The sequence below is a fragment of the Dactylosporangium sp. NPDC049525 genome, from assembly GCF_040676755.1.
Lineage (GTDB): Bacteria > Actinomycetota > Actinomycetes > Mycobacteriales > Micromonosporaceae > Dactylosporangium.
This window is the reverse complement of sequence record NZ_JBFAPO010000047.1, coordinates 1-95,478: the sequence shown is the minus strand read 5'-3', so window position 1 is coordinate 95,478 and position 95,478 is coordinate 1. Positions and strand designations below refer to the sequence as shown.

The following is a 95,478-nucleotide window of genomic DNA, read 5'->3' as shown; positions in this document are numbered from 1 at the left end:
CCCAGGTCAACACTTCGGAACAGTCACTGCCCGGACCCGCCGACATCCACCATAAGCCACGATCCATCCGCGCCGCTTGACAAAGAGGGGAGCCAGATCCGTGCACCGACTGCCCTGAACGCTTCATGATCTTTTTGCATAGAGCGTGAATGAGAGTCGGAGCTGTAGTCGGCGCCAGCGGCGCTCAAGATCTATAGGTGGTGCCGGTTCTCACGAAGATCTCGGTACGCGGCGCGGCCAACGTGGCGGCGAAAGTCGTGAACATCTGGCACCCCAATCTCACGGACAAAGTCACCCTGGGAGATGCCCGTAACGGGCGTGCCGCAGGGCGCCCTCGGCGACCACGATCTCCGGCTGTTCGAGCACGACCGGCCGGATGCGCAGCTCCTGGAACAGCAGCGTGGCGACCAGTGGGACGCGGGTCGAGCCGCCGACGAGGAACAGCCCGGCGATGGTGTCCTCGGCGACGTTGGCGGCGCGCAGCACGGCCGCGGTCGCCCGGACCGCGCGGATGAGCAGGGGGCGGGCCGCCGCCTCGAACTGCTCGCGGGTCACGTGCGTGTCCAGGTCCAGGCTGGGCACCGACACGGCGGCCGTGGACAGCCGGGACAGGGTCTCCTTCGCGCCGCGTGCGTCGTCCCACAGCAGCCTGGCGAACCGGCGGTCCGCGGGCGTCTGCGGATGCCGCAAGCGCTGCCAGGCCTCCGCTTGGCCGGTTGCCTGGGTGGTCGCCTGAGTGCCGATGAGGTCGACGACCAGCGCGTCGAAATCGAGGCCGCCGAGGTCGTCGAGGCCGTCGGCGGCGAGGATGTCTAGGTCGTCGCGGTCGCCCTTGCGCACGACGGTCACGTCGAACGTGCCGGCGCCCAGGTCGAAGATGACCACGCTCTGGCCGGGGGCGAGGGCGCGGCCGAGGACCTGGGCGAAGTACGCGGCGGCCGCGACCGGCTCGGCCACGAGCACCGGGTCGCTCAGCCCGGCGCGGGCGGCCGCGTCGACGAGGATCTCCCGGCGGATGGTGCCCCATCCGGCTGGATGGGTCAGTACCGTCCCGGCGGGCACCGGCGCACCCGTGACACGCTGCGCCTCGTCCGCGACCCGTCGCAGCGTGGCCGCGACGAGGTCGGCGATGTCGTGCTCGTGCCCGCCGAGCAGCACGTGGACGTCGGTGATGCGGCGCTTCGGGTTTTGCTCGTGCGCGGCCGGGTCGCTGCGCGCGGCGTTGAGGGCGTCCCGCCCGGCGACGAGCCGCCCGTCCACGTCCTGCACGGCCGACGGCAGCAGCGGCGATGAGTCGAACAGCAGCGGCCGCACCCGCCCGTCGGGCCAGCGCAGCAGCGCGACGGTGTTCGACGTCCCGTAGTCGATCGCCAGCCGGACCTGCCCGCCCTCGCCCTCCCCACCCACCCGGCCCGGCGTCGTGACCAGCTCCGCGGCCGCCTCCGTGGGTGCGGACAGGTGCGGCGCACTCGCCACCCCGGCCGCCAGTTCCGCGGTCGGCGTGGACGAGGCCGGCGTGGACGAGGCCGGCGTGGACGAGGCCGGCGTGGATGTGGCCGGTGCGGCGGGGGACACCGGTGCCGAAGACGTGGCGGGCGGGATTGCCGCAGGAGTGAGCGGGGTGGTCTGCGGAGCATCTGGGACTGCGGCCGGGTTCCCCGAAGGTCGGGTCCGGCGGCGCCGGCGGGCGAGCAGCAGCACCCCCACCGCGCCCACGACCACCAGCGTCCCGCCGCCGAGAGCCCAGAGCGCCGCCAGCGAGGAGAACGACGGCGCCGTTGCCGCGGTCGACGGGGTGAGCGCCGCGGCCGGCGCGGCAGAACTCACGGAGACGGCCACCGGTGCAGTGATGGAGAGCACGCCCGCCTGGTACTCACCGGACGGGTACTCGATCCAGCGGACGACCTCGCCGTTGGTGTGGAACTGCAGGACGTTGATCGGCAGGTTGGACGGGAACGTAGGGGTCTTGCCGAGCGAGACGCCGACGTCGATCCGCCCGGTGCGGGCCGGCCCGCTGACGGCGTAGTTCGTGGAGTCCAGCTGCTGCTCCGCCCAGCCTTCCGGCGGGACGAGCCGCGCGATGGACAGCGAGTTCGGGAACACTAGCTGGATCTTGTTCACCGGGTTGGCGGGTTGCTTCGCCACGACGCTGATGGTGATCGTGGTCCCGGTCGCGGAGGTGGGCAGCGTGGAGGGCAGCACGGTCACGTCGGCGCGGGCGGGCGCGGTCGCGAACGGCAGAATCGCCAGGGCGACGACGGTGACGAGGGCGGCTCTGCGCATGCGAAGCACAGTAGGTGGCGCGTCGATCATGCGGTACCAAGTGAACGGCGCCTTTGATCGGGCCGAAACGGTGAACCGTTCAGCGGGCCTTCTTCGCGGCGTACAGGGCGGTGTCGGCGCTGGTGTACAGCCACCGCCGACCTGGTCCTCACCGCCGCACGCGCCGTCCGCAAGCAGATCAAGAACCCCGAACCTTATGGATAGAGGGTCATCGGCGCCGTCAGGAGACTGCCTTTTGGGTGCCGAACCGAGCGGGATCATTCGTGGGCGAAAGACCCTCTGCGGCGATGAGCGGAACGACAGCCGGAGTATCTCCCCGGCCTGCGCCGCGTTGCCGGGCATCCCCTGGTGAAACATGGCAACCGCCCGGCACACGCCAGCGACGACGTCGGCGAGCTGGACGGACTGACGCCCCGTCCGCGAACCGGCTGCCGACTGGCAACATAGACCTGCTCGAGGACGGCACCGACTCATCAGCGGACGAGCGGCAGACCGTCGACCATGCAGTAATGACCGCCGAGCGCGCCGCTGCGCTTCGGCGTTGCACGGCGCAACTGTCCGACCGGTGCCAGCAGTAGCTCCGAATACTCTTCGCCAGCCCGCTGCCCAGCTACAGCGAGGTATCCGCGGCGCTGGACATACCCGTCGGCGCAGTCGGTCCGACCCGAGGTCGGTGCCTCGGTCACCTGCGTCGGCTCCTCGAACGGGAAGGGTGGGCCGCCGACGACCTCTAGCGAAGGGCGAGCAGGCGCGTTCGCAGGACGGCCGCTCATCGGCACGGAGTTTCCACGAGGCCCGGACGGGCCACCATCGAAGCATGATCACGTGCACGCAATTCGGCATGAGCGAGCGCCGCTGCTGCGGTTCGACGTACCGAACTCGCCGCAACGAAGCGTGACGATCTCTGAGTCGGCCGCCGCGCGAGACCTGCGGCATGTGCGTGCACGTGATCAATCAGCGAACCTGGCCGCCATTGGTTCACGTTTCTGCGATGAACGTGACGGTACGGCAGTCCGCACCGCTGTCGTGGGTGCCCGGCCGTGGCGTGCATTCTGTAGCCTCAATGCGTGACTTCGGGGGAACGGTTCGTTGCAGATGCGGTGCCGGGCCGCCGCCGGGCCGGTCGCGGGTTCGTCGCCGTCGCGCTCGCCGTCGCAGTCACCGCCGCGGTGAGCGGTGACCGGGCAGCTTATCCGGCCCTCGATCCGTTCGCCATCGCTGCCGCGACCTCCTTTTACACGAAGGAACCACCCGCTGGCGACGTTATCGTGCTCGCCGACCCGTCGGCCCAGCCCCATGTGCCGCAACGGCTGCGGGTCACGTTCGTGGTCTGGTACTCGAAGAACGGGGGGCTCTGCGGGGCGTACGAAGACGTCACCCAGCGCTCGAGCTACTGTACCGAAGCCCCCTTCATCGATAGGGGCGCTCGCGGGCAGCTGGATCATGTGATGTCCGCCGGCGGCGGGAACTTCTTCTGGTGCTTCGGCAGCGTCCCGCCGGAGGCGACCTCGGTCACCGCCGTCAGCGGGACCGGCCGCCCCGTGACGACGAGGGTGAGGACGGCAGACCTCGGCGCCGGCGCCCCGTTCCACTTCTACGCCGTGACGGTGTACACGGGCGACCAGCACCTGGGTGTGCTCCGCTTCGAAGGCAAGGACGTCTCCGGCCGGGTGGTCGCCACCAGCAGCATCGACAAGTACGCCTGACACGAGGACCAGGCTTTCGGCCGGTGCGCGGTGCAGGTCCCCCGGTCCGGCGGGCCTACGAGCAGGACCCGCAGAAGGTCGCCGACGCCGATCACGCCGGCCACGACGGCAACTCCGATGAAGGTGTTCGTGGCACTCGGTACATGGAAGCCGGTCGTGATGACCGCGATAGCGCCCGCGATCACCGCGGCATGACAGTGCACGGGATCGTGGCTCGGCACGGAGTTGCGCCTGCAGAACGTCGCCGTGCTGCGGTTTACCGTGGTGGATGTAGGGCGTTCTGGCTCGGCTGATGTGGGACGACGACGATCTGGTGGTCGTCCTCGTAGATGATCCGGCCAGGATCGGCGTCGCGGACAACGGCACATGCAATGCCGTGAGCGCTGAGAATCGGCAGGTAGACGTACATACGGTTGACCAGGTGGCCGGCGGTCGGCTTGAACCAAGCTGCGGCGTGCGGATGCAGGTCCCGGTTATAGGCGGTTGGGTCGGTCTGCGACGGATCGGTATAGGCCGCCTCGAACCATGCGTGTGTCGTCGCGACGACCCGTTGTTCGGCGGCTGTCAGCCGTCCTTCCCGGACGAGGCTGTTGACGAGGCCATAGATGCCGCGGAACACGCCACGCTCGTTTTTGACCGGCGACTGGAACCGCACGTACCGCGGTGGATCATCCACCTTCTCAGCGTACCGACGAGAAGCGGGCAGACAGGACGCGGCTGCCGGCGGCGCCTGTTCGCTGGATCCGGCAACTGCGGCGGGGTGAAGGCATGACGTCCTGGACGCTCTCGCAAACCCCGGTGCGTCCGGACCATACGTGCACGCTCAAGCCATGAGTGGATATCACTCGGCAGGCGGCTTCGCGGAACTCGCTTCATCGGCCAGCCGTCGCCGCTGTCTCACCTCATCGATCAACTCGCGATCGGACGGCACGCTGAGATCGTGAGGCCCTCGGGTCTTGGCTCCCGGTGCGCCATGCGAAGCGCCGTAAGCCAGGCGCGGAGGTGGGCGACCTCGCGAGCGGGGTCCGTCACGCTTGGACCGTGCCACGACCGACCGGATCAGTGTCGCCCACGCGCCCGACGCCATGAGCGCACCGGATCGAAGATCCGGCTACTCTGCGCGGAAGCCCGGCTCGGGTTGGGCATCGGCGACAGCCGTCAGTGGATAGGGTTCCGCCGGCTGTTTTGCCGTGTGCCCCGGCTCTTGGAGAAAGTGCCGCCCGAAATGTCGATGCGCCAAGCGTTCAATGAACATGTAGCCCCAGGTGGTGAGGTTCGGGTCGTCGGTGCCAGCAACGACCGGCACTGCGCCGTGGCCGAGAAGGTGGCCACCGGTCTCGCGCACCGTCTTGACGTGTGCGACGCCAAAGTCGAGGACGGCTGCGCCCGTAATCGAGTCACCTGTGGGCAGTTGCATCTGGCACCAGTCCAGCAACCCGACGATGAGGAACCGGGAGGCGGTGAGGTGGGTTGAGATGCTCAGCACTTGGCCGCAGCAGTACCGATCGCCGCTGCGGGTGGGAATGGCCCAGAAGTCACCCGGCTTGACGTAGGCAGTGGACTTCGGCTCGAACGGATAGCCGGGGTGACGACTCATTCGATGACCCTAGCTACGCGGAGCCCGAGACTACTCGCCGGCCGTGGTGGTAGCGGCCTTTCGGATGGCGACGAAGCACCAAGATCGGATGCCCTCAATTCGGCATGAGCGGAAGACGATGGTGCCGGGGCCGAGCTTCTGTCCGCTGAGGGTTCCAACCCGGACAAGGTCAGGGCGTGTCCAAAGACGGCGCCCTTGTGAGAATGGGTGCGAAGATCGGCTCATCCAGCCGCGATCTTGGTCTCGCTATAACGGTGGCTGATCCCCCCTCCCGTGGAGATGCCTCAGGACCAGCTCGCCAACGGAGCTCATTTTGGAACTTCGGCCGCAGTAGAGGTCAAGCGTCTCCCGCTCGGTACTTGGCAGAAGCGTGCGCCGGACGTCTACGAGGCATTGTTCGTGCCGTTGCCCGTAGCACTGGACAGCTGTGCGTGTGCCGCTGGTTTGCAGCCTCAAGGTGAGCAGGGGTTGCGGTAGGTGATGCCCGGAACGTAGCGCAGCCACTGTTCGCGGGTCGGTGCACCGGCTATGGCGCACGCGTAGGCGGTGGGATCCGCGGACAGTTCGAGGAGCCGTCCGACGTCCCACAGCAGCAGGGTGCCGTTCTGGCTGCCCGATGCCAGGGTCCTGCGGTCCGGGCTGAACGACAGCGCCTGGACGAAGTCGCTGTGGCCGCGCAGGCTCGCCAGTTGGATCGGGCGGGCCGGGTCCGTGACGTTCCACAGCAGGACGGCGCGGTCGAAGCCCGCGGTGGCGAGGGTGTTGCCGTCCCGGCTGAAGGCGACGTCGCCGACGACGTTGTCGTGCCCGAGGATCGTGGCGGCCAAGGCGAAGCGGCCGTTGTCGCGCAGCGTCCACACCCGTGCGGTGTTGTCCCTGCCCGCGGTCGCCAGGGTGCGTCCGTCCGGGCTGAACGCCACACCGATCACCGCATCGGCCTGGTCGGTGAGCGTCTGTACGTGGGTCAGGTGCCGACCGTTCACGTTCCACACGTCGGTCCGGCTCACGGAGATGGTGGCGAGTCGCTTGCCGTCGGAGCTGTACGCGAGGCCGAACCCGCCCGAGTCCGTCTCGGCCGCGGATTCGTCGAGCAGGGCCGGTGTGCGCGGGTCCGCGACGTCCCACAACATCGGACCCGAGTACAGGGTCGAGATCGCCAGGGTGTGCTGGCCGGCAGGGCCGAACGAGACCCCGGTTCCCGAATCGGGCAGCTGCCTGGTCGCGATCGACGGCCCGACATGCTCGGGGTCGGTGACCCGCCACAGCCTGGCCTTACCGTCGTCGCCGGCGGTGACCAGGGTACCGCCGTCCGGGCTGAACGCGACCGCGAACACATCCTCGGTGTGCTCGGCCAGCGTGGCCAACGGTGCGGCCTGTGCGACGTCCCACAGTCTCGCTGTCCAGTCCCAGGACGAGGAGGCGACGGTGCTGCTGTCCGGGCTGAACGCGATGCCGGTGATGCCGTCCTTGTGCCCTTGCAGCCGCCGCGGGCTGGCCGGCTGGGTCGGGTCGTCGACCGTCCACCGCAGGACGGTCCCGTCACCCGCGGTGAGCAGCGCGCGCCCGTCTGGACTGAACGCCAGCGCGTCGACGTCGATGTCACCGGACAGGGCCGCGCTGCGCAGGGGCCGGGCCATGTCGGTGACGTCCCACAGGATCGCCGCCCGATCGCCGCCGGCCGTGGCGAGCGCGCTCCCGTCCGGGCTGAAGGCGAGGGAGTACACCTCGAGGGTGTGGTCGGTGAGCGTCGAGGCCAGCGTCAGGGTGCTCCCGACGACCGACCACAACCTGACCCGGCGGTCGTTTCCGCCGGTGGCGAGGAACCTCCCGTCCGGACTGAACACCATCGTGTTGATGTCCTGCTGCCACTCGCCCCCGTCGGATGGCGCATCCAGCGGTGCGGCCGGGACGTCGGCGAGCTGGCGTCCGTCGGCGTCCCACAGCCGCACGTGGCCGTCCTTGCCCGCAGTGGCGAGCATCCGGCCGTCAGGGCTCCACACCATCGTGTGCATGTCGTCGGTGCGCCCGGCCAGGGTGGCCACCCGGGCCGGGCGGGCGAGGTCGCTCACGTCCCACAACGTCGTCGCCTTGTCCGCCGCGGTGACGGCAAGCCGGTTGTCGTGGAGGCTGAACCGCGGGGCGCCCGCTGCCGCGCCGATCGGCGGCCCGAGCAGTCTCGGATCGGCGGGGTCGGTGACGTCCCACAGGCGCAGCCCGGTCTTGCCGACGGTGGCCAACGTTCGCCCGTCCGCGGTCAGGCTCATCCGGTCGATGTCCTCCCCGTCGGACAGCGACGAACCCGACAACGTGAAGAGGGGTACCGGATGGGAGGCGTCACCCGTCAGCCACCAGGTCAGCCGTCCAGCCTCGTCCTTGAGACCCAGGACCCGCCCGTCCGGGCTGAGTTCCGCGTCGAGCATGCCATCGCGATGTCCGGCGAACACACCGGTGAAGCGGCTGCGGGCCAGAAGGTCCACGAGTCTGGTCCGGACGCCGACGTCGGGACTGAGCGACGCCGCCGACACCGCCAGCCGCACCGCGGTGACGGGATCCCGGTTGAGCAGCGAGTCGGCGACGAACATCAGGCTGCCGGCGACGGCGTTGCGCTGCTGGGTGACCGCGTACCTCCGCTGCTGCCAGGCGACGGCCGCGCCGGCCAGCGTGACCACCAGCAGCGTCGACAGCACCGCGACCAGCCCGGTCCGCAGCCGACGGCGGCGCGTGTGCTGTCGCCGGCTCGCCGTGAGGAAGAGCGTCGCGGTCGCCGGCAACTGCCGGTGGTGGTCCTGGTCTGCGGCCCATCCCGCAGCTCCAGCCAGCCGCCCGCCCCGGTACAGCAGGTCGGTGTCCTGCCCGCCGGCCGCCCACGTGTGTGCGTCGTCGATCAGTTGCTGCTCCACAGCTAGGCCAGCGCGGTCCTGCTCGATCCAGCCGCGCAGCACCGGCCAGCCGCGCAGCAGCGCCTCGTGGGTGATCGCCGCCGAGCCCTGGTCGACGGTGACCAGCCGGGCTCGGTCACCGGCGAACGCGTCCAGCACCGTGCGGCCGAGCGTCGGGTCGGGCAGGTCGGCGAGCAACCGGTCCCGGTCGACGCGGCGGCGGGTCGGCGCGGTCTCCTCGGTGATGCGGACCAGGCGGAGGAAGAGCTGTCGCGCGCAGTCCCGGCCGGCGTCGTCGAGCCCCGACAGCACTTCGTCGGCGGTGGTGGCCAGCGCGCCGTGGATGCCGCCGGTGCGCCCGTAGGCTGCGACCGACATCGGCTCCGCGTCGCGTTCGTGCCACGTCATTCGTAGGGCGTGTGAGAGCAGCGGCAGCCGGCCCGGCTCGTAGACGCCGTGGTCCGCTCCTTCGGGCCCCGGCGTCTCGCCGGCCTGGTCGGTGCCGGTGTTTGCGCCGAGGTCCGCGAGCAGCACCTCGAACAGCCCCGGTTCGACGTCCAGCTGCGCCGCTGCGGCTGGCCCGGCGATCGCCTGGTGTGTCTCGTCGCGCGTCATCGCCCGTACGACAAGGGTGTACCGTTCCAACGCCTTGTCGAGTCCCGGCAGTTCCATGCACCGGTCGTAGAAGTCGGCGCGGACACCGAAGACGACGAGCGCCTTGTCGGCGGCGGCCGCCAGCAGCGCCTGGACGAACACGCGCTGGCTCGCCGCGGGCACGGTAGGGGCGAACAGCTCCTCGAACTGGTCGACGACCAGAACAGCGCGATCCCATCCGCGATCATGCAACAGTTCGGGCAGATGATCAGGAGAGCGCCGGATGATGTCGGCGACGTCGTCGGTGGCGCGTCCGCTCAGTTCGCCGATCACGCGGCTCAGTTCACCGACGGGGTCGTCGGTGGGCGTGAACAGGCGCCGCGGCCACCACGCCGACCCAGCCTCGCCGAGGTCGCCGCGGCCCAACGCCGGCAGAACACCGGCGCGCAGCACCGAGGACTTGCCGGCCCCTGACGCCCCGAGCATCACCAGCGGCGCGCCTGCTGACAGGCACCCGGACAACCGCTCCAGGGCTTCCCGGACCAGGCGTGACCGGCCGAAGAACAGCGGTTCGTCCGCCGTGCCGAAGGCCGCGAGGCCCAGGTACGGGCACTGCTCGACGGCCTCGTCGCGGCCCGCGCGGCCGGCCCCGGTCCGCACCGTCGGTACCGTATCACGGCGTGGAGTCGGGTTGGGCGCGACCGCGAGGGTGCCCACCTGGCCGTCGACCAACCGGCGGGGCCGCGGTAGCCCGGCGCTGGGCAGGACCCGCTCCAAATGGCGAAACACGTCGTCGAACGTCAACACGTCCGGCAGTTCCGGGTCCCCGGCGGCGAGCAGCTGCAGCAGCGCACCGGTGAACGCGGTGTGACGTTGCCCGACCGGAGCGAGCGCGTGCTCGTTCCGGCCGGCGGCGGTGAGGACCATGGCACCCGCGATGCGGGTCAGGTCGGTGACTTGTGCCGCGCCGGCGCCGAGCACTGGCATGGCACGGCCCGCGTAGCAGCAGTCCAGGATCACGACGCAGGTCAAGGCCGGACTGTCCGCGACGCACGCGCGAATGGTGGCGAACGGCAATGCGGTGAACCGCACCCGCTGCCCGACCTGTACGGACCTGCTGGTGGCCATATGCAGCGTGCCGTCGTCGGCGACGAGGCCGTGTCCCACGTAGTAGATGAGCAGCAGATCCGTCGCCTTCTCGGCAACGTCGGCAACGGCATTGCCGAACTGCTCCGTGGACTGCGGGTCGCAGGTGACCGAGATCGCCTCCACCGGGACACCGCAGCGGTCGATGAATGCCTGGCGCAGGTCCGTGAGTGTCGTCGCGACCGCGGGTACGTCCGGCAGGTCGGACTCCGCGGCGTGCGTCCCCGTGCCGACCAGGAGCACCCGGATGCCGGTGTACGCACCAAGCCGGCTCGGCTCGCTCAGCGCCACCGACGGCGTGTCACGAAGCATGCCCGCACAGTAGATGATCGCAGCGCCGATCGGCGTGGCCGTTCAGGCTGCTCTGGCCGCCGTCGGGACGCGATCCGCGCTCCGGACCGTCTTGGTGGGGACACCTGCATCCCGGCCGCTCCTTGATAGCGCCGCACGCTCACCGGCCATGATCGAACGCACTGACATCGGCTATGAGCGGACGACGATGGTGACGGGCCGAGCTGCTGTCCGTTGAGGGTTCCGATCCGAACACGCTCAGGGCGTGTCCGAAGACCGGGCCGCTTGTGAAAATGGCGCGAAGATCGGCCCAGCTCGCCGCGATCTTGGTCTCTCTGTAACGGTCGCGGATCGCGTTACGGACGCGATTGCGGGCCGCGATCGCGGTGACGAGGTTTTCGCGTTGAGCTCTTCAGGCAGTCCAGCCGTGAGGGGGTACCATCCAGCAGCACTCGGCAACACTGCGGCGGTCCGCCTGATTGTCTGAGCTGCGGCCTAGTCGGCGGGCCTGAAACTGTGGCGTAGGTCGTGCGTGCTGGTCATCGAACCTCGCTCGACGCGGACCTCTGCGGTCCGTTTGCGGATCTCCAGCGCCAGCGACCACACCGTTTCCTGGTAGAGCTGTTTGTCGAGCTTCTGGAGGCCGAGCAGCCCTTCGGCTTCGTAGCGCTTTACGGATCGGGCCGGTGTGAACCGCTGTACCGCGGCCACTCGCGGCGGGATTCCGGTGTGGATCGGCGCCCACAGCACAGGGATGATGCCCGAGGTGAACCCGGGCCGCCCGTCGCGGCGTACGGTCCGGCGTCGGCCGAAGGCGTCCCACGACCTCGGGCACCACTCGCTGCGGAACAGGTACGCCTCCGACAGCAGGGCGACGAACACCTGGCATGTGTTCAGGACGTGGAGGAGTTGGCCTTCCCACCCTGTTCCGGCTGGCAGCATGCCGTCGAGGTAGCCGATGTCGCGTCCGTGGTCGACCGCCATGATCTGGTCGAGGTCGGCCACGAGGTCGTCGAAGAACGTCTGGACGGCGGCGTTGCCGGCGCCGGTACGCGAACGCGCGTAGCTCACGTAGAAGACGGGGCCGTCCAGCAGTTCGTCGCGCGGTAGGGCAGCCGGTTCACCGGTCCGAGCGACCACCAGATCGCGTTCCATCGTGATGGCTATGTCGGTCGCCTTCTGGCCGGCCGCGACCGTAAGGGAGCTGAGCGGCGCCGTAAAGCCGCTCTTGACGGCCGCGATACGCACAGTGCCGGCCGCGATGGGCATCGAACTGGTGTTCAGGAAGGAGAACTGGCCGGAGTCGTCTGTCATCACCGAGTAGGTGTGCCCTCCGCCGTCGGCGACGATGACCCGGACACCGGCGAGCCCGTGGCCGGTCGCGGCATCCGTCACCGTTCCGGCGACCTCTTCGACGCCGGTCGGTGTCGGCCGCCTGACGGCGAGGCTCAGGCTCGCCGCGATCCCCGGTTCGCCGACGCCTCCGACGCGGACGGTCCCCGTGGCGGCACCTGCGGCAGCGTGGGCCTCGGCGCGCAGGTAGATCGTGCGCTGGACGGTCTCGCCAGCCGGAACGCTGAACAGTGAACCGCACCCGGATACGCAGCCGACGCCGGTCGGCAGCGAGTCGACCTCGATCCAGACCTGGTCGAGGGAAGCGTCGGCGTCGGCGCACACGGTCACGGCAACAGCTTTTGGATCGCCGCCCGCCTCCACCGCGACCGACGCCGTCGGACCGTCGGCGGCCCGGCCGAGGACGACGGGAGTACTGCGGCCGGGGAACGGCACCTGTGGTTGCGGCTCGGCGGCAACCGCGCCCGGGAACGGGGCAGAGGTGGGTCGCGGCCGGTCCGGGTCGACCGCGGCCAGCAGCTTCGCCAGCGCCGCAGTCTCGTCGAACCCGGTCAGGTCAACGTAGACGCGAGTCTTGAGCAGGCCAGGCGGCGTACAGGGTTCGACCAGGACCGGGAGCAGGAGCCGCTTCTCTCCGGTCGGATCCTCGGCGAAGGCGACTCGCCATTCGGACTCGCCGAACGCCGAATTCAGATACGCGGGTGAGAGCACGGCGAGAATCCGCTTCGCCGAGTCGACGCCGGCCTGCATTGCGTGCGCGAAGTCACTACCCGGCAGGATGTCGAACGCCTGGATGAAAGTCGTGTACCCGGCGCGCTCCAAGTTCACTGCGATCCATTCGGCCCATGGCCTGTCAGCGGCGGTATAGCTGATAAAGAAGTCCGGCTTACCTCGCGCCATAGCGTCGCCCATGTACGCCGTGCACCCCATCTCTGATTGGGGGCCGGCACCGGCCCGAGGGCGAGAAGCTGATAACACGGTAGCGGGCCCGGCGGCGAGACGGGTAGCTCTCTGGTGGCCGCAGCCATGCGCTGGCGCCGGTTCGTAGCCGTCACTGCAGCACGATTGCCTCCGGGCCATGGCACACCCAGCAAGTTGCTTGGCTTGGCTGCGGATGGGCTGCTGCCGTCGCCGGTTCCGTCTTATCCAGGGTTCCGCGTCTGAGCGCGGTGGTTGCGGTGATGGATCATGCCGAGTTGGGATCTGCACGGTCTGGTGCTGACGGCCGGCCGGCGTCAGCGGTGTGCTCGATTGATGACAGCCATGCTGACGGGCTATGCCCGCTGCTCGACCGACGAGCAGGACCTGACCGCGCAACGCCTGGCCCTGCTGGGTCTTGGCGTGCCAGCCGACCGGATCTACATGGACAAGGGCCTGACCGGCACCAACCGGCAACGACCCGGACTGGACCAGGCGCTGGCCGCCGTCCGGGCCGGCGACACCCTCGTCGTGCCGAAACTGGACCGGCTGGCCCGCTCGGTCCCCGACGCCCGCGCCATCGGCGACTCCCTCGTCGCCCGCGGAGTACGACTGTCGCTGGGCGGCGCGATCTACGACCCAGCCGACCCGATGGGCAAGATGTTCTTCAACATCCTGGCCACCTTCGCCGAGTTCGAGGTCGACCTGCTGCGGCTCCGCACCCGCGAAGGCATGGCGATCGCCCGAGCCAACGGCAAACTCAAAGGCAGGCAGCCTAAACTGAACCCGCGACAGCAAGCCCACCTGGTCAACCTCCACCAGGCTGGAACCCACACGATCCCGGAGCTGGCAGACCTGTTCTCCGTCTCCCGGCCCACCGTCTACCGAGTCCTCGAACGCGCACGAACCCGAATCGCCACCACCGCAACGTAACCAACAAACGCCCGGGGAGAACCAAGCAGCGCACCGAGATCCAGCACCAGCCACCCCGCGCACCGGCTCCCACCGCCCGAAAGCGATCGCAGACAAGCCCCTGGCCGCGACCCACCGAACCCGCCGCGGCCAGGCTGCCGCACCCGGGCACCGCACAGCGTCATGATCGCTACGTCTACATAGCACCGAAAGTCCCAAAGTCGAGCTACCGCGATCTTCCAAAATCAGCCCGTGGTGCTGATCCGGAAGGTCAGGTCGGCGCCGGGGCGCACGACCAACTCGGGCACGTCGTGGTCGGCTAGCCCATGCAGCATCAGCGCCGTCGTCGCCTGTTCGAAGGCCTGCGGCACAGTCCGGCGGAAGCCGAGTGCGGAGTAGAAGGCCGCGGCGAAGACGATGGCTGCCTCGTCGCCGACCCGCGCCCGCATGCCGACGATGTAGTCGATGTGCTGCCCGATCGCCCTCGCCTGGACGGCGGAGTAGCACGCGTTGAGCACGACGATCCGGATCTCGTTCTTCATGATCCGGAAGAGTTCGGCCAGTGCCGCCGGACCGACCGGCCGCTCACTGCCGTCGCCGGTGGCCAGCATGATCTCGCCGGCCGGATCCCCGTGCCCGCTGAAGTGCACGATGTGCGGGCTGTGTTGGTTGAGGTACTGCAAAAGGTCCGCCGGCCGCACCGCCAGGCGCGTGATGAGATCGAACGCGTCCCGGTCCTGCGCCAGCCGGAGCTTCTCGGTGATCTCCCGGGCCTCTTCGTCGATCGCCAGCCGCGGCGTGCCCGCCGGGTTGGCGGCCAGCATCAGCACCCGCACACGCCCATCCACCGACTCGGTCGCATCGGCGCGGGCCGGGGCCTGTGCGTGGTTGACGCTGATAATGCCAGGGCCCTGCGTCGTGTACGCATCACGGCCGGCGACAATGGTCTGCCGGTGGGCATCACGCGACTCAGGAGCACGGCCGGCCATCCACCCCGGTCGGTTCACGTGCATGGTCGGCCGCCTCCCCGAATCGAGCGCTGTCCGTCAGAGGACCTCTGACGGACAGCGGCGCGTCGAGTCGGCGAGATGAGGAGTCACCATGAGCACGGAGAACAGCCCCGGCAACATACAGAACATCACCGCTGGCCGCGATGCGTACACGACGCAGGGCGGCACCATCAACGTCACCCACGGACCGACCCCGGCCAAGCGCGGGCTCGGCACCGACACGAAGTTCCTGCTGTTCATCCTGGTGGCGGACGTGACCTGGTTCTTCATCGGCATGCTGTCCTACACCGGCCGGAACACCACCGGCGACACCTGGCGGGCCGTCATCTTCCTGTTCCTGCTGGCGCTGACCGGTGCCGGGGTCCGGCGATGGATCCGCCGCCGGGTGTAACCCGGTGTCCACCGCCCCGGTGAGCGCGAGGGCGTCCTCCGGCGCTTCTGACCCGTCCGGTGGCTGGAGGTCGTTTCCAGGTCAGCCAGGCGCTCGTAGACAGGCGGCCTGGGCCAGGTGGGCCGAGAGGTCCTCGGGGGTCGAGGGCGGACTGGCGGCGCCAACTCGCCAGGGCCCTGCCGGCAGAGGGTGGCGGCACAGGATCGGGTCGCGAGCCGCCTCGACGAGGTGCGCCGCAAGCTCGACGCAGCGAGCCAGGAGCTCTGATCGGCGCCCGCTACGCCTCAGACGGCGTCCAGACGTCAGTCTCGATGTCACCCGACGTCGAAAGAGCTGATCATCTCCGGTCGATGAAGTGATACGCACAGTACATCGACTATTAACGATTAGATTACCGCTTGCCTCAGTCGAGGCACACGATCAACCTCAGACAATCAGGGACTGACATGACGCAGGAAATTTCGGAAGCAGCCGCCGACCCCGCCGCACAGCACGCGATGTCGTACGCGGCGGCCTGTGCGGATGTTCTCTCGGCGACGAACACCACCGCCAAGACTGCCGACACGGCGTGCAAGTCGCGCGCCATGGCCGAGCAGCGCCCCCAGCACGAGATCTCGATCGAGAACTTCCGACGTCTCGCCGAAGGCGAGGAACAGAAATTCGCGCCGCTTTACAAGGCATTCGTCGCCTCCTGCACCACCGCCCGAGACGTCGCCGCACGCTTCCGCGCCGCCTGCATCTCCGACGACCCGGATGTCGTTCTGTTCCAGAGCGCGGGCCCCGATGCATGGCAGCAGGCGGGCACGGCGGCGCACATCCTCCGAGCGCCGTTCGGTCCGACTCCCGCCGGGTTCATGAACGGTCTCGCGGTAGCGAACAACGCGATTAACGCCGACATCTTCGAATACGGCGAGCCCGGCTTCATCAGCAATGTGTACGCGCCTCCACAGCCGACCGAGCGCACCTGCCCCTGGTGCGCTGAGACGATCAAAGCCGCAGCCATTGTCTGCCGCTTCTGCGGCCGGGACATTCCGCCGCTCGGGGCACAGTCGGCTGGCTGATCCGCGCTGCGACGCGGGCCGCCTGGGGCCTGTTCGCGCAACGACACATAGCGGCTGAGTCCGTTCCCGTCGCGATCCGCCCATCTGCTGTGGAGCATCAAAACTCCGACGTATTACACCGATGCGATCCTGACCATAAACGCCTCCATCGCCCTCATAGCACGAACCGGGAACGACCATGGCGACGTTGAATACATGGCTCTGGACGTAAAGACGGGCAGGGTTGCCTGGTCTCAGAAAATCGTCGGTGCTGTTGTCTGCGCCCTTACCTCCAGTCAAATCCTGGCGACGCCAACAACCAGCTAGCGACTCTGGACGCGACCAATGGCAAGCAACTGTCCTACAAGAACGGCTCCGACTGCCCCCACGTGGTGGGCACCGGCCTCACAGGTGTTGGCCACGACGGCAAACAGGTTCTGCAAATTTTGAACCCTTGACCGCTCCCGATCGCAGTCAGCGGCGTTCGCAAGTGAGCTCGCCGGAGCGCTTGGCACCCAGGCCGACGTCCTGGGTGCGCTGGGGCGCGGTGACGAAGCGGAGGAGATCCGCACGCCACTTCGCAACGATGATCGGGAGTAGCCATTGCGGTGGTAGGCCGAGTGTCCGTTGAGGGTTCCCGATCCGAACACGGTCGGGGCGTGTCCCAAGACCCCACCCCTGGTGAGAATGGGGCCGAAGATCGACTTACCAGTCGCGATCTTGGCCTCTCTGTAACGGCGGTGGATGGGGAAACGGTGATGGTCGACGCCCGGATGTAATCGTGTGCGTCAGTCCAGGCGACGACGGCGACGACGAGGAACTCGCGACGCTTGCCCGGCGGTTGCGGGCTGAGCTGCTCGACCTCGATGTCGAGCGGGTCGAGGCGCTGACCGAGGACACCGCCCCGGAAAGGACGAACCCTCAACGGACAGAAGCTCGCCCGGCACCATCGTCGTCTTTCTACGCCGCTGATCGGACATCAGTCGCGGGCTTCGCGCTTGCGCTGCGGCCGTTGCTCGGCACCTCCCGAGCAGATGGCCAGCAGTCCGATCTCGTTAGCGGAGAAGGGCCAGCAGTTGAGATCTGCGTACCCCGCCGCTCACGGTCTCGTCCCAACTCCACCAGACCGGCGGGACGCCAGTTTAGGTTCAACTCACGTGGGAAGCTGAGTCAAGTGTCGCTCGTCGTAAGGGTTCGATCTAGTGGAAAGCGGGTCGCTCCGATGATCCAATCGTGAGCGAGGAGGAGTGGGTCGAGGTCGACTGGGACGGCACCCTGGCGTCGGGCTTGGCACAGCGGGCCAACCTTGACCAGTCGTATCTCGCCCGGTTCGATGTGCTAGATGGACGTGCGGACCTTGAGAGAGCGATCGGCAAGCTCGTCAACGATCTCGGTGGTGAGGTCGAGTACGCCGAGTCGACCGACAGCGCGTCGGACGCTCACCTCACTTTTTCGCGGGTCCATCTGCGGCTACGTGGGGAGACGCTGGGTCTGGTCGAGCAGGCGACGGCACTCGTCATCGGGCTGGCCCTTCTCAATCCGGGGGCCGTCACCCCTGCGATACAACTGGTCCGGAAACTCATCGACTTGACGACCATCCTCGCTCCCGCAGAACAAAGTGCTCTCACCTTGATCATGGCGAACCGGCGTAACGGAATTCCAACCACTCGTGCGGACATCGCTAGCCTCGGGGTAGACGTGGACAGCCTCATCACGAAAGGCGTGCTCGTCGAACGCGAAGGCACCCTGTGGATCAATGCCTGAATTCTCTGCGTCGCATGGCGTCTACCGCACAAGTTCGGACGTTATCGAGGTGTCTGGTACTTGGAAGCAGCTCCTCGAACTCCAAGGGTGGATGAAGGGCCGTGGTCCACTAACCAAGCCAACCGATGCCCACCTAAGGACCTACTTCACTTACATCCACGAGCACATGCACCGAGTGGACCTCATGACGACACCATTCGGACTCCTGCTTTGGCGCATCGACGTCACTATCACGACCGACGCCAGGGCCCTCGTCTCGCACTTCGGGCACCCTCCCGCCGGGACACCACTTATCGAGCACTGCCGCCGCGCCCGGAGCAGGATCCCGGTCGGGCCCGAAGAGGTGCACATCCAAGTGTGGGCTAACCGCACTGTTGACGAACTCGAACGGCTCATCCGTTTCCGCGCTCACGTCTGGAGCCGAGCTCCGCGTGGCTTCGTCCTCGGCGAGCTTGTCGCCGAGGGCAACGAGGTCCTCGACATCCTCCGGGCACGCTTCGACCTACCAACAAGATGGCGCTTCACCACTTCCAGTCCCAATGCGCCTGCCACCGTCTCAGTGCCCTATCGGCGCTGGTTCGGTACCGTCGACGTCCTCGAGCGCTCCGCCACAATCTGGGAGCGAGTGGCCCTAGCCGCATTTGAGAACAGCTGGCCACCAGCAGACCAGTGGTGGCTCGACTGGCGTAACGCCCCGAGCCGTTATCAGGATCTGGGCGACCTCACCGACTGGAACAACCTCATGGCACACAGGCGTCTCGCACTCGACGCCCTGTCCGGCCCCTGCGATCCCGCCCTCGACCTTAGCGCCGACGTGCCCATTGAAGTGGCACTGCCTGCTACACGGTGGGGCACAAACCAAGCAGCGGTCGCCGATCCCCTGCGCCGCTTAGACCCCCTAGCACCCCCGGTGCCGGGAGCCGCAGACGCTGTCGGAGTGTACGAGATGCTCGCAGGTGCCACCCTTAACGGCCGGTACGGGCTATTCGGCAACGCCGAGCGAGCAGGCGACGGAGCCCAAGCCACCGACCCGCGCCGCTCGTATCTAGCGTTCGTCCTGCGGCGGTTCCAGGACGAGTTCGCGCAACGTATAAGGATTGAGGCGGGACTGGGCAGCGAGCGGCAAGTACCTCAATTGAACTCGCTGGTGTCCCTGTTCGATGATGTGTGTGTGGTTCGTCGCACCGAGGTCATCGGGATTGACATCGGGTCGGACGAGTCGGGCCAACTGCTGCTTAGCCTGTTCATCGAACACATCCACCAGGCGATTGCCAAGTACCAGGTGAGAGGTGAGGCGCTCGACATCGTGTGGATGTGGCGCCGGCTGCGACCAATGGCGGATAGGCTCGTTACCGACTTTAAGGAGGCCCTAGCAAAAGTAAGCTCGGTCACGAATGCCGACCAGCTATTCGGCGTCGCCGTCGCCCTCTACGGGAAGTACTGATACGTGCGGGAGGTAGCCAATCTGGCCGTTGCATCCCGGCACAGACGTGGCCCGGCAAGGCAGACGCCCCGCTCTGCGGCAGGAGCGTCTGAACTGTCCGGCCGGACGCTCACCCCTTCGCGGCGTCGGTGTACCGGCTGACCTGTTTGGTGAGCAGGTCTGCGGCGACGTCGCCGGACACGTTCATCAGCCCGCCGACGCCCGCGCTGACGAGCATCGGCCCGGACAGGGCGAAGCCTTGCAGCACGGTGGCGCCGTCAAGGTCGATGCGGATGCCGATGGTCTTGTCCCCAACCTTCGGCATCGACATAACGGCGTAGGTGTTCTGCTTGCCGTCCATCTTCTCGCCCTTGCAGGTCTGCATCGCCGTGACGAGCGCGTCGAACACGGCAGCGGCCTGCGCCACGTCCGCGTACTGCCGCAGACCGACCGAGGCGACCTCGGCGCTCAGCCCACCACCCTTGATGAACGACCTGCGCGCCTGGACTGTGGGCGTGTGCGGCTGCTGGTAGTTGCAGAACGTCTTGTCCTTTGGCGGTGTCTGGTCGGGATCCTCGCTGTACCCGGTGGGCATGTCGGTGACCTGCAGCAGCGCCGCGGTCAACGCCGGCTCGTCCAGCGTCCGGACCACCCGAGCGGTCGGCGACGGGCTCGACACCGACGCCGGCACCGACGCTGCGCGGCTGTCCGGGGTCGACGGCTGTCCGGCGCCCCCGCCGCAACCTCCCACAGCAAGCAGGACGACCCCTGCGACAGCAGCAGCAACAGCGCGACGACGGCGCTCCATCCGATCTCCTCAAGGCACGTATTTGCTGGCTGGTGCGAGCGGCCCGCGCCAGATCGCCTGCGACCGTAGCGCACCACGAACATCCGCCACGGCACAGTTACTCAACCGTTGCGCTCCCTGGCGCACCACCGGCACGAGCAGACAGTTTCTCCGGGTCGCTGGACGTCGGGTCCGGGCAGGTCCAGTTCTCCTGCACCGCTGGCAGTGTCAGTGCCGCCGTCGTCAACGACCAGCCGTTCGGTAACTCGGCACTCTGGTCCTTCACCGGTCAGGTCCGGCTGGCAGATCGGGCTGCCGTTCACGGTCCAGCCCGGCTGCATGGCGGGCGGACCACCACGCCGGGAACGACCTCGCCTACCCGGCGGCCGGTAGGCGAGCATCAGGGCTATTGTCGCCGAGCCCTCTGGGACCGCCGTGTACTCGACCGTGTACGGCTCGGCGCTCATGCCGGGCTCGGTCCGGTCCCGACCGGTACGGGCGACGAGGACGATGGGGCCGTGCGCGGAGAGCGACGCGGCGTCGGCGGCCCAGGACTGGACGCGGCGAGTCGAAGGCAGATCGGCTTGGATGAGGGTTGGCGTTGACGCGCTGGCGGCTTCCCAGAATGACAGTTCCGGCCTGGTCGATTCCTCGCGTATGTCCGTTGAGGGTTCCGATCCGAACACGGTCAGGGCATGTCCGAAGCCGGCCGACGATCGCCTTGACGGCGTCCGATCGGTGCTCGGCAAGGGCGGCCGTCCGCCATGCGACGGGACCCCCGGGTCGATCTGACCCTCGCGCGGACCGGTAGGCACGGACGCCGTCAAGGTGATCGACACCTGGGGTGCCCCGTGACCTGCGGTGTTACCGCTGTGATCCGTGTGACTTGCTGTGACTACGACTTCGGCCGCCTGACGGCCGGACGCGACTTACGGTGTTCGTGTTTGTCGATTCGTACCGATGGGCGGGAGATCATTCGCGATGGCTCGTCATTCTTCGATGGCCGGCGTTGCGGTCAGCCTGGGGTTCGCCATGACCGTTCGTGTGCTGCAGTGGCTCGCCGCAGCACTCGCCTTGTTCACCGGTGTCGTCTGCCTACCTGGCCTGCTCCTGACCGTGCAGTCTGCGGTGTGGAGCAATCTCGACCGGACGGAGGTCATGCAGCAGCCGCTGTCCTCGGCCACGGTGGTGCTGGCCGCGGTGGGCGCGGGTTGGCTGTTGTGGGGTTGGCTGCTCACCGCAACGATCCTGGATGTTGTCGCGGTGCTGCGGGGCGTCGGTGCTGTCCGGGCGCGGCTGCCGGTGCCGCTGCATCATGCGGTGAGCGCCGTTGCCGGCAGCGCGGCGATGCTGCTGCAACCGTCCGCCGCGCTGGCTGCTGGGGCTGGGCCGCTCGTCGGCGACACGGCGGGGCACGTGTCGGTGCAGGCGACGTATCCGGCGGCGTTGCCGCCGGCAGCTGCGGTCATCGTGGATGGCGGCGACCTCGTGCTGGTCGGGTCCGGTGCCGCTGGTGGACCGGCGCTGCAACCGCGGTCCTACACGGTGCGCCGCGGGGACACGCTGGCTCGGATCGCCGCCCGGCAGATCGGTGACGCGAACCGGTGGCCGGAGATCTTCACGCTCAACCGAGGCGTGTACTTCGACAGGGTCGGCGGGACGTTCACCAATCCGGATCTGATCTATCCGGGGTGGACCCTGCGGCTGCCCGGCGTCGAGCCTGCCGTGCCGGTCCCGACCGAATCCGCTCCCCCACAGGGAACGTCATCGGCGTCCTCAGGCAAGCAGACCAACCCAGCGATTGCGGCGAGCGCGTCACCGGTGGCCACGCCCACCGCATCCACCGTGTCAGGTCCGGCTGCGGCGACCACATCAAACCCGGACTCGAACGAGGACTCGGATGGAGCCGACGTCCTGCCGTGGCTGCTGCTGGCGGGCGGGGCGGCAGCGGTAGGAGCAGCAGCGTTCCGGCGTCAGCGGTCACAGCCACGACGCACCAGCACGCCGGCCGGAGCATCACGTGCGGCCAGGACACCCGCCCGGAACGCCGGCCCCAGCGAACACCGTCCGACCCGCGAGCGCGACGCTCCCGCCGCCGGCCGCTCCGACGCGGCGGCCGGTGCCGCAACGGACCTGCCGCCCGCCCCGGTCGACGACACGCGTCGTGTCGTGGCAGCGCTGTCGCCGGCGTCGGGCACCACGGACCGCGTCGTTGCCGCACGGGCCCGGATCGGCGCGCTGCTGGAGGACCGGCACGGCAGTACGGCGGTCGTCATCTGCGCTGACACGCTCGCCGCGCTCGCGCCGGACGTGTCGCCCCGGGCGGGTTTGACGGTCACCGGCACCCTGGCCGAGGCGATCCGGCTGCTGGAGACCGAGGTGCTGCACCGCACGCGGCTCCTCGTCGAGCACGACGTCGCCGACATCGACGACATCGCCGACCTCGCTGACCTCGACGGGTCCGTCGAGGTCGCCGCCGACGGTGCCGCGGCCGGGCTACCTGCCGTCACGTTCATCGTGCAGCCATCTGACGAGCACCTGCGGGCGAGGATCACCGCGCTGCTCGGCCAAGGCGAACACCTCGGCATCGACGGCATCGTGCTCGACATGCCGTCCGGCATCGCCGCACCCGACGCCGACCCCGGCAGCGGTCACCGCGCCATCACCCACGACCAGCCTCCGCCACCGACGACGAGACCGGCGACCAGACCGGGCCCGCATCGGACCAAGGTGCGGATCCGGGTCTTCGGCACCGTCGCGGTCCTGCACGCCGACGACCGGACCGTCACCGGCATGCGCAGCCACGCCCGTGAGCTGCTGACGTATCTGACAGTCCACCGCACCGGCGCGGCGCTGCCGGACATCATGGAAGCGATCTGGCCCGACGCCACCGTCTCCCGGGCCGAGGAACGCCTGTCCACCGTGGTCTGGAACCTGCGGCACAGCATCCGCACCGCCGCCGGCGATCACAGCGTGCAACCGGTCATCAACACCGGCAGCCGGTACCACCTCAACCCGGACCTGCTCGACATCGACGCCTGGCGGCTCGACGACGCCCTGTCCACCGCACGGCACAACCCGACCCGACAGCAGACGGCGCTGCAGACAGCACTGCGGGCAGCGGTGGCGGCGCACACCGGCGACCTCGCCGGTGACCTGCCGTACGCGTGGATCGAGGCGGACCGTCACGCCTGCCGGCAGCAGGGCATCACCGCCCGCCGGCAGCTCGCCGAACTCGTCAGGACCAACGATCCCGGCGAGGCAGCCGATCTGCTCGACCAGGCCGCGGACCTCCAACCAGCCGACGATGCACTGGCCCGCGACGCCATCACCGCCCTCGCCCACGCCGGCGACACCGAACGGGTCACCGCCCGGTGGGAACGACTCCGGTCCGCGCTCGCCGACATCGGGGAACAGCCAGAAGCAGCGTCCGTCGCCCTCTACACGCAGATCCAAGGCCGTTCGAGCACCCCGGCGGGCAGGCAACGCCATGCCTGACGCAACGACGTGCGCCCACGGCACGAACCGTCCAACGCTCGCGCCCGGCTCGCGGCGCCGTACCACTCCCCCGGCACACTCCCGGCAGACCGCCCGGCCTCACCTTCCACATCCCGAGGCGCAGCGACGGGCACACCCCGACATGGCAGCCACCGCGCCTGCCCGGCGCCGCCTGCCTCGACGGCCGGTATCGGGCACCGCCGGCGACACGCCTGGCACGCCGCCGCGGCGAAGCCTCCCGGCCGCCGACACGGCGGTCGCAGCCGACCGGCCGGATCCGGTCGGGTCGAGCAGCGTCGGACGCCTCCGATGATCGTCGTGTTGGAGCCGGAGCTGCTGGCGCAGCTGTCGCGGCTCGACGCCCGGGCCGACACCGCCACCGCGGAGAACCTCGACGATGAGCTCGCCGCTGCGGTCCGCCGGGCCGTGCGGATGCGGCGGCTGTTCTACGCCGTGGTCCTCGTCGTGGCCCTGTACGGTGCCGCGACCGGCGCCGTCGCCACCTTCCATCTGCCGTGGTGGATCGCGGTCGGTGGAGTCGTCGCGCTGGAACTCGGTGGAGTCGTGTTCCTCAACGACGCCGACACCCGCCGCCGGCTCGGCGAACACGCACACCTGTCCCGGCTCGTCGGCGGTGTCATCGCCGGCGCGGCCGCCACATTCAACGCCGCCACCCACGACAGCCCGCTCCTCGGCGGGTTCTTCGCCCTGATGAGCGGCCTCGGGTTCGTCAGCTGGTGGATCGATGTGGAAAACCAGCGCCGGGACCGGCTCCGCGCCCGCGGCCAACTGCCACCACCCGCACCGAGATACGAGCTGTGGGGACACACGATCCGCCACCCGATCATCACCGCCAGAGCTCGCAGTCTCGCCAAGGCCCATCCGGAACTCGGCCTGTACGGATCGCTCGAGGCCGCGCTGATCGTCAGACGACGCGAGCTGCGCAACGCGGCACTCGCCGACGTCCTCCGGGCCCGCATCCGCAACGCTGTCGGCGACGACCTCGCCGCCATCGCCACGTCCACCTTCGACGTCGACGAAATCGCCCGGCGGCTCAGCGCGGACCCGGACTATGACGGCTTCACCGCGCTACTGGCCACCGAGCTCACCGCGGAACGGATCCTGCAGGGCCCCGACGATCACACTGCAGAAAGCATCCACGAACCACTCGGTCGCAACCGTCATTCGGCAACTCCTACGCTCCGCCCGGCTCACGCAGATGACCACGGGAAGGACAGCGCGCGTGCCGCGACCAACCAAGCGCGGCGCAGGTCAACCCGACCACCGGCGAACGCTCAACCGTCACGGATCGCGGAACGCCGACGTCTGTCGTCACCGCTGCCGCAGCCTCCAGCACCGCCCCGAACGGCTGCATCCCAAGTCCTCGAGGCAACACCGGCCGTCACCGTTGACGGTGCAGGCCCAGCAGGGCCTGTCGAAGAACTCGCCGCCGCAGACGAGTGCACTGGCGCGAAGGCCGATCGGCACCCCAGCGACACCGACCACCCGACCCGCGGGACCGTCCGGGTCAAGATGATCGATGGCCCGATGATCGTCGGCAACGACGGACGGCCCGTTCGAGGACTGCGGGCCAAAAGCCTCGAACTGTTGGCGTTTCTCGTCGTGCACCGGTCCGGCGCAGCCATCACCGAGATCCTCGACGCCGTGTGGCAAGGCGTGCCAGCCGAGAAAGCCAGCCAACGGCTGTCGACAGTCGTCAGCAACCTCCGCAACGCCATGCGGGAGGTACTGAAGGCCGGGACACCTACACAGGCCGCTGGCCCAGCGGCGCCGGAACCGATCATCAACACCGGCGGCCGCTACCACCTCAACCGGGAGGTCGTCATTGTCGACCACTGGGAACTGATCGACGCAACGAGACCGACACCGGATGTCGGAACGATCGGCAGTAGCCCTGGCCTCGCCGACGGAGACATGCTCCGCCTTACTGCCAGCCTCGAATACCCATGGCTGCGGCGGACGAGACTGCAAGCAGACTCTTAATCTGCGGGTTGTAGGTTCAAGTCCTACGCGGCGTACCAACGATCAAGGCTCTGAGCTGGGTTTACTCCTAGCCGGAGCCTTTTCCGTTTTCAGCCTGACCCGGCTGGGTGCTCGGTGGTGCTCTTCCGCGCCCGTGCGTCCATCCACCACGACACGCCGCGGCTGGCGACGTCGATCCGCAGAAGTTCGCCGCCCGGCACGCTGCGGGTCGTTACTACACTGCTGCGTCGGCGAGGCGTTCCAGTGTCGTCACGACGGCGTCGGTGATCTTCTGTCGCAGCCGGCCGACGACGTTCCATTGCCGGTGAGTTTGCCGTATTTTCCGGCGACGGTCGGCACACCGATCCGGAGTCGTGCGGCGACGACGATGAGGTCCTGAGTGTTGCGGGCGTGGAATATCTCCACGCTGCTGTCGCCGGGGAACAGCAGGTCGTTGGCGAATGTGTCGGCTTCCAGTTCGGCCGGATCGGCATGGTCGCGTTGGTCGTCGAGGTCCAGGAAGCTCTCCCGTCCGGGTGCAGCAGGACGTGGCCGACCTCGTGGAGCAGGTTGAACGAGAAGATGTCCGGGCGCCGGTTCCGTTCGGTGATACCGATCGCCGGCCGGTCGCCGGTGATCCACCAGGTGGCGGCGCAGACGCGGGTGCCGGGGACCTCACGAACAAAGGTGAGCGCGACGCCGGCTTCCGCGCGGGCGGCGGGGCGGCGACGAATCCGTTCGGGACGGTCATGGCGGTCATCGCGGCAGCCGCCGAGCGGCAATGCGCAGTAGGCGGGGGTTGAATGTCTCGATGGGGACGTCAGCGGCGGAGCGTTCAACTAGTACTGCAACGGCAGTTAGGTGAGTGGGTGGCCGCGTCGTCGGTAGTGGCTGAGCCGGGCTTGGTACTGGCGTCGGCGGCGCCAGTGTGACCATGCCCAGATCCGGTCTGGTCGATGGGCGTGTCGCAGGACGAACGCGATGAGCAGGCGGCGGACCTCCGGTACGGTGTAGCCGATCATCATGTCGTCGCCGGGACTGGTTCCCCTTTTGCGGCAAGGGTTTTGGCGACGGTGAGCCAGGCGTGGGCGGCCATGGACAGGGTGATGTGGGCGTACCAGGCTCGCCAGTCGCGGACTTGGTAGTGGTCCAGTCCGGCGTCGGTCTTGGCCTGCTGGAAGCATTCCTCGATCGCCCACCGGCAGCCGGCCACCCAGACCAGGTCGGCGAGTGTCGAGCGGCGGGGTCCGTAGCAGACGTAGTAGGCCAGCTCGCCGGTGTCGGGGTTGCGGCGGGCGAGGACCCAGTGGCCGCGGCCGGGTTGCCAGGACACGCGGATCGGTATCCGGGCCCACTGGTAGATGCGCGGGCCGTGGGCGCCGGCGCCGGCGGACAGTCGCCGCCACGCCGAGGCCGGCAGCGCAGCGATCAGGTCTTCGACCCGGACGAAGCCCATACTGGTGGTGACGACGTCGTCGGTGCGGCGGGTCGCCATGACGTAGCCGACATCGCGTTCCTCCAGCCACACCCGCAACGACTTGACCTGCCCGTAGGCCTCGTCGGCGGTCACCCACCCGCACGGCACCCCGGCGTCCAGCGCGCGGGCGAGCATGGCCTTGGCCTGCTCCGGTTTGGTGGCGAACCCGACCTCGTCCGGGACGCCGACGGCGCGGCAGCGGTCCCGGTCATCGGTCCACGACGCCGGCAGGTACAACTCCCGGTCGATCAGGGCATGGCCGGCCTCGCTGCGGTAGGCCAGGAACGTCCCGACCTGGCAGTTTTCCGTGCGCCCGGCAGTGCCGGAGTATTGCCGCTGCACCCCGGCCGAGCGGGTGCCCTTCTTCAGGAACCCGGTGTCGTCGACGATCAGCACCCCGTCGCGGCGGCCGAGATGCTCCACCACGTAGTCGCGCACGTCATCACGGACCGCGTCGACGTCCCAGTCGGCCCAGCGCAGCAGCCGCTGCATCCCATCCGGGGACACCTCACCAGCATGCTCGGCCACCGTCCAGCCGTTCTTACGCTCCAACCCAGCAACCAGCCCACACACGTAGTCCCGGACCCGCCGCCGCGGCTCCGACCGGCGAAACCGCCGACCGATCCGCTCATGCAACCGATCCAGCTCAGCCGACCACACCTGAATTTCCGCCGCTGCCACAGCGAACATCATCCATACACAGTCAACCCAACTGCCGTTGCAGTACTAGGCGTACTACCTGTGTTACGGCCCAGCCGACACAGGCGACGAGGAACTGATCCGGGTCGCCGGGACGCGCTGGGCGATCGAGGAATGCTTCCAGACATCGAAGAACGAGACCGGTCTGGACCACTACCAGGTTCGCCGCTACGACGCCTGGTACCGCCACATAACTCTCGTTATGGTGGCCCACGCGTTCCTCGCCATCACCGCAGCCAACGCTGAAAAGGGGGCCCTGCAAGGGATTGGGACAGCCTCATTCCCCTCACCCTCGGCGAGGTCCGACGTCTCCCTGGCACACCTGATCACCGTCATTCGACCTGTTGATCATATCGATCGATGGTCACGATGGCGTCGCCGCCACCAGTTCAGGGCCAGAACCAGCCACTACCAGCGAAGACTCCGGCTCCATGAAGTGCGGCTGGAGTACTAGACATCGACTCAGCTGGCGGTTCGCCTCGGCACGGACGTCAGCGGCCTGCGTGCATGGGGCCGCCGCGCTTGTCGACGCGGTTGCTCGCAGGTGGTATGACCCGGCGGTGCTCGCTTAAGGTGTGCTGATGGCCACCAACGCGGTGCGGCTCGGCGTGGATTTCGGCACATCCAACACGGTTGCGGTACTGCGTCGGGACGACCAGGCGACACCGCTGTTGTTCGACTCCTCGCCGCTGCTGGCGTCGGGGGTCTTCGTCGGCTCCGACGCGGCCGTGCTGACCGGCGCGGACGCGGAGCGGGCCGCGACCGCTCACCCGGCGGGGTTCGAGGCGAACCCGAAGCGCCGGATCGACGACGGTGCCGTCTGGCTGGGCGACCACGAGGTGGCGGTGACGGCGCTCGTCGCGGCGGTCCTCGGCCGGGTGGTTTCGGAGGCGTCGCGGGTCGCCGGCGCGCCGCCGGGCTCGGCGGTGCTGACGCATCCGGTGGCGTGGAGCCGGACCCGGCTGGGGCTGCTGGCCTCGGCGGCTCGTGACTCCGGGTTACGCGACGTCCGGTTCATGCCGGAGCCGGTCGCGGCCTCCGCCTACTTCGCCGCCGTTCTCGGCCATGATTTTCCCCCGGAACGGTGCCTGGTGGTCTACGACCTGGGCGCCGGGACGTTCGACGTGAGCGTCGTGCGCCGCCCGGCGAACGGTCCGGGCGTGGTGGTCGCCACCGACGGCTTCGCCGACGTCGGCGGCCTGGACCTCGACGCGGTCGTGGTCGAGCACGCCCGTTCGGTGACGTCCGGGGCGCAGGCCGGCTGGGGGCGGCTGGACTGGCCGGAGACACCCGCCGACCAACGCGCCCACCGGACGCTGTGGCACGGCGCCCGGGCGGTGAAGGAGCAGTTGTCCCGGCACGCCAAGGCAGACCTGCACGTGCCGCTGGTGGACGCCGACGTGCATGTCACCCGCGAGGAGTTCGAACGCGCGGCGCGGCCGCATCTGGACCGCACGGTGGCGCTCACCCTGGCCACGCTGCGGGCGGCCGGCGTGCGCCGCGAGCAGATCGCCGGCGTCTTCCTGGTCGGTGGTTCGAGCCGGATTCCGCTGGTGGCGAGCCTGCTGCACCGGGCGCTGCAGATCGCGCCGACGGCCATCGACCAGCCGGAACTGGTGGTCGCGATCGGCAGTCTGTACGCCGAGCCGGCCGCCCACACCACGCTGCCCCTCCAGCCATACCCCGATGACGGCACGACCGTCCTTCCGTCGCCGGAGCCCACGCCGACGTCGGCGCAGGTCCTGCCGCAACTGGCACCCGTCATGCTGCAGCCAGCGCCACCCGCGATGCGTCCGATGTCGACAGTGGACGATCCCGCGACCGAACCCGTCCCGACGTCCGTCGCGGCGGAACCGGTGGCACCGCCCGCCACGACGGAACCAGCGCTCCCGACAACCGTGGCGGAACCGGTGCCGCTGTCCGCTGTGGCGGAACAGCTGCCCCCGACCGTCGCGGCCGGGCTGACGCCCCTGCCCGCAGTGGCCCCGCCGGCGTCCCCGACCGTCGTGGCCCAGCCGCCACCTCCGACTGTCGGGGCCCAGCCGGCGCCCGCGGTGGAGCCAGTGCCCCCGCCCGTCGCGGCTGGGCCCGCGGCCGCACCTGCGGTGGCTGACCTCGCCGCACCCACGACCGGCCGCGTGCCCGCCGGCGACGCGCGGCCGGTGGCACCCGCTGACACCACATCCCGGCCGGCAGGCCGGACCTCGGCGAGCCGGCCGAGGCAGGCGGTCGCCGGATTGGGGGTGGCGGCACTCCTGAGCGTCGTGCAGGGGATCGCCACCGTGATCGCCTTGAGCGGTGCGCACGCCGGCGACTGCGTCGGTTTCACGGGCGGCGCGACCACGTGCTTCGCCTCCACGTCGGCCGAACGAGCGGAGGTGCTCGCCTTCGCCGTGTGGGGTTTGACGATGGCCGCCGTAGCGCTCGCACTGGTCGGGTTCCTCCCGAGACGTGACGCGGCGACCAGCGGTCAGCGCTCCCTGTTCGTCGCGGGCATCATCGGCTGCGTCGTCAGCAGCCTCGTGCCGCTGCTCGGGGTCGGCCTGGTGGCGGTGGTCCTGCCGGTCGTCGGTCTCCCGGTGCTCGCCGTCGTCGGCGCGCGGACCGGCGTCTGGAGCCGCCCGATCGCCGTCGCCATGGCGCTGCTGCCGATCGTGTGGGTCATCGACGGTGCCATCACGGGCAAGCTGTTCGGCCTGCCCGAGCTGCTCATCCTGGCCACCGTGGCCGTGGCGACGACCCGGGCCCGGCGGCACGGACCGAGCGGACTTGTCCGGTAGCTTTCGTCGACGATTCGACGAGGATGGTTGCCGTACCGGCGTCACACCGTCGAGGGGTTGCGGTGACATCCGTTCCGTGCCCGCCAGCTGACCGGCCTGCGTTACATGGTCGGCTCAAATTTACCGAGCGTCATATCGCGCTTGACGCTGGAGTCGGTCGTTGGGGTAGCCGTCGCGGTCGCGGTGGGGCCGACGAAGGCCGTCTGAGCCAGGTCGGGCGTCGTGCGGTGCAGACTGGCGAAGAGGTGGCCGTTGCCTTGACGGAATTCGATGCCCGTTGCAGCCTTCCTCGCACCAGTGACCGACGGACAGCATCGGCCCCCGGTTCTGGTTGGCGTGCAGGACGCGGGCTTGGTCGTCGGCGAGGACCGCACCGGTTGTGGGATCGATGCTCACGCCGACCGCCGGTGTGTATTGGCCGTCGGTCGGCGTGGCGAAGTCGACGGTGTCCAGGTGCAGGTTCGGTCCAGCGCACTGCGGGCAGGCGGGGGCCGCCCCGCCGGCGCAGACGTTGCGTGAGCGTCGTCACGTCCTGAACCGGCCGCGGTGGAGATGCGTGTACCGCAATGCCCCGGCGTTTGAGGTTCGCACGCAATGGCGTCGCCATGACGAGCACGTAACAGGACCTGGAACGGAGTGGGGCGCCCTATTCGATGTCGTCGGGGTGCGAGCACGTTCACTGGGCACAAAACACATTCATTATCGACGACAACAATTACGCCGGTAGCGTCGAGCTGAATAGTGGCTGCAACGTCCTGAACCCCATAACCTTGACCGCTAATCCGACAAGTGGCATCGACTACCCCATCACCATCGGCTAGAAAAAGTACCTAGGGAGAACAGTGAGAATCCGTAAGATGCTACGCAATTCGCTTGTTGCTAGCGCCCTGATTGCCTGCGCGATCGGGCTGACTGCAGCGCCCGCTCAGGCAGTGCCTCGCGACCCGTGCCAAGACGCCGTGAACCTCGCAGCGGCAAACGCCTCGACGTCGAGGGGCTTCGCCGATCTGTCTATGACCATGTATAACCTTGGCTATTACCAACTTTCCGCGGATTACGCTGAGGCCGCGCGCTTCTACGCCTTGGCCGCCGACACCGTCCTCTCGGATTCTGGATGCTAGCCCTGGGTCTTTCATGAAACTCCATCCATAAGTGGATCTTGAACGCTAACGTACCTGTCGGGTGGCCGGAGGGAGTCTCACCCTCCGGCTCCCACAGATCCCGGCGTAAACCTCTCCGTTTATCGCGCTCCTGTCACCCGATCAACCCACACGGTGGTAGCCGGGGACAGGGTCGTCATCGCTCCCAGGGGGATCGCATCCACGACTCGCCGAGCGTGGGCACGGCAGTTGGTGCTTCCACTGCTCCGCCACGAACCTGCTCGGCCGTCCGGAACATGCCCGGCGTGGTGGCTACCCGTCGCAGGCCGCGGCCCGTCGGGCCCGCGACGAGTGGCTGGCGCCACCACGGGCGAGCACCGCACCGCCCGGTCCTGGACGGTGGAGCGGTGGAGCGGTGGAGCGGTACTGGCTTGCCAGCCGCACCAGTATCCGGCCGAAGAGTGGCAACGCTGTGCCTGCCGAGAATGACATCCGAGCAGCTCAGGCCGCATGCTTGTACTCGTGCAGCACGCCGCCCGATGCGGTCACGTCGGTGGATGGTCAGGCGGGCGAGCCGGTCCGGGTCGGTGATCGGCGGGGACAGGGCCCGGCACTGGCCCCGACACATCAGTCGCCGCGATCACTTACCCCTCGCCGACGCGCTTGCGCCAGTCGCGCATCGCGTCGCGAACCTTGTCGAACACCACGATCGGCGGTCCGACGAAGATGTTGGCGACGGCCGACTCTCCGGTCGCCGGGTGCGGGCGGGTGGGGGCCAGCGCCTCCGCCACCTCGAAGGCACGGGCCATCCGGCGGATCCGTTCCGCGTCGGCGTGCTTGCGAAGCTGCGTGAATTCCTTTTGCTCCTCCTGGTCGCGTGCGCCAGGACCGACTCGCCGAGCACGCCGAGGTGCCGGTCGAACTCCGGATGTTCCACCCCGAGGTCGTCGAGGTCGGACAGTGCCTGTTTGGCGTCCGACTCCTCGTGGAGCCGTTCGTCGATGATCTGGTCGCCGTTCGGAATGATGTTGCGTGCGGCCGGGTGTACGACCTGTTCCTCCGCGCCTTCGTGGACGGCGAGCAACCGGACGAGGTCGTGGAACAGTTCTTCCTTCCGCGCGCCCCGGGTGGACCCGACCTGTGCGAAGAGTTGTTTGATCTCGGTGTGCTGGGCGAGCAGAATGTCCACGACATCCTGTTGTTGGGCCTGCGGCTGTTTGCCGACAGCCTGGCTGACGTCGTTCGGTGAGTTGAACCGTTCGCCGGGCATGGCCGGCGCCGATGCGTTGTGGAGCCGGTGGACGTGTTGAACCCGCGCCGGTTCCGCGGTCAGATCGCTTGGGCGAGTTCGGCGAATGCAGCGGCGACCCGCAGCGCGGGCGGGGCGTCGACGGCGAGTTCGTAGTGTCCGCGGCGGAGGTTCTGCAGGAACGCTTGTCCGGCAATGATGACCTGTGCTGTCTGGTCCGTCCGTAGCCCGCCCATCGGTCTCAGCCGGTGCTTCAGCCGGCTGTGATCAGCCTCGATCGGATTGTTGGCGTACCGCTCGACGTGGTGCCACGCCTGCGGAATCAGCTCGTCGAGCACGGCGGGGTAGACCGCGGCCGCGTCGGTAACCACCTCACTGGGTGTCGCCTTCAACACCGACAACGCCCGGCGGAAGAACCTCCGGGCCGCGTCGGCGTCGCGGCGCGCCGAGACCAGCACGTCATGACCTGTCCGTACTGGTCAACCGCCCGGTACACGTACCGCCAGATTCCGTTGACCTTGACATAGGTCTCGTCGACGTTGCGCTTGCCGAAACCCCATCCGCCCTGGTGAGGGCCGGTCGGTCGGTGACGTCGTGCACATCGAACACGAATTCGACAGCCACTGGCTGGCCTGCGACCGGACGAGCTGGCGCCCGATCAGCGCACCGTCCAACTGCGACGGTCAGCCCAACACCGCGGCCACGATCTACGAGCACCTGGCCCGCCGCACGGCGTGAGCGTCGGCCCGGATCAGCGATCCAGCGCCCCCGCGGCCCTTCGCGTTCCCTGGCGTCTGCGCCGGCTCGCCGGTCACGGCACCCTATCGCGGCCGCTGAACCGCGCGGACCGCACGTAACCCCCGCGGAATCTGCCCCGCCCGGTCCCCGGGCAGGTCGGCAGGCCGGCCGTCGTCACGGTCTGGCCTGCCGAGCTGTTCGGTGTGCCGTTGGGTGCGTGTACCGCCCATCGCAACGCATGAGGAGCAACCGTATGAACCCCTCCACCGCCGACCTCGGGCGGCAGCGACCGTCACGACGGTCACCGTCTCCGACGACACCACCCACCTGATCCGCATCCGCGCCACCGTGAACGGCGCCGGCCCCGCCGGCACCATCACCGGTCTGCACCCGGACACCGCCGGCACGACCCGGGACCGGCTCTACGCGGCGATCCACTTCCCTGTCAAGTCAGCGTGTTGAGGTCTTTGAAGGTTGGTGAGGGGCTCGTCGAGCTGGCGATCGACGCGTGACCGCGTGCTGAGCCCTGTCTCTATACCAGGACGGGGCTCAGCAGTCAACGCTGTTGCGGCACCGGGGAGCGGAACCGGTCGAGGAACGGCCCGAGGAGCGGTATCTGCCCGGTCGGCCCAGTCCGCACGACCACCGCCGGAACCGGGGCCCGCTCCGCGAGTGCGGCGAGATCGCCGCGGTCCGGGACGCAGGTGATCAGCAGGATGCCCTGCACGCCAGCGGCCGGCAACCGGTCTAGGAACGCCTCGGTGAACTCCGGCATGAGCGTGCCGTGCCCGGTCGGCGCGAACATGGCGAAGACGCCGATCCGCAGGTCGTCGGAGAGCACAACGTCGAGCAGCGGGTCGCCGGTGCCCGGACTCACCCGCGGGATCACACGCTCGCCGGTCAGCATCACCGCATCCCGCACACGCGCCTCGAGCAGCAAATGGTCGATCAGCGCCACCAGCGGCTCGGCGTATTTCCTCGGGCTCGCCTCCTCGATCGCCGACAGCACCAGCCGGGCCTCGTCGTCGGGCAGGTGAGCAGCGAGGTCGCGGACCGCCCGGCGCAGCCGCGCCGGCATCTGAAGCTCGAAGTCCTTGAGCTTCGCGCTGATCAGAGGCATGCCGTTCACCCCGAACAGCACGAACGCACCCCCGACGAGCAGCAAGGTTACGCTGCCGGCCTGGTTCGCGGAGAGAAACACGGCGAGCGCGCCGACGGTCAGAAGCACGCCGCCAGCCGTCGTCACGATGATCCGCTCCCGCAACGACAGCGGTATCGCGCCGTCGGTCAATCCCTCGGACTCGTCAGACATGTACATGAATCTAGCTGATGCGCAAAGGCCCTCCCGCAGCGCTGTGTACGCCGACTTACCGTCCGGATCGATGCGCTGGCCGCGAGGTTAGGTCGTGAGTTGGTGCGGTTGCCTGCGTCCGATCGGGATGACGACGTTGGGGTCTGGTCGGGTGGTGGTCTCGCGGAAAGCGTTGTTCTCCAGGGTGAGTAGGTTTATGGCTCGGACGAGGGCGGGGACGTCGGCGCGCAGCCGGTGGAGTTCGTTGTTCTTGTTCGCGATCGTCTGTTTGAGGCGGCGATGGTCGTGCGGAGGCGTGTTTCCACGTCGGGGGTGTCGCCACGTGCCTGGCTGCGTTGGTAGAACTCGTTTTTCAGATCGAGGTGCACGGCACAGCGACGCCCAGCGGCACTTCGCCGCCGCGGAACGATTCGCCGTTGACGCCGGCGACAGACAGCTGACTGCTCACGTCCGGTACGGGCAGGCCAAGCAGATGCAAATTTACGCCACCACCGCGACGCGCTGGACATCCTAGGGAGAGCACACCATCAGCTCAACGCAACACCCGCGCTCACCACAATCCTGCGTGGCGCTGAAGCAGCATCCCGCGCGGCAATCGGCGACTGGGGGGTGTCCCTACGGGTCTTGTCAAGCAGCTAGGCGGGGTTCGTCCGCCGTTTTGTGCTGGTATGGGGTTTGGGTGCGGAGCATGGTGTGGAGGACGTCGATGCGTCTGCGGGCGAGGCAGATGAGGGCGACGCCCCGGCACCGCCGCCGCCCCGGCACGGACACGGCAATGGCGCTCGTCGTCGTGCTCACGGCGACCGGCGAGTTCGGTATCAACGACTTCTTCGGGCCGACGCTCGCCGGGCTCGGCGCCCCCTTCCCGCCGCTGCGGCTCGGCGTCCCGATCGCCGTGGTGCTCGGGCTGCTGACCCGGTGGCGGCGGCGGATTCCGGTGCTGCTGCTGGCCGGATCACTGCTGGCGAACGGTCTCCTGCCGGCGCACCTGGCCGTCGCAGTGGCGCTGTACACGCTGGCGGAGCGCGCCACCGCGTGGCCCAGGGTCGCCGTCGGCACGCTGGCGTCGGCCGTGTTCGTAGGCGTCCGATCTGGCGGTTCGCCGGTGCCGACGGCGCAATACCGATCGTCATGGCGGCGTGCGTCGCACCGGCGCTGCTCGGCATGTACGTGGGCACCCGGCTGGTCGAGCGCGTCCAGGAGTGGGCGCAACACGTCGAACGCGATCAGCAGCAGCGCATCGCCAATGCCCGCAGCGAGGAGCGTGCCCAGATCGCCCGAGACATGCACGACGTGGTCACCCACCGGGTCTCCCTGATGGTCCTGCAGGCCACAGCCCGGGAAGCGGCCACGGGTGTCGACCCGGTCCTCATCGGGAAACAGATCAGAACGACCGGGCGCGAGGCACTCTCGGAACTCCGCTCGCTGGTGGGAGTCCTCCGCAACGCCGGCGACACCCCGCTCACCCCTCAGCCTGGGCTCGCCGATCTGCCCGTCCTCATCGAGGAGTCGCGGCGGATCGGCATCCCCGTCACCGTTGACGTGACGGACCCAGCGGCTCGACCTCAACAACCGGGTACAGGCGGCGATCCTCGCTCACCAGGCCGGCCTGCTCGACTGATTGCTGAGCAGGCGCGGGAACGCCGAGATCGAGACTCCGGTGCGACACCCACACCCAGCAAAGAAGAACGGCCGGGCGGCGGCATCCGCCCCCCGGTCAAGGGCCCAGTGCTTCGCGGAGGTCGCGGCGGGTGCTCACGCCGAGTTTGGCGAACGTGTTGCGCAGTGAGTTGTCGACCGTGCGGGCGGACAGACCCAGCGCCGCCGCGATGTCCTTGCTGGCGCGGCCGGTCGAGGCGAGCACGGCGATCTCCCACTCCCGCGGCGTGAGCCGGGCGGTGCCGCCGGCCAGTGCCAGCAACGGTGTCCGGGCGCCCGGGCAGCGGCTCGCCGGGGCGGCCGCCCGGAACCGTGCCGCGGAAGCGCGGCTGCGGCGGCCGGCTCGGTCATGTACGGCGGCCGCGACGGCGGCGGACTCGGCCGCAAGCAGGTCCGCGCCGGTGGCCTCGAACGCGTCCGCCACGGCCATCAGCCGCTCCGCGTCCCGGGTGAGCAGTGCGGCGGCCAGACCGGCGCGGGCCGTCGCGAGCTCGTTGCCGCCTCCGGCGGCGAGCTCGGCCAGCCGGTCGGCGTCCTCCCTGCGGCCACCGCCGAGCCGGACGACGTCGGTCAGCAGCAGTCCTTCCGAGGTGTGGTGCCCGGTGTCGCGGGCGCGGGCGGCCGCCTCCCGCAGAACGGCGCGTGCCGGGCCGATGTGCCCGCGGGCGGCGTGCGACCATGCCTCCCCCAGCCGCTCCTCGCCGGCCAGGAAGCCCGACATCAGCCGGTCCTCGCCGGCCAGGACCCCGGACACCGGCCGGGCCGCCGCGTGGTCCCGGGCCTCGGCCGCCCCGGCTGTCTCGCCGAGCGCCGACGCAGCTGCGGCCAGCCCGACCAGGGCCAGTCGCTCGACAAGGACGTGGCGCTGGCTGCGGGCGACGGCGACCGACTCGGCGTACCAGCGCCGGGCGTCGCGCAGGTGGCCGGCAAGCCACTCGACGCGGCCCAGATAGAACGCCGCCCAGGCCCGCGGGGCCGTCGTCCCGGACGCGACGAGGTCTTCCACGCACGCCTCGCCCGCCGCCCGGGCGGCGGCCAGGCGGCCGCACTCGGCCAGCGCGAAGACGAGCGACAGCCGGGTGGCGGCGGGGTTGGACAGCAACACGGTGCGGTGCAGCCGGCAATGGGTCTCATAGGCGTGTTCCGCCCAGTGGATGCCCTGCTGGCCGTCGCCGGCGACGGCCAGGCCCATGCCGAGCGCGATCCCGCCGTAGAGCCAGGCGTTGGCGTCGGCCAGCCGCTCGTGGTCCCACGGCAGGTCCTCGGTCAGCCCGCGCACGCCGCCGGCTGGATCGCCGGAGACGGCTCGTACGCCGCCCTCGTTGACCCGCAGCACCCGCACCAGCGCCGGGGTGGCGATCCGGGCGCGGCCCTCGTCGTTCGCGGCCAGCGCCAAGTCGGGACGGCCGGCCGCCCACAGCAGCGACGCCACGCGGCCGACGGTGAGCAGCAGCGCCGCCGGTTCGTCGCGGGTCTCGGCGAGCATGCCGGCCAGCAGCGCGTCGGTCTCCTCCCATTCGCCGACGTCGGCGAGGGCCAGCCCGAGCATGCCCCGGGTAGTCGCCGTGTGTGCCGCGGCCGGCACGGCGCGCAGCAGGGTCAGCACCAGCCGGTGGTCGCCGGCCTGGTGGGCGCGGCTGGCCGCCTCGATCAGCGGGGCCGGCTCCGCCGTCCCGGCAGCGGCGACCTGCCAGGCCGCGATTCTGGGCGGGTCGTCGCGGCGCCGCAGGCCGTGGGCCTGGGTTCGCTGGATCTGGCCGAGCAGCAGCATCCGTCGCCGCAGCGGTCCGATCCGGGTGCGTAGCACCTCGCCGTACAGCGGATGGCTCATCGTGACAGCGAACCGCCGGCCGGCCACGACAAGGTGGACCAGGCCCGCGGCGGCCATCGCTTCGAGGGCGGCAGGTCCGGCGATCCGGGCAGCGTCCGCCTCGGGCAGCGGCCCGCACAGCGCCAGCAGGTCCAGCAGGTCCGTGCCGGCGTCGCCGAACGCGGCCAGCAGTGAGCAGACCAGCTCGGCGAGGCGTTCCGTGACCGGCAACTCGCCCTCGGCCAGGTGCCACACCTCGCCGACCCAGCGCAATGCGCCGGATCGGCGGCAACCGGCGACCAACTCACGCAGGAAAAGCGGGTTGCCGAGCGTCACCCGGTACAGGCGGGTGAGTGTCGGGCGGCTCACCGGCCCGTCGAGCAGCGCATGCAGCAGCCGCTCGGTCTCGGAACGGTCCAGTTCGGACAGTTCGAGGCGGCGCAACGACGGCAGCGCGGCCAACTCGGCGGGCAGCCGCCCACCGGTCCGCGCGGTGGCGAGCAGCCGGAAGCCGTCTGGAGCCAGCGCGGCCCGCAGGGTGCGGGCCGTCGCGGCGTCGAAAAGGTGCAGGTCGTCGATCAGCACGAGCTGCACCGAGCCGGCGGCCGGCAGCGCGTCGACGGTGGCGCGGGCCGTGCTCATCCCGGCGGCTGCGGCCCGCCGCAGGCCCTCCTCGGCCAGCCGCGACTTGCCGACACCGGCTGGACCGGTGACGACGATGCCCTGCCGGCGCGGATCGGCCAGCGTCGCGGCCAGCTCCGCCAGGTCCCGCTCCCGCCCGACCAGGGCGCTCACCGAGTGAGGGCCTCGGCCAGGTCGGCGCGGGCGCTGACGCCGAGCTTGCGGTAGGCCTTCTGGAGGTGGTTCTCGACGGTGCGGACCGACAGGCTGAGCCGCCGCGCGATCTCCTTCGTGGCGGCGCCGTCGGCGGCGAGCCGCGCGACCTGCCGTTCGCGGTCGCTGAGCCGGGTGGCACCGCCCACAGCGGCCAGCAGCGGCGTGCGGGCGCCTTCGCAGCGGGCGGCGCACACCTGGGCCTGGCGGATCGCCGCGGTGGCGGCGCGCTGTCGCTGCCGCCGGGTCAGGAGCGCCGCCGCCGCGCTCGCGGCCTCTGCGGCGAGCAGGTCGGCGCCGAGCGCCTCGGCCTCACGCGACACCGTCAGCAACTGCTCGGGGTCGTCGGCGGCGAGCCCTGCGGCGAACCGGGCCCGGGCCACGACCAGCAGTCCCTCGCAGCCGCGGGCGAGCTCGGCCAGCCGGTCGGCGACGGACGCGGCCCCGCCGAGCCGGGCGATGTCCGTCAGCAGCAGCGCCTCCGACGACCAGTGACCGGCGGCGCGGGCTGCCTGGGCACCGGTCTCCAGGGCGGTGCGCGCGTCGTCGAGCCGGCCTCGTCCGGCCAGCAGCGACGCTGTCGCGATCTGTTCCTCGCCGGGCCAGAACCCGTCGACCGGGTGTTCCGGCAGCCGCGCGTGGGCATCCCGGACAGCGGCGGCGTCACCGGTCAACGCTGCGGCGGCGGCCAGCCCGACCAGGGCGAGCTCGTGCGGCACGACCTGCCGCCGGGCGCGGGCCATCGCTGCGGCCTCCCCATACCAGCGGCGGGCGCTGACCGGGTGCCCGGCGAGCCGTTCCAGCCGGCCCAGGAACAGCGCGGCCCAGTCGGCCCGGCCCGGCCGATCGCTCGACGCCAGTTCCTCGAACGCCCGCCGCCCGAACACCCGGGCCTCGGTCAGCCGGCCGGCCTCGGCGAGGGCCGCTGTGCGCGACGGCAGTGAACCGGCCGGGCGCAGCCAGGTCCGCGACCGCGCGGCTGCCCGCAGGTGCACGTTGTAGGTGTACTCGGCGAACGCGACGCCTTCGACCGCGCGACCGGCTGCGGCCAGCCCGATGGACCTGGCATTCGCGCCGCGCAGCCAGGTGTCGGCGGCCACGTCGACCGCTCGGGCCGTTTGCAGCGCCGGTTCGAGCAGGCGCAGGCCGCCGTCGAGGTCGCCTGCGAACGTCCGTACCGCGGCCTCGTCGATGTCCAACAGGCCCTGGCTCAGTTCGCCGGGCGCCGCCGTGGTGCGGGCCGCCGCGATGACCGCCAACGCCGGGTCGGCCCTACCGCCGAACCAGAAGAGGTTCAGCACCCGGGCGACCGTGGCCGCGCGCTGGTCGGCCTCGGCGGTCGCCTGCTCCCCGCAGCGGCGCAGCACCGCCTCCGCGGAGTCGTGCTCGCCGGTCTCGCTCAGCGCCTCGCCGAGCGCCAGACCGGCCGCCGGCCCCAGATGTTCCTCGGCGACCGGGCGCAGGAGCGCCGCGACCTGGCCGTGGTCGTGGTTCAGCCGGGCCGCCGCGGCGGCGGCCAGCCGGAGCTCGGTGCCGACCGGCGCGGCCGCGGCGAGCCGCCAGGCGGCCATCGCGTACGGGTCGTCGCGGCGCCGGGCGCCGAACTCGCCGAGCTGCCGGGCCGCGGCGAGCAGCAGCGATGCGCGGCGGGCGGGCGGCAGGCTAGCCGCGAGCGCCAAGCCGTGCAACCGCCGGGCCAGCGCGATGGTGGTGCGCCGCCCGTCCAGCCGGGCCCGCACCAGCCCGGCCCGCTCCAGGTCCAGCAGTATCGCAGGTGAACCGAGGCGCGCGGCGTGGCCCAGCGAGATCGGGCCGCACAGCGCGAGGGTGTCCAGCAGCCGGCCGCCGGGTCCGGCGGCGGAGAGTTCCGCCCGGGCGAGCTCGGCCAGGGCCGGCGTGACGGACGGCTCGCCCTTGAGCTCCCAGACCGCCCCGTCGAAGACGAGCGAGCCGGCGAACTCGCGCAGCAGCAACGGCAGGCCCTCCGAGACCACGAACAGGCGGTGCAGGGACTCGTGCCGGACCGGCCCGCCGAGCACCTTGTCGATCAGGTCGCGGACCTGCTCCTCGCGCAGCGGGCCGAGCTCGACCCGGGTCACGGCATGGTCGTACACCAGCGCGCCGACCGCGGCGCCGATCGCGGCGCCGTCGCGGATGGTGGCGACGAGCTTGACGCCGGACGAGTCCATGAGCTGCCGGATCCGCGCCGCTGCCGCGGCCGGCAGCTCATGGGCGTCGTCGACCATCAGGATCCGCGGGGTACCGCGCAGTTGCTGGACGAACCGCGACCGGCCCACACCGCGGGGCCCGCTGACGACGACGCCCCGGCCGCCATCGCTGGCGAGCGCGGACGCGCAGCGGGCCAGTTCCTCGTCGCGGCCGGTCAGCGGCCAAGCATCGTATCCGGGACGGTTCATAGCCGTCTTCGAATATCGACCCGGGTTGTTTCACGCCCCTGACGGCCGGCTGTCGGGGACGTGAACGACGGCGACTGCTCAGCTCGGCCGCAGCCACAGCTCGGTCCGCTCCTTGAACTGGCTCATCGGCTTGAACCGCACCGGTGCGTCCGGATCGTCCAGCCGCAGGTCCGGGAATCGCTCGACAAGCGCCGACAGCGCAATCGACAGCTCCATCCGGGCCAGCGGCGCGCCGACGCAGTTGTGGATGCCATGGCCGAAGCTCATGTCGGGCCGGCGCGGACGGCCCAGGCGGAACGTGTCCGGGTCGTCGAACTGTGCAGGATCGTGGTTCGCCGCCGAGAACAGGATGACGACGAGCTCACCGGCGCGGACGGTGGTGCCGGCGAGCTCGACGTCGACGAGCGCGCGGCGGAAGGTACCGAGGATGGGAATGTCAAAACGGAGTCCCTCGGCGACGACCGCGTCGAGGTCGGCCTCGCCTGCCACGAGTGCGCGCCACTTGTCGCGAGGCTCTTCCAGCAGTACCGCCAGCAGGCTCACGAACGCGGCACTGGTCGTCTCCCAACCGGCTCCCAGGACCCCGATGGCGAGGTCGGCGATTTCCAGATCGGTCAGTCGCCGGCCCCGGAATTCGTTGTGCACCATGAAGCTGACGAGGTCGTCGGTCGGCTCGCGGCGCCGGTCGTCGATGACCGACTGCAGGTAGTCGAATGCCCCTGCGAAGCTGCGGCCCTGCTCTACGAGCTGTTCCGGGGTCAGGAACCGCCAGCCGGCGAGCAGCGTCATCAGGTTGCCGACCCAGCGCTTGAGGTCCCCGGCGTGCTCGGCGTCGAAGCCGAGCACACGCATGGCGCCGAGCAGCGGGAACATCTCCGCGAACCCGCCGACCAGATCGAAGCGCGGCGGCCCGACAAGCGTGTCGGCGAGGCCGCCGACGATCTTCTGGAGGTCCGGCTCGAACCCGGCGACGACGCGCGGCGAGAACCCCTCGTGGACGAAGCGCCGGATCGGGCCGTGCGCAGGCGGATCGGTGAGCAGCAGGGTCGAGGTGTCGTACAGGAAGTCCATCACGCGCTGCGCCTCGAGCGGTAGGCCGGTGGGGCGTGGGATGGCCTCGCGGTTGGAGAACCGGGCGGCGTCGGCGGCGACGGCCCGCACGTCCTCGTAGCGGGTCAGGCACCAGGCCTGCAGCGGCTCGGAGAAGAAGATCGGCTGGTGGACGCGGGCGTGCGCAAAGTACTCGTAGGCCAGCCCCACGTGCGGCCCGAACGGATTGAAGGAACGCAGATCGACGCTCGTGGTCATCAGGACTCCCGGTGACGAATTCCGGACCTCAAGGTCCAGATCACCAGTCGAGTACAGCGAGCCACCGATCGATGCGAAAGAGTAAAATCTACTCACGCCGCCCACCATGTCGCCGTGTGGGTACGGCGCTGGGATGAGCGCGATCGTCTGTGCTGTCCGGTCGGTCCGTAGGCCGCGCATCGGTTTGAGCCCGGTGCTTGAGCTGACCAGGGCGGCCTGCTCGTTCGGGAAGTGACCCCGGGCTCGCACTGCCTTACGGATGCGGGCGTTGACCGATTCGATCGCGTTCGTGGAGCAGATGCCCTACGGATCTCCACATCGTCGTCCGGCCGACGAGGCGTGATCGGGCCGTCATCGGCCTCCCACCGGGACGGGCGCAGGCCTGGTAGTTCCGCGGTCATCGCTGGGCTGCCGAGGAGGTGACGTGGGGATGGCGTTGTCGATGAGGACGGCGGCGATGGCGGCGGCGATGGGGAAGGAATCGCTGTCGAGGACTCGGGTGCGGGCCGAGGCGCCGTCGATGAGCAGCGCCAGTTGTTCGCCGAGTTGTTCAGGGTTGGTGGCGCCGGCTTCGCGGGCAGTTTCGGTGAGCCGCGCGGCGATGGCGGTCTTGTAGTCGCGTGCGTACCGGGATGCGGGGTGTTGGGGGTCGTGAAGTTCGACGGCCGCCGCGATGTAGGGACACAGGGGCGTGGACGCGGGCATCTCGAAGGCGGCGAGGAGCCGTTCGCGGGGTGTGAGGTCGGTGCGGTCGAACACTCCGGGCATGACGTCGGGATCGAATCGGCGCAGGTATTCGGCGACAAGTTCGTCCTTGCTGGTGAAGTGCTGATAGGCAGTGCGCTTGGACACCTGAGCCGAGGCGCAGAGCTGGTCCATGCCGGTGCGGTTGATGCCCTGGTCGCGGAACAGCTGCTGTGACGCGCTGAGGATGCGCTCGCGTGCGCCCCGGCCGCGGCGCCGGCCCAGGGGGCCCTTCTCCAACTCCGTCATGCCCCCCAGCATAGACCCATTCGGTACCGATCAGTGTACGTAGCTTGCGCCACGGCCAGCCGTCGGCTACGTTAGGTACACAGAATCGTTTACATAAGAATCGCGCTGTTTCGGACAACCATCAAATCAACGGAGTGGTCATGGGAAAGCTCGATGGCAAGGTTGCGGTGATCACCGGCGGATCCGCCGGCATGGCACTGGCCGGCGCCAAACTGTTCGTCGAGGAAGGCGCGCACGTCTTCATCCAGGCCAGGCGGCAGGAAGCACTGGACGACGCGGTCAAGCTGATCGGCCGCAACGTCACCGCCGTCCAGGGTGACGCGGCCGACCTGGACGACCTGGACCGCTTGTACGACACCGTCAAGCGGGAGAAGGGCTCGATCGACGTGCTGTGGGCCAGCGCCGGGATGGGCGAACCCGCCGTCCTCGGCGAGATCACCGAGGAACAGTTCCACCGCGCCTTCTCGCTCAACGCGCGCGGCACCTTGTTCACCGTGCAGAAGGCACTGCCGCTGTTCAACGACTACGGCTCGATCTTCATGACCGGATCCAACGCCTCCCTCGGCGCCTTCCCCGGCTGGAGCCTCTACGCGGGAAGCAAAGCCGTCCAGCAAGCTTGGGCTCGCGTCTGGCTCAACGAACTGCGCGACCGCAAGATCCGGGTCAACGTCCTGACCCCCGGCCAGGTCGGCACCGCCAAACAGGAAGAACTGTTCGACGAGGCAACCAGGACCGCATTCGAGTCCCTCATCCCCCGCGGAAAGATGGGCCGCCCCGAAGAAATCGCCACCGTCGCCCTGTTCCTCGCCTCCGATGACTCCAGCTACGTCAACGGCCTGGAACTGGTCGCCGACGGCGGCACCACCGCCCTCTGAACCACACACCAGGAATCAGGAAGAGAGCACACCTCATGGGCAGCATCACCTTCATCGGTACGGGGAACATGGCCCGCACCATCGGCACGCTCGCGGTGGCGGGCGGCAACACCGTCGAGGTCATGGGACGCGATCAGTCCAAGGCCGACGACCTCGCCAAGGCTCTGGGCGGCGGCACGACGACGGGCAAGTGGGGCGCCGTCCCGACCGGGGACATCGTCATCACGGCCCTGTTGTACGCCGCTGTCGTTCCGGTCGTCACCGAGTACGGAGACACCCTCGCGGGCAAGGTCATCGTCGACATCAGCAACCCCTTCAACGCCACGTTCGACGGACTGGCCCACAGCGAGGAGACCTCGATCGCGCAGGAAGTCGCCAAGGTGGCCCCGGCCGGCGCCGGCGTGGTGAAGGCCTTCAACACCATCTTCCGTAATGTCCTGGAGAAGGGCCGGCCCGACGTCTTCATGGCAGGCGACAATGCACAGGCCAAGGCGGGCGTGGCGGTCTTCATCGAGAGCCTCGGGCTGCGCCCGCTGGACGTCGGCGGCCTGAAAATGGCGCACTGGCTGGAAGGAGTGGGCGTGGTCACGGTGGGCCTCGCCGGCAACGGGGTCGGCCACTGGGACTTCGCCCTCGGCGTCAACGAATTCACCGGCTGAGCCCCCCGGGACAAAGCAGCCGGCGAACAGGGAGCCGTGCGCCATGACAATGGTTGATGGATCACCGACTCGCTGATGTCGGATCGCCGCGGCGCGGGTGAGCCTCCCGCGGCGCGGGAAATCTGGGATAGATACAAAGCGCGACCAGTACGAACCCACCACAACCGCGTCAACAGAGGACCTAGTCCCCGGGTTGCGTGACACAGCCATCCGCCAGCGCGGACGCCCGCAGGTCCTTCGCGTCAACTCCATGGAGGTGCCCGGCTCGTCGGGCCAATCGGTGATCGCGGGTTCGCCACCGGCGGCCAGCTACTGCAGTATCAGATCGCCGGGCAACGCACGGCGATCTCACCTTGACCGGCGAGGACATCATCGCGCGCCGGCAACAGCGCACCAGCCCGACCGGCCTCCAAGTCGCCGACACGGTGATCGTGATAGCTCACCGGCGATGCCGCGAGCGCGGTCCAGGGTCCGGTCGCGGTCGCGGATGAGACCGTCGGCGACGCCCTGCACGCCCCGGCCCGCCACGGCGCGCGTCGAGTCCACGACCCCGTCCCGGACCTTGTGGAACGCTCTCGCGAAGCGCCCGTCCTTGTCTCGTTCCCGGGCCAGCTCCCGTCCGAGGCTCTCTGCCTGGGCGCGCCGCCGCCGCGGCCACCGATCCGGGTCGCTGGCTCGAGGTGGGCGATCGAGGAGTACTTCCAGACCGCCAAGAACGAGACAGGCCTCGACCATTACCAGGTTCGCGGATATGAGGCCTGGTATCGACGACACCGCAAGCGGCGGCAGGTCAGCGGATCCGGTAGATCGCGATCGGCCCGGAGCTGAAGCGCAGGTCGGCGAAGTTGGCCAGGTCCGCGGACTCCCGGCCCTGCGCGCGGTCGACGACGAGCCAGTGCACGCCGTAGCGGGACACCAGGTTGCCGACCCGCTCGGCGGTCGGCGCGGTAAACACGATCTCGTTGTCCTCGTACATTTGCTGGTCCCAGAACGGCGGGTTGGAGGTCTGCAGCTTCGCCGCGATCTCCACCATGCGTGGCGCGTAGAACCAGCTGCCCACGAGCTGGCGGCGCTCGCTGTACGCGCTGAGCCAGAACGACGTGCTGAAGCAGCGGCCGGGCTTGGACATCTCCGGCAGGCAGTGCTGGTTGGTGGCGATCACCTCGTCGCGGCCGAGGTTGTCGCGCAGCCAGCGCGCGGCGGTGGCCTCCTCGACGCTGACGTGCGAGTGGTACCAGCGCGGCGGCACCTTGGTGTGGTCCCAGCCGTCGAGCACCAGGGCCGGCACGCCGGCCAGCAGCAGCGTGCCGAGCAGGGTCACCGCGGCGACGCCCTTCCAGCGCCGGCGCAGGACCACCAGCCAGACGACGGCACCGATGGCGATGGCCGCGGCGAGCGCCAGCACGTAGTACGCGATCCCGTCCATCACCCGCATGTGCAGCGTGGGCTGATGGAGGCCCTCGTGCCGCAGCCCCAGGGCGATCACCCACACGCCGGCGCCGACGGCCGCGAACACCGCGACGAGCGTGCGCGGCGTCACCCTGTACCGCTCGACGAGCGCGGCGAAGCCCATCGCGGACAGCACCGCACCGAACGCGAACCCGCTGCGGACGAAGAAGTTCTGAGCCAGCGACCCGTGCACCATGAAGAGGGTGGCCCCGGCCCCGGCCAGCACCGCGCCGAGCAGGAACCACTCGCGCTGCCCCCAGGGGCGGCCCAGCCGGGCCAGCACCGCGATGCCGGCCAGCCGAATGAAGAAGAACACGAGGTACATGGCGGTGACGAAGCCGTAGACGAAGGCGTGCCGCCAGGCCGAACGGGCGGGGACGACGTCCGCGTACGCCTTGATGATGGCCAGCACCCCGAAGTTCAGACCGTGCGTCGCGAAACGGTAGATCACCACGGTCGCGAACAGCGTCGCGGCGACCAGGACCGCGCCGATGGCCATCAGCCGCCGGTCGATGCGCCGGCGGGTCAGCAAATGCGCCAACCCGGCCAGGGCGACCCCACCCAGCAGCACCGGCACGACGGTGGACTTGCTGCCGACCGCGCCCACCGAGAACAGCACGAGCAGCGCCCAGCCGCCGCGGCCGTAGGACAGCTCGGCCGGGCCTGCGCGCAGCAGGCCCACCACGAGCGCCATCAGCGCGAACGTGATCGACCAGCTGTACGCCATCGAGTGGCTGGACCAGACCATGTAGGCGACGGCCCCGCCGAACTGGCCCCAGGACATGTCGGACAGGGTCAGCTCGCCGACGACGAAGGTCAGCATGGCGGCCAGCGCGCCGACCCACTGCTTGCCGGACACCCGCCAGCCGGCAACGGCCAGGGTCAGCACGGCGAGCACGCAGAACACCGGCGAGGCGAGCCGGAAGAAGACAATCGGGGTGTCCACGCCGCTGATGAGGCTCGCGCCGGCCATGTGCGCGTAGCTGAACCAGTGGTAGTTCAGCGGCTCGGACACGATCTGCGGGTTGTGGATCGGGAAGTGGTGCTTGGCCTCGCCGACCATGGACAACATGTACATCAGGTCGATGTGGTACCAGGCGCCGTCGGCACCGGCGGGAATCGGCTCGTTCTGCCGGAAGTACGTCACGTAGACGTATCCGACGAAGAAGACGGCGATCCCGGCCATCGCCCACGACCAGCCGAGCGACGGGCGCCGGTAGCTGGACACCCGCCAGTGCCGCCGCAGCCCCGGCACCGCGACGAACGGCACGACGACCAGCAACGGCCACAGCCAGAGCCACCGCTGCCCGCCCGCCAGGGAGAACAGGGCCCAGGCGGGGATCTCCAGCATCAGGCCGGTCGTGGCACCCAGCGCGAGATCCTCGACGAGCGTGTGCGGGGCGCCACGCAGCGCGCGGTACACCAGCGTGCCCGGCAGCACCAGCCCCCACCCGACATACAGGGTGTAGCGGGCCACGTCGGCGACCGGCGTGCCGGTGTCCAGCAGCATCGCGACGATGGCGGCGTACGCCGCAACGGCCGGCAGCCACGGCGCGACGCGTTTGCGCAGCCCGGCCGCACCTCGCCCGGCCGGCGCGCCGGGCCGATCCGACGGCACCGGCGACGTGCCGGGCGCGATGGTGCTTGTGTCCGCCATGTCCCCCAGGCCCTTACCCGCGGCCCCGACGGGCGCGACAGCCGCGTACCTTACCCGACCGGCCCACGAATCCGAAGGGGCGAACAGCTCGACAGGTAGCCCCCGCCTCGTCACCGACAGGGCGGCCACGAGGTCTCCGGTATGAAGTTCTGCTTGGTCGCTGAACCACTTACCGGAGACCTCTTCAGCTATCGATCATCGCCACGCCGTGACTTCGCCCGCTTATGAAACGCGCCCTAGCTTGATCTTTAACCTGTGCGGCGCGGTCGGGGATTGGCCGATTTGTTCTTTCTGGGTTTCGGGGTTCTGGTTTCGTTGCTGGTGATGGTGTGGACGTCGTGGCGTTGAGTGGGGTGGCGGTTCGGTTGGCCTGGTGGCCGTCCGGGTCCTGCTCTGGTGGGTTTCGGCGCGTTCGCGGGACAGGTGCTGGTCGCGCGGAGGTGCCGAAAGTCGCGCCGGACGCGGGCTGGGGTGAGTCGTTGCGGTGGTGCCGGCCGTTCCCATGGGCGGCGCAGGTCCGCGGCGATCGGGCGGGCCAGTCGGAGTTGGGTGTGCGCGGCGATGATCAGCCAGGTCCATCGGTCGGCGGCGGCTGGGTCACGGAGTTTCGGCACGGTCCAGCCGAGGGTCTGCTTGAACAGCCGGAACGTGTGCTCGATGTCGAAACGGCGCAGGAACGCCTGCCACAGCAGATCGACCATCGCCGCGTCCGGGGTTGCGTCCGGGTCAGGGCCGGCGTGGATGGAGCACCACAGCCAGACCGGTTTCGCGGTGGCGCCGGAGGGCAGCCGGGTCACGTCCAGGCGGATCAGGGTGCCTTCCAGGATCGGCAGGTCCGGGCAGTCGGCCCAGGCAGCGTGGCGGGTCAACCTTGGGTGCAGCCGATGCCAGGCGCGGGCTGTAGCGATGCCGTAGAGGCGGGTGTCGGTCACGGTGGTCACATCGGGTTCGCCCCAGCTGGCCGGGTCACCGAAGATGAACTCGCCGCCGTGGCGGCGGGGCCGACCCAGCACGCCCGGCAGCCGCGGTGGCGTCGCCCGGCGTAGCACCCGGTCCGAGCGCAGCCGGGCCAGGACCCGCACCGGCAGGTCCCGCAGCAGCCAGGCCAGGCGGGCCGCGTCGTAGCCAGCGTCCATCACGACCCACATCTGCGGGTCACCGGGCCGCCAGTGCCCGGCCGCGATCATCCGGCCGAGCACGTCACGGACCTGCCCGGCGGTGACCACGGCCAGATCAGCGCCCGGCGCCAGACGCACCACGTCCAACGGTGCGGTCCACGAACTGCGGCCGGTTTCCAGGGCCACCACGAACGAGTACGGCCAGCCCGGCACTCCGATGTGCTGATCCTTGGCCCGACCGTACGTGTGACACAGGATCCGTTCCGGCACGGTGTTCGCCTCCGGCCGAAGCCAGCAGGTGACATCCACCGCGAGCACGATCCGCCCGTCAGCCGCCTGCGGCAACGGCACCGACGCCACCGCGGTACGCAACCGCTGCACGTCCACCCGCCCGGCCGCAAGCGCGTCATACAACGCGCCGTGACCACGACGGTGCTCCGCGACCAACGACAACGCCGGCAACGACCGCACCGGCCCGTCCGCGCACAACACCGCATCCGCCAGTTCGAACAACGCATCGGCGCGAGCCGTCAGACAGTGGTACAACGCTCCGCGGAACCAGCCCAGATCCCCACCTGCACCACCACGCCCACCGTCAGGCACACTGATCCTCCGCAGCCTTTGATCGGATCTTCTTCCCTAGACAAGAGGAATGATCGATCAAGGGCTGCACCCATGATCAGCCGGGGTCCATACCAACCGACTCAAGGTTAAAGATCAAGCTAGTAGTACTTCGTTAGGTCGGCGTGTCGTGGGGTCGCTGGGGCGTGGCGGGTAGTTTCATGCTTTGGTGACTCCTGACGAGCTTTCGGTTGCGCGGCAACGCCTTGAGGCGTTCGCGGCGGAGATGTTCGCGCCGATGGCGCGTTCGGATCAGCGGGCGAAGGGCGAAACGTATCTGCGCGGGCTGTTGCTGAACGGGCGGCGCAAGTCGATGCAGCCGATGGCGGAACGCCTCGGGGTGGATCATCAGGGGCTGCAGCAGTTCGTGACCACGTCGACGTGGGACACAGCGGCGGTCCGAGCACGGCTGGCCGCCCGGGCGGTCGACCTCGTCCAGCCCGTCGCGTGGGTGATCGACGACACCGGCTTCCCGAAGGACGGCACCGGCTCGCCGGGAGTGGCCCGGCAATACTCCGGCACCCTCGGCAAGGTCACCAACTGTCAGATCGGGGTGAGCGTCCACGCAGCCACCGACACCGCGTCGTGCCCCCTGGACTGGCGGTTGTTCCTGCCGGAATCGTGGGACGTCACAAGGCAGGCCCAGCGGCGGTGAAAGCGGCCAAGGCCAAGCAGCGCAGAACGTTGCACAACGCCCGGCAGGCCGCCGAACCAGCCGCACCGACCGACACCACCATCGACGTGGAGGCGGTGACCGAGGCGGCGCGGCAACGGCGGCGCAAGTCAGCAGTACCCGACGATGAAGGTCACCGTCCGAAGTGGACCCTCGCCGTCGAGATGCTCGACAGCCTCGCCCGACTCGGGCTGCGGCCGAGAGACCTTACGGTTGTGCCTGTTGTCGCTCAAGCATCAGCGTATGGCGCCGCACGACACTCTGCAGGTGGTCGTGGTCGATGACGGCTCCTCCGACGATACGCAGGTCACCACCGACGAGCTTGGTCACGAGTTGGACCTGATCTACCACTTCGAGCCTCGCGGCAGCCGGTCGGGCAGGTCCCGGGCCCGCAACATCGGTGTTGAGCTTGCGTCCGGCGACCTGATCGTCATGATCGATCCTGATCATGTCTTCCCTCCTGGCCTGATCGCCGAGCATGTGCGGTATCACGAATACAGCGGAGCCCTCATGGTCGTCGGCCCGCGCGGCAAGCTTGCCGCCGGTGCCGTCGACATCGACGAGCTCACGCGGCAGTTATCCTGGACGGCGTTGCCGCAGATTGATGGGGGCTTGGCGGAGGATTCGCGGTGGGGCATCCTGTCCAGGCTTTCCCACAACCTCAACACTGTGGCGACGTGCTGGAGCATGGCGTACACCTGCAATGCGTCGGTGCGTCGCCGCCATCTGCTTGCAGCTGGCGGGTTTGACGAGTCGTTCACCGGGTGGGGTCTGGAGGACACTGAGCTGGCCTATCGACTCCGTCAGCGCGATGTGGCATTCGCGTTCAATCCGGACGCCGCCGTGTACACGTGGGACGGCGGTCTGATTGATGCGGCCCAGTACCAGCAGTGGCGAGCCAATCTGTCGTACTTCTGCGAGAAGCATCCAGGCCTCGACGTCGCCGCTCAGTGGATGTTCGACGACGCGTTCAACCCTGCTGCCACCTCGGGAGACTGGGTTCGCACCTGTCTCCAGTTTGAGCACGTGGCACGCGCGGTCGTCGGGCGGCTTCCATACAACGCCGGCTACCGGTTGGCCGAGGTCACAGACCGCAACGCCTATGCGTTCGTCAGTGCGTTGCCGGAGGTCGCCGCCGACGGCAATCTCATTGTCGTCGACGTCGCAGGTCGGCCGGAGCTGTCAGCGCTCGTCCAGAGCCACCGCGCCGGCCACGAGTTGTTGTATTTCTGCCGCACGGATCGTAGGCACCTCGCCGGCCTGCTGGAGCGCTATCCGATCACCAGCCGCTGGATCCGTTGATCTGCATGCAGAACGATCTTCTGGTGCACGTCGGCTTCGACGACCATGCCCACAGCATCGAGCAGCTCGGCATCGACTCGCGGGCGGACCGGTGCAGTTTGGAGACCGCCTCAGGTCAGGATCTGTCCACGATGGACAGTGTGCCGACACTGACCCTGATCACCCGCACGGTGGCGGACCTGCGGCGCGCGGTGTCGGTGGATGACGTCCTGCCCGATGCGTCCAGGATCGTGGTGTGGCTGACCTATCTCGCCTCCGGTACAGTGCGCCGCTGCCGTCGACGTGTGACGAGGACGTCTGGCGCCGAGACCACCGGCTCGACATCTTCCACAAGCGGGCGAACCCCTGGCAGCACCTGATCGAGATCGGCGGGCGGCGGGTGCCGCCGCACGGGTGGCAGGTCACCATGGAATTCGACCGGCACGTGCCGTCAGGGCTCGTCATAGCTTCGGTGCTGCGGTCTGTCGACGGGCATCGGGCCTCCCCGGTGGGCAACCTGGGCGGACCGGCAGGGCCTGGCGCGCAACTTACCGCCCTGTACGGCACCACCGGCTGGTCCACGAGTCCTCAGCCGCATGAACCCGGCACGTTGCCCCACGCGGTCAGCCGGGCGAGTCTGCTGGAGCACAGGCTGGCCGACGGCGGGTCGGCGGCCGAGCCACCGCACGGCACCGCCCTTGACCGTTCCGTGCCGCTGTCGATGCGGGTGGCGCCGGTCGACGAGCGCTGCATCAATCCGATCGGCTTCCGTCGCGAGCCCACGGCACACTCCGGCACCCTGGTGCGGCACGGCGCTGGCATCCGCATCGAACGCTCGGACGGCAGGGCGGTGCTGTTCCCGTTGTCCGGTGCGGTTACCGAGTTCGAAGTCGACGAACTGCGCGACCTGCGGCACGTCGAGTTGCCCGCGGCACTGACCGACGACGCGTCCAAAGCGGTCGTGCGCATCGTCCTCAACCTGGCGGCTGCCGGAGTGCCGGTGCTGGCCGCGCCGTCGCCGGGTTTGCTGGAAGCCTTCGATCCCGACCTGGCCAAGTTGTTGACCAGCAGCAGCGCCGAAGCGTTGCGCGAGCGCCTTCCACGCGAGACGTACAGCATCCGACTGCGCCGGCACGCGTTGCTGCGGTACGGCACCAAGGCGCGTTGGCGTGACCTCGCCGGCGCGGGCAGGCTGCCGCTGTGGAACCGGCCCAAGGTGTCGGTTGTCCTCTGCACCAGGCGCGTGGACATGGTGCCGTTCGCATTGCATCAGGTGCTACAACAGCGCGGGGTGGAACTGGAGGTGCTCCTCACCCTGCACGGCATTGCCGCGGCGGAGCTCCGCAGGTCCCATCCCGCCCTGGAGACTCCCGCGCACGTCACCGTCCTTGAGGTCCCGGCGTCGGTCCCATTAGGAGAAGTGCTCAACCACGCCGCCGCACGCGCCGGCGGCTCATACGTCGCGAAAATGGATGACGATGACTGGTACGGACCGGACCACCTCGCCGATCTGGTGCTCAGCCAGCTGTACTCCGGCGCGGAACTCGTCGGTACGGACACTGAGTTCGTCTACCTCCAGGAACACGACTCGACCGTCCGACTGTGGTCGGACAACACCGAGTCGCCCACGCACCTGACCGACCGCGGGCTCGTGTCCGGCGGATCCACACTCATCACCCGCAACATGCTCGAAGCACTCGGCGGCTACCGGCTGGTGCCGCTGTTCGAGGACAGCGAGCTCTGTTCTGCGGTGCGCAGCGCCGGCGGCACCGTCTACCGCCAGCACGGACTCAACTATCTGTACCGACGGCGGCCACCTGCCGAGCACACCTGGCAGGTACCGACCACCTGGTTCCTGCGGGAGAGGGTGCCCGAATGGCCCGGACTGTTCATGAACGACCTGATGCTGGCTTGAGCGCAATCGATCTGCGCGTGGGCCAGTCCCCTTACACCTCACCTGACCTGCTCAGGAACCTGTCCAAGATCAGCGCAGATCCGGCAGCTGTCCACCTGAGCCACTACGGTGATCCGCTCGGTTCGACGAGCTCCGGCACGAGATCGCAGTACGATACCGGCGCCTGTACGAAACGTCCGTCGACCCGGACCGGCAGATTCTGGTCACCCACGGCGCCACCGAAGCACTTTGGCTTGCGCTGCTCGCACTCACCGAACCCGGCGACGAGGTCCTCATCCCCGATCCGACCTACCTGACCCTCGAGTCGGCGGTCAGCGTGTTGAACAGGGTGCCGGTCCGCGTCCCCGTCGACCCGGACACGGGGTTCCGGCTTGAGGCGTCGACCCTGCACAGATACACCAGCCGGCGGACGCGGCTGCTGATGCTCATCTCACCCGACAACCCGACCGGCGCCGTCCTCACCAGGGCCGAGCTCGGCGCGATCCACCAGTTCGTCGGCGCCAACGGCCTCACGCTGCTCCACGACGAGGTGTACGACGAATTCGTCTACGACGGCCGGCACACCTCGAGTATCGAGATCGACTCGGATTGCCGGAACACGGTGCTGGTCAACAGCCTCTCAAAGAGCCGCGGCATCGGTGGGTGGCGGCTCGGCTGGCTGATCGCCGATGCAGCGGTTGTCACGCGTGCATTGCAGCACCGCGCCAACACCACGATGGCGCCTTCGCCGCTCCTGCAGGCGGCCGCCACCGCATGCATCAACGACCCGGAGAACATCCGAAGCATGCGCGAGGTACGCGACGAACTGCGGGTGGCCGGCGCCACATTCACCGCCCGCCTCCAGAAGGTCGACGGGATTGCGACACCGGCAGGGGCACCGCAAGGCGGCTTCTACGTGTTTGCCGACGTCAGTGCCTATCATCGGCTGCTGCCCCGGCCCGCACGAGGCGGATCGCCCGGCGAACAGGTCACACAGCACCTGGGCGGGCTCGGTGTACACGTCGGCCCGGGCATCGACTTCGGCGCTACGGGCGGATCGTCGATCCGGCTCGCCTTCACCAGCCCGATCGACGTGCTCATGGAGGCATGCGACCGGATGGCGCTGTAGCCCGCCGATCAATATCCCCGCTCGACGGACACGACGTTCCGCAACGGCCGACCGGACGCGAACCGGCACATGTTGTCGGCGATGAGTTCCCCGTAGCGATGCCATGACCGGCCAAGATCGCCCGCGCTGTGCGCGGTGATGAAACAGTTGTCCATGTCCCACAACGGATGCGCCGGCGGCAGCGGCTCAGGATCGGTGGTGTCGAGGGCCGCACCGCCGATCCAGCCTGCTTCCAACGCCTCGACAAGGGCCTCAGTGTCCACCATGCCCCCGCGCGCCACGTTGACCAGACACGCGTTCGGCTGCATCATCCGAAGCGCGTGCCGTTCGATCAGATGGTGAGTCTCGGCAGTCAGTGGTGCCGCAAGGATCACCACGTCGGCCACGGCAAGCGCCTGCCTCCGGCCGGCGTCGCTGGTCACGACCGAGACGCCTGGGATGCTCTCCGGGCACCGACGCACCACCGTCACGTGTGCCCGAAACGGCACCAGCAGCGCCACCAACGCACGCGCGACGGCACCGGCACCGACCACGACGACCCGCGCATCGAACAGCGAGCCGGGGACCGTCGGCGTCCATCGACGTTGCCGGACGGAGACGCCGGCGCACCGCATGGCAGCCATCGACAACATCAGCGCATGCTCGGCCACCGGCTCGGCGAGGACGCCGCTTCCGGAGGTCCAGGTGACACTCGGCTTCATCAAGTGGTGGAACCATTCCGTCCCCGCCCACGGCAGTTGCACCCACCGCAGCCGCCGCATCGCGTCCAGGCACTGCTCCAGCTGCGCGACGCTGTCGCCGAGCCAGACAAGCGCCTCGCAGTCCTCGGGTCGACACGCCACGCCACCGCCGCCGGCGACCGCTTGTTGCACTTCCACCGGCACCGGGCCGGGCACACGCAGACCTGCGTCGACACCGCGTCGCCTCCATGCCGTCGAAACGTTGCCCCTGTTGAGCCCGACCGTAGCGAAGGCAGCGCCGTGCCGCTGACCCCTCGACGAGGGCTACTCGACGAGGGCTACTCGACGAGACCGGACTGGCAGGCGAAAGACGACCAGCTGCGCGCGGTCGCGGGCGTCGGGTTTCGGCATGGCGCGGCCGACATGGGCGCGCGCGGTGGCGGTGCAGATCTCTTGCCGGCCACGAGGAGTCCGTCAAGACGGAGCGCCCGCAGCATAGCGAGGACGTACGGTCTTTGACGGGCGACGAGTGTTGGGGACCATGATGCGGCGAACGATCGTGGATTGCGCACCCTCGTCGATCACAGGGTGCGGTCATCTGTCGCGACCATCGAACGACACGGCGACTCGATCATGGTGCGCGTAGCCGCGACCGTCTGGTGCCGTCCCTCGCGACCGAAGCCAACCGCTCAACGGGCACACGCTCATCAAGCATGAGCGCGCGCCCGATCATGGTCGGTTGCGGTCGTCGGCGGCTGGGCAAGCCAGCCCGGACGCCGGGGCGGCCCGCGAGCACTCAAGCTGCCGTGGCGCAGGCCGACCAGCGGGGGCTCCACGACGGCGCTGCGGGCCTCCCGGACAGCAGGAAATCTGTAGGCGGTCAGGAAGGTGCCCCGCATCCTGTGCACGCCGAGCGAGGGCGGCGATGTCCTCGATCACGGGCCGCATGACGTCCTCAGGCAGCCTTCATCAGGACTGGTGGCTGTCGCGCAGTGCACGAAGCTGCCGGATTCTCAACGGAAGCTGCCGCGCCCACAGCGCGTTGAGGACGCCGGCGAGGTGCTCGGGTCCGTCGATGAGTACGTCGGTGTCCTCGACCAGGTGGAGTTGTATACGCGGGGTGCTTCGGTCGAGGCCGTCGGCGGCGGCCCGCAGGTCTGCGCTGAATGATGCGATCCGGTTGGCGAGGGTTTCGATGCCGAGCTCGGCGTAGCGGTTCAGGACGGCTGGGTCGAAGGCGGCGGTGTTGTCGTACCGTAGGTCGGCGGCGGCCCCTGGCATGCCGACCAGCGCGGCGGTGACTTCGGCCAGTAGCTCGGTGTTGTGGGTGACGTGTGCCGCGATCCGGTCGGCGGACCAGCCACGCGCTGGGGGCGCAAATCCGCCCTGGCTGAGTTCGGCGACGAACGTTTCGTATTGCTCCTGCAGCTTCGGGCCTTGGACGAACGCGCTGCCGCCGGCGTACCAGCGCAACCGCGGCTGATCCCAGGTCAGCGTGCCCGAATCCTCGATCCAGGGAAGGCGCCCGGCAACCGGGAGGTCGAAGGTCACTCCGGTCGCGATCTCGGCGATCATCGCCGTCACGCTCGGCCAGACCGGGGCGTCGGAGGCGCCGTCGTCGCGGTAGAACGTCCGGAGGCAGCCGTTGGCGGGTCCTGGTCGCAGGTCTGCGAAGATGCGCCCCCCGCCGGTGTCTTCGGCGATGGGTAACCATGACGGCAGCCACATGAATCGGCAGGGCGACCCAGCGGGCTCCTGTTCGGCGGAGGACATTCGTGCCGCGAATCGTTCCGGGTCGTCCTCGCTCATGACGCCGTTCCACCCGTCGAGCAGGATCTCGCGTCGCTCCAGCGCATCGCCGATGGAACACGGCGAAAAGTACGGCGGGATCAGCCACAGGTGACCGTCGACGCCGTCCGCCGCACGCCACCATGCGGCAAGATCGCTCGGTAGTTGCCGCCCGACCGCGACCTCGACCGCGCGCAGGTCCTCGTCCCGTGCGGGCGGCCGTAGTTGCGCCGTCGCGCCTGGTACGGAACGATCCAGCCAGGCCAGCACCATGTTCCACGCCGTGCCTTCGTCAGCGACCACCGGCTCATCGTCGCAGGAGCACATCCGGCACGCGACGAATCGCCATGAACTGGTTGCGGTCAGTGGTCGACTAGTTCAAGCACGTGCGTTGCGGCGTCAGGCCGACGATCCTCCACCCTCCCACCCCGCCTGGTGGGGCATCGAGGTGGCCGACTACGCAGGCGTCGCCGACCCGCACCCCGTACAGCAGAGCACCGGGTTGTGCCGCATCGTTGGCTGAAGCAAGACGAGCCACGGCATCAACGAATCCACGCTGGCGGAGCGCACGCTGGACGGCGGCAGCGTCGGCCGAGGTCGGTGCGTGATTCTCCGGCGCTTGGCCGCAGTTCGTCACCTGTTCGCAATACGTCGCGGTATCAACGATCGCAAGGATCGTTCGCAGCGCTTCATCACTCACCGTTGCACCGGGTGACGGTTGCCGGGCATCAGGTTCTCCGACGCCGGCGCATCCGGGACTGTCCGCGAGCGCGGAACCGATGTGGATACATGCAACGGTGGCGGCGCCGGTCCCAGAGCTGTTGCCGGTTCCGCGAAGACGGCCGAAGCTGGCGCCGATCACGACCGCGAGCACGATCAGGCCTACGACACAGGCCTGCGGCAACCGGACGGCCACGGACGATACCGGCGAGCGACCATGAAGGTCGATCACCCGCCGGTCGATGGCATTGAACGTGTCATTAGCCGAGCGCACGTCAGCGCACCGAACAGGTGCCGGGAAGGTCGGCCCTTTCCGGCGGTTACCGCAGACTTCCGTAGGTCTGGAAGGGACGAGGTCCGTTAGGACCTCGCCGAGGTCAGGAAGAGTGCGCTTCTAGGACTTCCCTTGGCCCTGCTAACCATCACGAGCGGCGGCGCCCCTTGTCCAGTTCGACGCACATCACTCCGCGTGGCGACGTCGGCGTGGACCTTGTAGCCGCTGTTGAGGCAGGCTAATGTCGACGGAGGCTACATAGGGCTACATCGAACGGTAGGTCGGCCGCCGCTCGCCTATCCGCAGGAACCACGGCACCAGTTCGTACTCGGCGGGCAGTCCAACACCGGCCGCCGACTCCCAGGCGTCAACCTCATCGTCGTGGCAGCCTGAGACCGTCTCACCGACCACCGAGCCGTCGGGCCGGCGCAAGGGCCAGCGCGGCACCTGCGCCACCGGCCAACGCGTGCTGTCCAGCACGTCTGCGTCCGGGCGCAGGAACAGCAACGGCGGGTGGAAGTCCAGTTCGGCGCCGTCCGCGTCAACGACCCGCTCCCCCGGCATCAGGTACGCATACGCGCGGTGCACCAGCACGACCTCCACCGGCAGCTCGTACGGATCGAGGGGCTCGTCGTACCGGCCGTACCCACCCAGCGGCCGAACGCCCACCGGCCACGCCGCCATCCACCCGACCGGGCGGGTCGCGCGGCGCGGCGTGAACGTGTACGCCTCGACCAGATAGACGTCGGCGGCGATGCCAACCTGGCACGCGTCGCCGACCCCGAGCGTCTCCGGGTCGGGTTCGATGCGCACCGGCGTCCAGTTGTCGCCGCTGCGAGTCGTGTTCGTGCGGCGGGGCAGGTACCACAGCATCCCGGGCTGCCACGGGTGCTCCACGCTCAGCCGGTCCTCATCCTCTTGGACGACGACCGTGCCGGCCGGCGCACAGTCCAGCCGCAGGATGTCACCGGAGCGAAATGGCGCCCGCCCGTCCGGTCCGGGCTCGAACGCCGGCGCATCCGCCGCCACAAGCAGGGTCGGCTGCTGCGGCGCCACGGGTACAGCGTCGCCCGGTGCATGGCTGGCGTGCCGGATTCGCGGCTTGGGACGAGGCCCCAGCGGACCGGAGCGCGGCAGGTCGATGCCGGCCAGGATCGGCCCGAGGTCCAGCGATACTGTGCGCACCGCCGCAGCCGCCTCGTCCAGCGGCAGCCGGCGCACCAGTTCCAGCGTCCGCGCCTGCGCCGCCCGTTCGGCGTCGACGAGCGTGGTAGCGCCATACTGCTCCGCCAGTGCGGCTACCAGGTCGTCGCCGTCCCAGCCCGTGTCCGCTGCCCCCGCCGCCGCGATCGCCGGGTTGGGGTTGAGAGTCACTAACGCATTGCTCATCAGCTCCTGGGCATTGTTGAGCACCGACGGCGCCCCCATCCGGGCGCGCCACGACCGGTACAACACCCGCGAGTCAAAGGCCGTGCCGTCCCAGACCGCCGCGAGCGCCTCCCGCCACGCCCACCGCTCGGTGTCCGTGCCGAACGCCTCCACCAGCGGCGTCACCCGCTGCGCACACCCGGCCGCGAACACCCGGCTCTGCCACGATTCCAGCCCATTCGTCCAGTCCTTCTGCACAACAAGGACACTATGCGCACCGCTCGGCCGAGCGGACACCCGGGACGGGCGACGCCCTGCGGGTGCCGGAAACCCCATCCGCCCTGCTCGGGGCCGGTTGAGCATTGCAGCGAAATCTCGTCGCTGTCGACGCTGTGACACGCCTCCGATCGCTGAACGTCACTGGGCGACGATGACTCATCATGCTTCTACGACTCGCGTACCTCGGTGTGACCAACGCCCTCGCGATGCTCCGGCTGCTGCCCATGAGCGACTGTGCCAAGGATGCGGAGATCCTGGCCCTCCGACACCAGATCACGGTCCTTGAACGGCAACTGCAGGGCGAGAAGGTACGGTTCACCCCCGCCGACCGGGCCTTTCTCGCCGCACTACTGCACCGGCTGCCCCGCGACGTTCTGCACCAGATCAGGTTGCTCGTGTGCCCCGAGACGGTGCTTCGCTGGCATCGTAATCTGGTCGCCCACCGTCACGCGGCGATCTCGCGCCCCAAACGTGCCGGACGGCCACCCACGGTCCGCTCGATCCGAACGCTGGTGCTACGTCTCGCCCGCGAGAACAGCTCGTGGGGCTACCGGAGAATCCACGGTGAGCTGCTCGTCCTGGGCATCAAGGTCGCCGCCTCGACCGTCTGGGAAATCCTCCACGAGGCCGGGATCGACCCGGCGTCGCAGCGGACCTCCGAGAGCTGGTCGGTGTTTCTACACTCACAAGCCCAGGCCATCATCGCCGCTGACTTCTTCGAAACCGTCACCTTGACCGGGGCCAAGCTGTACGTCCTGGCCGTCATCGAGCACGCCACGCATCCGCATCCGCATCCTCGGCGCCACCGCCCACCCGAGCGGCGCCTGGGTCGCCCAAGCCGCACGCAACCTCGTCATGGACCTCGAAGACGCAGGATGCCGCGTCAAATACTTCATCCGCGACCGGGACAGCAAATACCCGGCCCTGTTCGACGCGATCCTCGCCGACGCCGGCGTTACGGTCGTACTCAGCGGCGTCCGCGTGCCGCGCATGAATTCGATCATGGAGCGTTGGATCCAGAGCTGCAGGCGTGAGTTGCTGGACCGGACATTGGTGTGGAACCAGGCACATCTGCTGCACGCCGTGCACGAATACGAGCAGTTCTACAACACCTACCGGCCACATCGAGGCATCTCGAACGCTCGACCACTGCATCCGCTACCCAACCCCAGCGCCAGGCCCGACACGATCACGCACCTTGACATCCGCCGGCGTGATCGCCTCAGTGGCATCCTCCGCGAGTACGAAATTGCCGCTTGAGCTGCACGGACAGGATTTTCGGCACCTGCAGGGCCAGCGATGGACGCCGCCCTCCGTTCCGAGTTGAGCAGCCAGCCGAGACTTCGTTCATCAAGTGGAAAGTCCCAAGTCAGCGTCTACACGGTCAAATGTAGACCGCGAACCGGCTGAGGAGGAGGACAGTGCCGTCGCGGCGCCCGCGTCACCCTACCCACGGCGTGGGTTCAGGTCATTGACGGACCGCCGGAACTCATGCCAGTCATTTGCGGCCGCCATGATGCGTTTGGTCCATGGGTCTGGGTGGTCGCCGCCGATCTCGGTCCAGAGGCGCGCGTTGGCGGCTGCGAACGCATTGAGCCCTGCGATGCTAGCGGATTGCCAGTTGGGAATCTGTGCGGCGTGTTGCTCGGCGGATGCTGGGGTGTGTCCAGCCGCGATGAGCCAGATCGTCCAGTAGGCGGCGTCGAGCCAGGGCGCGCCTCGGGTGGCCCAGGGCCAGTCCACGATCCGGGTGTCGTCGCTGATGATGACGTTGCTGGGGTTCCAGTCGGTGTGCAGGAGGGTGTCGCCCGCGAAGTGCTGGAGGTCGTCTTTGTGGGTGACGTAGGCGGCCAGGCGTTGGGTCGCGTCCCGTAGTTCGATCGGCGGTGTCGGGAGTTCACCGACGCGGCGGATGAGGTCTGCGACCTTGGGCAGGTCTGCGGAGCCCGGCTGGTAGTTGGCGTGGCGGCCGGGCAGGGCCTCGAAGATGAGGGCGTTCCATCCGCTGGTCACGGTATGGGCGATCAACTCGGGGGCGAGGGACCGCACGTAGGGGGCGACGTCGGCCTCGCGCTGTTGTGTCCAGACCCACCGGTGATCGATCGGCAGCGCCTTCACGAAGTACGTCCCGGTCGCGGTGTGCAGCTTCGCCGCGACGGCGCTGTTCAAGCCTTCGGCCGACGACTCGATGGACATGACAGGTCCGGTCGTCGCTTCGATCGCCGCTAGCGCGGCTGGTGGGAGATGTTCGTACGGGACACGGATGGTTGCCACGGTTGTTCCTCGCCTGGGAGAGGCGCCCGGACGGTGCCGCCATGGCACGGCAGCCGTCCGAGGCTCCTACGTCTGGTCCGGGGTTAGCGGTAGGGGTTGTCGTCGCCGCAGCCGGGCCGGTTGGTGTGGGCGAGTGCTTCGACGTCGGCAATGATGACGATGCCGGCGGGCTCGGGGGCGCGGCCGGCGGGAGCCGGGGTGGTGCTGGCCGGCGCCAGGCGCTGGGTGATCTGGACAGCGGTGACGGTCATGCTGGGTTCCTCTCGCCGTGCTGACAGTAGTGTTGCAGTGGTGCCTTCGCCGCCTGGTATACGCGCGCGATGGGTCGGCATACCCGGCAGGTGGAGGAGAGCGTGCAGCCGTTGCAGCCACCTGTGCGAAGCATTTGGGCGTCTGCGATCGCGGGCAGACGCAGCAGCCCTTCGGCGCCTTCCGCGGTCAGGTTGATGGGGTGGTCGCGGCCGACTTTGCACATCGTGGCGAGGCCGTGCGGGTCGACGTGGAAGGACGTGTGTCCGGCGGGGCAGCCGGCGAAGACGGCGCTTTTGTCGAGGTAGCCCGGCGCCTGCGTTTCGAGGGTGGACCTGTTCCCGGTGTACGTAGGGGAGATGGACCCGTACTCGTTGCGGGGAAGGCCGAGTTCGTCGATCAACGCGCGCATGTCGTCCAGCTCGGCGACGTTGTGTCTGGTGATGATGATCGTCACCTCGACGGGCAGGCCGGCGGCTGCGGCTGCCTGCAAGCCGCGGTACATGGTTGTGAACGCGCCCCGGGTCTGGGTGAGTGTGTCGGCGGTGTCGGGGCTCGCCCCGTACATCGAGACGGTGATCTTGTGCGGTCGGCGTGCTGTGAACATGGCGAGGTGGTCGCGGCGGGCGAGGCGGGAGCCGTTGGTGAGGATCTCGAGCATCATCCCGGTGTCGTGGGCGCGTTCGTAGGCGGGTGGGAAGTCGGGGTCGATGAGAGGTTCGCCGCCGGTGATCTGGAACCAGAGCACGCCCATGTCCCGCAGCATGTCGATCAACGTCAGCTTCTCGGTCAGGGGTAGCCCTGCGAAGGGTCGTTGTTCGAGGTAGCAGTGTTCGCAGGCGAAGTTGCAGCCCTTGTTGATCTCCCATGAGGCGCGGCTGTAGGTGACTGGTGTGGTGGAGCGGCGGCGTACCGTCACGACGCTGCTGGTGGGGCGTCCGGCCAGGTCGATCTGCCATGCCTGCCGGGCAGCGTCAGCGAACCATGTTGGCACCGGGTGTCCGTGCGTCGCCGCCGCGGCGAGTTCCTCGTAGTTCGCCGCGGGCAGTTGCATCCCGGCCTGCGCACCGGGCCGTACAGCGATGTAGATGTCTTCCTGCGGGCTGACGATCACTGGCATGTGTGGCCCCTTTCGGTACTGCGTCTGTGAAGCGGCTCGGCGTGACGTGGACGGCCGCGCAGCGGCATATGGAACTGCCCGCCGGACACCGGGCCAGGTCGAGGGAAACCGGTGATGCTTGGTGCCGCATCGGCATGCAGCCCCCTGACCGAAGCGGTGCCCGCGCCCGCGGATCGGCGGCGTTCACGGCTGCGGGCTCGTGCCGCTTGTGGGCTCGGCGAGCCAGGCGTGCGCCCACTGCGCCCATCGGCAGGGGTGCGGAGCCAACCGCGCCCAGGTGTTCAGGCAGCCCTCGCACATGCCGTCCCGCTCGACGTGCACGGCGACGAGCATGCGGATTTGATCGGTCAGATCCGGCAGGTCGGGCACGTTCGCCACGCCGGGCGGCTTGATGGGGGTCATTGCTGCAGCTCCTCCTGACGGGCCGGCGTGTCGCCGCTGAGCCGCAGCGCCTCGGCTATGTCGCGGTCGGTGACCTCGAACCGTTTGAAGCCCCGCGCGACCCGGATGGATCTGATGGCGCGGACCAGCCCCGCGGCGCGCAGTGCGTACAGGTCGGTCAGTGGGAACGAGCGGTGATCGATCCACGCGAAGTCCTGCTTGACGTAGGCGTTGCGCGGGCCGGTCATCGCCAGCAGCAACTCGGCCTGGGCGCGGGTGAGCCTCAACATGCAACGTCCCCGCACGATCACCGGGCCTGCTACGCGCCGCCAACGTGGTCGGGCGCGCCGTTGCTATCGGCGGGCCCTGGTCGGTCAGACACTGCGCGGCCATGACGCCGAAGTCGGTCAACTCGACGTTCTTGACGCTGCGCATCCCGGGCGGCGTGTCATCTGAGCGGGCCGATCCCGCTGCCCGCAACGCGTGCGGGTCCGCGGCGGCGCGGAGCGGCGACCGATCCAGACCACGATGGCGAAGCCCCTCAAGGCTCATGGCACTCTCGCCACCGCGCCGTAGCATGCGGCGTCGCGGGCGGATGCTGTCGGTGCCGGTTGGGGGTCTTCGTCCGGGTGCCAGTCGACGATCGAGACGAGGCCCGGGTCGACTAGGTCCGTTCCGTCGAGGAATCGTTCGATCTCGGGGTGGGTACGGGCGCGGAATGGTCCGTGGCCGGCGGCGGGTTGGGTCAGGTCGGTGAGGGATCTGGTCGTGTCGTCGGGCAGGGGGTCGAAGGTGACGTGCGACAAGGCGACGTAACTGCCGGGTGGGAGCCCTTCGATGAGCGTGTTCACGGCTTCGTACGGTTGGTCGGTGTCGTCGATGAAGTGCAGGACGGCGACGAGGAGCAGCCCGATCGGCTGCTGGAAGTCCAGCGCCGCGCGGGTCTGCGGGCTGAACAGGATGGCTGCCGGGTTGCGTAGGTCGGCGTGCAGGTAGCCGACGGCGTCCGGTTGGGGGCTGGTGAGCAGGGCTCGGGCGTGCGCGACCACGACGGGGTCGTTGTCGACATACAGCACGCGGGCGTCCGGGGTGATGGCCTGGGCCGCTTCGTGCACGTTCGGTGCGGTGGGGTAGCCGGTGCCGATGTCGAGGAACTGCCGAACCCCGGTGCGCGCCAGGAACCGCACGGCGCGGATGAGGAACCTGCGGTTCTCCTGCGCGGCGGTGCGGACGTGCGGGAATGCGCGTTGGAGTTCTTCGGCTGATGCCCGGTCGGCGGCGAAGTTGTCCTTGCCGCCGAGCAGGTAGTCGTAGCGGCGGGCCGGATTCGGCACCCGGGTATCGATACCGGAGTGCCCGGGGCCGGCGCTGGTCGGAAGGTCGCCGCCGTCGGCGTCGACGGGCGCCGCCACAAGGCCGGGCCGGCGGGGCTGGTCGTGTCGGTGCTGGTCTGCGGGGCGGTGGGGGTTCATGCCCGGACCGCCCGTCGTGGCGCTGCGGGGTTGGTGTTGAGCAGGCACGCCTCGTGGTGGCACGGGTGTGGGTGGAATGTCTGGCTGTGGTTGGTGGCGGCGCGTTCGGCGTCGTCGAGGAGTTGCAGGACTGCGCTGGTGGTGGGGTGCGCGGCGTGCAGGTGGCGTAGGTATGGGTATCGGCGTGTTTCGGTGTGGTGGTGACAGCTGATCCGCAGGAACGTCGCGTGCAGCAGCAGGGTGCTGCTGGTCGGGCTGATCTGCGGGTGTCGGGTGAGCCAGTCTTCGGCGGCGGTGTCCGCCTGCTGGATGCCGGCGGTGCAGCGTCCGAGGGTGTGCAGGGCGGTGGCGAGGCGGAGGCGGCAGAGGGCGGCGGCGTCGCGGTGGCCGAGCTGGTCGGAGAGGCGGACGGCGTCACGCCACGCGGCCGGGATGTGGACCGGCCAGGCATGCCGTTGCAGCGCTTGTGCGTAGGTGTCGTTCGCGGCGTGGACCTGGTCGAGGTCATCACCGTGCAGGTGTATGGCGGTGCGGTGGACGTACCCGGCCCAGGCCAGCGGTGAGGGTCTCCACCGGTTGGCCCGCATTCGCCGCAACGGCGCCGGGTTGGGTTCGGCGACCGTCGTGTACCAGGCCGCGGCGTCGGCGAGGGGTCGACACGGTGGAGCTTCGTACGGATCGAACCGGTAGAGGCATGCGGTGATGAACCGCACGACGAGCGGGTCCACCCGACCGGGCGCGTCGGCGTCGGTGTCGTGCGGGTTTGTGCGGACCGGGCAGTTGGCTCGGGGGCATTGCTCGTCGGGGTGGTGGCGTTGGGTGTGTTCCCGGCAGGCGGGTGCGAGCTGGGTGGCGAGGGCCAGCAGGCGGCCCATCGCGGGTGTGTCGGGTAGGTCGGTGAGGCGGATCGGTGCGGTGACGGCGGTCGCCGCGTGGTGCCGGTGGCAGGTCTCCAGCAGGAGGAACGCCTGCATGGCTGTGATGACGTCGTCGATGTCGAGGGTCCGGTAACGCCGGTGACGCCGGTACCGGTTGGTGATCGCGGCGACGGCCGTGCTGCTGGCCTCGGCGCAGCGGCCAGCGCCGTGCAATGCGCCCGCCAGCGGCAGCTGCCGGTCGAGGGCTGCGCCGGCGTCGCCGTGGGCGTCGGCCAGGGCGATCGCCGCACGGACGGTGGCGACCGCCCGGTCGTGATCGCCGACACGGTGCAGCGCTTGGCTGAGGGCGTCGGCGGTGGTCAGCATCAGGCGGAGATCGGGCGGGCCGGGCAGGTGCCGGCTGGCGTGGTAGGCGTACCGCGCCCAGGCCAGCACCGACGGGACGGCGGTCGGATCGCCGTGGGTGGCTTCGACGTAGAGCACCGCGGCGTTGATCAGGTGCCGGTTCGGTCCAGCGGTGATCGGCTCGCCGGGCGGCAGGATCCCGGCCAGCAGGGTGCCGGCCTCGTCGTAGCAGCCCGCGTCGAGCAGCGCGAGCGCACGCACGCCCGCAGCACGGAACTCCGACACACTCGGCAGGGCATGCGCCTGGCGGTGGCCGGTCATGACGTCCGCCGCTTGCGACGGGTACCGCCGCCTTTCGGCCGGAACTGGACCTTCGCCGTGGTCAGCACGACGTGGACGGTGCCGTAGCTGCAGCCGAGCGCACCGGCGATCTGCCGCAACGACTGACCGTGCTGGAGGTAGCGGCGGACCATCTCGTCGCGGACCTGAGCGGTCCGCCACCGCACCGGCCGGCCGATGGTGGGAGATGGTGCAGCGTCGCTGTCGGGCATGTCTCATCCGTTCGCGTACGGGGTTGTTGGATGGGTTGGTAGGTGCGGGGTGGCCCGGTGCCCGGGGAGGCTCGGACCGGGGCCACCCCGCAGAGCAGCGGCTCACCCTCGGCGGTAGAGGGGTGGGCGCCGCTGCCCGACCGCCTGTCCCGGACCGAAGCGCGATCTATGCCACGCACCGGACCCGGGACGTGCACACACCGCCTGATGCAGCACCACCAGAGGAGGCGGCGCTGTCACCCGTATACCGCCAGTGCTGTCTCGGCGATGAGGTCGTCGGTGGCGGTCAGGATCTGGTGGACTGCAGGGTCGCGTTGCTCGACGCGGGTGGTCATGCTCGTTCCTTCCGGGACGGACAACGGTCGGGTGTAGGTCGGCGTGGTGCTGGTCGGTGGCTGTCCGGGCGGGGTTCACGGCGGCGCGGAGGGGTCGGGCGGCGGGTCGGTGAGTACGCGACGGGCCGACAGCACGTGCGGGCACGGGAATGGGACGGATCGCGCCCAGGACGCGAGGCAGCCCTCACAGACGCCGTCGCGTTCGACGTGCCGGGCGAGCACAGCCAGTGCCTGGTCGCGGGTGACCGGCGGCGGATAGTCCTTCACAGCGGCGGCCCGGCGTCCGTGCCCGACGGCCGGCGATACGGTCCGAGTGCGGGAAGCAGACCGTCGATCAGGACGAAGATCGAACGGCGTTGCACCGCCGCACCAGCGGTGTTGACCTGGTAGCCGTCCAGCCAGACGTGGCCGGTACACGTGGCCCAGTCCTGCGGCCGGATCACCCGGAACGCGAAGCCCCTGCCTCCGGCGAACTGCACGCCTGCCGCCGCACCGATCTGGACCACGACACCCGCGCTGATCCACCCCGGCAGCGCACGTACCACCCCGCCAGCCATCTCAGCCGACCCCGGGCAGTGAACGCGGCCGGCCGCGACGCAGCACCACCAGCTCCGAGCGTGCCGTGTCGGGAACCCGCCGGCGCGACTGCGCCGGCCACGCTAACCACGTCGCCGTCACGGCGGTACCGGGGCGGCGGGCGGTGTGCACGATGCTGCGCCGACCTGCGGCGTGCAGGAGCGTCGACCGAGCACGGGCAACTGATCTGTTCATGTGTGCCCTGCCTCGGCGAGTCCCCAGCGCCGTGGCGCGCCCCGCGCCCGTAGTGATGTGCCCGACTCGACCAGTAGTTTGTGCACCAGGCCGTAGGAGATGCCGACGTGTTCGGCGATGGCGCGGATCGACTCGCCGCCGGTGGTGTACCGGCGCACCACCTCGACGGTCTGCTGCCGACGCTTCTCCACGATCGACGGCGACGGCGCGTCAAGGTTGCGGGGGGTCCGCCACATCGGCCACAGACGCGGCCCGCCGTGGGGCAGGTCGATCGGCGTGCCGTGGTCGGTGTAGCCGTGCCGTAGGTACAGGTCCCGGCTGGCCGGGCTGGACGCCTCGAGGTAGGCGGGGAGCCCGGCCCGGTCCAGCCGGTGGTGGTAGCGGTCCAGCATCGCGGTGCCGATGCCGTAGCCCTGGTGGTCCGGGTGCACGGCCAGGAACGCCAGGTGGCGGTGCGCCGCGGTGGGGTGATGTTTGTCGAACGCCGCGTCCAGGGCCTCGAACCGGTCGGTGTACGGGCCGCAGGCCAGCCACCGCCGCCGTTCGTAGTCGCTGATCTCCGGCAGTGGCCTGTCCCGGGGGAACCACACGGCCACGGCGCACCGGTCTTCGGTGACGAACATGTCGCCGTGGTCGACGGCGTGATCGACAAAGATCCGGAAGTTCGCGTACAACACCCGCTGCCGCTCCAGCGGGTCGGGCACCAGCCACGCCGCCACATCCAGGCCGTGGAACGCGGTAGCGATCAGCGCTGCGGCCCGGTGGACGTCGCCGCGCCGAGCCCGGACGATCGCCGGCGGTCGGGTCACCGGTGGAGTTGTCGGGGCGGTCATCGGGCTGGCCGCCCGATGGCCGCAGGGCTGGCAGGGGTGTTGATGTCGCGTCGCTCACCGGAGACGTTCAACCCGAGCCCGGATGTGGCGGCCTTGGCACCCAGGCCGATGTTGGCGTACACGTCTGGACGGGCGGTCTTCAGGACCAGCGCCCAGCCGACTCCGAGGACTGTGACGGCCAGGTACCCGGCCGGGATCGTCCACCGCAGCGGCGAGTCGGGGGCGACGCCGAGCAGGGTGTCGAAGTTCGCCGTCGCCGAGTATGCGATGACCAGTAACGCGGCCGCTGCCAGCAGCGGCGCGATGAGCCGCCGCCACACGTTGTCCAACGCCCGGCGCCGAGCGAAGAACACGATCACCGCGACAGCGGTCACCGTCACCAGCAGCAGCACCCCGAACCCGCCGCCGGTACCCGCCGTGAAGAACAGGTGCACCAGCGGGTTCCAGCCGGCCATCGCGTAGGTCACGATGACGACCAGACCGACGACGCTTTGCAGCAGTGACCCGACCCTCGGCGCGCCCGACCGGGACGTGTTGCCCAGCCAACCCGGCAGCACCTGCTCCCGGCCCAACGCGAATGTGTACCGGGCGATCAGGTTGTGAAACGAGATCATCGCCGCGATCAGCGAGGTGAGGAACAGGGCGTGACCGATGTCCGCCGCCGCCCCGCCGAGCTGGACGGCGGCCAGGCTGAACACCACCTCCGGACCCTGCTCTCGCGACGCGGCCACGATCTGCTCCGGGCCAACCGCAGCCGTCATCGCCCACGCCGAACCGGCATACAACACCGCGATCAGCGCCACCGACGTGTACGTCGCGACCCGCACCGTCCGGCGGGCGTCCTTGGACTCCTCCGCATACACCACCGCCGACTCGAACCCCACGAACCCGAGCACGGCCAGGGCCAGGGCCGCGCCGACCCCCGAAGCCGCCAGATTCCCCGGCACGAGGGTGTCGAAGCTGACCGACCCGCCCGCCGGGTGGAGCAGGTCCGCGACGTTGAACACGAGCATCACGGCGATCTCGGCGAGCAGCAGCACGGCAAGGACGGTGCCGTTCACGTCGACGCGCAACACGCCGAGGACTGCGACCAGCGCCCACGCCGCGAGGGCGATCACCCACCACGCGACGTCGACGCCGGACCATGCGGCGATCAGCGGTTTCGCGGCGGCGCCGATCGCCCCGTACAGCGCTACCTGCAACGCGTTGTAGGCGACCAGCGCCACCCACGCCGCCCCGACTCCGAACGGGCGACCCAACCCCTGGGTGATGTAGGCGTAGAACGCGCCCGCGTTCGCCACATGCCGGGCCATCGCCACATACCCGACCGAGAACACCGCCAGGACCACCCCGACGACCAGGAACGCCAGCGGAATGCCGGTCACCCCGGTCACCGCGAAACCGGTCGTGACCAGGCCCGCCACCACCGTCAACGGCGCGGCCGCCGACATCACGAAGAACACCACCGACGGCACACCCAACCGATTACGAGCCAGGGTCCGAGCAACAACATCAGACCGAGGGAACACACCAGATCGGGACATCACAACACTCCACAAAGTCGAGGGACAGCAAGAAATTCGAAGGGACCGCTAGGAGTCGTTAGGAATCGCAAGGAAACTACGAAGGGACCAAGCGGAGGGCAGGCGGCAGCCAGCACGCTCGAGTACGCGGGAATCGGACCGGTCAACGAGGGGCGAGAACGGCGTCACCCACAGCGGCCTCAACGAACGCCAGCAGGTGAAACAGCGACCGGTCCAACCGGGCCACCTCAGCCGACAACCGGGCCGTCCCCAACTCGCGGCCCTCGGGCTGCCACAACACCGCACCCGTCAAGCCGGTGACCGCGACCAGCCCCGCCAACATGACATCCGGCACACCGATCGGATCCCGTGAGATCAGCAACCCGGCCAGCCGAATCGGCCGCCACGCCACCACGTTGACGTCCACTGGCAGCCACGACACCCGGACACGACCGAAACGGCGGCGCTCCACACGCCGCCACACCCCAGCCCGCGCCAACCGCCGCCCCACCGCATCCGGCGCCGTCTCAGCCAAATACGCCAACCAGGTCCGCACCTCACGGTGCTGCGGCTGAGCCAACACCTGCATCAACGTCTCATGCGCCAACGGATCCGCAGGCGGCCCATGCCGCACCACACAGACCTCACCGTCATCGATGACGATCCGGCCGAACAGCACCAGCTCGCCCAGCAATGCACCGGCCAGCCCCAACCCGAGGACCCGCGGGTTCAGCCTGGAACGGCCCGTGCGGTCGTCGTGCGCGACGCAGAAGAACTCGTCGGCTAGCAGCACACCCCGCACCTCCTGTCACGCTTGCGACGTCGGCCCTGCGAGCCGATTCGCTGGAAGGTCATCTCACCGGAGGCACCACCGCCGCTTCCGCTCCGCAGAGCGGCTCGCAGCTAATGTCAATCGATCCGGATGCAGAAATGGTTGATCGAGTCCCGCGCATGGGCCATGACGATCGATACATGATCAACATGCAGCGCCCCAGCCACGCGAACACACCTCAGCCAAAGGGCCGCGACCCAGTCGAGGGATAGGCCGAGCGTGATCGGCATTGAATTTCATTGCGGGTGTCAACATGCGGGCGAGCCGACGCTGGTAGGAACGACAGCGAGCCCTCGCCAGGGCCGTACGGTCGACGGCGTCGGCGCGATTGGTCATCGTGCACCTCTTCCGCGCGATCACCGATCCACACCATGAACAAAATCAATGCAATTTGCAACGCTTGTCGGGTCTAGGACTGATCCAATCCGGTACGCCAACCCAACGCAAGCGAGCGATCACCTTCGGATTCCGATCGCGGAGGGCACTTATCGACATGTCAAACAAGACGACCGCACACAACCGCGCATTTGCACTCTTGGTCCTAGTTATAGGGACCGATATCTACGCCGTAGCGAGTTGATGAATACTCATTACCGCAATGGATTCGGCGCACTTCTTCTCGTCCTCGGGTTCGCACTCTGGCTAGCCATGACCGAGATCCGTTCCGAGTGCGGCGTACCGAAGCAGAACTATAAGGGCTACTGCACCAGGCCGATCACCGGCCTTTTCTTCGGCTGCCAACACACCTGGCAGCGCCCACTTGTCCTGGTGGGATTAGGTCAGAAGGTCAAGCCACCCCGAACCGCCCCCAGCACGAAGTGCACTGATCGTGGGCACCCCAGAGCCGCTGGCAATCCTGCCGGTAGAGGAAATCCACGAAGGACGACGCAATCGAATCCTGTTCTACGCCGCCATAATATCGACCTTCACAGGATCCTTGTCGACCTTAATCGACGTACTCGGGGTCTTCTACAGCGACGGCTAACCAGGGCAACGGCAAGTCTAAGAACCCATTGCCTCAAACCGGTCTCGGATGTAAATGAGCATGCGCCTACTAGGTATAGGTGGACCTATACAGGGACGCTAGAATGCAATCATGTCACATGCAGCTGATATACGGCTCGATGCTTTCCCGGTCCCTTGAAGTCGGTAACGACCGAGACACCGGCGACGTCGAGATCGCCTGAGACGTTGTGGAATCCAAGGCGCTGCCATGTCGCACCCGCAGCAGCGTTGTGCGGCTCGGAGGTCAGGTAGAGGCGACTGCAGCCCCACTCGATCGCACGGTCGATGACGACGCCCATCAAGGCGGTCGCCACCTTGCGACCACGCCACTCCGGATGGGTCATCACATCCTGCACGTACACGTCGGACGGACGGTCTTGGTTGCGCATAGCGATCACAGCACCGACGACGCGGTTGTCCTCGATCGCTACGGGACATGTCGAAGCGAACAGCTCGGCGTACAGCCAGTAGTCCGATGCGGTGCGAGGACGCACGTACGGCTCGCCGAGTTGCATGAGTTGCTCGACGTCGGCGAGGAGGGTCTTGTCAAGCGGTCGGATCTGCATCGGACTCCTTGGTGCTCCGGCGACGGATGAGGTCGACCAGCTGCCGTGTCGTGGTCGCCGGATCGACGGCCTCGGTGACGCTTCGACCGACGATGAGGATGTCCCAGTCGGGGGCGGCGAGGATGCCGTGGTCGCTGGCGCTGAAGCCGCCGGATACGGCGACGGGCAGTCTGCTCCAGAGGCGTATCTGCCGCGACAGGTCCAGTGGACGCCTGCCGCGGACGCCGAGGTCGATGTTGGTGGTGACGACGAACCCGTCGACACCGGCCCGTTCCATGTCGCGGGTCCAGGCCTGGCTGACCTGATGTGTCGGCACGTCCAGCAGGACGGGAACGCCCATGCGGCGGCCGGCGGCCACAGCGGCGGACACGCTGGCGACTGTGGCCGGTCCGATCAGCAGGACAACGTCCGCGCCTGCTTCGGCAGCCAGGATGACCTGTTCGCGGCCCCAGTCCGCTGACATCATCTCGACGACAATGATCGCGTCGGGCACGGTCCGCTTGATGTGGGAGACGGCGCTGAGACCGAACTCTTTGATCAGCGGATCGCCGACCTCGACGAGGTCGACACCAGCTTCGTGCGCGACTTGGGCGACGGCCACAGCTTCGTCCAGGTCGCGGAGATCGAGGGCTACCTGGATAAGGCGCCGGCCACGAAGCCTGCGGAACGCTACCCCGGACGATGGCGCCTGCAGCGTCGTGCTCCTCGCCGACGCGACGTCGCCGGCTCGCAGTGCGGCGCCCTCACGGCGCAGTAGCCATGACGCACTCTCGTCGGCACGAGCGATCAAACCGGCCCGGAGTTCCGTGGGGAGCGGGCGCCAGTCGGTCCGTTCCTCGCGGAGCAGGGTGAACAGCGCTTCGTCTTGCCGGTGTCCGGCGGCCGCCGGTGGCGGCTCGCCATGCAGCAGGAGCAGACGCTGTCTAAGGCGGTCGACGTGGGCCGGGCACCGTTGCCAAGACGATTCCGCGCTGATCGCGATAACCGCTGCTGCACTGGCCTTCTCTGCCGGAGCCGTTGACGCGTCGTCCAACAGGCCACCAAGCGCACAGGCTCGGACGTGCCAGTTGGCATCTGCAAGCAGCACATCCAGGTGATCTTGGTTGATCCGGCCGGCGGCTCGCGCAACCGCACTGGCGGCGGCGGCTCGCACCTTGTAGTCCTCGTCGCGGACCAACTGCGAGATCACGGCCGCGGCACCGACGGGTCGTGGGTTGCGGCCGTCGGTCAGTCCCTGCGCCAGAGCCGCGCGAACTCGCCAGTCGGCGTGCCCAACAAGGCCCTCATACAGGTCCTGGGCCCGCTGCTCGTCGGGCTGAAACAGGAAGGCATGCCTCGCGACGAAGACTGCGTGCTCAGGCCGTTCGAGGTCAACGGCCTCCACCAGGCTTTGGACGCCGGCAACGTCAACAATGCGGTCGACCATCCGGACGAGGTCCGGCCAGATGGTCGGACCGAACCGGCCGAGAAGATCGAGTACCCATGTGGCGTATTCAGCGCCGAGAGCGGCCTGCAGACCGGGTATTGCCAGCAAGACCTGCGCAAGCTCAAAGCCGGCGTCCTGGCGGCAGCGCCTCGCGCTGCTTCGGAGCACCTCGGCGGTTGCGAACGAGGCGGCTCGCGATGCTCGGGACAGCATCAGGGGCAGCGCTGACGTGGCATTGATCGTCGGGGCCAACGCAATGGACGTCAACAGCTCAGGGGCGTCGCCGTCGAGCGCGGAGATGACGAACTCGAAGGTTCCCCGGGCTGCTGCTGAGGTTCTGGCCCGGTCCGCAAGTTCGTTGAGCCCGGCAATCGTTGAAGCCGTGCGTCCGCGATCGACGATCTGCTGGGCCACGTCGCGCGCCGCCGCGTATTCCCTGATGACGTCGTGCCCGAATGCGGTGCCGTCGTGGGCGAGCGGCAGCAGCGACCGCGCGCCGAGAGTGCGCAGCGTGTGCAGGTCTTCGAGTGCTGCCGCTCGTCCGAACTGGGCTGGGACCACGTCGGCGAGCTCGACGAGGGCCTGTCCGGACAGCGCGTCCAGGACGAGCGTCTCGTCGGCCGCGACAGTACGCAACGTCGCACGCACACAGAAGTCGACCAGGCGGTACTGATCCGCATGGTCGGTCAGGAGGTCTCGACCCACCGACTTGAGCAAACGCATGTACAGCGGCAAGCGCGACAGCTGTTGCAGGGCCGCAGGAAGGTCAGCAAACCGGGCGTCGCCGGGTTGCCATGAGTGATCCCAGGCACGTCGTGCTTCCGCGGTACTCCATTGCTGCAAGCGAATGCCTCCACCACCACTGGCTTGTGGGGTCGGTTGGTACACGCAGGCGGCCAGGACGGGAAATGCCGTCAGGTCGACATTGGGTGGCGTTCGGACGACGAGGAGGAACCGGAGGTGGGCGTCCGTCACCTGGCGCAGGATTCCGTCGACCTGCCGGCCCACGAGGGCGAGATCATCGTGGCCCTTGATGCCGTCGATGACGACGACGCAAAGCTTCGTAAGGTTTGTGCAGGCTGTTTCCAGAGCGAGGAGCGGGTCCGCACCGGAGCCCAGCGATGCGTACCGCAGGATCTCGGAGGCGAGGTCGATCTGGCGCTCGGCCCAGCTGTCCAGTGAGTGGAGCTGGAAGTCGGCGGCATCCTCCAGCAGGGTCGCGGCGTTGAAGGTCAACGCCGACTTGCCTGAGCCCGGTGGCCCTTCGATCAGGCACACTCGGGCCGGTGAGGCGACGAATGTCGACAATTGATCGATCGCGTGGTCGGGAGGGCGGTACTCCAGCGGTACGGGAGAACCGGCCTGGACCGCGTTCAGCAGACTCCTGGTTCGCCGGTTCGACTGCTCACCGAGCTGAATACCGGCGCCGTGCTCGTTGCCCTGTACCGCCAAGTCGGTGTCCAGCACGTACCGCTCATCAGCTGGGTAGTCGAACCACAGGTACTGCTGCGGGATTCGCAATGTGTGCGCATAGAAGACGAGGGTCTGCAGGGCATCGATCGTCCCGCGGGTCTCGATGCGGCTCAAGTGTGGCTGGCTGAGCTGGAGTAGCTCGGCCACGACTGGCTGCGGGATGGCGTGCTGTCCGCGGTGCGGGTGGGTGCGGTAGGCGCGTATGACCTTGCCGATGCTCCGGCTCGCGAACGCCTCTCGCATTGCTTCGTGCTCCCAGAACGATCTAGGCATCCGGGGAAGCTCGCCGGGGCTCGCGGACGAACGTTCACACGAACCGCAGACGGGCTCGGCGCGATCGTGAGCGACGGGCATCCCGCAGCTTCGGCATGATCGTTGAACGGCACGAGTCATGAGCGCCTCGGATGATTGATCGGCAAGCGTCGAGTCTACCGTCACCGACGGCTTCCCCGACGACTGCGTGGCGTGAACCTCGGACGCTGACGAAGATGCCATAACCTACCCACCTTCGTCGAACCCGCCTCAACTTTCTCGGATACATGTTGATCATGCGAATCCTGGTATGGCGGCAGCACCGTGTCGGGAACAGGATTTGAGGCAGAACGTTGCCGACGTCTTCCAAACGCCGGCAGCGGCCACGTCTCTCCTGTCTGCCGTCTGTCCGTCGATGACGGCCGGCAGACGGGAGTCCATCTGCATGACGCACCTTGGCGTCGTTATGTCGATGTCGACCAACAGTCACGAGATGGAGCATCGAGTTGACGAACAGAACGGGCACCGCCGGCGAGACGGTCCGGGCCGAGCAGCTCCGCACGGCCCTCGTGGATCAGCTGGTCGCCGACGGCTTGATCACCTCTCCGGCTGTTCAGGCGGCATTCCGGACGACGCCGAGGCACGCATTCGTGCCTGTGGGTACGCCGTTGGAGGACGTCTACCACATCGACCGGGCGGTGATCACCAAGACGGACGAGCACGGGGCGCATCTGTCGTCGGTGAGCGCCACGTACATCCAGGCCCGGATGATCGAGCAGGCCGGGGTCGGACCGGGAATGCGGGTACTGGAGATCGGCTCCGGCGGCTACAACGCGGCATTGCTTGCCGAGGTGGTGGGTGCTGGCGGCGACGTGGTCAGCGTAGACATCGACAAGGACATCACCGATCGGGCCGCCGCGATGCTGGCTGCGACCGGCTACGGCGGCCGGGTGCGAGTGCTTCAGGCCGATGCCGCCCACGGCGTGCCGGGAGAGGGTGTGTTTGACCGGATCATTGTGACGGTCGGAGCGTGGGACATCCCGCCGGCATGGCTGTCACACCTCGGCCCGGACGGCGTCATGGTGGTGCCGCTACGGATGAACGGCGTGACCCGAACGATCGCGTTCCGCCGCGACGGCGAACACCTGAGCAGCACGTCGACCGAGGTGGCCGGATTCGTGCCGATGCAAGGTCACAGCGCCCGCCCGGAGCGGATCTTCCAGCTCCCCGACCGGCAAGGGCACATCGTCAGCCTGCGGTTCGACACCGGCGCGCCGACCGACATGCACCTACTTGATGGCGTGCTGGACGCCGAACGGACCGACGCCTGGTCGGGCGTCCTTGTCGCGGGCGACGAGTCGTTCGCCGACCTGTACCTGTGGCTGGCGGGGTTCATGCCCGGCTTCTGCTTGCTGAAGGCGGGCGAGGGAACCGAGCTGGCCGCCGAACGTGGCTGGTTCCCGTTCGGTGTAGTGCGCGGCGACTCGTTCGCGTACTTCGCCTTCCGGCGCGCCGACGATGGCGTCAACTCAGAGCTCGGCGCCCGCGCTTACGGGCCGAATGGCAAGGACGCCGCCGCGGCGATGGCGGAGCAAATTCACGCGTGGGACCACCAGGCGCGGCGCGGCCCGGCACCGATGTTCGCGTACTGGCCGGCAGGAACCAGCCCTGGCGTGGCGCCGGCCAACGTCGCGGTACTGGTGAAGACCCACGGCCTGCTCACGATCTCCTGGGCGGTGGCGAGCTAGCCGCCTTGGCCATGTTGCACCACCCCACTGTTGGACCGACGCAAGGAGCGACGATGACCCTGCAGCTGCTGGACTCTCCCCGTACCGAGCCCGCCGAGGACGACTTCATGCTGGACATGCGGGTCGTGGAGTCGACCACTCCCCTGGTGATCATGATGTGCAGCACGAGCGACGGCTGCGGCAGCAGCTGCAGCACCAGCGCCTGCACCACCAAGGCCAGCGACCCGATCTGATCCACGGCCGGTTCCCGGCCTGACGTTCACGACCTCGTCGGCGCCCACGCGTGGGGCGCCGACGGTGCAGACGCCCGGCAAAAGGAGACGTAGTCCATGCCAGTCCCTACCGTCTTCCGCAGTACCGGCGTCGTGATGGTGCGCGCCACCACGGCGCCGGACGACCTCGACGTTCCCGCTCAGCTGGACCTCGCCGACGACGCGGCTGTACTGCACGAAGGCTGGCCCTGGCTGGCGAAGACATGGGCGCGGGCCGACGTCCGCGACGCCCTCAGCCTGGCAAGCCCTGCCCTGACCGCGCAGCTCGACCGGTTCGTCGAACGCGCCGACACGGTGCCGGTCAGGGACGTCCGTCGGGCTCTTACATCGATGGCCGGGTACGTGCTGCGGTGGCAGCGGCGGGCAACGCCGTTCGGTGTATTCGCCGGCGTCACCCTCGCTACCACCGGGCCCGCCGACGTGGCCGTCGGACACCGACACCACGCAGTTGCCCACGCTGACAGCGAGTGGCTCACCGACGTGATCGGCCGGTTGGAGCAACACCCCGAGCTGCGGCAGCGCCTTCTCGTGGTCGCGGACAACACCGGCATCGTGCGGGACGGCCGGTTCATCACGCACCGCCGCGCCGAGCCGGGTGGCGGTAAGACGGTGCCGTTGCGCGAGGCGTCGGTCCGCTACACCGCGCCCGTCCAAACTGCCCTCACGCTCGCCGCAGTCCCCATCCGGTTCGCCGCGCTCGCCACCGAGCTGCGGGCTCGGTTCCCGGCCGCGCGGCCCGAGCAGGTCAGCGCAGTCCTGGACAGCCTGATGCTGCAGGGCCTGCTCATCAGCGGGTTGCGGCCACCGATGACGGTCGTGGACGGTCTCACGTACCTGATCGAGTCGGTGACCGATGCCGGCGGCCAGCGGCTTGCCGACGTTTCCGTGCTGCTGAGTGGCCTTGCCACGGCGCGGGAGCTGCTCGGCCAGCACAATGCGAGCGACGATCCGGCACAGCAGGCGGCGATCCGGGAGACGCTCACGGAGCAGATGCGCGCGGTGGTACCTGGCAACCGGCCCGTCCTGGCGGTGGACCTGCGCGTCGATGCTCAACTCCGCTTCCCCGAGCAGGTGGTGACGGAAGCCGAGGAAGCCGCAGACGTGCTGCTCCGGGTCTCGACGAAGCCGTTCGGTTCGACGGCTTGGCAGGACTACCGGTCCCGGTTCCGGGCGCGGTACGGCCAGGGTGCGCTCGTGCCGGTACGGGATCTGGTCGCAGATTCCGGGCTCGGATATCCCACTGGCTATCTCGGCGCGCCCCGTGCGCACCCGAGCTGGCGAGGGGTCACCGAACGCGACGCAACCATCCTGGCCCTGGTCCAACGCGCCGCGCTCGACGGTCGCGACGAAATCGTGCTGACCGACGCCGACGTCGAAGCGCTGACCGTGGGCAACCCCGCCGACGTGGTCCCGCCAGTCCGGATCGAGCTCGGTGTCGCGGTCTGCGCCACATCGCTCGCGGCCCTCGACCGTGGCGACTACCGGTTGCGGTTCACTGCGGCGCCGGGAGCACCGACGAGCATGGCCGGGCGGTTCATCCATCTCTTCGACGACCCAGACCGGGCCCGGCTCGTCGCCGCGTGCGCCCCATCCACGCCGTCCGGTGACGTGGTGGCGGTGCAGCTGTCGTTCCCGCCGCGTCGTCCGCACAACGAGAACGTCACCCGCGTCCCGCAGGTCCTGCCCGACGTCGTCGCGCTCGCCGAACACCCCACCGGCAACCCGATCAGCCTCGACGACCTGGCCATCACCGCGGACGCCGACCAGATGTACCTGGTGCAGATCTCGACCGGCCGCCGAGTCGTGCCGCACATCCCGCACGCGCTGGACACCGTCGTGCAGAGCCCGCCCCTCGCAAGGTTCCTCGCCGAGGTCGCCGACGGCCGCACCGCCGTGTTCGGCCCGCTCGACGTCGGCGCCGCCCGCACCCTGCCGTACCTGCCGCGCATCCGGTACCGCCGCACCATCCTCACCGCAGCCCGCTGGCTCCTGAGCACCGCCGACGTCACGACCCGATCGGGCCGCGGCTGGGAGAGCTCGCTTGCGACGTGGCGGCGGCATTGGCGTGTCCCGGCGCAGGTCCTGCTCTGTCACGGCGAATACCGCCAACCCCTGAACCTCGACCACCGCCTCGACCGGACCCTGCTGCACACCCGGCTGCTCCAGGCCGGACGAGTCGAACTCCAAGAAGGCCCGCAACCCGAAGACCAGCGCTGGATCGGCCGCACCGCCGAGCTGCTGATCCCGATGACCGCGACCCCACCGCCCGAACGGCCGCTGCCCGTCCTCATGCCGTCCGGCATTCAACACCTACCCGGCGGCGGCCCCCTCGTGCAGGCGCGGCTGGCCGGCAACCCCGCCCGCTTCGACGACATCATCCGCCACCTCCCAGCGCTCGTCGCCTCGCTTGACGGCGTGGTCGAGCGCTGGTGGATCCGGCGACAACGCGACCTGGTCCGGGTCGACGCCGACCAGCACCTCGTCGTCGTCCTGCGGCTCACCGCACCAGACCGGCATCCAGCGGCCGCCGCCGCGTTGGCCGCATTCGCCACCGACCTGACCGCCGGAGGCCTGCCCGGGCAGCTATCCTTCACGCCGTACCAGGAGCAGCCCGGACGCTACGGCTATGATGTGGCGCTTGTCGCCGCCGAGGACGTGTTCGCCGCCGACACAGCTTGTGTGATCGCCCAAGTCGCCGCCGCAGATCGCATGGGCGTCCCGGCCCAGGCGTTCGCTGCCGCGTCCATGGCCAGCATCGCCGCCGCGTTCGCCGACGACCCACTCAGCGGGTACCAGTCCCTGCTGGAGCAGTTCCCGCAACAGACCGGGTCCCTCGACCGTGTCCTGCGCGAGCACACGTTCCGGCTGGCCGATGCCGCCGCGGCCGGGCAGGAGATTGCCGACGCCTGGCGGACCCGCGGCACCGCCCTCGGACGCTACTTCCAGGTTCTCGCCGGCCAACGCGACCCAGCGACCGCGCTGCCGACGCTGCTGCGTGACCACCACGTCCGAGCGCTCGGCGTTGACCCAGGCTTCGAACAGACGACCAACCGGCTGGCTCGAGCTGTCGCCTTGCGGTACATGGCCATCGTCAGGCAGTCATGAGCAGCACAATCGACGCCGAGCCGGCCGTCCTGGACGACCCGGACGCCGTCCGCCAATCCCTCGCAACTGGACCCCCCGGCGTCGCGTTGCTGCACCTCGAACGCGCCACAACCGGCACCGCGCCCTGGACCGACGCGCACCACCACATCCGGGTCGCCGCCACCGGCACGACGGACGGCGGCCAGCACGTCGGCCTGTACTACGGAGCACCGGCCATCGCATTCCTCCTGCACTGCGCCGCCCAGGTCGACGACCGCTACCACACCGCCGCAGCGCACCTCGACCAACATATCGAGCGACTCACCCGCAAACGGCTCAGCGCCGCCACCGCCCGCACCCAGCACGGCGGCGCAGCCACGCTCGGCGAATACGACCTGTTCTACGGGCTCACCGGCATCGGTGCGCTGCTCCTGCGCCGGCTGCCGGGCAGCGATACCTTCGCCGACCTGCTGCGCTACCTCATCCAGCTGACCCAGCCCCGCGCGCACAACGGCCTCGTGCTGCCCGGCTGGTGGGTCGATCACAATCCCGACCCGACGCTGCCGACACCGGGTGGGCACGTCAACTTCGGCATGGCCCACGGCGCCGCCGGCATCCTCGCCCTGCTCGCCCTCGCCATGCGCCACGGCCACGTTGTCGACCACCACGCGGAAGCCATCGACCGGCTCACCCGCTGGTTCGACCGCTGGCGCCAGCATGACCCAGACCGCGGCGACTGGTGGCCGCAATGGCTCACCCTCGACGAACTCCACACCGGCAAAATCCACCAGACCGAACCAGGCCGACCGTCCTGGTGCTACGGCACCCCCGGCATCGCCCGCGCCCTCCAACTCGCCGCCATCGCCACCAACAACCCAACCCGTGCCGCCGACGCCGGACACACGCTGCTCGGCTGCATCACCGGCCGGCACACCGACCTCGGTCTCTGCCACGGACTCGCCGGCCTGTACCAAACCGTGCACCGCGCCGCCGCCGACAGCCACGAACCCGCCCTCTCGCAGCAACTGCCCGCGTTGGCCGCCGCGCTGCGTAACGCCGTCGCGGCTCGCGAGCCGGCCGGTGTGAAAAATTTGTTGACCGGCACCACCGGCATCGACCTGGCAGCCGAGACAGCACGCCACCGCGACACCCGTACGGGATGGGACCAATGCCTCCTGATCGACTGACCGCCACGCCGACGACCACCGCCGTCCTGCGCGTGCTCGCCGGCGTCCCGCTGGACGCCGTCGCGGCCGACACCGGCGTCGATCCTGCTGACCTCGCCGACGCCGTCGACACCTACCAAGCTGCCGGCACCGCCGCCCTGCAGCAGCACGCAGACGGATGCTGGTACCAGGTCCGCGTCGAGTTCACGGACTGGAACACCGCCGAGCACTTGGTAGCCGCCCACCTCGGGCCGCAGCTCGACGCGATCGGCGGCTGGTGGTTCCTGCGCAAACACCCCTGCTGGCGGCTGCGATTCGTGGCGCCCGACGTTGCAGCGGTCAACGACGTCCTTGACGAACTCGTCACCGATGGTGCCGCCACCCGATGGCGGCCCAGCATCTACGAACCGGAGACCGCGGCGTTCGGCGGACCAACCGGCATGCGAGCAGTCCACGACCTGTTCGTCGGCGACAGCCGAGGCGTCCTGGACTATCTGCGCCGACCATCACCAGCCCTCGGCCGCCGCGAACTGTCGCTACTGCTGCTCGGCGCATTCCTCCACGCCGCCGACCTCGACTGGTTCGAACGCGGCGACACCTTCGCGAAAGTCGCCCAGATGCGACCCACGGCAGACACCGACGAACACCGCATCGCCGCCCTTGCCGACGACGTACGCGGGCTGCTTGCCGTGGCGCCGGACGCCGACAACACCCTGTTCGGCCCTGAAGGAGCGGCCCCGTTCGCTGCACCGTGGCACGCCGCCCACATCACCGCCGGCCGACAACTCGCTACCGCCGCGACAGCCGGCACCCTCCACCGCGGCCTCCGAGCCGTCGCCAGCCACATCGTGATCTTCCACTGGAACCGACTCGGGCTCCCCGCCACCACACAGAGCATCCTCGCCCGCGCCGCCCACGAAGCCTTCCTGCCCCGGAGCTGACCACCGTCACCGCCAGCCCAGCCATCCGCGCGGCCATCCGCCGCTTCCCGCTCGTCGGCCGCCCTCGATCCGCCTGCCCCGCATTGATCCGAGCTGGCATCGGCGCCGTGTGGCCCGTCGTGCCCGAACCAGCAGCCGGGTTCGGACCACATGTGACGGTCGCCTACAGCGGCGCGGATGTGCCAGTGCATAACGCGGCTTCTGCGATCGAGCCGCTCCGGGACATTCCAGCGGTGACCACTCGGATCGCCGAGGTTCAACTCATCGCACTTCGCCGATCTGGCCGCACCTACTCGTGGGACGTCATCCACACCACACCGCTCGCCAAGGCGTAGCCGTCGGTCGACGAGATTGGCGAGCGGCGCCGTGATGGTGTAGTGAGCTAGGAATGTCCAGACCGTACGGGCAGCGTTACTTAAACGTGGACGCCGTTTACTCACATTGTGCCGTATGTGATGTTTAGGTCACCTTCTGTTGATCGATGCGGCTAAGAATAGCGATGTGTCGATCAATCAGAGGGTTCGGCTTGGGGTTGACCTGGGGACGTCTCGGTTGCGGGCTGCGGTGGCGTGGCCGGACGGTACCGCGATGGTGCTCCCGTTGGCCGGGGTTGGCTGGCTCGACACCGGCGCCCTGATAGATGCCGGCTTGGTCACAGCGGTGCGGACGCGGGCGCGTGGGGCTGCGGCTGATGATCCGGAGCGCGACAGTGGGGGCGTCCAGTCGCCGTCGGATGATGCTGCGGCTGTGGCGTTGTTCCGGCAGGTTACGTCGGCGGCTCGCAACGCTGTTGGTGGCAGTGTCGACGTGGTGACGCTTGCGGTTCCTGCTGGGTGGAGTTCTCGGCGTGCGGCGGCGTTGGGTGATGTGTGCCAGCGTGCTGGGCTGAGTGTGGGGAAACTGTTGACTGCGCCGGTGGCCGTGGCGTGGCATCTGCTAGCCGGTGGTGTCCAGTTGCCGGTGGGTAGCTCGGTGTTGGTGTGTCAGGTTGGGCATGATGGCTGCACTGCGACGGTGCTACGCCGGACTGCGGTCGGGTTCGAGGGTCTGTCCAGTGTGGATGACGCAACGGTGGCCGCTGGGATGGTTGGTCCAGGGGTTGAGGTTTTCGGCGGTCGTGGTGCACCGACTGTGTCGGTGGGTGAAGTAGCCGCTCGCGCTGTTGCCGGTGCCGAGTTGGCGTCGGGCGAGTTGGGGTTGGTGTTTGCGGTCGGCTCGGCAGCGGATAGCCCACGGGTCGCTGAGGAGCTGGCGCAGGCGACGGGCGTGGTGCCGGCGGTGGTGGCGGAGGCCGAGCTGGCGGTGGTGCTGGGGGCGGTGCAGGCGCCGACGGTTGCGCCTGCGGTGGATGCGGCGCCGGAGGTTGGTTGGTTGGACTTGATGGCCGCGATGGTACCGGTGGTGTGGTCGATGGCGTTGTTTTGGCAGTTCGTTGCTGGCGGTGAGCGGTATGGGCTGCGGGAGAAGGTGTTCGATCGGGGGATGGTGCTGGCTGCGTGGGGAGGGCTCGCGGTGGCGGCGCAGCTCGGGATGATCGCGGTGGTGGGTGGCTTGGTGGTGACGACCGTGTTGCGTAGCGGTGCGGGGGAAGATGGAGGTGGTGGCGCGTCCTTGGTCGGCTGGGTGCGGCATCGGCTGGTGGCTTTGGCGTTGGTGGGTGGTGCGGTGGGCGGGCTGCTGGTGGCGGCGGTGTTCGCGATGGTCGCGGCTGGTTCGTTCGATGTGGATCTCTGGCCGTTGCTGCGGTGGTCGGTGTTGCCGGTCGTCCCGGCTGCGGTGGCCGTGATGGTCTTGGCGGTGGTGGTGTGGCGTCGGCCGGAGCCGCCGGACGGGTTGTGGTTGACGTGGCTGCGGTTTCCGCCGTCGGTGACGATGTTGGCCGGAGCTGGCGCGTTCCTGGTGTCGTTCGATGAGCGCGGCAGTCCCTGGATCTTGAATTTGCTCGCCTGGCCGTTGGAGCAGCAGTTCCCGACGACCGGCGGTGAGATCATCGGCCCGGTCGGGCGGCTGGGCGGGGCGTGCATCGGCGCGGCGGTGGGCCTGCTCGTCGTCCGCCGGCTCGTGCACCGCCTGTTGTTGGCGGTGCCGTTGGCGCTGCTGGTCGCCGGTACGTTGGTGTGGCGGATCACCGGTACGGTCGCTGTCGGGTTCTGCCTCGCCGTTGCCGGTTGGTGGGCGGCGCGCACGGCATGGCTGCTGCTGCGGCCGAAGCTGCTCACACCGCCGACGCCGCCTCAGCCATCGCACCCCGGCAACGTGGGCCAGCCGGGTTGGGCGCACGGCAATCCGGACTCGGGCGCGGGCTCACCGCATGGCGGTGCGGGCGGCGGCTCATGATCGCCCGCCTGTTCCGCAACATCGTGTCCGGGCTCGCGTTGCTGCTCGTGCTCGCTGGGTTGCCGGCGGGGCTGGTGGTGGTGCAACGCGCGGCGCAGTGGGACTGGCGGCAGCTCGTCGCGGATCCGCTGTCCGGGGGCGGCGCCGTGATGGCGGGCGTCGCCGCGGGCTGGTTGCTGTGGCTGGCATTGCTGTGGATGGTCGTGCTCGACGCCGTTGATGCGATCCGGCAGGTTGGTCGAGCGCCTCGACTGCCGGTGCCGTTGCATGCCGCAGTCACCGCCCTGGTCAGCGGGATCCTGCTGGCGGTCGAAGCGACCCGGGGTGGTGGCGCCGGAGGTCCGGCGGACCATCATGCGCGCACGTCGAGTGTGGCAGCCACGCCACCGGCCGCTGAGGACGTTCGCGACGCAAAAGCCACGGTCCAGGACGCCGACGAGCACGTCGCATCTCACTCCGTGCTGACGGTCATGGGTGTGGAGGTGCCGGGTGGATGGCTGCCGGTGCCGGTCACCGCCGCTGTCACCGCGGCGGCAACGCTCATGTGGGCGCAACGGCGTCACCGGTACCTGCCACAGCCTCCTGCCGGTTGGCGTCGCGACGATGAGGATCTGGCGCCGTTGCCCGCCCTGGTGGACCGCATCGCCCGGCTGACCCGCGCAGCGATGGAGGCAGACGCCGACCGCGCTGCGATGACCTCGGGTGACGACGACGGCCCGGTGCCCGACGCGGCGACCGTGTGGCCTGTCGAGGCGATCCTTCCGGCCGCAGGCGTCGCGCTCGTCGGACCGGGCGCTGTAGACGCTGCCCGCGGGCTCCTGGCCGCCGTCACCATCGGGCACACGGTCCACGCGGAGGTGCTGGTCGGGGAAGGACTGTGGAAGCGGTTGCTCGGCGCTGACGCCGTAGCCGGTGTCTCGGGACGAGTCCGGGTCGTCGCCGACGACGCGCCGTCGCCGGTCGCGTCAGCGCCGAACGAGTCGGACGCGGCCACGATCGTCGTTCTTGCCGACGCCGCAACGACGAACGCACCGCCCCTCGTGGAGCGCCCGGCAGCAGGTGACGGGGTTACGGTCCGGACCGTGGTGATCGGGGCCGCTGCTGGCGTGCACACGTGGCACGTGGCCAGCGACGGCCGACTGCACGCGGCAGCCGGGCCCGCGCCGGTTGTCGGCCGGTTGCCCGTGCTGAACCTGCCCACGGCGCGCACGTTGCTCGGTGCGCTCGACGTCGTCGCAGCCGTCGTCGGGAACCTCGACGCTCCAGCCTCCGGTTCCACCGCGCCGCCCGAACGACACCACCTGCACCGCACGGTGCCCGCCTCCTGGTCAGCACACACCTCGACCGATCGCCCAGTAAGCAGACATGCCGATGCGCAGCTGCCGTCGTGGCCGGATCCGCCGCCGGACGAACCCGGGCGGCCACGGCGCCTCCTGGTCCGCGTGCTCGGCGTCCCCGCAGTGCTGCTGCCCCATCCGGACGGCAGCCACAGCACGGTGCAGATCCGCCGGTCCGCCGGCCAGCAGATCCTCGTGCTGCTCATCATTCACCGCGCCGGGCTCAGCGCAGCAGAGCTGAAAGAAGCGATCTGGCCGGACACCCCCGGCAAAGCGGCACACCGCCGTTTCGTCACCACCGTTTCCGAGCTCCGCCGCGCCCTGCACGATGCCGCCAAACGTCCTGTGCTCCTGCAGCGCCGGCAGAGCGACGACCCCGCCGGGGCGTGGTACCGCCTCGACACCAGCACCGTCCAGGTCGACCTCTGGCAACTGCAGGCCCTCCTCGATGCGGCGGTAGCCACCATTGACCCGATCCACCGCGACCAGCTGCTCACCGAAGCCGCCGACCTCTACCGCACCGACCTGTCCGGCGAACTCGCGCAAGGCTGGGATCACGAGTGGCTTGCCGCCGCCCGGGAACACGTCGCCCGCCACCAGATCGACGTGCTCACCTGCCTTGCCGACGTCGAGCCCGACCCGGCGACGGCAATCCAGCTCCTGCGGCAGGCGAAGCAGGTGTCGCCAACGAACGAGGCCGTCCACCGCAGGCTGATGGCCCTGCACGCAGCCGCCGACGACAGCACCGCCATGCGCCGGGCCGCCGCCACCCTCGCCGAGCACCTCGCCGAGCACCACCTCACCCAGGACCCGACGACCGTGCACCCATCCGACACGCCACGACCGGCGCAGGCGGCACCCTACGGCCCGTCCGCATCCACGAGGAACTAGCCATGCAAACCCCCGACCAGCAGCAACACACGGCACCGCACGACCCGTACAAGGTCGCCGACGCATCGGCAACGTCCGCCCATGGCGCCGAAACCCCGGCCGCAGCCAGCACCACCCCGTCGGTGCTGGTCACCTTCGGCGCGCCGCGCAGCGCTCAGATCCGGCCCGGCCAGCGTGTCCGGCTTCCCCGGCTGCCCGACACGCAACACCCACCCGCCGTCATGCCACCACGTGGACACACGGCACGAACTCGTCGCCGGGTGTTGCAAGCGGGAGCCCTCGTTGCCGCTGTCGTCATCGGACTCGTCGCCGTCATCGCCATCCTCAGCGCGCCTGGGCCCGACCCGAAGGATCTCGTCCGCGCCTTCTTCAGCCAGCTGACCGCCCGCGACACCAGCCGGCTCCCCGCCGCTGCGCCGTGCTCGAGGAACCCGCTGTGCCAGCCAGGGACGCTGCGGTCCGGCTACCAGCCACCGGAGCATCTGCGCATCGAAAGTGAACGCTCGCAGGCACCGTCATCGCCCCGGCCCGGGACGAAGGAGCGGCTCGTCGTTGTCTCCTACGACGTCGACGGGCAACACCTGACCGACGCCGTCACCGTGCTCTACCAACGCACCGGCATCTTCAGCGGCTTCTGGTCCATCTCCGACCCGCCAGGCTCGACCATCACGATGCCGAAACCGGCGATCGCCCCCATCACACTCGCCGCCGCCAAACTCGACATGGCGAAACCCGAAGAGCAGACGACGTTCTGGGCCCCGCCCGGCCGCTACACCGCCACCAGACCCGGCAACGCCCTCTACGAACCCGCCGAAGCCACCACCATCGTCGCTGACACCCCCGTCACCATTACCCTGCCCGCCACCCTCAAACCAACCCTGACCACCCACGTCGAGCAACAGATCCACGACCGCATCAACGCCTGCGCGGCGCAGCGCGAGTTCAAACCAGACACCGACAGGTCCTCCCCCAACCTGCACAACTGCCCGATGGTGCACCTCACCCCGTACGCGATCACCACCGAGCCACTGTGGACCGTGCAGCGATACCCAACCATCCGACTCGACACCCACCCCGACGGCACCGTCACCGTCACCACCATCACACCCGGCAAGGCCACCATCCACTACCAATACTCGCTGTCCATCCTCGACCCCCGCGAATGGCACACCATCGACGCCACCTACGACCTCACCGTCAACGGCTTCGCCCGCGACATCGACGGCACGACCGAATGGATCCCGAGCTGACACCCCGCACCTCCGACCGGCAACCGCGTCCGTTCCCATCCGAGGCCCTGACCTGCGGTGTTACCGCTGCGGTTCGTGTGATTTCGACGTGACCGGCAAAGCGGTGGTTGAGGACCTGCAGCGCCGTAGCGTCTGCGGCATCCATCGACGCCCGCCATCGGCAGACGCGACACGCGCCCGTCAGCCATGGTCACCCGCACCCCGCCAGCCTGCCTCGTCGCCGCACCAGTACCGCAGAACACCGACGAGCCTCGATCTCGCTGTCGTTTGACAGCGACGTGTGTCCCTGCCATCGGATGTTGTCCGACACCGAATTTGTGCCACTGAAGTCTGCCTCTACGCCCTCATCCACATGCCACGCGACACCCAACCGCGCCTACTCCAGCGGATCGCGACCTGGCTCCAGCCCGGCGGAGTCCTCCTGGCGACCACCGGGCCCAGGAATGGACCGGAACCCAGGACCACTGGCTCGGCGGCACCGCCACCATGTGGTGGAGCCACGTCCGCGCAAGACGCACTCAACTGACAATGCCGGCGAGCCCGGACGATGCCGGCTGAAAATCGCTGTCCACCCGAGGAACCTTCAGCCAGGCTGGCCGGGTGAACTCCTGGGACGCCGTATTTCTGGCACGGCACGGTCAAACCCAATGGAACCTCCTGCGGCGCCGGCAGGGCCGGCTCGACTCGCCGCTGACTCCCAACGGCGTCGTGCAAGCGCACCGCCACGCGTCGACCTTGCGGAACCGAGGAATCGACGGCATCTTCGTCAGCCCGCTCGGCAGAGCACTCGCGACGGCACGCATCATTAGCGACGCCCTCCGCTTGGAGATCGAGGTCGTCGACGAGCTCGCCGAACTCGATCACGGCCAGTTCAGCGGCCTGATCGACGAGCAGATCGACACCAAGTTCCCCGGCGACCGACAACGCAGGGCCGCTGACAAGTACCAGTGGCGTTTCCCCGACGGCGAAAGCTACGCCGACGCCGACCCTCGCGCGGCCAGAGCCCTGCAGCAGATCCGCCGAAAACCAGCGAAACGGCCGCTGATCGTCTCTCACGAAATGATCGGCCGGATGCTGCAACGACACCTACTCGGCCTCGAGCCACACGCCGCTCTTGCCCGATCGCACCCACACGACCTCGTCTTCGAGATCGACCCGGCCACCCGGGAATGCCGCGATCTTGAACCATAAACCCGCCCCGAGTCATCCGACCCCGCCCTGCTACCGACCCAACTTTGGACCAGATTCACTGACAAACCGCCCAGCCACGACCCGCACCAGCGCCGACAGGACCCGCTTGTCCCCGCCATCGAATCTGACCCACCCAGCTCAACGCGTTCTTCCCGGACCATCTTCGGTGGCAACGAACAAACCGGCACGCCGCTCACGCAGCGTGACGGGCGTGGGAAGCCGGACGCGCGTTGTCTGCGACATTTCCGCGCATGTGATCGTGCTGCTTCTCGTCCCGGCGTCGAGCGCGGTCGCGGCGTCGCCACCGCGGCGGCGGGTCTCGATCGACGGCTGTTGTGGGCTGGTCGGCCTGGCCGGTGAAGTCATCGGCCGATCAGGCAGCTCGCACGGACCCGTCGGGCGAGTCCAACGGTCCGCAGCCGGACGTTCCTCGCCAGATCAAGAGCTGCTTATGGGCAACTCGCCCGTCCGCGAGAGCAGCGACGGTCCGGTGCTGAGGCCCGCACTCCATGTCCGACACCATCCGTACACTGACCCAAGACAGCAGCAGGCAAGGGCTCAGGCCCGTCGGGCCGTCTCCGCCAAACGCAACGCATGCATGCCAGTCCAGACCGCGCGGTCGTGCGGTGCGACGCGGGTGTCCAATCCGGCAACGATCCGGGTGGTCAGGGCGAGCGCGATACGGCACAGCTCCTGAGACGGGTAGGGGATCCGTCCGGCCACCCGGCGCGCCCAGCCCAAATCGAGATCGGCGGTGGCCAGCAACTCGACGATCTGTGGGGTGAACCGGCCCGGGAACTGAACGCCGATGCTCAGCACCGCCTCTGTCATCACCGGCACATCTGCGCTGAGCGCCACGTCAATCAGCGCGTCCGCGTCGGGTTGGTGCACACCAGCTCTGGCCAGGACAGTCAACGCCTGCACCGCCTGCTGAACCGTCAATGCCGACAACACGCCGACGCGCTGCGCCGCGGTGCAGCCACGAAGCATCTGCACGGCGAGATCCTCAGCCAGCAGATCCAGTTGGATGGCGCCAAGCAGTCCGGGTACGAGCGACGGGTACAAGTCCCGCAACCAGCGTACATATCGCTCGATCAGCAACGCTTCGGCTCCGGCCAGCAGCGGTGCCCGCCGCACCAACCCCGCAACCTGGTCCTCGTCGCTCGCACCCAGCAGCGCTGCAACGCCAGCCACCTGCCGCAACACAACATCCACCGCCGGATCATCGCCCACCAGCAAACCGGCACGCCGGGCCGCGCCCCGCCAGTACCGGACCTCGTGCCGCAACACCTCATCCAGCACATCGAACCGGCCGTCGCGCGACACCCCACCCAGTACTGCCACCAGGGCCTCGGCATGCAATCGCAGGACCGGCGTCCCCGCAACCCGCACCCTGCTCGGCACTGTGGGAACCGGTCGGTTCAGCCGCGCCGCGAAGGCCGTAACCGCCTCACCCACGATCCAGTCTGGGTCATATCCCTCCACCTCTGCCGGCACATCCACCGCATTGCTCGGCACCGTCAACGCATCTATTACATGTGCCTGCTGTGGGTAGGCCGCCGACAACGTCTCCCACCACAGGCCCGCTGTCCGCGCCAACACCAGCACCCGCACCCGCACACCATCCGTCGCGACCCGCTGCGCCGCACACAGCAGCGCCGCCAACCCGGCCCGGTCCCGCGTCTCCCCGTAGTCCACTACCAGCAGCCATCGCCCTGGCGCCACATCGTCCAGCAACTCGACCGCAGCAAGTTCACGCTGCGGCGCAACCCACACCGAATCCCAATTCGGCAACCGGTCAACCAGTTGTCGCGCCAACCGCGTTTTCCCAACGCCCCCTGCACCCGCTACCAACCGCACAACCGACCCGCCACGATCCTGAGCCCAGGACTCCAAACCCTGCAACAGCCATCCTCGGCCGAGGAACGGCACCACTGCCATCTGTGGATGCAACAACCACGCCACCGACAGCGGTACCTCCGCCGATCCCACCTCCGCCAACATCCGACGCGACCGTGCCCCTTCCACCGCCCGCGCCCGCCACCAGTCGGCCACCGACGGACCCGACGCACCCACCGCCGCCGCCACCCCGGCGGCCACCACCGTCCATCCTGCCTTTCCATCCGCCAGGGCAGCCCACGCCCCGGCACCGCCAACCGCGGCAAACACCATCGACCACACCAACCGCCCGGGTGCACCACGCCACAACCTACGACCCACGCCCACACCGTACTCACCGTGATCAAATCACCACAGCAACGATCATCCATTCCGACATCCGCTCATCGGCACGAGTGCGCGCCGGCCATGGTGGATCGCGGCGGCCGAGGTGCTACGAAGCGTGACGATCTTCGACTGGCTGCGGATGCCGGACGCGCTCTCGGCGGCAGAAGCGGACGCCTGGCCTGGCCAATTGTGGCGATGACGTTGACGATCTACGCTGCCGATTCGTGAGCCTCCGAGTCGTCGCTACTCGTATCTGCGCCGCCGTCATCGGTGTGGTCGCCTCCACTGCCGTTGGCGTTCCGGCCTGGGCTGGTCCCATGATCCCCGCGTCCAGAGATGCAGCGGAAGACGTTGCATACTCGCTTGGCCGTCTGTCCAGCACGTTATGCTGCATCGCTGGTGTCATCGGGATTGTTGTGTTCGTGGTACGCCGATCCAGAAGGCGCTGACTCCCGCGCCGTCTTCCAGAGGCAAGGCACCGAAACCGGCCGTCGCTCAATCCAGGGGTGGGCAGGCGGCCGGACAGACGAGACGGCGTGGCGCGCCACCAACTGGCGGCGCTCCGTTCGACGGTGTCTTTGAGGCTGGCGGCGTGCGCGTACAGGCGGTCAACCCAGCTTGATAGTGCGCCGCGCGCTCGGCGGCATAGCGGATGCGCGATCGCCAGCCGAGGTGCTCGGACTCTGGTCGGAGCTGCGAAGATCAGCGGATGGAGCCGTTCGAGGTGTCGGAGATCGCGCCTGGCGAGTATCAGTTGTACCTGGTTGCTGGTACCACCGACGTGGAGGATGCGATAGCCGGACTTGGCCATGAACCAAATGGCCCGTTCTGGGAAGGCGTCGTCGAGCTACTCATCGCGCTCGAGGCACCTGCGCTCGAGGGCCGCTTCTGGTCAGACTCGGAGTCTGACGCGTACCTGGCAAACGGTGACGATCGAGATGCTCTCGACGAACTGGCCGTCCTGCTCGGTGCCGTCGCGACGGACGAAGATCGCCTGCGTCAGCTCGTTGAACTTGCCAGGACTCATGGGTTGGAACTCAGAGGCTGAACGGTACGACCGACCAAGGCTCAACGGCCCTCGCCCGGGCAGTTGCGGCAAGAGCCGTCTCGCGGCCGGCTGCGCGCGACGCCCGATCGGCGGCATGAGCGAGTGGCGCGAGGTGTTGACTACGCTTGTCCATCACACCTTGCGAGATCGGGAACACATGGAGAGCTTCGGGCTGCCGGCATACCTTCCTGAATGGCGCGGTGCCGAGTCCGCGACCGCAGCAGCCGACATGCCCATGCTCCGGCAGCGGGCGCGCGAGTTCGTCGACCTGGTCCTCGCCGAAGACACCCGCTATCTGGACGCGTTGCCGGAAACGATCGAGTCGGCGATTGTCACCCCACTGTCGATACTGTCGCACGCATTGGACCAAGGAAGTGATGTCGACATCCTCGTCGCGTCGAGGCTCGTCCGGAGATCTGTGGAGTACCTCCTCACCGAAGCGCCACCTCAATTGCAGTACCTCGTGACCGGGCTGCCGACGTCAGTGCCGTCATAGACGGCGCCGGCGCTCGAACCGCAGCGGACGTGCACCACCCGCCGGCAAAGAACCGGCGCCCCATGCGCGGCATGTCGGGGTCGCCGACGGCGCCGGAGACAAGTCACCCTCTGTTACGAGCGGCGGCTGGCCGGCGCGCCATGGACGCGGCAGAAGCGTGCACGTCAATGGTCAACTCTTCGGCACACCGTCGCGGTGGTGATCTGTTTCTGACGGCATCGGATCGCTGTTGTGCGTGATGCCGAACCACACCCGCGTGCGGTCACTGGTCAGTACGACGAGGTAGACCGCCGGCCAGATGAGGTCCCGACCCGCAGTTGAGTCATTCATCGACGCTGCGCTCAACAGAAGATACGCACCGCTGGCGCCATGGAGGGCGACCAGGGTCCACCACGCCCATTTCTTTGCGCCCGACACTGCCCAGGCGAGGGTCAGGTAGACCGGGCTGAGGATGGCATAGGTCCACGGCGGTAAACCGTCGAACGGGCCGACATCGGCTACAACGGCAAAGACCAGCGTGCAGATGCCGCCTATCAGGAGTAACACCGCCAGCGCAACGACGCGCCGCGGCCGTGCAGCCGGTCGCTGGTGAGCCGCGTCGTCCACGGGGTCGACCACGCGTGGCATTCAATCAGAACTCAAGGGCAGCGGCACGCCCGATGTTGACGTCTGCTGCGTGAACGTGATGAGCGACCGCTCATCGGCTTCTTATTTACTGGTGGCACGACCGTAGCCAGGCCAGGCTTGGTCGAGGTGATCGGCAGGGTCGCTCTCTCATCGGCTGCCCAC

66 protein-coding genes, 1 tRNA gene and 7 pseudogenes are annotated in these 95,478 nt (G+C 68.9%); 33 read left to right on the top strand and 41 right to left on the bottom strand.

What is annotated here, in order from left to right:
• Nucleotides 1-291: 291 nt before the first annotated feature.
• Nucleotides 292-2,283 carry an Hsp70 family protein gene (locus tag AB0K00_RS42700; protein ID WP_363533626.1) on the bottom strand — a complete coding sequence of 664 codons (1,992 nt, stop codon included), beginning with the start codon at nt 2,281-2,283 and terminating at the stop codon, nt 292-294.
• Between the two features lie 1,067 nt (nt 2,284-3,350).
• Between AB0K00_RS42700 and AB0K00_RS42695 the strand changes: the two genes are divergently transcribed.
• Complete coding sequence (locus AB0K00_RS42695; RefSeq protein WP_363533623.1) at nt 3,351-3,989, top strand: hypothetical protein; 639 nt, start codon at nt 3,351-3,353, stop codon at nt 3,987-3,989.
• Between the two features lie 256 nt (nt 3,990-4,245).
• Here AB0K00_RS42695 and AB0K00_RS42690 read toward each other — a convergent pair whose 3' ends face one another.
• The 4 genes from AB0K00_RS42690 to AB0K00_RS42675 all read right to left on the bottom strand — a co-directional run bounded on the left by AB0K00_RS42690 (nt 4,246) and on the right by AB0K00_RS42675 (nt 12,761).
• Nucleotides 4,246-4,665, bottom strand: a complete 420-nt coding sequence (locus tag AB0K00_RS42690; protein WP_363533620.1) for a hypothetical protein — start codon at nt 4,663-4,665, stop codon at nt 4,246-4,248.
• A gap of 435 nt (nt 4,666-5,100) precedes the next feature.
• The gene (locus AB0K00_RS42685; RefSeq protein WP_363533617.1) at nt 5,101-5,586 is read right to left on the bottom strand and encodes a hypothetical protein; all 486 of its coding nucleotides are present in this window, start codon (nt 5,584-5,586) and stop codon (nt 5,101-5,103) included.
• A 452-nt stretch (nt 5,587-6,038) separates the two neighbouring features.
• A complete protein-coding gene (locus tag AB0K00_RS42680; RefSeq protein ID WP_363533614.1) occupies nt 6,039-10,517 on the bottom strand; it encodes a caspase family protein in 4,479 nt (1,492 codons plus the stop codon).
• A 474-nt stretch (nt 10,518-10,991) separates the two neighbouring features.
• The gene (locus AB0K00_RS42675; RefSeq protein ID WP_363533611.1) at nt 10,992-12,761 is read right to left on the bottom strand and encodes a TIR-like protein FxsC; all 1,770 of its coding nucleotides are present in this window, start codon (nt 12,759-12,761) and stop codon (nt 10,992-10,994) included.
• A gap of 342 nt (nt 12,762-13,103) precedes the next feature.
• On the opposite strand from AB0K00_RS42675, the gene AB0K00_RS42670 reads away from it, so the two are divergent.
• Nucleotides 13,104-13,700: a recombinase family protein gene (locus AB0K00_RS42670; RefSeq protein ID WP_363533608.1), complete on the top strand. Its 597-nt coding sequence runs from the start codon at nt 13,104-13,106 to the stop codon at nt 13,698-13,700.
• 224 nt (nt 13,701-13,924) lie between these two features.
• Here AB0K00_RS42670 and AB0K00_RS42665 read toward each other — a convergent pair whose 3' ends face one another.
• Nucleotides 13,925-14,692, bottom strand: a complete 768-nt coding sequence (locus AB0K00_RS42665; protein ID WP_363533605.1) for a CHAT domain-containing protein — start codon at nt 14,690-14,692, stop codon at nt 13,925-13,927.
• Between the two features lie 88 nt (nt 14,693-14,780).
• Between AB0K00_RS42665 and AB0K00_RS42660 the strand changes: the two genes are divergently transcribed.
• The 4 genes from AB0K00_RS42660 to AB0K00_RS42645 all read left to right on the top strand — a co-directional run bounded on the left by AB0K00_RS42660 (nt 14,781) and on the right by AB0K00_RS42645 (nt 19,328).
• Complete coding sequence (locus AB0K00_RS42660) at nt 14,781-15,080, top strand: hypothetical protein (RefSeq protein ID WP_363533602.1); 300 nt, start codon at nt 14,781-14,783, stop codon at nt 15,078-15,080.
• A 446-nt stretch (nt 15,081-15,526) separates the two neighbouring features.
• Nucleotides 15,527-16,141 carry a hypothetical protein gene (locus tag AB0K00_RS42655; protein WP_363533599.1) on the top strand — a complete coding sequence of 205 codons (615 nt, stop codon included), beginning with the start codon at nt 15,527-15,529 and terminating at the stop codon, nt 16,139-16,141.
• Between the two features lie 1,212 nt (nt 16,142-17,353).
• Nucleotides 17,354-17,884: a hypothetical protein gene (locus tag AB0K00_RS42650; RefSeq protein ID WP_363533596.1), complete on the top strand. Its 531-nt coding sequence runs from the start codon at nt 17,354-17,356 to the stop codon at nt 17,882-17,884.
• Complete coding sequence (locus AB0K00_RS42645; RefSeq protein ID WP_363533593.1) at nt 17,877-19,328, top strand: hypothetical protein; 1,452 nt, start codon at nt 17,877-17,879, stop codon at nt 19,326-19,328. The genes AB0K00_RS42650 and AB0K00_RS42645 overlap by 8 nt, the downstream gene beginning before the upstream one ends.
• A gap of 109 nt (nt 19,329-19,437) precedes the next feature.
• Here AB0K00_RS42645 and AB0K00_RS42640 read toward each other — a convergent pair whose 3' ends face one another.
• Nucleotides 19,438-19,998, bottom strand: coding sequence for a hypothetical protein (locus tag AB0K00_RS42640; RefSeq protein ID WP_363533590.1), 561 nt, complete (start codon nt 19,996-19,998; stop codon nt 19,438-19,440).
• A 1,128-nt stretch (nt 19,999-21,126) separates the two neighbouring features.
• On the opposite strand from AB0K00_RS42640, the gene AB0K00_RS42635 reads away from it, so the two are divergent.
• The 3 genes from AB0K00_RS42635 to AB0K00_RS42625 all read left to right on the top strand — a co-directional run bounded on the left by AB0K00_RS42635 (nt 21,127) and on the right by AB0K00_RS42625 (nt 25,634).
• Nucleotides 21,127-23,592, top strand: a complete 2,466-nt coding sequence (locus AB0K00_RS42635; RefSeq protein WP_363533588.1) for a BTAD domain-containing putative transcriptional regulator — start codon at nt 21,127-21,129, stop codon at nt 23,590-23,592.
• A gap of 432 nt (nt 23,593-24,024) precedes the next feature.
• On the top strand, nt 24,025-25,596 hold the full coding sequence (locus tag AB0K00_RS42630) for a hypothetical protein (protein WP_363533585.1): 1,572 nt from the start codon (nt 24,025-24,027) through the stop codon (nt 25,594-25,596).
• Nucleotides 25,573-25,634 (top strand) — tRNA-Leu (locus AB0K00_RS42625). The genes AB0K00_RS42630 and AB0K00_RS42625 overlap by 24 nt, the downstream gene beginning before the upstream one ends.
• Before the next feature lie 211 nt (nt 25,635-25,845).
• Here AB0K00_RS42625 and AB0K00_RS42620 read toward each other — a convergent pair.
• Both AB0K00_RS42620 and AB0K00_RS42615 read right to left on the bottom strand, forming a co-directional pair.
• The gene (locus AB0K00_RS42620; RefSeq protein WP_363533582.1) at nt 25,846-26,217 is read right to left on the bottom strand and encodes a hypothetical protein; all 372 of its coding nucleotides are present in this window, start codon (nt 26,215-26,217) and stop codon (nt 25,846-25,848) included.
• A gap of 379 nt (nt 26,218-26,596) precedes the next feature.
• Nucleotides 26,597-27,742, bottom strand: coding sequence for an IS701 family transposase (locus AB0K00_RS42615; protein WP_363533635.1), 1,146 nt, complete (start codon nt 27,740-27,742; stop codon nt 26,597-26,599).
• 40 nt (nt 27,743-27,782) lie between these two features.
• Between AB0K00_RS42615 and AB0K00_RS42610 the strand changes: the two are divergent.
• Nucleotides 27,783-27,983, top strand: a pseudogene (locus tag AB0K00_RS42610) (IS701 family transposase); the annotation flags it as partial.
• Nucleotides 27,984-28,332: 349 nt separating this feature from the next.
• Entirely contained in the window at nt 28,333-30,531 is a 2,199-nt protein-coding gene (locus AB0K00_RS42605) for an Hsp70 family protein (RefSeq protein ID WP_363533579.1), read from the top strand.
• A gap of 1,744 nt (nt 30,532-32,275) precedes the next feature.
• Here AB0K00_RS42605 and AB0K00_RS42600 read toward each other — a convergent pair.
• The 3 genes and pseudogenes from AB0K00_RS42600 to AB0K00_RS42590 all read right to left on the bottom strand — a co-directional run.
• Entirely contained in the window at nt 32,276-32,440 is a 165-nt protein-coding gene (locus AB0K00_RS42600; protein ID WP_363533638.1) for a hypothetical protein, read from the bottom strand.
• Nucleotides 32,441-32,562: 122 nt separating this feature from the next.
• A pseudogene (locus tag AB0K00_RS42595) lies at nt 32,563-32,901 on the bottom strand (hemerythrin domain-containing protein); the annotation flags it as partial.
• Nucleotides 32,902-32,960: 59 nt separating this feature from the next.
• Nucleotides 32,961-33,418, bottom strand: a pseudogene (locus AB0K00_RS42590) (DDE-type integrase/transposase/recombinase); the annotation flags it as partial.
• 56 nt (nt 33,419-33,474) lie between these two features.
• On the opposite strand from AB0K00_RS42590, the gene AB0K00_RS42585 reads away from it, so the two are divergent.
• Nucleotides 33,475-33,618: a hypothetical protein gene (locus tag AB0K00_RS42585; RefSeq protein WP_363533576.1), complete on the top strand. Its 144-nt coding sequence runs from the start codon at nt 33,475-33,477 to the stop codon at nt 33,616-33,618.
• A 213-nt stretch (nt 33,619-33,831) separates the two neighbouring features.
• Nucleotides 33,832-34,080 (top strand): hypothetical protein, encoded by a 249-nt coding sequence (locus AB0K00_RS42580; RefSeq protein WP_363533573.1) that lies wholly within the window; start codon nt 33,832-33,834, stop codon nt 34,078-34,080.
• Between the two features lie 94 nt (nt 34,081-34,174).
• On the opposite strand, the gene AB0K00_RS42575 is transcribed toward AB0K00_RS42580, so the two are convergent.
• Nucleotides 34,175-34,909: a hypothetical protein gene (locus AB0K00_RS42575; RefSeq protein WP_363533570.1), complete on the bottom strand. Its 735-nt coding sequence runs from the start codon at nt 34,907-34,909 to the stop codon at nt 34,175-34,177.
• Between the two features lie 1,152 nt (nt 34,910-36,061).
• Here AB0K00_RS42575 and AB0K00_RS42570 point away from each other — a divergent pair.
• A pseudogene (locus tag AB0K00_RS42570) lies at nt 36,062-36,319 on the top strand (histidine kinase); the annotation flags it as partial.
• A gap of 328 nt (nt 36,320-36,647) precedes the next feature.
• On the opposite strand, the gene AB0K00_RS42565 reads toward AB0K00_RS42570, so the two are convergent.
• From AB0K00_RS42565 to AB0K00_RS42545, 5 genes and pseudogenes are all read right to left on the bottom strand, one after another.
• Nucleotides 36,648-39,194 carry a LuxR C-terminal-related transcriptional regulator gene (locus AB0K00_RS42565; protein ID WP_363533567.1) on the bottom strand — a complete coding sequence of 849 codons (2,547 nt, stop codon included), beginning with the start codon at nt 39,192-39,194 and terminating at the stop codon, nt 36,648-36,650.
• On the bottom strand, nt 39,191-41,650 hold the full coding sequence (locus tag AB0K00_RS42560; RefSeq protein ID WP_363533564.1) for a helix-turn-helix transcriptional regulator: 2,460 nt from the start codon (nt 41,648-41,650) through the stop codon (nt 39,191-39,193). The genes AB0K00_RS42565 and AB0K00_RS42560 overlap by 4 nt, the downstream gene beginning before the upstream one ends.
• 78 nt (nt 41,651-41,728) lie before the next feature.
• Complete coding sequence (locus tag AB0K00_RS42555) at nt 41,729-43,066, bottom strand: cytochrome P450 (protein WP_363533632.1); 1,338 nt, start codon at nt 43,064-43,066, stop codon at nt 41,729-41,731.
• Between the two features lie 99 nt (nt 43,067-43,165).
• Nucleotides 43,166-43,284 (bottom strand): annotated as a pseudogene (locus AB0K00_RS42550) (transposase); the annotation flags it as partial.
• 25 nt (nt 43,285-43,309) lie between these two features.
• Complete coding sequence (locus tag AB0K00_RS42545; protein ID WP_363533561.1) at nt 43,310-43,951, bottom strand: helix-turn-helix domain-containing protein; 642 nt, start codon at nt 43,949-43,951, stop codon at nt 43,310-43,312.
• Nucleotides 43,952-44,091: 140 nt separating this feature from the next.
• Here AB0K00_RS42545 and AB0K00_RS42540 point away from each other — a divergent pair, with 140 nt between their 5' ends.
• Nucleotides 44,092-44,826, top strand: coding sequence for an SDR family oxidoreductase (locus AB0K00_RS42540; protein ID WP_363533558.1), 735 nt, complete (start codon nt 44,092-44,094; stop codon nt 44,824-44,826).
• Nucleotides 44,827-44,861: 35 nt separating this feature from the next.
• Nucleotides 44,862-45,485, top strand: a complete 624-nt coding sequence (locus AB0K00_RS42535) for an NAD(P)-binding domain-containing protein (protein WP_363533556.1) — start codon at nt 44,862-44,864, stop codon at nt 45,483-45,485.
• Between the two features lie 790 nt (nt 45,486-46,275).
• Here the strand turns inward: AB0K00_RS42535 and AB0K00_RS42530 are convergent.
• Nucleotides 46,276-48,591, bottom strand: coding sequence for a hypothetical protein (locus AB0K00_RS42530; RefSeq protein WP_363533553.1), 2,316 nt, complete (start codon nt 48,589-48,591; stop codon nt 46,276-46,278).
• A 248-nt stretch (nt 48,592-48,839) separates the two neighbouring features.
• Entirely contained in the window at nt 48,840-50,276 is a 1,437-nt protein-coding gene (locus AB0K00_RS42525) for an NF041680 family putative transposase (protein ID WP_363533629.1), read from the bottom strand.
• Nucleotides 50,277-50,556: 280 nt separating this feature from the next.
• Between AB0K00_RS42525 and AB0K00_RS42520 the strand changes: the two are divergent.
• From AB0K00_RS42520 to AB0K00_RS42500, 5 genes and pseudogenes are all read left to right on the top strand, one after another.
• A pseudogene (locus AB0K00_RS42520) lies at nt 50,557-51,203 on the top strand (transposase); the annotation flags it as partial.
• A 22-nt stretch (nt 51,204-51,225) separates the two neighbouring features.
• The gene (locus AB0K00_RS42515; protein WP_363533550.1) at nt 51,226-52,305 is read left to right on the top strand and encodes a glycosyltransferase; all 1,080 of its coding nucleotides are present in this window, start codon (nt 51,226-51,228) and stop codon (nt 52,303-52,305) included.
• Complete coding sequence (locus tag AB0K00_RS42510) at nt 52,302-52,664, top strand: hypothetical protein (protein ID WP_363533548.1); 363 nt, start codon at nt 52,302-52,304, stop codon at nt 52,662-52,664. The genes AB0K00_RS42515 and AB0K00_RS42510 overlap by 4 nt, the downstream gene beginning before the upstream one ends.
• Before the next feature lie 329 nt (nt 52,665-52,993).
• On the top strand, nt 52,994-54,199 hold the full coding sequence (locus tag AB0K00_RS42505; protein ID WP_363533545.1) for a glycosyltransferase: 1,206 nt from the start codon (nt 52,994-52,996) through the stop codon (nt 54,197-54,199).
• Nucleotides 54,200-54,335: 136 nt separating this feature from the next.
• Nucleotides 54,336-55,307: pseudogene (locus AB0K00_RS42500) on the top strand (pyridoxal phosphate-dependent aminotransferase); the annotation flags it as partial.
• An 8-nt stretch (nt 55,308-55,315) separates the two neighbouring features.
• On the opposite strand, the gene AB0K00_RS42495 reads toward AB0K00_RS42500, so the two are convergent.
• From AB0K00_RS42495 to AB0K00_RS42480, 4 genes are all read right to left on the bottom strand, one after another.
• A complete protein-coding gene (locus tag AB0K00_RS42495) occupies nt 55,316-56,203 on the bottom strand; it encodes an NAD(P)-dependent oxidoreductase (RefSeq protein ID WP_363533542.1) in 888 nt (295 codons plus the stop codon).
• A 753-nt stretch (nt 56,204-56,956) separates the two neighbouring features.
• Entirely contained in the window at nt 56,957-58,048 is a 1,092-nt protein-coding gene (locus tag AB0K00_RS42490; protein ID WP_363533539.1) for an SMI1/KNR4 family protein, read from the bottom strand.
• A 100-nt stretch (nt 58,049-58,148) separates the two neighbouring features.
• The gene (locus tag AB0K00_RS42485) at nt 58,149-58,769 is read right to left on the bottom strand and encodes a hypothetical protein (protein ID WP_363533537.1); all 621 of its coding nucleotides are present in this window, start codon (nt 58,767-58,769) and stop codon (nt 58,149-58,151) included.
• A 264-nt stretch (nt 58,770-59,033) separates the two neighbouring features.
• The gene (locus AB0K00_RS42480; protein ID WP_363533534.1) at nt 59,034-60,395 is read right to left on the bottom strand and encodes a hypothetical protein; all 1,362 of its coding nucleotides are present in this window, start codon (nt 60,393-60,395) and stop codon (nt 59,034-59,036) included.
• A gap of 876 nt (nt 60,396-61,271) precedes the next feature.
• Here AB0K00_RS42480 and AB0K00_RS42475 point away from each other — a divergent pair.
• The gene (locus AB0K00_RS42475) at nt 61,272-61,676 is read left to right on the top strand and encodes an integrase core domain-containing protein (RefSeq protein WP_363533531.1); all 405 of its coding nucleotides are present in this window, start codon (nt 61,272-61,274) and stop codon (nt 61,674-61,676) included.
• A gap of 186 nt (nt 61,677-61,862) precedes the next feature.
• Here the strand turns inward: AB0K00_RS42475 and AB0K00_RS42470 are convergent, their stop codons facing one another.
• The 15 genes from AB0K00_RS42470 to AB0K00_RS42400 all read right to left on the bottom strand — a co-directional run bounded on the left by AB0K00_RS42470 (nt 61,863) and on the right by AB0K00_RS42400 (nt 76,723).
• Nucleotides 61,863-62,612 carry a phosphotransferase gene (locus AB0K00_RS42470; RefSeq protein ID WP_363533528.1) on the bottom strand — a complete coding sequence of 250 codons (750 nt, stop codon included), beginning with the start codon at nt 62,610-62,612 and terminating at the stop codon, nt 61,863-61,865.
• A 161-nt stretch (nt 62,613-62,773) separates the two neighbouring features.
• Entirely contained in the window at nt 62,774-62,941 is a 168-nt protein-coding gene (locus AB0K00_RS42465) for a hypothetical protein (protein WP_363533525.1), read from the bottom strand.
• Entirely contained in the window at nt 62,938-64,059 is a 1,122-nt protein-coding gene (locus tag AB0K00_RS42460) for a radical SAM protein (protein ID WP_363533522.1), read from the bottom strand. The genes AB0K00_RS42465 and AB0K00_RS42460 overlap by 4 nt, the downstream gene beginning before the upstream one ends.
• 183 nt (nt 64,060-64,242) lie before the next feature.
• Complete coding sequence (locus tag AB0K00_RS42455; protein WP_363533520.1) at nt 64,243-64,461, bottom strand: hypothetical protein; 219 nt, start codon at nt 64,459-64,461, stop codon at nt 64,243-64,245.
• A complete protein-coding gene (locus AB0K00_RS42450; protein ID WP_363533517.1) occupies nt 64,458-64,730 on the bottom strand; it encodes a hypothetical protein in 273 nt (90 codons plus the stop codon). The genes AB0K00_RS42455 and AB0K00_RS42450 overlap by 4 nt, the downstream gene beginning before the upstream one ends.
• Nucleotides 64,731-64,988: 258 nt before the next feature.
• Nucleotides 64,989-65,912 carry an SAM-dependent methyltransferase gene (locus tag AB0K00_RS42445; RefSeq protein ID WP_363533514.1) on the bottom strand — a complete coding sequence of 308 codons (924 nt, stop codon included), beginning with the start codon at nt 65,910-65,912 and terminating at the stop codon, nt 64,989-64,991.
• A complete protein-coding gene (locus tag AB0K00_RS42440; protein WP_363533511.1) occupies nt 65,909-67,420 on the bottom strand; it encodes a hypothetical protein in 1,512 nt (503 codons plus the stop codon). Before AB0K00_RS42440 ends, AB0K00_RS42445 begins: the two co-directional genes overlap by 4 nt.
• A 32-nt stretch (nt 67,421-67,452) precedes the next feature.
• Nucleotides 67,453-67,686: a helix-turn-helix domain-containing protein gene (locus AB0K00_RS42435; RefSeq protein ID WP_363533508.1), complete on the bottom strand. Its 234-nt coding sequence runs from the start codon at nt 67,684-67,686 to the stop codon at nt 67,453-67,455.
• Nucleotides 67,687-68,284: 598 nt separating this feature from the next.
• Nucleotides 68,285-68,578: a hypothetical protein gene (locus AB0K00_RS42430; RefSeq protein ID WP_363533505.1), complete on the bottom strand. Its 294-nt coding sequence runs from the start codon at nt 68,576-68,578 to the stop codon at nt 68,285-68,287.
• 210 nt (nt 68,579-68,788) lie between these two features.
• Nucleotides 68,789-69,601, bottom strand: coding sequence for a GNAT family N-acetyltransferase (locus tag AB0K00_RS42425; RefSeq protein ID WP_363533502.1), 813 nt, complete (start codon nt 69,599-69,601; stop codon nt 68,789-68,791).
• A 20-nt stretch (nt 69,602-69,621) separates the two neighbouring features.
• Nucleotides 69,622-71,169, bottom strand: a complete 1,548-nt coding sequence (locus AB0K00_RS42420) for an APC family permease (RefSeq protein WP_363533499.1) — start codon at nt 71,167-71,169, stop codon at nt 69,622-69,624.
• 142 nt (nt 71,170-71,311) lie between these two features.
• Nucleotides 71,312-71,941, bottom strand: a complete 630-nt coding sequence (locus AB0K00_RS42415; protein ID WP_363533496.1) for a GPP34 family phosphoprotein — start codon at nt 71,939-71,941, stop codon at nt 71,312-71,314.
• Nucleotides 71,942-72,057: 116 nt separating this feature from the next.
• Nucleotides 72,058-72,210 carry a hypothetical protein gene (locus AB0K00_RS42410; RefSeq protein WP_363533493.1) on the bottom strand — a complete coding sequence of 51 codons (153 nt, stop codon included), beginning with the start codon at nt 72,208-72,210 and terminating at the stop codon, nt 72,058-72,060.
• 864 nt (nt 72,211-73,074) lie between these two features.
• The gene (locus AB0K00_RS42405; RefSeq protein ID WP_363533490.1) at nt 73,075-73,551 is read right to left on the bottom strand and encodes a GNAT family N-acetyltransferase; all 477 of its coding nucleotides are present in this window, start codon (nt 73,549-73,551) and stop codon (nt 73,075-73,077) included.
• A complete protein-coding gene (locus AB0K00_RS42400; protein WP_363533487.1) occupies nt 73,532-76,723 on the bottom strand; it encodes an orotidine 5'-phosphate decarboxylase / HUMPS family protein in 3,192 nt (1,063 codons plus the stop codon). The genes AB0K00_RS42405 and AB0K00_RS42400 overlap by 20 nt, the downstream gene beginning before the upstream one ends.
• Nucleotides 76,724-77,208: 485 nt before the next feature.
• Here AB0K00_RS42400 and fxlM point away from each other — a divergent pair, with 485 nt between their 5' ends.
• The 9 genes from fxlM to AB0K00_RS42355 all read left to right on the top strand — a co-directional run bounded on the left by fxlM (nt 77,209) and on the right by AB0K00_RS42355 (nt 90,919).
• Nucleotides 77,209-78,450 carry a methyltransferase, FxLD system gene (gene fxlM, locus AB0K00_RS42395; protein WP_363533484.1) on the top strand — a complete coding sequence of 414 codons (1,242 nt, stop codon included), beginning with the start codon at nt 77,209-77,211 and terminating at the stop codon, nt 78,448-78,450.
• 53 nt (nt 78,451-78,503) lie between these two features.
• Nucleotides 78,504-78,683, top strand: coding sequence for an FxLD family lanthipeptide (locus AB0K00_RS42390; RefSeq protein WP_363533481.1), 180 nt, complete (start codon nt 78,504-78,506; stop codon nt 78,681-78,683).
• 96 nt (nt 78,684-78,779) lie between these two features.
• Nucleotides 78,780-81,827 (top strand): lantibiotic dehydratase, encoded by a 3,048-nt coding sequence (locus tag AB0K00_RS42385; protein WP_363533478.1) that lies wholly within the window; start codon nt 78,780-78,782, stop codon nt 81,825-81,827.
• Nucleotides 81,824-82,993 (top strand): lanthionine synthetase C family protein, encoded by a 1,170-nt coding sequence (locus AB0K00_RS42380; RefSeq protein WP_363533476.1) that lies wholly within the window; start codon nt 81,824-81,826, stop codon nt 82,991-82,993. Before AB0K00_RS42385 ends, AB0K00_RS42380 begins: the two co-directional genes overlap by 4 nt.
• Entirely contained in the window at nt 82,975-83,913 is a 939-nt protein-coding gene (locus tag AB0K00_RS42375; protein WP_363533473.1) for a thiopeptide-type bacteriocin biosynthesis protein, read from the top strand. Before AB0K00_RS42380 ends, AB0K00_RS42375 begins: the two co-directional genes overlap by 19 nt.
• Before the next feature lie 1,131 nt (nt 83,914-85,044).
• Complete coding sequence (locus AB0K00_RS42370) at nt 85,045-86,250, top strand: hypothetical protein (protein WP_363533470.1); 1,206 nt, start codon at nt 85,045-85,047, stop codon at nt 86,248-86,250.
• A complete protein-coding gene (locus tag AB0K00_RS42365) occupies nt 86,247-88,478 on the top strand; it encodes a bacterial transcriptional activator domain-containing protein (protein ID WP_363533468.1) in 2,232 nt (743 codons plus the stop codon). Before AB0K00_RS42370 ends, AB0K00_RS42365 begins: the two co-directional genes overlap by 4 nt.
• A gap of 2 nt (nt 88,479-88,480) precedes the next feature.
• Nucleotides 88,481-89,728 carry a hypothetical protein gene (locus AB0K00_RS42360; RefSeq protein ID WP_363533465.1) on the top strand — a complete coding sequence of 416 codons (1,248 nt, stop codon included), beginning with the start codon at nt 88,481-88,483 and terminating at the stop codon, nt 89,726-89,728.
• Nucleotides 89,729-90,328: 600 nt separating this feature from the next.
• Nucleotides 90,329-90,919: a histidine phosphatase family protein gene (locus AB0K00_RS42355; protein WP_363533462.1), complete on the top strand. Its 591-nt coding sequence runs from the start codon at nt 90,329-90,331 to the stop codon at nt 90,917-90,919.
• Nucleotides 90,920-91,477: 558 nt separating this feature from the next.
• Here AB0K00_RS42355 and AB0K00_RS42350 read toward each other — a convergent pair.
• Complete coding sequence (locus AB0K00_RS42350; RefSeq protein WP_363533459.1) at nt 91,478-93,091, bottom strand: hypothetical protein; 1,614 nt, start codon at nt 93,089-93,091, stop codon at nt 91,478-91,480.
• A gap of 763 nt (nt 93,092-93,854) precedes the next feature.
• Here AB0K00_RS42350 and AB0K00_RS42345 point away from each other — a divergent pair.
• Nucleotides 93,855-94,193 carry an Imm51 family immunity protein gene (locus AB0K00_RS42345; RefSeq protein ID WP_363533456.1) on the top strand — a complete coding sequence of 113 codons (339 nt, stop codon included), beginning with the start codon at nt 93,855-93,857 and terminating at the stop codon, nt 94,191-94,193.
• Nucleotides 94,194-94,287: 94 nt separating this feature from the next.
• Nucleotides 94,288-94,689: a hypothetical protein gene (locus AB0K00_RS42340; protein WP_363533453.1), complete on the top strand. Its 402-nt coding sequence runs from the start codon at nt 94,288-94,290 to the stop codon at nt 94,687-94,689.
• A 171-nt stretch (nt 94,690-94,860) separates the two neighbouring features.
• Here AB0K00_RS42340 and AB0K00_RS42335 read toward each other — a convergent pair whose 3' ends face one another.
• Nucleotides 94,861-95,307 (bottom strand): hypothetical protein, encoded by a 447-nt coding sequence (locus AB0K00_RS42335; protein ID WP_363533450.1) that lies wholly within the window; start codon nt 95,305-95,307, stop codon nt 94,861-94,863.
• Nucleotides 95,308-95,478: the final 171 nt, after the last annotated feature.

Coding starts and splice junctions, on each gene's coding strand:
- AB0K00_RS42450 (WP_363533517.1), bottom strand. CDS start 64,730: ATGTTGAGGCTCACCCGCGCCCAGGCCGAGTTGCTGCTGGCGATGACC.
- AB0K00_RS42345 (WP_363533456.1), top strand. CDS start 93,855: ATGGAGCCGTTCGAGGTGTCGGAGATCGCGCCTGGCGAGTATCAGTTG.
- AB0K00_RS42420 (WP_363533499.1), bottom strand. CDS start 71,169: ATGTCCCGATCTGGTGTGTTCCCTCGGTCTGATGTTGTTGCTCGGACC.
- AB0K00_RS42470 (WP_363533528.1), bottom strand. CDS start 62,612: ATGTCCATCGAGTCGTCGGCCGAAGGCTTGAACAGCGCCGTCGCGGCG.
- AB0K00_RS42685 (WP_363533617.1), bottom strand. CDS start 5,586: ATGAGTCGTCACCCCGGCTATCCGTTCGAGCCGAAGTCCACTGCCTAC.
- AB0K00_RS42445 (WP_363533514.1), bottom strand. CDS start 65,912: ATGAACCCCCACCGCCCCGCAGACCAGCACCGACACGACCAGCCCCGC.
- AB0K00_RS42400 (WP_363533487.1), bottom strand. CDS start 76,723: ATGCCTAGATCGTTCTGGGAGCACGAAGCAATGCGAGAGGCGTTCGCG.
- AB0K00_RS42530 (WP_363533553.1), bottom strand. CDS start 48,591: ATGGCGGACACAAGCACCATCGCGCCCGGCACGTCGCCGGTGCCGTCG.
- AB0K00_RS42655 (WP_363533599.1), top strand. CDS start 15,527: ATGACGCAGGAAATTTCGGAAGCAGCCGCCGACCCCGCCGCACAGCAC.
- AB0K00_RS42665 (WP_363533605.1), bottom strand. CDS start 14,692: ATGCACGTGAACCGACCGGGGTGGATGGCCGGCCGTGCTCCTGAGTCG.
- AB0K00_RS42390 (WP_363533481.1), top strand. CDS start 78,504: ATGACCCTGCAGCTGCTGGACTCTCCCCGTACCGAGCCCGCCGAGGAC.
- AB0K00_RS42365 (WP_363533468.1), top strand. CDS start 86,247: ATGATCGCCCGCCTGTTCCGCAACATCGTGTCCGGGCTCGCGTTGCTG.
- AB0K00_RS42465 (WP_363533525.1), bottom strand. CDS start 62,941: ATGACCGTCACCGCTGTCCAGATCACCCAGCGCCTGGCGCCGGCCAGC.
- AB0K00_RS42560 (WP_363533564.1), bottom strand. CDS start 41,650: ATGAACCGTCCCGGATACGATGCTTGGCCGCTGACCGGCCGCGACGAG.
- AB0K00_RS42645 (WP_363533593.1), top strand. CDS start 17,877: ATGCCTGAATTCTCTGCGTCGCATGGCGTCTACCGCACAAGTTCGGAC.
- AB0K00_RS42340 (WP_363533453.1), top strand. CDS start 94,288: ATGAGCGAGTGGCGCGAGGTGTTGACTACGCTTGTCCATCACACCTTG.
- AB0K00_RS42700 (WP_363533626.1), bottom strand. CDS start 2,283: ATGCGCAGAGCCGCCCTCGTCACCGTCGTCGCCCTGGCGATTCTGCCG.
- AB0K00_RS42460 (WP_363533522.1), bottom strand. CDS start 64,059: ATGCCAGTGATCGTCAGCCCGCAGGAAGACATCTACATCGCTGTACGG.
- AB0K00_RS42630 (WP_363533585.1), top strand. CDS start 24,025: ATGCGGCGGCTGTTCTACGCCGTGGTCCTCGTCGTGGCCCTGTACGGT.
- AB0K00_RS42490 (WP_363533539.1), bottom strand. CDS start 58,048: ATGGTGCTGGCCTGGCTGGATCGTTCCGTACCAGGCGCGACGGCGCAA.
- AB0K00_RS42360 (WP_363533465.1), top strand. CDS start 88,481: ATGCAAACCCCCGACCAGCAGCAACACACGGCACCGCACGACCCGTAC.
- AB0K00_RS42600 (WP_363533638.1), bottom strand. CDS start 32,440: ATGGCCCGTGCCTTCGAGGTGGCGGAGGCGCTGGCCCCCACCCGCCCG.
- AB0K00_RS42675 (WP_363533611.1), bottom strand. CDS start 12,761: ATGGGCGACGCTATGGCGCGAGGTAAGCCGGACTTCTTTATCAGCTAT.
- AB0K00_RS42535 (WP_363533556.1), top strand. CDS start 44,862: ATGGGCAGCATCACCTTCATCGGTACGGGGAACATGGCCCGCACCATC.
- AB0K00_RS42660 (WP_363533602.1), top strand. CDS start 14,781: ATGAGCACGGAGAACAGCCCCGGCAACATACAGAACATCACCGCTGGC.
- AB0K00_RS42435 (WP_363533508.1), bottom strand. CDS start 67,686: ATGCCCGACAGCGACGCTGCACCATCTCCCACCATCGGCCGGCCGGTG.
- AB0K00_RS42545 (WP_363533561.1), bottom strand. CDS start 43,951: ATGACGGAGTTGGAGAAGGGCCCCCTGGGCCGGCGCCGCGGCCGGGGC.
- AB0K00_RS42475 (WP_363533531.1), top strand. CDS start 61,272: ATGGACCTCGAAGACGCAGGATGCCGCGTCAAATACTTCATCCGCGAC.
- AB0K00_RS42605 (WP_363533579.1), top strand. CDS start 28,333: ATGGCCACCAACGCGGTGCGGCTCGGCGTGGATTTCGGCACATCCAAC.
- AB0K00_RS42350 (WP_363533459.1), bottom strand. CDS start 93,091: ATGGTGTTTGCCGCGGTTGGCGGTGCCGGGGCGTGGGCTGCCCTGGCG.
- AB0K00_RS42430 (WP_363533505.1), bottom strand. CDS start 68,578: ATGGCTGGCGGGGTGGTACGTGCGCTGCCGGGGTGGATCAGCGCGGGT.
- AB0K00_RS42540 (WP_363533558.1), top strand. CDS start 44,092: ATGGGAAAGCTCGATGGCAAGGTTGCGGTGATCACCGGCGGATCCGCC.
- AB0K00_RS42555 (WP_363533632.1), bottom strand. CDS start 43,066: ATGGTGGGCGGCGTGAGTAGATTTTACTCTTTCGCATCGATCGGTGGC.
- AB0K00_RS42410 (WP_363533493.1), bottom strand. CDS start 72,210: ATGCCGATCACGCTCGGCCTATCCCTCGACTGGGTCGCGGCCCTTTGG.
- AB0K00_RS42670 (WP_363533608.1), top strand. CDS start 13,104: ATGACAGCCATGCTGACGGGCTATGCCCGCTGCTCGACCGACGAGCAG.
- AB0K00_RS42635 (WP_363533588.1), top strand. CDS start 21,127: ATGACCGTTCGTGTGCTGCAGTGGCTCGCCGCAGCACTCGCCTTGTTC.
- AB0K00_RS42385 (WP_363533478.1), top strand. CDS start 78,780: ATGCCAGTCCCTACCGTCTTCCGCAGTACCGGCGTCGTGATGGTGCGC.
- AB0K00_RS42680 (WP_363533614.1), bottom strand. CDS start 10,517: ATGCTTCGTGACACGCCGTCGGTGGCGCTGAGCGAGCCGAGCCGGCTT.
- AB0K00_RS42375 (WP_363533473.1), top strand. CDS start 82,975: ATGCCTCCTGATCGACTGACCGCCACGCCGACGACCACCGCCGTCCTG.
- AB0K00_RS42615 (WP_363533635.1), bottom strand. CDS start 27,742: ATGTTCGCTGTGGCAGCGGCGGAAATTCAGGTGTGGTCGGCTGAGCTG.
- AB0K00_RS42405 (WP_363533490.1), bottom strand. CDS start 73,551: ATGCAGATCCGACCGCTTGACAAGACCCTCCTCGCCGACGTCGAGCAA.
- AB0K00_RS42455 (WP_363533520.1), bottom strand. CDS start 64,461: ATGACCCCCATCAAGCCGCCCGGCGTGGCGAACGTGCCCGACCTGCCG.
- AB0K00_RS42380 (WP_363533476.1), top strand. CDS start 81,824: ATGAGCAGCACAATCGACGCCGAGCCGGCCGTCCTGGACGACCCGGAC.